Annotated in this window: 75 protein-coding genes and 1 tRNA gene (1 of these 76 running past the window's edge); 39 read left to right on the top strand and 37 right to left on the bottom strand. The window is 69.6% G+C overall.

What is annotated here, in order from left to right:
• Nucleotides 1–828, top strand: the 3' portion of a protein-coding gene (locus tag KBI44_02300) for a PAS domain-containing protein (GenBank protein MBP9143292.1). 1,002 nt of this gene lie to the left of the window's left edge; 828 of the gene's 1,830 nt are visible here — the last part of the coding sequence; its start codon lies off the left edge, out of view; its stop codon occupies nucleotides 826–828.
• A 112-nt stretch (nucleotides 829–940) separates the two neighbouring features.
• Here the strand turns inward: KBI44_02300 and KBI44_02295 are convergent, their stop codons facing one another.
• Together KBI44_02295 and KBI44_02290 are read right to left on the bottom strand one after the other, a co-directional pair.
• On the bottom strand, nucleotides 941–2,068 hold the full coding sequence (locus tag KBI44_02295) for an aspartate--ammonia ligase (GenBank protein MBP9143291.1): 1,128 nt from the start codon (nucleotides 2,066–2,068) through the stop codon (nucleotides 941–943).
• A gap of 184 nt (nucleotides 2,069–2,252) precedes the next feature.
• Complete coding sequence (locus tag KBI44_02290; GenBank protein ID MBP9143290.1) at nucleotides 2,253–6,041, bottom strand: protein kinase; 3,789 nt, start codon at nucleotides 6,039–6,041, stop codon at nucleotides 2,253–2,255.
• Between the two features lie 410 nt (nucleotides 6,042–6,451).
• Here KBI44_02290 and KBI44_02285 point away from each other — a divergent pair, with 410 nt between their 5' ends.
• The 3 genes from KBI44_02285 (at nucleotide 6,452) to KBI44_02275 (ending at nucleotide 10,122) form a co-directional block, all read left to right on the top strand.
• A complete protein-coding gene (locus KBI44_02285; protein ID MBP9143289.1) occupies nucleotides 6,452–7,996 on the top strand; it encodes a hypothetical protein in 1,545 nt (514 codons plus the stop codon).
• A gap of 179 nt (nucleotides 7,997–8,175) precedes the next feature.
• Complete coding sequence (locus KBI44_02280) at nucleotides 8,176–8,631, top strand: hypothetical protein (protein MBP9143288.1); 456 nt, start codon at nucleotides 8,176–8,178, stop codon at nucleotides 8,629–8,631.
• A 9-nt stretch (nucleotides 8,632–8,640) separates the two neighbouring features.
• Complete coding sequence (locus KBI44_02275; GenBank protein MBP9143287.1) at nucleotides 8,641–10,122, top strand: hypothetical protein; 1,482 nt, start codon at nucleotides 8,641–8,643, stop codon at nucleotides 10,120–10,122.
• A gap of 22 nt (nucleotides 10,123–10,144) precedes the next feature.
• Here the strand turns inward: KBI44_02275 and KBI44_02270 are convergent, their stop codons facing one another.
• Nucleotides 10,145–10,882 (bottom strand): lipid-binding SYLF domain-containing protein, encoded by a 738-nt coding sequence (locus tag KBI44_02270; protein MBP9143286.1) that lies wholly within the window; start codon nucleotides 10,880–10,882, stop codon nucleotides 10,145–10,147.
• A gap of 139 nt (nucleotides 10,883–11,021) precedes the next feature.
• Between KBI44_02270 and KBI44_02265 the strand changes: the two genes are divergently transcribed.
• A complete protein-coding gene (locus KBI44_02265) occupies nucleotides 11,022–12,242 on the top strand; it encodes an ATP-grasp domain-containing protein (GenBank protein MBP9143285.1) in 1,221 nt (406 codons plus the stop codon).
• Here KBI44_02265 and KBI44_02260 read toward each other — a convergent pair.
• Nucleotides 12,223–13,317 carry an AI-2E family transporter gene (locus KBI44_02260; GenBank protein MBP9143284.1) on the bottom strand — a complete coding sequence of 365 codons (1,095 nt, stop codon included), beginning with the start codon at nucleotides 13,315–13,317 and terminating at the stop codon, nucleotides 12,223–12,225. The two genes, KBI44_02265 and KBI44_02260, sit on opposite strands and share 20 nt — an antisense overlap.
• A gap of 75 nt (nucleotides 13,318–13,392) precedes the next feature.
• Between KBI44_02260 and KBI44_02255 the strand changes: the two genes are divergently transcribed.
• Complete coding sequence (locus KBI44_02255) at nucleotides 13,393–13,956, top strand: cob(I)yrinic acid a,c-diamide adenosyltransferase (protein MBP9143283.1); 564 nt, start codon at nucleotides 13,393–13,395, stop codon at nucleotides 13,954–13,956.
• A 54-nt stretch (nucleotides 13,957–14,010) separates the two neighbouring features.
• On the opposite strand, the gene KBI44_02250 is transcribed toward KBI44_02255, so the two are convergent.
• The 4 genes from KBI44_02250 to KBI44_02235 form a co-directional block, all read right to left on the bottom strand.
• Nucleotides 14,011–14,700 (bottom strand): 1-acyl-sn-glycerol-3-phosphate acyltransferase, encoded by a 690-nt coding sequence (locus KBI44_02250; GenBank protein MBP9143282.1) that lies wholly within the window; start codon nucleotides 14,698–14,700, stop codon nucleotides 14,011–14,013.
• A gap of 25 nt (nucleotides 14,701–14,725) precedes the next feature.
• The gene (pilB, locus tag KBI44_02245; protein MBP9143281.1) at nucleotides 14,726–16,444 is read right to left on the bottom strand and encodes a type IV-A pilus assembly ATPase PilB; all 1,719 of its coding nucleotides are present in this window, start codon (nucleotides 16,442–16,444) and stop codon (nucleotides 14,726–14,728) included.
• A 112-nt stretch (nucleotides 16,445–16,556) separates the two neighbouring features.
• Complete coding sequence (locus tag KBI44_02240; GenBank protein MBP9143280.1) at nucleotides 16,557–17,060, bottom strand: adenylyltransferase/cytidyltransferase family protein; 504 nt, start codon at nucleotides 17,058–17,060, stop codon at nucleotides 16,557–16,559.
• Nucleotides 17,045–18,136 carry a hypothetical protein gene (locus tag KBI44_02235; protein ID MBP9143279.1) on the bottom strand — a complete coding sequence of 364 codons (1,092 nt, stop codon included), beginning with the start codon at nucleotides 18,134–18,136 and terminating at the stop codon, nucleotides 17,045–17,047. Before KBI44_02235 ends, KBI44_02240 begins: the two co-directional genes overlap by 16 nt.
• 112 nt (nucleotides 18,137–18,248) lie before the next feature.
• On the opposite strand from KBI44_02235, the gene KBI44_02230 reads away from it, so the two are divergent.
• The 5 genes from KBI44_02230 (at nucleotide 18,249) to KBI44_02210 (ending at nucleotide 22,420) form a co-directional block, all read left to right on the top strand.
• Entirely contained in the window at nucleotides 18,249–18,896 is a 648-nt protein-coding gene (locus KBI44_02230) for a sigma-70 family RNA polymerase sigma factor (GenBank protein ID MBP9143278.1), read from the top strand.
• Between the two features lie 218 nt (nucleotides 18,897–19,114).
• Nucleotides 19,115–19,300 (top strand): hypothetical protein, encoded by a 186-nt coding sequence (locus KBI44_02225; GenBank protein ID MBP9143277.1) that lies wholly within the window; start codon nucleotides 19,115–19,117, stop codon nucleotides 19,298–19,300.
• A 5-nt stretch (nucleotides 19,301–19,305) separates the two neighbouring features.
• Entirely contained in the window at nucleotides 19,306–19,815 is a 510-nt protein-coding gene (locus KBI44_02220) for a TlpA family protein disulfide reductase (GenBank protein MBP9143276.1), read from the top strand.
• 141 nt (nucleotides 19,816–19,956) lie between these two features.
• Nucleotides 19,957–21,417, top strand: a complete 1,461-nt coding sequence (locus KBI44_02215; GenBank protein MBP9143275.1) for a M23 family metallopeptidase — start codon at nucleotides 19,957–19,959, stop codon at nucleotides 21,415–21,417.
• 13 nt (nucleotides 21,418–21,430) lie between these two features.
• Nucleotides 21,431–22,420: a hypothetical protein gene (locus KBI44_02210; GenBank protein MBP9143274.1), complete on the top strand. Its 990-nt coding sequence runs from the start codon at nucleotides 21,431–21,433 to the stop codon at nucleotides 22,418–22,420.
• 77 nt (nucleotides 22,421–22,497) lie between these two features.
• Here KBI44_02210 and KBI44_02205 read toward each other — a convergent pair whose 3' ends face one another.
• The 3 genes from KBI44_02205 to KBI44_02195 are packed head-to-tail and all read right to left on the bottom strand — an operon-like array spanning nucleotide 22,498 to nucleotide 25,180.
• Complete coding sequence (locus KBI44_02205; GenBank protein MBP9143273.1) at nucleotides 22,498–23,889, bottom strand: hypothetical protein; 1,392 nt, start codon at nucleotides 23,887–23,889, stop codon at nucleotides 22,498–22,500.
• Between the two features lie 11 nt (nucleotides 23,890–23,900).
• Nucleotides 23,901–24,794, bottom strand: coding sequence for a hypothetical protein (locus tag KBI44_02200; GenBank protein MBP9143272.1), 894 nt, complete (start codon nucleotides 24,792–24,794; stop codon nucleotides 23,901–23,903).
• Between the two features lie 11 nt (nucleotides 24,795–24,805).
• The gene (locus KBI44_02195) at nucleotides 24,806–25,180 is read right to left on the bottom strand and encodes a helix-turn-helix transcriptional regulator (protein MBP9143271.1); all 375 of its coding nucleotides are present in this window, start codon (nucleotides 25,178–25,180) and stop codon (nucleotides 24,806–24,808) included.
• A 92-nt stretch (nucleotides 25,181–25,272) separates the two neighbouring features.
• Between KBI44_02195 and KBI44_02190 the strand changes: the two genes are divergently transcribed.
• The 10 genes from KBI44_02190 (at nucleotide 25,273) to KBI44_02145 (ending at nucleotide 35,006) form a co-directional block, all read left to right on the top strand.
• Complete coding sequence (locus tag KBI44_02190; protein ID MBP9143270.1) at nucleotides 25,273–26,040, top strand: ABC transporter permease; 768 nt, start codon at nucleotides 25,273–25,275, stop codon at nucleotides 26,038–26,040.
• A 29-nt stretch (nucleotides 26,041–26,069) separates the two neighbouring features.
• Entirely contained in the window at nucleotides 26,070–27,095 is a 1,026-nt protein-coding gene (locus KBI44_02185) for a glycosyltransferase family 4 protein (protein MBP9143269.1), read from the top strand.
• Nucleotides 27,092–28,213, top strand: a complete 1,122-nt coding sequence (locus KBI44_02180; protein MBP9143268.1) for a glycosyltransferase family 2 protein — start codon at nucleotides 27,092–27,094, stop codon at nucleotides 28,211–28,213. Before KBI44_02185 ends, KBI44_02180 begins: the two co-directional genes overlap by 4 nt.
• Nucleotides 28,210–29,187, top strand: a complete 978-nt coding sequence (locus tag KBI44_02175; GenBank protein ID MBP9143267.1) for a GNAT family N-acetyltransferase — start codon at nucleotides 28,210–28,212, stop codon at nucleotides 29,185–29,187. The genes KBI44_02180 and KBI44_02175 overlap by 4 nt, the downstream gene beginning before the upstream one ends.
• 62 nt (nucleotides 29,188–29,249) lie before the next feature.
• Nucleotides 29,250–29,981 (top strand): glycosyltransferase family 2 protein, encoded by a 732-nt coding sequence (locus KBI44_02170; protein ID MBP9143266.1) that lies wholly within the window; start codon nucleotides 29,250–29,252, stop codon nucleotides 29,979–29,981.
• Nucleotides 29,978–30,880 carry a PIG-L family deacetylase gene (locus KBI44_02165; protein ID MBP9143265.1) on the top strand — a complete coding sequence of 301 codons (903 nt, stop codon included), beginning with the start codon at nucleotides 29,978–29,980 and terminating at the stop codon, nucleotides 30,878–30,880. The genes KBI44_02170 and KBI44_02165 overlap by 4 nt, the downstream gene beginning before the upstream one ends.
• 3 nt (nucleotides 30,881–30,883) lie before the next feature.
• Entirely contained in the window at nucleotides 30,884–32,200 is a 1,317-nt protein-coding gene (locus KBI44_02160; GenBank protein MBP9143264.1) for a glycosyltransferase family 2 protein, read from the top strand.
• On the top strand, nucleotides 32,197–33,168 hold the full coding sequence (locus KBI44_02155) for a glycosyltransferase (GenBank protein MBP9143263.1): 972 nt from the start codon (nucleotides 32,197–32,199) through the stop codon (nucleotides 33,166–33,168). Before KBI44_02160 ends, KBI44_02155 begins: the two co-directional genes overlap by 4 nt.
• Entirely contained in the window at nucleotides 33,165–34,214 is a 1,050-nt protein-coding gene (locus KBI44_02150; protein ID MBP9143262.1) for a PEGA domain-containing protein, read from the top strand. Before KBI44_02155 ends, KBI44_02150 begins: the two co-directional genes overlap by 4 nt.
• Before the next feature lie 24 nt (nucleotides 34,215–34,238).
• Nucleotides 34,239–35,006, top strand: a complete 768-nt coding sequence (locus tag KBI44_02145) for a CehA/McbA family metallohydrolase (protein MBP9143261.1) — start codon at nucleotides 34,239–34,241, stop codon at nucleotides 35,004–35,006.
• Here the strand turns inward: KBI44_02145 and KBI44_02140 are convergent.
• From KBI44_02140 to KBI44_02095, 10 genes are read right to left on the bottom strand one after another with little or no spacing between them, the layout of a single operon-like run.
• Nucleotides 34,987–37,860, bottom strand: a complete 2,874-nt coding sequence (locus tag KBI44_02140; protein MBP9143260.1) for a response regulator — start codon at nucleotides 37,858–37,860, stop codon at nucleotides 34,987–34,989. The two genes, KBI44_02145 and KBI44_02140, sit on opposite strands and share 20 nt — an antisense overlap.
• Nucleotides 37,857–40,271 (bottom strand): glycogen/starch/alpha-glucan phosphorylase, encoded by a 2,415-nt coding sequence (locus tag KBI44_02135; GenBank protein ID MBP9143259.1) that lies wholly within the window; start codon nucleotides 40,269–40,271, stop codon nucleotides 37,857–37,859. The genes KBI44_02140 and KBI44_02135 overlap by 4 nt, the downstream gene beginning before the upstream one ends.
• Nucleotides 40,264–41,958, bottom strand: a complete 1,695-nt coding sequence (locus KBI44_02130; protein MBP9143258.1) for a SpoIIE family protein phosphatase — start codon at nucleotides 41,956–41,958, stop codon at nucleotides 40,264–40,266. The genes KBI44_02135 and KBI44_02130 overlap by 8 nt, the downstream gene beginning before the upstream one ends.
• A 13-nt stretch (nucleotides 41,959–41,971) precedes the next feature.
• On the bottom strand, nucleotides 41,972–43,069 hold the full coding sequence (locus tag KBI44_02125; protein MBP9143257.1) for a hypothetical protein: 1,098 nt from the start codon (nucleotides 43,067–43,069) through the stop codon (nucleotides 41,972–41,974).
• Entirely contained in the window at nucleotides 43,062–43,916 is an 855-nt protein-coding gene (locus tag KBI44_02120; GenBank protein ID MBP9143256.1) for a glycosyltransferase, read from the bottom strand. The genes KBI44_02125 and KBI44_02120 overlap by 8 nt, the downstream gene beginning before the upstream one ends.
• Nucleotides 43,906–45,252, bottom strand: a complete 1,347-nt coding sequence (locus tag KBI44_02115; protein MBP9143255.1) for an O-antigen ligase family protein — start codon at nucleotides 45,250–45,252, stop codon at nucleotides 43,906–43,908. Before KBI44_02115 ends, KBI44_02120 begins: the two co-directional genes overlap by 11 nt.
• 28 nt (nucleotides 45,253–45,280) lie before the next feature.
• Nucleotides 45,281–45,610, bottom strand: a complete 330-nt coding sequence (locus KBI44_02110; protein MBP9143254.1) for an STAS domain-containing protein — start codon at nucleotides 45,608–45,610, stop codon at nucleotides 45,281–45,283.
• A 35-nt stretch (nucleotides 45,611–45,645) separates the two neighbouring features.
• On the bottom strand, nucleotides 45,646–46,968 hold the full coding sequence (locus KBI44_02105; GenBank protein ID MBP9143253.1) for a WecB/TagA/CpsF family glycosyltransferase: 1,323 nt from the start codon (nucleotides 46,966–46,968) through the stop codon (nucleotides 45,646–45,648).
• Entirely contained in the window at nucleotides 46,937–48,136 is a 1,200-nt protein-coding gene (locus KBI44_02100) for a glycosyltransferase family 4 protein (GenBank protein MBP9143252.1), read from the bottom strand. Before KBI44_02100 ends, KBI44_02105 begins: the two co-directional genes overlap by 32 nt.
• Nucleotides 48,123–49,352 (bottom strand): glycosyltransferase family 4 protein, encoded by a 1,230-nt coding sequence (locus tag KBI44_02095; protein ID MBP9143251.1) that lies wholly within the window; start codon nucleotides 49,350–49,352, stop codon nucleotides 48,123–48,125. Before KBI44_02095 ends, KBI44_02100 begins: the two co-directional genes overlap by 14 nt.
• Before the next feature lie 111 nt (nucleotides 49,353–49,463).
• On the opposite strand from KBI44_02095, the gene KBI44_02090 reads away from it, so the two are divergent.
• The 11 genes from KBI44_02090 to KBI44_02040 all read left to right on the top strand — a co-directional run bounded on the left by KBI44_02090 (nucleotide 49,464) and on the right by KBI44_02040 (nucleotide 63,538).
• Nucleotides 49,464–50,618 carry an alkaline phosphatase family protein gene (locus tag KBI44_02090; protein ID MBP9143250.1) on the top strand — a complete coding sequence of 385 codons (1,155 nt, stop codon included), beginning with the start codon at nucleotides 49,464–49,466 and terminating at the stop codon, nucleotides 50,616–50,618.
• Entirely contained in the window at nucleotides 50,600–52,162 is a 1,563-nt protein-coding gene (locus tag KBI44_02085; protein ID MBP9143249.1) for an oligosaccharide flippase family protein, read from the top strand. Before KBI44_02090 ends, KBI44_02085 begins: the two co-directional genes overlap by 19 nt.
• Nucleotides 52,159–53,391 carry a glycosyltransferase family 4 protein gene (locus tag KBI44_02080; protein MBP9143248.1) on the top strand — a complete coding sequence of 411 codons (1,233 nt, stop codon included), beginning with the start codon at nucleotides 52,159–52,161 and terminating at the stop codon, nucleotides 53,389–53,391. Before KBI44_02085 ends, KBI44_02080 begins: the two co-directional genes overlap by 4 nt.
• Complete coding sequence (locus KBI44_02075; protein MBP9143247.1) at nucleotides 53,388–54,815, top strand: hypothetical protein; 1,428 nt, start codon at nucleotides 53,388–53,390, stop codon at nucleotides 54,813–54,815. Before KBI44_02080 ends, KBI44_02075 begins: the two co-directional genes overlap by 4 nt.
• Complete coding sequence (locus tag KBI44_02070; GenBank protein MBP9143246.1) at nucleotides 54,812–56,494, top strand: glycosyltransferase family 39 protein; 1,683 nt, start codon at nucleotides 54,812–54,814, stop codon at nucleotides 56,492–56,494. The genes KBI44_02075 and KBI44_02070 overlap by 4 nt, the downstream gene beginning before the upstream one ends.
• Nucleotides 56,491–57,327 carry an AAA family ATPase gene (locus KBI44_02065; protein ID MBP9143245.1) on the top strand — a complete coding sequence of 279 codons (837 nt, stop codon included), beginning with the start codon at nucleotides 56,491–56,493 and terminating at the stop codon, nucleotides 57,325–57,327. The genes KBI44_02070 and KBI44_02065 overlap by 4 nt, the downstream gene beginning before the upstream one ends.
• Nucleotides 57,324–59,555, top strand: a complete 2,232-nt coding sequence (locus KBI44_02060; protein MBP9143244.1) for a hypothetical protein — start codon at nucleotides 57,324–57,326, stop codon at nucleotides 59,553–59,555. Before KBI44_02065 ends, KBI44_02060 begins: the two co-directional genes overlap by 4 nt.
• The gene (locus tag KBI44_02055; GenBank protein MBP9143243.1) at nucleotides 59,552–60,613 is read left to right on the top strand and encodes a polysaccharide biosynthesis/export family protein; all 1,062 of its coding nucleotides are present in this window, start codon (nucleotides 59,552–59,554) and stop codon (nucleotides 60,611–60,613) included. Before KBI44_02060 ends, KBI44_02055 begins: the two co-directional genes overlap by 4 nt.
• Nucleotides 60,614–60,711: 98 nt before the next feature.
• Entirely contained in the window at nucleotides 60,712–61,386 is a 675-nt protein-coding gene (locus tag KBI44_02050; GenBank protein MBP9143242.1) for a sugar transferase, read from the top strand.
• Nucleotides 61,383–62,162, top strand: coding sequence for a glycosyltransferase family 2 protein (locus tag KBI44_02045; protein MBP9143241.1), 780 nt, complete (start codon nucleotides 61,383–61,385; stop codon nucleotides 62,160–62,162). The genes KBI44_02050 and KBI44_02045 overlap by 4 nt, the downstream gene beginning before the upstream one ends.
• Nucleotides 62,159–63,538, top strand: coding sequence for a hypothetical protein (locus KBI44_02040; GenBank protein ID MBP9143240.1), 1,380 nt, complete (start codon nucleotides 62,159–62,161; stop codon nucleotides 63,536–63,538). The genes KBI44_02045 and KBI44_02040 overlap by 4 nt, the downstream gene beginning before the upstream one ends.
• Nucleotides 63,539–63,566: 28 nt before the next feature.
• On the opposite strand, the gene KBI44_02035 is transcribed toward KBI44_02040, so the two are convergent.
• The 5 genes from KBI44_02035 to prmC form a co-directional block, all read right to left on the bottom strand.
• Nucleotides 63,567–64,142 (bottom strand): methylated-DNA--[protein]-cysteine S-methyltransferase, encoded by a 576-nt coding sequence (locus KBI44_02035; protein ID MBP9143239.1) that lies wholly within the window; start codon nucleotides 64,140–64,142, stop codon nucleotides 63,567–63,569.
• Nucleotides 64,143–64,241: 99 nt separating this feature from the next.
• Nucleotides 64,242–66,542, bottom strand: coding sequence for a transglycosylase SLT domain-containing protein (locus tag KBI44_02030; protein ID MBP9143238.1), 2,301 nt, complete (start codon nucleotides 66,540–66,542; stop codon nucleotides 64,242–64,244).
• Between the two features lie 7 nt (nucleotides 66,543–66,549).
• Nucleotides 66,550–66,897, bottom strand: a complete 348-nt coding sequence (locus KBI44_02025) for a histidine triad nucleotide-binding protein (protein ID MBP9143237.1) — start codon at nucleotides 66,895–66,897, stop codon at nucleotides 66,550–66,552.
• Between the two features lie 32 nt (nucleotides 66,898–66,929).
• Complete coding sequence (murA, locus tag KBI44_02020) at nucleotides 66,930–68,252, bottom strand: UDP-N-acetylglucosamine 1-carboxyvinyltransferase (GenBank protein ID MBP9143236.1); 1,323 nt, start codon at nucleotides 68,250–68,252, stop codon at nucleotides 66,930–66,932.
• A 27-nt stretch (nucleotides 68,253–68,279) separates the two neighbouring features.
• Nucleotides 68,280–69,134, bottom strand: a complete 855-nt coding sequence (prmC, locus tag KBI44_02015) for a peptide chain release factor N(5)-glutamine methyltransferase (GenBank protein MBP9143235.1) — start codon at nucleotides 69,132–69,134, stop codon at nucleotides 68,280–68,282.
• A gap of 128 nt (nucleotides 69,135–69,262) precedes the next feature.
• Between prmC and KBI44_02010 the strand changes: the two genes are divergently transcribed.
• Nucleotides 69,263–69,760 carry an Lrp/AsnC family transcriptional regulator gene (locus tag KBI44_02010; GenBank protein ID MBP9143234.1) on the top strand — a complete coding sequence of 166 codons (498 nt, stop codon included), beginning with the start codon at nucleotides 69,263–69,265 and terminating at the stop codon, nucleotides 69,758–69,760.
• Complete coding sequence (locus KBI44_02005; protein ID MBP9143233.1) at nucleotides 69,757–70,686, top strand: EamA family transporter; 930 nt, start codon at nucleotides 69,757–69,759, stop codon at nucleotides 70,684–70,686. Before KBI44_02010 ends, KBI44_02005 begins: the two co-directional genes overlap by 4 nt.
• 34 nt (nucleotides 70,687–70,720) lie before the next feature.
• Here KBI44_02005 and prfA read toward each other — a convergent pair whose 3' ends face one another.
• The 6 genes from prfA to KBI44_01975 form a co-directional block, all read right to left on the bottom strand.
• A complete protein-coding gene (gene prfA / locus KBI44_02000; protein MBP9143232.1) occupies nucleotides 70,721–71,815 on the bottom strand; it encodes a peptide chain release factor 1 in 1,095 nt (364 codons plus the stop codon).
• Between the two features lie 123 nt (nucleotides 71,816–71,938).
• Nucleotides 71,939–72,142 carry a 50S ribosomal protein L31 gene (gene rpmE, locus KBI44_01995; protein MBP9143231.1) on the bottom strand — a complete coding sequence of 68 codons (204 nt, stop codon included), beginning with the start codon at nucleotides 72,140–72,142 and terminating at the stop codon, nucleotides 71,939–71,941.
• 157 nt (nucleotides 72,143–72,299) lie between these two features.
• Complete coding sequence (locus tag KBI44_01990) at nucleotides 72,300–73,691, bottom strand: sigma-54-dependent Fis family transcriptional regulator (GenBank protein MBP9143230.1); 1,392 nt, start codon at nucleotides 73,689–73,691, stop codon at nucleotides 72,300–72,302.
• On the bottom strand, nucleotides 73,688–76,543 hold the full coding sequence (locus KBI44_01985; protein MBP9143229.1) for a PAS domain-containing protein: 2,856 nt from the start codon (nucleotides 76,541–76,543) through the stop codon (nucleotides 73,688–73,690). The genes KBI44_01990 and KBI44_01985 overlap by 4 nt, the downstream gene beginning before the upstream one ends.
• Before the next feature lie 233 nt (nucleotides 76,544–76,776).
• Nucleotides 76,777–78,729 carry a carboxypeptidase regulatory-like domain-containing protein gene (locus KBI44_01980; protein ID MBP9143228.1) on the bottom strand — a complete coding sequence of 651 codons (1,953 nt, stop codon included), beginning with the start codon at nucleotides 78,727–78,729 and terminating at the stop codon, nucleotides 76,777–76,779.
• 101 nt (nucleotides 78,730–78,830) lie between these two features.
• A complete protein-coding gene (locus KBI44_01975) occupies nucleotides 78,831–79,706 on the bottom strand; it encodes a ComF family protein (protein ID MBP9143227.1) in 876 nt (291 codons plus the stop codon).
• A 139-nt stretch (nucleotides 79,707–79,845) separates the two neighbouring features.
• Here KBI44_01975 and KBI44_01970 point away from each other — a divergent pair, with 139 nt between their 5' ends.
• Entirely contained in the window at nucleotides 79,846–80,400 is a 555-nt protein-coding gene (locus KBI44_01970) for a hypothetical protein (GenBank protein ID MBP9143226.1), read from the top strand.
• Between the two features lie 21 nt (nucleotides 80,401–80,421).
• On the opposite strand, the gene KBI44_01965 is transcribed toward KBI44_01970, so the two are convergent.
• The gene (locus KBI44_01965; protein ID MBP9143225.1) at nucleotides 80,422–81,117 is read right to left on the bottom strand and encodes a TlpA family protein disulfide reductase; all 696 of its coding nucleotides are present in this window, start codon (nucleotides 81,115–81,117) and stop codon (nucleotides 80,422–80,424) included.
• A gap of 65 nt (nucleotides 81,118–81,182) precedes the next feature.
• On the opposite strand from KBI44_01965, the gene hflX reads away from it, so the two are divergent.
• A complete protein-coding gene (hflX, locus tag KBI44_01960) occupies nucleotides 81,183–82,547 on the top strand; it encodes a GTPase HflX (GenBank protein MBP9143224.1) in 1,365 nt (454 codons plus the stop codon).
• 74 nt (nucleotides 82,548–82,621) lie between these two features.
• Nucleotides 82,622–82,697, top strand: a tRNA-Ala gene (locus tag KBI44_01955).
• Nucleotides 82,698–82,785: 88 nt separating this feature from the next.
• On the opposite strand, the gene KBI44_01950 is transcribed toward KBI44_01955, so the two are convergent.
• The 4 genes from KBI44_01950 to KBI44_01935 all read right to left on the bottom strand — a co-directional run bounded on the left by KBI44_01950 (nucleotide 82,786) and on the right by KBI44_01935 (nucleotide 84,461).
• The gene (locus tag KBI44_01950) at nucleotides 82,786–83,130 is read right to left on the bottom strand and encodes a hypothetical protein (protein ID MBP9143223.1); all 345 of its coding nucleotides are present in this window, start codon (nucleotides 83,128–83,130) and stop codon (nucleotides 82,786–82,788) included.
• A 4-nt stretch (nucleotides 83,131–83,134) separates the two neighbouring features.
• A complete protein-coding gene (locus KBI44_01945; GenBank protein ID MBP9143222.1) occupies nucleotides 83,135–83,317 on the bottom strand; it encodes a hypothetical protein in 183 nt (60 codons plus the stop codon).
• Nucleotides 83,318–83,739: 422 nt separating this feature from the next.
• Entirely contained in the window at nucleotides 83,740–84,129 is a 390-nt protein-coding gene (locus KBI44_01940; protein MBP9143221.1) for a PIN domain-containing protein, read from the bottom strand.
• A complete protein-coding gene (locus KBI44_01935) occupies nucleotides 84,126–84,461 on the bottom strand; it encodes a prevent-host-death protein (protein MBP9143220.1) in 336 nt (111 codons plus the stop codon). Before KBI44_01935 ends, KBI44_01940 begins: the two co-directional genes overlap by 4 nt.
• Before the next feature lie 179 nt (nucleotides 84,462–84,640).
• Between KBI44_01935 and KBI44_01930 the strand changes: the two genes are divergently transcribed.
• Both KBI44_01930 and KBI44_01925 read left to right on the top strand, forming a co-directional pair.
• Nucleotides 84,641–85,627, top strand: coding sequence for an integron integrase (locus tag KBI44_01930; GenBank protein MBP9143219.1), 987 nt, complete (start codon nucleotides 84,641–84,643; stop codon nucleotides 85,625–85,627).
• A 1,674-nt stretch (nucleotides 85,628–87,301) separates the two neighbouring features.
• The coding region (locus tag KBI44_01925; GenBank protein ID MBP9143218.1) for a hypothetical protein at nucleotides 87,302–87,500 on the top strand (199 nt) is incomplete at its 3' end.

Below are 87,500 nucleotides of genomic sequence, written 5' to 3'. Positions count from 1 at the left end.
CTCTCGCTGGCTTCCGGGCCGATCATGGTGCGGGCCGAGCCCACCCAGCTCGAGCAGGTCGTCATCAACCTGGTCGTCAACGCCCGAGATGCCATGCCGGATGGCGGGCTGGTGCGCATCGCCACCGCTCGCCGCCGCGTCGACGCCTCGGGACGCCATGCCGTCGCAGCTCTGCGCACCGGCGACTATGTCGAACTGTCGGTGGCCGATAGCGGATCGGGAATGGACGCTGAAACGCTCCGCCGACTCTTCGAACCTTTCTTCACCACCAAGCCGGTCGGTCAGGGAACCGGCCTGGGGCTCGCCATGGCCTACGGCATCGTTCAGCAGTCGAGTGGCACGATCCTCGTCGAGAGCGAGCTGGGGAAGGGATCCGCCTTTCGCATTCTCTTGCCTCTGTCCGCCGAGAAGGGCGAGACGCTGAAGGTGAGACCCGGAGCTCTCGCGCTGCCTGGGGGGCGGGAACGGATCCTGCTCGTCGAAGACGATCCTGCCGTCCGGGACTTTGCCTTCTCGCTGTTGGCCGACCTCGGCTACCACGTGATGGCGGCGAGCGATGGCATCGAAGCGCGCGCGATCGTCGAGCGCGAAGGCCTCGAAGGCTTCCAGCTTCTCCTCACGGATGTCGTGATGCCCCGCCTGGGTGGAGCGGAGCTCGCCCGGGAGATCCGCCTGCTGAGGCCCGACCTGCCGGTACTCTTCGTGTCCGGGTACGCCCGCAACGAAGACCAGATCGCTGCGCTCCTGGGGCCTCGCTGTCTGTACCTGCAGAAGCCGTTCGCGCCGGCAGTGCTGGCCGCAGCCCTGCGCCGGCTCCTCGAGGCCTGAGCGCGGGGAACACGGCTCGTCGCCGCGCGACGGTGGCGCCCCCCTTGGAAAAAGAAAAGGCCCGGGCGGATCGTGGCCGCCCGGGCACCGGGAGCTCTGCCTTTAGAGCTGGCTACTCGATGACGTGGATGTTCTTCGCTGCGCAGATCTCCTTGAGCCGCTTCGGCCAGACGGTCGAGCTCACTTCGCCCAGATGAGCGGTACGCAGCAGATACATGACGGTGCGCGATTGGCCGATGCCGCCGCCGATCGAAAGCGGGATCCGGTCGTTGAGAATCGCCTGGTGATACGGCAGCTTCAGGAACTCCGTCTGGCCGGAGATCTCGAGTTGCTGCCGAAGCGTCTCCTTGGTGACGCGGATGCCCATCGAAGAGAGCTCGTGGCGGCGCCGGGTCACCGGGTTCCAGACCAGAATGTCGCCGTTCAGGCCGTGCATCGGCTTGCCGGACTTCGAGACCGTCGGAGTGACCCAGTCGTCGTAGTCGGCGGCGCGCATCTCGTGCGGGTAGCCGTCTTCGAGCACCCAGCCGATGCCGATGATGAAGACCGCCGGGTACTTCTGCAGGATCGCCGTCTCGCGCTGCTTGCGCGGCAGATCCGGGTACATCTCGAGAATCTCTTCGGCGTGCAGGAAGACGAGCTCGTCGGGTAGACGCGGGTACTTGGAAGTAGCGAGCCTGGGAAACTCCCTGAGGGCGAAATCCTCGGCGCCCTTGATCACCTTCCAGATCGCTTTGACCGACGACTCGAGTGTGGCGAGGTTGCGGTCGGCGGCGGTGATCACTTTTTCCCAGTCCCACTGGTCGACGTAGGAGCTGTGGTCATGGTCGAGGAAGTAGTCCTTGCGGACCGCTCGCATGTCGGTGACGATGCCTTCGCCGACGGCGCAATCGAACTGCTTGAGCGCCATCCGCTTCCACTTGGTCGCCGCCTGCACGACCTGGGCGCGCAAACGCGGCTCGATGCCGAGACCGCAGGGGAACGAGACCGGCGTGCGGGAGCCGTCGCGGTCGAGGTAGTCGTTGACGCCGCTCTCCTCGGTGACGATCAGCGGCACCTCGACGCGGAAGAGGTTGAGCTCGCGGCACAGACCGTCCTCGATGTACCGCTTGACCGCGGCAGTCGCCTTCTGGGTCTCCTTGCGATCGAGCAGCGGAGCGTAGTTGTCCGGCAGGATCTTGGCGACATCCTCGTAGGTACTGATACCTGGGCCTGCGAGGTCGGCCTTCTTGTCGAGCACGGGAGGCATCGCGACGGTGGTCATCGTACGGGCTCCTCTGGAGGGATAGTAATGGCGGCGGGCCGCCCGGCCCGACCGGGAGAGTGGAAGCTCCAGAAGTCATTAGGCGCCCGCGGGTCTCCCGCAGCACGAGCCCATCGGGTGGGGTCTCCCCGTCTATCGAGGTAGGCGCCCGGCTTGCGGGTCAGAGGGAGGCTGCCGCGGTCTCCGCCAGGCGAGCGATGCGCAATGCCCCGGATTCGGAGGCCGCAGCGGCGATTCGGCGCAGGCCGGCAGCGACCTCCCCGCCGCCACCGTCACGGCTGCGGTCACGCAGGACAAGCATCTCGAGCTCGAGCGCCTGGATGGCGAAACCCTTCGTGGTGGCAACCGTGATCGCCTGACCGGGTTCGAGCGCGAGTCCTTCGAGCGGCCTGGCGCCTGCGATCTCCGTCGCCAGCGCCGCGGCCGCCGCGAGCAGCTGGATCTCCAGGCCCTCGCTCGCAAAAGACAGGGCCGCTCCGCGCGCGAGCGCCGCGCGCGCCTCGCCGATCCGTCCGAGCCCCGCCAAGGCGCGAGCCCGGGCGAGCTCGATCGCCGCTGCGAGGTCGGGCGCGCGTCCGGGCGATTCCTCCGCCGCCAGGGCCTCGAGATCGGGAAGAACGGCGCGGATCTCGCCACTTTCGAGCCCGATCCTCGCCAGGAGCAGCCGGCTCTCGTCGACCTTGCCGCGCCGACCGAGCTCGCGCCGCAGGGCGATCGATTCCTCCGCCCACATCCGGGCGTGGGTGAAGTCGTCGCTCTCGAGAGCCATCTCGACTTGCGCTGCGAGGGCATTGGAGAGCACCGCACGGCTCGCGGTCTCGCGCGCCAGCGCCGTCGCAGCCTCGAGGCTGTTCCCGGCCGAGGCGAGGTCGCCGCGGTCGATGGCGAGGCTTCCCAACGCCACCATCGCGGCCGCTTCGCCCATCTTCTGACCCAGATCCCTCTTCTTCGCCAGCGCCTCTTCGAGGTGCTGTTGGGCGGCTACGAGCTCGCCCTGCTGGTGCTCGATCGTCCCAAGATTGAGCAGCGCGTCGGCGATCCCGCTCGGGTCGTTCAGTTGGCGGAAGACCGTCAGCGCATCCGTGACCTCTCTCCGGGCCGCCTGGAGCCGCCCCTCTTCGACGCTCGCTGCGGCGAGGTTATTGCGCGTGTAAGCCGTCCCGCGCCGATCGCCGACCTCCGCGAGAACCTGCAGGGCCTCTTCGTAAAGTGCCCGCGCTCGGCCGAGCTCGCCGAGGTTGCGGGAAAGCACCGCGAGACTGTTGAGGCTTCGGGCGACGCCCCGGCGATCGCCGACCTCGCGAAAACGGTCGAGTGCCTCGCCGTTCGCGGCGCGGGCCGCCTCGAGATCACCACGCTCGAAGAGGGCCGCTGCCGCAACCGTCAACGCCGCGGCCTCGCCTGCCCGGTCGCCGGCGGCGACGAAGAGCCGGCGGGACGACTCGCTCGCCGCCGTCGCGCCGGCCGAATCGCCGAGCCGGCGGAGCGCTTCAGCTTCGCGCAGGCGAGCCTCCGCCACCAGGAGCGGCGCATTCAGCGCTTCGGCCCGGGAGGCGGCGCGCGCTGCGGCGTCGCGCTGGAGGGCGAAGTCGGAGATCGCGAGAGCGGCGGCCGACTCGGCGAGGTCGATCCGGGGATTGCCGCGGTCCGGATCGGGAAGCGCGCGCAGCGCCGCGATGGTGAGCAGAGCCGCATCCGGACGTCCACCGTCGATCTGGGAGCGGGTGAGTCTCAGGCCGTACTCGAGATCGTCCGGAAACGCTGTCCAGAGGCGGGCGTAGATCTCCTGCGCACGCGGCCAATCGCGATGCAGCTCCGCCGCCAGCCCCTCGACTCCGAGCCGCTCCTCGGGCGGCAGCCCCGCCCCCTGCTCGAGGGCCCGGGTCGCCTCCTGCTCGGCGCGCTGCTCGAAGCCGAGGGCGGCCCAGGTCTGGGCAAGGGCCGCATGGATCATCGGATGTCCGGGCTCCGCGGCCGCTGCCTGCTCGAGAAGCTCGCGCGCGGCGCTTGGCTCGAAGCTGCGCAGCTTCAACAGCCCTTCGGAATAGAGGCGTGCGGCGCGCGGATTCGTCGGCGCCGAGGCGATCGCGGCCGCTTGCGAATCGCGCGCGGCGCTGCCCAGGAGCTGCCGAAGGTCGGTTCCGACCTTGGAGACCAACTGAAAGAGCTCCTGTTCGCCGCCGGTCGCGACCGACTCTCCGAGGGTCTCGGCCTTCGCGGCGTCCTCGATGCGGACTGCCAGGCGGACCGTGGCCGACTCGCCGCCTCCGAGCACGGTGTACGAGCCGAGGACGAGAAAGTCGGTTCCCAGGCGAGAGCGCAGATTGGCGATGACGTCGCCCGAGGGTTGGTCGGTCGCCGCCAGGCCGAGATCGACTCCGGCCCGCGCCACGTCCTCAGCGGAGATGGTGCGCAGACCCCGGCCGGCACGCAACTCGGAGGCCACCATCTCGGCGAGCGCCACCGACAGCCACTCGAACTCGGCGCGCTGGGCGAGGTTGCGGAACGGCACGACTGCGACCGCGCGCCGGACCTCCCCGGTCTCGCCGAGCGGCGACTCGAGCGACCGCCGGACGCGCACGACGGCCTGGACGAGCGCCAGGGCGAGGACGAGCGAAACGGCGGCGAGCAGCCAGAGCTGCTTCCGGCGTTTCGGATCCGGAGGTTTCCGATCGAGCGCCGGCGCCGCCGGCTCCGCGGCTCCAGCGGTCAAGGAACCGGCCGCGACGACTTCGCCCGTGGGTGGAGCGAAAACCGCGGAGTCAGGAGAGGACGAGCCCGCCGCGGGCGCGCCGGCCTCGCCGGCGAGCGCCCGGAGGGCGTCGAGGACGGATGGGAAACGCTCGCCCGGATAGCGCGCCAGGCAGCGGCGAATGACGGCCACCCAGGCCGGATCCAGGCCCGGAGTGAGCTCCTCCGGCGAGGGCGGAGCCTGCGTCAGGCGCTTGACGGCGGTCGCGAGCGGTGTCTCGCCCGCGAACGGCAGGTTTCCGGTCACCATCTCGAAGAGAACGACCCCAAGGGCGTACTGGTCGATCGCCGCCGTCGCCGACCCGCCCTCGATCTGCTCCGGCGCCATGTAGGCCGGGGTGCCGACCGCGGCGTCCGCGATCGTCACCTGCGCGGAGAACTGGTCGTGCTCGACGCCGCGGGCGACCCCGAAGTCGGTGACCACGACGCGGCTGCCGTCCGGTCCGGGCACCAGATAGACGTTCTCGCTCTTGAAGTCGCGATGAATGACGCCGGCAGCATGGGCGGCAGATAGAGCTGCGATCATCTGCCGGGCAATCGGCAGGCTCTCGGCCGGCGACAGGGGGCCCTCGCGCCGGAGTCGGCTCGCGAGCGTCTCGCCTTCGAGAAACTCCATCGTGAGATAGATCACCGAGGTCCCGTCCGCTCGCGCGTGGTAGCCGACGTCGTAGATCCGGCAGACGTTGGCGTGGGTGACCTTGCGCGCCAGGTGAATCTCGCGCTTGAAGCGCTCGATCGCGATCTCGTGTGCGGCGTCGCGCGGGTGCACGGTCTTCAGGGCCACCACCTGCCGGAGCTCGAGATCTTCGGCCTCGTAGACCTCGCCCATGCCGCCCCGTGCGATGAAGCGACGGATGCTGTAGCGCTCCGAGATCCGCTCGCCGGCCTGGAAGAGGGTCGTCGGCGACTGTCCCAGACGCAGCGTGGATCCTTGCGGCATCGAGTGCCCGGAGGCCGTCGGAGTCGAAGAGGCGGAGAGCGGAGGAGCCGACCGCGGGGACGCTGGGGGAGACCCGGAGACGGGCTCCGGGGTCGGGATGGCGGTGCCGGGGGCCAGAGTCGAGGCGCTCGATGAGCCGGAGCGCCGGGCGTAGCGCGCGCCGCACTGGGCGCAGACGACGACCGCAGACGGCTGGAGGGTGGCCGCGGCCGGGAGCGGAATCGGGCTGCCGCACCGGCGGCAATCGAGCTTCGTCATGGGCCAGCGCCAGGAACCCGAAAGGGCCTTGCGGAGTCCGGGTTGCGCCCGGCGCAGGCTTTCAGGAGCGACCGGATTGTAGCTTGGAAATGGACCGTCGGCCGCTTCCGCCCGGCGGGAAACGGCGGGGCTCCGGGAGCCGAAGGCGCCCTCGTGCTCGCGGCCCGAAGGGGCATGCCGCGCCGCAAGGTGGCGGTGTATGCTCCGCCGCCGGACGGACAGCCGAGAGAGAGTCACCGCGATCGATGCGCGCCTCCGGCGTGAAGTTGGGGGCGTTGGGCGGAGGATCGGCCGCGGCGGATCGGCGCTCGTTCCAGTATCTGGGAGATTCGACGGCGCGGCGTGGGTCGCGCCTATGTTTGGCCACAGGATCGATTGGGGGGCTGGGGATGCAATATCTGAAGAAAGCGGTGAGCTGTTTCGTGCTGGTCAATTTTCTCGCCTACGGGCCGCTCTTCTCGGGCGCCGCTGCCGCGGCGACTCCGGCTGCGAAGCCCGCTGCAGCGAAGCCTGCCGCTGCGAAGCCTGCGGCCGGCAAGCAGGTCACCGGCACGCAACTGCTCGCCGAGTCGAAGAAGGCCGTAGCCGGAATCCTCAAGGAAACGAAGGCTTCGGGCGGCAAGCTCGATCCGAAGAGCAAGAAGCAGGCGCCGTTCTTCGCTGGGCTGAAGGAGTTCCAGGCCGCCCTCGGCGAGAGCGAGAAGAAGCTCAAGGCGAAGGACAAGAAGCTCTTCGAATCGCTTTCCAAGGGCAGCAAGGCGCTCGCCAAGGTCAAGACCGCCTGGCCGCGCGTCGGGGTCCAGAACGCCAAGGTCGACGGCTACCTGGGCAAGCTCGACAACTCCTTCACGGCGCTGCGCAGCCGCTACGGCGGCGAAGGACTGCGGGCGAAGCAGGGCGCCGACCTCTCCGCGAAAGAGAAGGCGAACTTCGAGAAGATCAAGGCCAGCCAGGCCGAGTTCTCGAAGAAGCTCGCGCCGATGCAGGCCAAGGCGAAGCAGAAGGGCGACAAGGGCACCGAGGCGCAGCTTGCCCGGCTGGTCAAACAGTCGAACGCGATCGCCGTCGCCCAGCTCACGGTCGACGCCTTCATGACCGCCCTGCTGCTCCTCGACTACCTCGAGGGCGAGTGGGACTGCTACTCCTACTACGTCGGCCCTTCCTACCGCGCTGACTGGGTCGCGATGGACGTCTGGGTCTCCGGCTCCTTCACGACCTACGACACGCTCTACTGGGACACCGTCGGAACCTACTCGGTCGAGACCTGGGAGTATTGGGATGTCCCGATGGAGCTCGACGTCGACTACGAGATTACGGACGTCTATGACGCCGATCTGGTGGCGACTGACGCCTACTTCGACGCGAGCTTCGAGTACGACGAGCTCGGTTGGGAGGACTACTCCACCGAGTTCGGTTCGGCCGAGATGGAAGACACCCTCTACGAAGAAGAGGATGTCAATCTCGACGTCGCGGCCGAGGTCTGGGAGGACGAGGGTCTCGAGGTCGACGCCGGCGACGACCTTCTCGACGAGGAGGACGCGGAAGAGTTCGACGACGACGATGCTGACGTGGAAGTCGCCGAGGCCGAGGCCGACGCTGCCGAGGCCGAAGCCGATCTCGCTGACGCCGAGGCGGATGCTGCCGACGCCGAAGCCGACGCCGCGGACGCCGAAGCCGACGCGGCCGATGCCGAAGCCGACGCCGGCGACGACGATGCCGAAGCCGACGATGCCGAAGGCGACGACGAAGGTGACGATGCCGAAGGCGACGCCGAAGACGACGATGCCGAAGGCGACGACGAAGGCGACGATGCCGAAGGCGACGACGAAGGCGACGATGCCGAAGGCGACGACGAAGCTGAAGACGACGTCGAGGAAGAAGAGGAAGAGGAAGAGGCCGAAGATGACGGCGGCGACGATGGAGGCGACGAAGAGCGCCTTGGCCGCGCCGCCTGACGTTGTAGCCTCGCCCGGGCTCTTCCCGGGTCGCAGGATGGCGGCGGCTTTCGCCGCTGCGTAGTCGAGGTCCGGGCTGTGGCGCGGGAGCTGGCAGGCGTTTCCCGCTGCAGCCCGTTTTGCCGTGCAGGCAACCCAAAAGGAGGGCGCCGATTTCCGAGCGAGCTCGAGCCTGCCCGTTGTCGGTCCGGGCGATGGTCTTTCTGGCGTTGCTGCTGCCCGTCTGGGCGCTCGGCGTCGTACATGGCGAACGGATCGCTCGCGCCATCGGCGTCCTGCCGCCGTTCTTCGGTGACGACCTGGCGCGTTTCGATCGGTTGCGTCCGCGCCTCGCCACCGCGCCGAGCGCAACTCTGATGCTCGACCGGGCCCGCGGTCTTCCCGCCGCAGAACGCTTCTTCGCCGCGCAGTACAGCCTCGCGCCGACCGTGCTGTCGTGGGCGACGGGCGTCGACGAGGCGTTCGGGAGCCACGGGAAAGGCGAGCCGGGTCTCGTTCTCGTGGCCTTCGACGATCGCGCGCAGCACGCTGCCGCTCTGGTGGCGCTCGAAGGCCGGGCGCGTCGGCAGGGCCTGACCTATGAGGCCGAGCCGCTCGATGAGGTCCTGACGCTGGTTCGTCTCGGGAGAGAGTGACCCGTGATCATGGCGCTTCCACTCGTCCTGTGCTGCGTTGCCGCAGCGCTGCTCTACCGCTGGCTGGGCGCGCCCGGTTGGAGTCGCAGCGACCGGCTGCGCTGGGCTCTCGCCTGGGCGCCGGCAGTGGCCTTTGGCCTGCCCTCGTGCGCGCTGTTCGCGGCCCGCTGGTGCGGCCTCGATGGAGCGCTGCCCTGGAGCCTCGGCGTGTGTGGAGCGCTCGCAGCCCTGGAGCTGGCGGTTCGATGCGGGAGGCGTGGCGCACCGCTGGGCGAGCCGCCAGCCACTTCACCCGGGAACCCTGCCGGCGCCGGGACGGCGGCGCTGTCGCCGAACGGTGTCAGGGCCCCGCGCCTGGCGTTCGCGCTGCGCGTCGCGAGCGCGCTCCTGCTCGCGACGACTGCCTTGCTCCTGCTGCAGACCTTTCGCACCTGGCAGCGGGCGCAGCCGGAAGGGATGTGGGACGCGGTGGCGATCTGGAACTCGAGCGCACGCTTTCTCGCCCGCACGGAGGCCGACCGGCTGCCCGCGGTCTTCGCTGCCCTGAGCGAAGGGCATCCGGAGTATCCGCTCCTCCTGGGAGCGTCCATTGCAGCGCAATGGGAGCTCGCCGGCAACGAGTCGAGCGCCGTTCCGTTGGGGATGGGGCTGGCATTCGCGCTCGGCCTGGCCGCGGCACTGCACCTGCTGGTCCGGCTCTGCGGGGCGACGTGGTTTGCTGGACCCGCGGTGCTGCTGGTCTTCTCGACGCCCGCGACCTGGAAATGGGCGTTTGCGCAGGTCGCGGATCTGCCCCTGGCCTACATGGCTTGTGCCGCCGCTCTGCCGTTGGTCGCCGCGCTCGATCTGCGGTCGCGACTCGGCCCGCCAGCCGTCCTTTCGGGTTTCGTCCTCGGCCTTCTGCCGTGGACCAAGGCGGAAGGACTCATCCTGGCGGCGGCTCTCGCCGGCCCCTTCGTCGGCCTCGCCCTGCTGCGCGGCCGGCCGTGGCCGGATCTCCTGCGGCGACCTTTGCCGTGGGCGCTGGGGATGCTCCCGGGAGTGTTGGCGCTCATCCTGTTCAAGCTCACCTGGGCGCCTGGCGTGCCGGCACGAGCGAGCTTTCTGCGTGGCGGCGGCAAGTGGACACAGTTGCTCGACGACGAGCGCTGGAGTCGGGTGGCGGCGGCAACGCTCGGCCATCTCGATCCGCGCACGGGCGCCCCCCTCTGGGGTTTCGTCTGGCCGCTGCTCGGTCTTGGCCTGCTGTTCTGGGGCCACCGCCTGCGCCTTCGAACGGCACCCGGCACCGTCCTTCTGGCCGCGGCCGCTGCGGCGACTTTCACGAGCTATGCCTTTGCCTTCGTGCTCAGTCCCTTCGACCTGGAATGGCACCTCGGCTCGGCGCTGGATCGCCTGTTGCTGCAGCTGCTGCCGCTGGCGGTGGCGGTGGTTTGCTGCCTGGGCGGATCCGGACCGGACAGCACGGGAGAGGCGCCACCGCCGGGCTGAGCTCCGTCTCCCCAGGCCGGAGTCAGCTTCCGGGCGTCGAGGGGACGGGGCGGGCGGTGCGCGCCAGATCCTCGCGCAGGCCGTCCACCTGCGGGTTTCGCACGAGCTTGCGGACCAGGATGTCGGTCGCCGTGACCTCCGCTCCATAGTAGGCCGCATTGCGCTCGGTGGCCGGTTGGATGACGGTGCCGTCCAGCGTCGCCCCGGCATAGAGGCCCTTCGAGCGCACGAAAGTGAGGATGTCGGCGGAGACGTTCTCGCCGGCGCCGGCGCCGACCGGGCCCGCGGCAACGGCGGCTTCGGCGCCGAGTTGGAGCTTTGGGCTCAGGAACGAATCGATGCCGTCCTGGGACTGGATCAGGAAGACGACCTCCGAACGCTCGCCTCCCGCCTGCAGCCCGACCGAGGCCCCTCCGAGGTTGTAGAAGACCGGTTGCCCCCATTCGCCGGTCGACGAGTCTCTCGCCAGGAGCACTCCGACCCCCCCGGAGCCGCCGAAAATGAGACCCGCGCGAACCCGCTTCGGGACGATGAGAATCGCCAGCGAACCTCCGACGTGGTCGCGGAACCAGCCCATCTCCGGGTCGGCCTGGAATCGTCCGAGCGTGCGTCGGGCCGCCGAAACGACAGCTTCGGCTTCGCGCTGGTGATCGGCCGCCATCGCCGCTGCCGGGAGAACCAGCAGGACGAGCAGGGCGACACAGAGCAGGGCGGCAGCGGATCCAGCGGCATGAAGGCGGCGCTCGGAACTCCGGATCATGGGCTCTCCTTCTGCCCGAACGATCGCGGGATGCGATCCAACCGGGCCCTGATGAGTGTACGAGGCGGCTGCCTCAAACGTCTGCGGCATGTTCCATTCCTGCATCGGCTCGGGGGCCTTGCTAGGATCGCCGTCCACTATGCACATCGTCCTGCTGGGCCCCGACCTCTTCGCGGCGTTCCACGACTTCGTCCGCGCGGCGAAGGAGCAGGGCGTCCGGGTCTCGGGCATCGGATCGACTCCGCAGTCGCGGCTGCGCGCCGGTCTCAAGCGACATCTCGACGCCTGGGAACAGGTGCGCAATCCGTTCGATCCGCGCGAGGTCGCGCAAGCGGTGCGCCGGCTCGGCAATCGCTTTTCGGTGGACCGCCTGGAGACGGTCGAGGAGCGGCTGATCGAGAGCGCCGCCGCCGCCCGTGAGGAGCTCGGTGTGCCCGGCCTCTCGCTGCGGTCGGCGCGTCTGTGCCGTGACAAACCGGCGATGAAGCAGGCGCTGCGCGAGGCGAAGATCCCTTGCGCGGAGTCCGCTGCGGTCACTTCCCTCGCGGCCTTGCGCGAGTTTGCCGAACGCCACGGCCTGCCGCTGATCCTCAAGCCGATCGCGGGGCTGGGATCGCAGAAGACCTTCCGCGTCGACAGCGTGGCGGAGCTCGAGCGCGCCGCGCGCTCTCTCGGCGTGCATCAGGGCGAGGCGGCGGCGGTGGAGGAGTTCGTCGCCGGGCACGAGGGTTTCTACGACACGATTTCGATCGCTGGCGAGCCGCGCCTCGAGTTCATCTCCCACTACTATCCGAGCGTTCTCGAGGCGCTGTCGAATCGCGCCATCGCGCCGCAGATCGCGGCCACGAACCGTGTCGACGTGGCGAGCTACGAGGAGCTGCGCGAGCTCGGGCGAAAGGTCATCCGGACGCTGGGTATCGGCACCTCGGCCACCCACATGGAGTGGTTCTTCGGTCCCAAGGGGCTCAAGATCTCCGAGATCGGGGCGCGCCCGCCGGGAGAACGGATCTGGGACCTCTATTGTGTCGGCAACGACCTGGACCTCTATGCCGCGTGGGCGAAGGCCGTCGTCTGGGGTCGCGTCGACGCCGTGCCGAGCCGCCGCATGGCGACCGGCTCGGTGCAGGTGCGGCCGGAGCGGGACGGGCGGATCTCGGGCTACGAGAACCTCGATGAGGTGCTGAAACGTATCCGGCCCTGGGTCTTTGCCAAGGAGGTTCCGGCGGCGGGACGGGAGACCGTGGCGATCGAGAAGGGCTACCTGGCGAACGCCTGGTTCCGATTGCGCCACCCCGACTACGACGAGCTCTGCGAGCTCATGAACTGGATCGGGCGGACGCTCAAGGTCCGGGTTCGGTAGGCGCCGGCGAGCGCGGCGAGCGCAGAACGTCGCGGAAGACGCCGCTGTAGATCTCCCAGATCGTGATGAAGAGCGCCACCACGATCGGGCCGAGGATCAGGCCGGCAGCGCCGAAGAGCGTCAATCCGCCGAGCGTTCCGATCAGGATGAGGAGATCCGGGATCTGCGTGTCTTTGCCCACCAGGGCGGGGCGAAGGAGGTTGTCGACCGTGCCGACGACCGCCGCACTCCAGATCGCCAGCCCGATCGCCGCGCCGGTGCGGTCGATGATCAGCAGATAGGCCACCGCCGGCACCCAGACCAGCGCGGCGCCGATCCCCGGCAGGACCGACAGGATGAACATCAGCACCGACCAGAAAGCGACCCCCTGGATGCCGACCACCCAGAACGACGCTCCGCCGAGTGCGGCCTGGACGAAGCCGACTACCAGCGTGCCCTTGATGGTCGCCCGGGACACCGCCACGAACCGGTCGGCGAGTCGGCGCTTGTCCTCGTCGGGAAGCGGGAGGTAGGCGAGGAGGTCGTCCAGCAATCCGCGGCCGCCCTTGAGGAAGAAGAACATGGCGTAGAGCAGGACGAAGAAGTTCAGCATGACGTGGAAAGTGCCGCCGGTCAGCGAGGACAGGCTCTTGAAGAGGAACCCGCCGGTCCTCTCCACGACCTTGCCGAGCGACGAGACGATCGACTCCCGGTAGGGTTCGATGTAGGAGAGGATCGGCAGGCGCTCCATCAGGCGCTGCTCCAGCACCGACGGTTGCGCGGCGTTCTGCTTGATCCACGGGACGGCGACCTGCCCGATGTCGAGGGCGTTGGCGGCCACCAGGCCGAGGAAGGCCGCGAGGGGCAATCCGACCGCGAGCAGGAGAATGACCAGCGTGAGGGCGGACGCGAGCGAGCGCTTGCCCGGCATCTTGCCGAGCAGCCAGGAGTAGAGCGGATGAGCCAGGCCGCTGAAGATCGCTCCCAGCACCAGGGCGATCAGGAAGCCCTTGATCATGAAGAGAAAGAGCGCCGACACGGCGACCGCCAGGAGGAGGAGGAAGCGGCGGCGGTAGATCTCCTGGTCCGTGATCATGACTGGCTATCCTAGCCCGACTTTCGCACCGGACTCGCCAGCCCCGGGCCGAGCGGCGCGTTCTAGAATGACCCCATGCCGAGACTGACTCGAATCTACACCCGCACCGGCGACGACGGCAGCACGGCGCTCGGTTCCGGGACGCGGATCTCCAAGGACAACCTGCGGGTCGACTGCTATGGCACCGTCGACGAGCTCAACTCGCAGCTCGGGGTGGCGCTCTCGGGGCGCCTGCCAGAGAGCCTCGCGGCGCCGGTTTCACGGATCCAGAACGACCTGTTTCACCTCGGGGCCGACCTCTGCGTCACCGAGGCCGACAAGGCGGTGCGCCCGCTGCCGCGAATCGAGGAGCGCCACGTCGACTGGCTCGAAGCGCAGATCGACGCCTGGAACGAGCAGCTCGCGCCGCTCGAGAACTTCATTCTTCCCGGGGGGTGCGCCGCCGCAGCTCATCTGCACGTAGCGCGCACCGTCTGTCGGCGGGCAGAGAGATTGCTGGTCACCCTGGCGCGGGAGGAGCCGGTCGGCCGGTGGACGTTGCCCTACCTCAACCGGCTCTCCGACGTGCTCTTCGTGCTCGCGCGCGCCGCGAACCTCCTCAGTGGAGACCCGGACCGGCTGTGGAACTCCCGCGCCTGACGGCGATCCGATCGCCCCGCAGCGCCGGCGCGGCGCCGGACCCGGCGGGCTGGCTCAGGTCGGGCAGTTGCGGTCGCGCCGCCGTTCGAGGTCATCGACCACCGCGCGTTTGAAGCCGATCGGACCATCGGCGTCGCGCATCCGCTCTGCGCGATACGCTGCGATGTCGACCAGCTCGAAGTTCATGCGGATCTTGCGGAACATCCGCGGCAGGCGCTCGCCGGGAGCCTGAACGTGGTGCAGGCCGCCGCTGTAGGCGATCAGCATGGGGCCTTCCTGGATGACCTCGAGAATATCGGCGATCCCTCCGCGCACGGACATCGGCTGACCTTTCGAATCGAGACCACCGGGGCGTTTCATCCTGCCCTCCGGCAGGATGACGACCATCGAGTCCGGGTCGATACGCGAAAGCACCTCGCGCCAGGTGTGATCGCGCTCGCGCGAGATCGACACGACATGGGCGCCGACGAGCTTGAAGAACTGGCCCACGATGGGTCGGCTGGTGGTCTTCTCCGCCGCCGGCACGACGCCGTGGTTGGCGACCCGCCAGAGGAACCGCGGCGGCGCCATGGCGATGAAGAGCCACTCGAAGAGGCTGGTGTGATTGAGGAAGCAGAGCACCCGGATGCCGCGCCAGGGATCCCCCTTCGGGGTACCGCCGACCCACTTCATCTCTCGTGTCCAGAAGGCTTTGGAGATCAGCCAGGCCACACCGAGGACGAGGAAGACCAGATACTTGCGCACGGCGGGCTCGTCGAGGGCGGAGCGTCTACTGAACGGTCTCGCGGACGACTTCCTCGACGGTCGTCACGCCTTCCCGGATCTTCTGAAGGCCCGAGCCGCGCAGCGAGAGCATGCCGGTTTCGATCGCCTTGTTGCGCAGCTCGACCGAGCTCGCCCCCGAAAGGATCAGCTCGCGGATCTCGTCGCCGATCTCCATGACCTCGTAGAGGCCGACGCGGCCCTTGTAACCGGTGTTCGAGCAGCGATCGCAGCCCCGCCCCTTGAAGAGGCGGACGGTCTTGGCGTCCTTCTCGGAGAAGCCGGCGTTCATGAGGGCGCCGAGCGGAGCCTCCGTCGCCTCCTTGCACGAGCTGCAGACGCGGCGAACGAGCCGCTGCGCGACGATCATGTGCACCGAAGTGGCGACGAGGAACGGCTCGATGCCCATGTTCATCAAGCGGTTGATCGACGAAGGCGCGTCGTTCGTGTGGAGGGTCGAGAGCACGAGGTGGCCGGTCATCGCGGCCTTGATGGCCACTTCGGCGGTCTCGAAGTCGCGGATCTCGCCCACCAGAATGATGTTCGGATCCTGGCGCAGGAACGAGCGCAGGGCGGCCGCGAAGTTGAGCCCGATCTGCTCCTTCATCTGCACCTGGTTGATGCCCGGGAGGTTGAACTCGACCGGATCCTCGGCGGTGATGATGTTCACCTCGGCGGTGTTGATCCGCTGCAGAGCCGAGTAGAGGGTATTCGTCTTGCCGGAGCCGGTCGGTCCGGTGACGAGCACCATCCCGTAGGGCTTGAGGATCGCCTGCTCGAACTTGCGCAGCGACTCGGTCTCGAAGCCCAACCTGGTCATGTCGAGCATCAGGTTGTCTTTGTCGAGGAGTCGCATGACGATCTTCTCGCCATAGATCGTCGGCAGCACCGAGACGCGGAAGTCGAGATCCTTGACGCGGTCCTGGATCTTGGTCTTGATCTTGATCCGGCCGTCCTGGGGGAGGCGCTTCTCGGCGATGTCGAGCTTGGCCAGGATCTTGATGCGGCTGGTGATCGCCTCGCGCAGCCGCAACGGCGGGTGCATCATCTCGTAGAGGATGCCGTCGATCCGGTAGCGGACCCGGTAGTCCTTCTCGTACGGCTCGATGTGAATGTCCGAGGCACCCTTCTTGATCGCGTCGGTGAGGATGATGTTGACGAGGCGGACGACCGGGGCTTCCTCGGACTCCTTCTCCAGCATCTCGAGGTCGAGATCCTGGTCCTCGTCGAGCACTTCGAGCGAGGAATCCGCCGAGGTGTCGGTGAGATCCTCCATCACCTTCTTGAGCTCGATGGCATGCGTCGAGCCGTAGTACTTGTCGATCGAGATGCGCAGCGCGGATTCCGACGCGACCACGGGGTCGACGTTGTACCCCGTCATGAACTTGATGTCGTCCATGGCGAAGACGTTGGTCGGGTCGATCATCGCCAGAGTGACTTTGGCGCCGACCTTGGCGATCGGCAGGATGGTGTACTTGCGCGCGACGTCGGCCGGAATCACTTTGATGACCGATTCGTCGATCTCGACGCGCTGCAGGTCGATTGCCGGGACCCCGAAATGCTTCGAAAGGAACTCGACGAGGTCCTTCTCCGTCATGGCGCCGATCTTCACCAGCGCGGAGCCGATGCGGCCACCCTTCTCCTTCTGCAGGGCAAGCCCCTCCTTCAGCTGCTCCGGGCTGACCTTGCCGGACTTGAGAAGAGCGTCTCCCAGACGATTACTCATCTCTCGAAGGGCCTTTCCTGGTTCATGACGAAACTCCCCCGTGCGGCGCCGTGCGAGCAGAGCGGTGGCCGACGGGACTCGAGTCCAGTGTAGCAGCGGTGAGAAAAATGGGTCAATCGAGAGCCGGCGACCCGGCGCGGCCGGGGAGGCCGCGCACCTTTTCGATGAGGTCGCTGGTGGCGTGGTCCTTCGGATCTCCGACCAGCGCCGTGCGGCCGCCGTATGCGGCGACGACCGCGAACTCGGGCACCCGATCCGGGGAGCCGTAGTCGGTCCCCTTGCAGTGAACGTCGGGGCGAATCGCGGCCAGAAGTGGCGCCGGGCTGTCGCCCTCGAAGACGACGACGAAGTCGACCGGAGAGAGCGCCGCGAGCAATTCGGCGCGCTCGACCGCCGGAACGACCGGGCGGCCCGGGCCCTTGAGGCTGCGCACCGAGGCGTCGTCGTTGACGGCCACGATGAGCAGATCGGCCTCGGCGCGGGCCGCCTGCAGGTAGCGCAGATGGCCGACGTGCAGGAGGTCGAAGTGGCCGTTCGCGAAGGCGAGGGTGCGGCCTTCCGTCTGCAGGCGCCGGGTCTCGATGGCGAGCTCGGCGACGGTCAGAACTCGACCCATGTCATCTCCAGTCGTGGCCGGGGATCGGTGGTGATCGCGGCGTGGAGCTCCTCGCGGGAGACCGTCGAGGTGCCCATCTTCATCACCACGACGCCGCCTGCGTAATTGGCGAGGAGCATCGCCTCCCGCGGCGAGCCGCCGGCGGCGAGCGCCAGGGCGAACGTCGCGATGACCGTATCGCCGGCGCCGGTGACATCGGCCACCTGGTCGGTGCCGTGGACCGGAACGTGGGCGGCGCCGTCGGGCGTGAAGAGCGACATGCCGCGGCTGCCGCGGGTGACGAGCAGGAAACGCGCGCGCAGGCGCTCGCGCAGCTCGCGCCCGGCGCCGACGTCGCTGCCCTGGAGATCGTCCAACGGGCGCCCGAGCAGGGTTTCGGCTTCCTCTTCATTGGGCGTCGCGCCGTCGAGCCCGGCGAAGTCCCCGAGCCGGAAGCGGCTGTCGACGAGAATCGCACCGTCCTGCCCGACGGCCTTGCGAATCTCGGGCAGCAGAGCCGGCACGACGGAGCCGTAACCGTAGTCGGAGAGAATGGCCGCCCGCGCGCCGCCGGCCTCTGCGATGGCGCGCCGCAGCGCCTCGACCTCTTCGCCGCGGAGCACGACCTCCTGCTCGCGATCCAGCCGCACGACCTGCTGCTTGATGCCGGTCGGAAAGCCGGCGAGGATGCGCGTCTTGGTGGGGGTTCCGTAACCCGGCCGCACGAGGATCGCGCCGGTCGGTATTCCCCGCTCGGCGAACGCGGCGAGGAGCTCGCGACCGCTCGCGTCCTCGCCGACGAGTCCGAAAGGGCGAGGAAGGCCGCCGAGCGCCATGACGTTCGCGACGGCATTGGCGCCGCCGCCCGGGGCCAGGCTCTCGCCGGCGTAGCGCAGGATGAGCACCGGCGCCTCGCGCGAGATCCGCTTGGGCGTACCGGAGAGGAAGCGGTCGACGACCAGGTCCACGAGCATCAGAACCGGCTGGCCGCGCATCGCCTCGACGAGAGCGTGCAGGCGGTCTTCCGGAATAGGCGCCGGAATTGGGGCCGGAACAGGTGCGAAGTCGGGAGGGCGCATGGATCGGTCGGCGGGCATTCTCTCACCTTCCGGCCACGGGCGGGGGGCCGCGAGCCGGCTGGCACCGTTCGTGCGTTCGATCCTCCGCGGGAAGATGGTGGATAATCGGCAGTTAGAGATGCAGGCGGAAATGCCAACGACGAGCGCAACCCAGCTGGCCGACGATCGTGCTGCTTTCGAAGCGGCGGCGATGCCGTTCCTCGACTCGCTCTACAACACCGCCTACCGCCTGTCGCGCAACGCCGAGGATGCCGAGGACCTGGTGCAGGAGACCTTCCTCAAGGGCTATCGCAGCTACGCGCAGTTCACGCCCGGAACGAACCTCAAGGCCTGGCTCTTCAAGATCCTCAAGAACACCTTCATCAACGAGTACCGGCGCAAGCAGGCGGCGCCCAGGAAGAGCGATTTCGCCGAGATCGAGGATGCGTTCGAGAGCCAACTCGCGCCGGAAGCTGCTGGACAGATGAAGAATCCGGAAGAAGAGGCGCTCGCAAACGTCTTCGACGAGGACGTCCAGCGGGCGCTGGACCTCCTGCCCCAGGACTACCGCATGGCGGTGCTCCTGGCGGACATCGAAGGCTTCTCCTATCGCGAGATCGCCGAGATCCTCGAGATTCCGGTCGGCACGGTCATGAGCCGGCTTTACCGTGGCAGGAAGCTGCTCGAAGAGGCGATGCTGCGCTACGCCCGCGAGCACGGCTATCTGCGCGCCGGTTCGGAACCGGCGCGCCGGCGCGGCACCGATGCGGCGCCGGACGCTGCGGCGTCCGGACACTGAATCCGTGGCTTCAGCGACCCCGGCGAACGCGATGGCTGCTCTGTCTGCGATGGCCGCGACGGCTTCGATGACCGCGACCGCTCGGATCCCGGCGTGGAATTTCGACGTTAGGCAAAGCGTTTTGACCAGGGTGCGGACGGACTGCCGGGACACGGGTCGGCGTCCAGAGGGACCAGCAGATGGGGTGTAAGCGAGTCCAGAGGGCGGTCTTTCTTTGGGTGGATCGCGACCGCGAACAGCTGCCGCGCGAACCCATGGAGCGGCATCTCGAAGATTGTCCGAACTGCCGCGAGCACGCCATGCGTATCGAGCAGGTCGTCGTGATGGTGCGCACCCGATGCGCCCGGCGGCCCGCCCCGACCGAACTGCAGCAGAGGATCCGGGCGCTGCTCGGACTGGAGTGATCCGAATGCGATCCGGTCGAATCCCACGGGGCCTGTCCGCCCCGAAACGATGGTCTGGCGCGGCCGGGCTCGCTCTTTTCGGTCTGCTGCTGCTGGTCTACTCGGCCCTCGCCGCCACTCCGGCCGGGGCGCAGGGGGCGAGCCTGCCGGGACTGGGAGGCGGACAGTTGTCGTCCGCCGACCTCGCGCAGGGCACGCACATCATCGTAGTCTGGGCCTCCTGGTCGCCGCGCTGCCGCGACATCTCGCCGCGAGTGAACGACCTGGTGCAGAAGCTCTCCGGCCAGGGGCGGGTCGTCACCGTGAACTTCCAGGAGGAGGCGGCGGCGATCGGCGAATTCGTGCGTGAACATCCGCTCCACGCCCCGATCTACCTCGACCGCGACGGTGAGTTCTCCAAAGGTCACGCGGTCACGGCGTTGCCCGGACTCGTCGTCGTTCGCAAGGGCGAGGTCCTCTTCCAGGGCCGCCTCGCCGCAGAGGCCGAAGAGCAGATCCTGGGGCTTCTGCGCTAACCCTCAAAGCTCCCCCTGCAGCCGATTGCACAGCGCCGGACCGGCCGGATGTTATGATCCCGGCTCCCGGGGACCTCCCGGCCCATCGACAAATCGCAGCCGGCGAGGGCTCACTGGATGAGTGCATGGAGCAGGGAAAGGGTGCTGCGGTTTCTGAAACGCGCCCTTCCTGTATCGGCCGCGCTCGTCGTCGCGCCGCTCGCCCTGACCTCCTGGGTCGAATCCTCCGCACCTGGAACCGCTCCGCCGCAGGATGCGGCGTCCTCTCCGCCCGTGACCCCGGTGGCGGCTGCGCCCGCCGCGGGGGGAGTCGCGGCGACGGTCGAACCGGACCGGGTCCACACGCTGCGCGCCGGTGACACGTTGGGAAGGGCGCTACGCGCTCTCGGCCTCGCCGGCGACGAAGCCGAGCGCGCCGCGAACGCCGCCAGTGTCTACGTGAACCCAAAGCAGCTCAGACCCGGCATGCGCATCGCGGCCTTCGTTTCCAGCTTCAGTGGCGGCGATGGCTCTTCCGCCCCCCGGGCCGCCACGACCTCCGGTTCTTCCTATGCCTCCCAAACCGCCCAACCGACTCGTTTCGAGCTCGCGGTGGCCGGCCGGGGCCACCTCTCGGTCGAGCGCGGAGGCGAAGAGTGGTTGCCGTCCTGGCGCCCCTATCGCCGCGAGCTCCGCACCCGGGCCGTGCATGGGACGCTCTCGGGCTCGCTCGAGAGCTCGGTCGCCGCCGCCGGCGCCCACTCCGACCTCGCGTACGCAATGGCGGACGTACTGCAATGGGATCTCGATTTCAACCGCGATCTCCAGCCCGGCGACCGCTTCGATGTTCTGTTCGAAGAGGTTCATCTCGAAGGTAGCTACTTCGGAGTCGAGCGCGTGCTCGCGCTCTCCTATGCCCAGGCGAACCGCAAGCTGGAGGTCTTCCGGTTCGGCAGCGCCGGAGCGTTCTACGACGCCGAAGGCCGGCCCAGCGAAAAGATGTTCCTGCGTGCACCGCTGCCCTATTCGCGCGTCACGTCGAAGTTCTCGACCCGGCGCTTCCACCCGGTGTTGAAGATCCACCGGCCGCACTACGGCGTCGACTACGGCGCCCCGGTGGGCACGCCGGTTCGCGTCACGGCCGCCGGCACGGTACTGCACGCTGGCTGGGAGGGCGGCGGCGGCAAAACGGTCAAGGTGCGGCATCCGAACGGCTTCGTCACCTGCTACCTTCACCTCTCCGGCTTCGCCGCCGGAGTCCGGGCCGGATCCCGGGTGCGGCAGGGCGAGCTGATCGGCTACGTCGGAGCGACCGGTCTGGCGAGCGGCCCGCACCTCGACTATCGCGTGCAGAGAAACGGCACCTGGATCGATCCGCAGTCGCTGAAGAGCGTCCCTGGTCCGGCGCTCGATACCCTGCAGTTGGCCGATTTCCGCGTCGTCCGCGATGTGATGCGCCCGATGCTCGCCGGCACCGCCGAGCCTCCAGCCGCCGGCGCCGACGCGTTCCTGCTCGCCGCGGCGCGCGCCGGCGCGCCCGGGCAGAGCTCCGGCGCGCGCGACGCACGGGACGGCGACAAGCCTCGAACAGCCCGCGCAACGGACTCGACGACCCGGAAGTAGAAGGCTCTGGACTTTGATACGGGTCAAGACCTGGTGCCGCGCGGATCTCGCTGGCGGGACCCTCGACATCTGGCCCCTCGGCCTGCTGCATCCCGGCGCACGCACCGTGAACGTCGCGCTCGACCTCGGGGTCGAAGTCCGGCTCGAGCTGCGGACCGGCGGCTTCGTGGTGCGGCAGGACGGCGAGGTTCTCGAGCGGGCGACGCTCGCTGAGCTCGCGGCTTCGCCGGGTGGCGCGCTGGTCGGTGCGGTGGCTCGAGCCGAGAAGCTACCGTCGTTCGGAGTCGAAATCGCCAGCGCGTCGCCGCGCGGCGGGGGACTGGGGGCGAGCTCCGCTCTGACTGTCGCCTTGCTCGCCGCCGCGGAGGTGGCTCTCCACGGAGCCCTCACCCGGACGCCGGCCGAACGTGCCGCGGTGGCGAGGGACCTCGAGGCGCGGCTGATGGGGCTGCCCACCGGACTTCAGGATCACTATCCGGCGCAGCTCGGCGGCCTGCTCGAGATCGGTCACGAGCCGGGCGGGGAGCAGGTCACCTCGCTGGCGGCCGACCTCGCCGGACTCGGCGAGCATCTCCTCATCGGATTCACCGGCCAGAGTCACTTCTCCGCGGGGGCCAACTGGCTCGTGGTCCGCCGGCGGCTCGAAGCCGATCCGGTCATCGTCGGGCTCTTGGGCGACATCGCCGGCGTCGCCAGTCGCCTGCCGGCAGCGCTGCTGTCCGCGGACTGGGCGAAGGTGGGCGAACTGGTAGGCGAAGAGTGGGCCGCGCGTCGGCAGCTCTCCACCGAGATCTCCACGCCGGCGATCGCACGGCTCCTCGAGACGGCGCGGGAGTTGGGCGCCTGGGGAGGCAAGGCCTGCGGCGCCGGCGGCGGCGGCTCGGTGCTGGTGATCGCTCCGCCGGAGTGTCGCGCGGCGATTGCGGCGTCCTGGCACGAGCAGGGAACGCAGATCCTGCCCGCCCGTCCGACGGCGCGGCAGCTCGAGCTCGACGAGATCTAGCACTCGCCGAACCTGAGCGGGCGAGGCATGCCTCGCCCCTACAGCTGAGACTCAGGAGATTCGAAGAGGCAGGTGAATCAGAGGCCCGAAGCGCGACGCGCTACGGCTTCCCAGGCATCGGCGGCGGCGATCTGCGAGAAGTCGAGGTCCCGCACCGGGCTCCACTCGCCATCCGCCTCGACTTCGCGATAGAAGAGGTGCCCCTCGCCTGTCCAGGCGATCGTGGCGCGAATGCCATCGGGAGAGACCAGGATCCGCGCATCCGGAGCGACGAGGTCGGACGGGATCTCCCAGCGCGCCACCCGACGCATCGCGAAGAAGTGGCTGAAGACGTGGTCTCCAGGAGCTCCGCCACCGGTGGCGTCGAGCGCCGGGATCTCGAGCAGGAGCTCCTCCTCGGCGCAGCGGTTCGCCAGCCCGCTGGCGAGAATCTCCCGCCCGAGCTCGACGATGTGCCCGCGGGCCATCTCGCCGAGTACCGTGCTGTCGATCGAGGCTTCCGCCGAAGCCAGCAGCTCGCCGGTCCGATCGCCGATGTAGGCCGCGGCGGCGGGATGGAAGTCGCCTGCCAGTTCGACGATGTGGCCGCGCGCCAGGGTGGCGAGCTCGGTACGGTCTTCGTTGCCGAGAACCGCCGCCAGCTCGACGATGTGCCCGCGAGCGGACTCCGCCAACTCGCCGAGCTCGCCGGGGAGCGCCTGCACGTCCACCGCGACCAGATGCCGCGACAGCGAGTGGACGAACGAAGCCGAGACTTTGCCGGTGGGCGTCGCGGTGAGGGTCGGCGCCGCGCGGAGCGCGACCGAGACCTGCGGCGCGGGCGCGAGGCTGGGGTCCGGGGTCGCGAGATCGTCCAGCGCGACGACCGGGTTCCAGCCGAGATATCTGCCGTCGGCGAAGACGACGGGAGAGTAGTAGGCGTGCGGGACGTCCGCCACCGTCTCGACCCAGACCAGATGCAGAACCCGGCGCGCGACACGCGTCTCGACACCGTCGGTGCGCTTTGCGTAGTCGTCCGAGGTGAGCGCCAGGCGCAGCGCCGACTTGTCGGTCAGCGAGCCGCCGGAGAGCTCGATCAGCTCCGTCCAGCCCTCGGAGGCGAGCGAGCGCAGGTGAAGGCGCGAGACCGTCAGGTTCGCGACCGTGCGCGAATTCCAGACGATATGGACCGAGGAGGAGGCGCGATCGAAAAGCAGCGCGGCAGAGCTTTCGGACTCCGCGCCCTCGGTGCCGGGGACGAGATGACGAACGAGAGGCTGCCCGGACGGGACGATATCCAGGGCGAGAATCGGCCGATCGCCGGGGACGGCAGCGTTGTCAGGGCCGAAAAGCTCGCCGAAGGTCCCCGTCCAGAGGCGGTAGATCGTGCCGTCGCTGCCGAGCTCGACCGGCGTCGACGTCGCGGTCGCGAAGGACGGCGTCGCGACGACGAGGGCCGAGAGAGCGAAGGCGCGGAGGAGGTTCTTCATCGGTCGCAGGATCAGGCCTTGAGGTTGACCAGTTCGCGCACGTCGACGTGCAGCAGGAGCTCGGGAAGGTAGTCGGCTTCCGGGTAGAAGCCCTGCTGCAGGCGTTCGAAGTGGCGGCGCGCGCCGACCCGGTCGCCGGTCGCGACCGCGGCCGCGCCGAGCAGGTAGAGCGCGTTCTTCTTCGCGTCGGCGTCCCCGAAGCTCTCGGCGAGTGCCAGGGCGCGTGCCGCATGGCGGCCGGCGGGGCGGGCGTGCGCGGTCTCGAGCAGGGCGAAGGCCAGATCGAGTCGAGCTTTCATGGCGTGACCGTGCGCGCCGCGGCGCAGCAGGGAACGCAGGCTCGCGTAGAGCAGCGTCAGCCCCTCACGGCTGCGGCCGGTGAGCACGTTGCAGTAGCCGAGGTTGTAGCCGATCACCGCCCCGCGCAGCGAGTCGATCGACGGCAGCAGGGCGAGAGCCTCATCGTAGGCGGCGATCGCCTCTTCGAACCGGCTCTCGGCAACGAGGAAGTTCGCGATGTAGTTGAGGCTCGCAGCCTGCCGGTTCTCGTCGAGCGCGGCGGCGCGGTCGCGCGCCAGCCGGGCGTAGAAGAGACCCTTCTGATGCTCCTTCTGAAGCTCGTGGTGACGCGCGATGGTGTAGGCGGCGAGGTAGCTGTTTTCGGGGTCCGCGGCGCGCATCAGCAGGGCGCGCAGCGACGCGATGTGCACCGCCCCGCTGCCGAGCTCGAGGGCGATTGCCGCCCGGTTGCAGACCGCGCGGTCGAGGAGCAGCTCGTCGCCATCGACCTCGGCCCACGCCAAGGCCTCTTCGACGAGCGCCAGCGCTTCGTCCAGGCGCCCGGCTTCGACGGCCTCCGTCCAGCGGCCGCGGGCCGCCTGGAACTCTGCTGCGTTTCGGATCACGCCCGGCGTCCCTAGCTCAGGAGCACCGGTTCGCGGCGAGCGCTGCGAACCGGCCGCTTGCGCTCGTGGATGTAGCCTTCGATCTCCTCCTGCGCGGTGGGATCGAGAGCGTGGAAATCGTTCAGCAGGCGCAGATCGCGCGGCGAGACGGTTTCCCGCGAGACATCTTCGAAGAACTCGCCGACGCCGATGCGGAACTCGGCGAGCACCTTGAAGAGGGTATCCAGACTCACCCGATACTCGCCTTTTTCCATGCGCGAGAGGTCGGACTGCTGAATTCCCAGCTTCGCGGAGAGCTCCGTCTGGGTGAGATGCCGCTCCTTGCGGAGCTGACGGATCTTCATCCCGACGAGCTGGACCTGGCGGATCTCTGGTAGTTGTCCCATAGTCGGTGTCCTAGACTTACGCATAGTAGGCAGGGGCGAGGTTCCATGTCAAGATGCCATGAGCCGCTGCCCGCCAGGGCGCCGGGACCCGAATGCATCACGGTTTCCTCCTCAAAGAGCTGGTCCGCCGCGACCTGCAGAGCCGTTACCGCGGCTCGTTGTTCGGCTTTTTGTGGGCTTTCGTCCACCCGCTCTGGCAGCTGGCCCTCCTCTGGGTGGTCTTTTCGGTCATTCTGAAGGTCCCGATCGTCGGCGAGCGGACGGCCAGTTTCCCGGTCTTTCTCTTCTCCGGCCTGGTTCCCTGGCTGGGCTTCGCCGAGGCCGTCCAGCGGGCCTCGACCGCCGTCGTGGACCATTCCGGCCTGGTACGGAAGCTGCGCTTCCCGAGCGAGCTGCTGGTGGTGTCGAACGTGATTTCGGCGCTGGTGCATCAGTTCGTCGCGCTCGCCATCTTCGCCGTCTGGCAGGCGGTCGCCGGGGAGCCCGCCTGGGGGCGCCTGCCCTGGCTGCTCTTCGGCCTCGCGGCGCAGATCTGCCTCGCGCTGGGGCTCGGTTGGGCCGCGGCCGCCCTGCAGGTCTTCTTCCGCGACGTCTCGCAGGCGATCGGCATCGGCATGCAGGCCTGGTTCTATCTCACCCCGATCGTCTATCCCTTCACCCTCGTGCCGGAGAGCCTGCGCCCCTGGATTGCGCTCAATCCGATGGCGACCACCGTCCAGGCCTTTCGGACGGTGCTCCTCGGCAGCGCGCCACCGGAGGCGAGCGCCGCCTTTGCCCTCGTCGGGATCGCGCTCGCCGTGCTCGGGACGGGCTGGGCGCTCTTCCGCCGGCTGCGGCCGGCGTTCGCGGACGAGCTCTAGCTCGCCGCCCCGGAAGCGATCCGATGCGGGTGACCTATCTACTGGACCGGCCCGAGCTCGGCGGAGGGACCAAGGTCGTCGCCCAGCAGGCCAGGCTCCTCGCCGATCGCGGCCACCAGCTGACGGTCGCGGCGGAGGGTCCGCGGCCGGCCTGGCTCGCCCCCTGGTTCGCTTCCCGGAGCCGGCCAGCCCTGCGCTACCTCGACCTCTCGCAGCCAGAGGCGCGACTGCCGTCGCAGGATCTGATCGTCGCCACCTTTTGGACGACCCTGGCGCGGGCCGATGCGCTTCAGGCCGGACCGGTCGCGCACTTCTGCCAGGGGTTCGAGGAGGACCTGGTCCACCTCGCGCCACAGCGCGAGGCGATCCGCGAAGCCTACCGCCGGCCGCTCCCCGCGTTGGTGGTGGCGCCGCACCTCGGCCGGCGGCTCGCGGAACAGTTCGGGCGCGAGTCCCGGCTGGCGCCGGCGCCGGCCGATCTCACAGTGCGCCGCCCGTTGCGCTTCGGTCCGCGCCGCCTCCCCTGGGTTGCACTCTGCGGCATCTTCGAGGCGGAAGTGAAGGGGATTCGCACCGGCCTCGAAGCGTTCGGCGGGCTCGCCGGTCGCTCCGCGCGGCTCTTGCGGATCTCCGCCCTGCCCTGTTCGGAAGCCGAGCGCGAGCTCGGTCAGGCGGATCGCTATCTCACGGCCGTCGCCCCGGGCGAAGCCCTGCGAGCTCTGGCCGGCTGCGACCTGCTGCTCTTCACGTCGCTCCCCGGCGAGGGTCTCGGTCTGCCGCTCCTCGAAGCGATGCAGCTCGGCGTTCCGGTCGTGGCGTCGCGTCTTGCGGGCGTCGAGTTCCTGACCGCGCAAGGCGGCGCGGTGCTCGTCGAGCCCGGCGACGCCGGTGCCTTCGCGGCGGGAGCGCAGTCGCTCCTCGACTCGCCGGCCGCCTGGCGCGCACAACGGCGCAAGGGCATCGCAGCGGCGCGGCGATTCTCACCCGCGGGTGTCGCGGTGGAGGTCGAGCGGGCCCTCGCCTGGGCGGCAGGCGCAGAACGGGCCTCCGCGTGAGCGACCTCGCGATCATCCTGGTGCACTACCGCACCCCGGAGCTCCTCACCGAGGCCGTGCGGGCCCTGCGCAGGGACCTCGAGATCTCCGGGCTGCGCGCCGAGATCGTGGTCGTGGACAATGGCAGCGAGCCGGCGGACCGCTCGGCCTGGGACGAGCTGCCGTTGCGGCGGATCGATCCGGGAGCGAACCTGGGCTACGCCGGCGGCGTGCGCTGCGGGGTCGAAGGCACCTCCGCCGCGCGCATCATCGCGATGAATCCAGATGTCCTGGTCGCCCCCGGATGTCTCGCGAGCCTCCACGCCGAGCTCGAACGCGGTACCGCGGCGGCAGGGCCGCAGTTCTACTGGGACCACGACCAGCGGGTCTTCCTGCCGCCGACCGAGGCGAGATCTGTCCCTGCGGAGCTGCGCGCCGCCCTGGCGCGCCGCTTTCCCGCGGCGCCCCTGCTCTCGGGCGCGGCGCGGAAGGCGTGGCGCCGGCATGCCCGCCGCCACTGGCAGGCGACGGAGCCGTTCGTTTCGTCGTCTCTCTCGGGCGCCCTGATCGCCTTTCGGCGCGACGCCTGGGCGAAGGTGGGACCTTTCGACGAGGCCTTCCGCCTCTACTTCGAGGAGACCGACTGGCTGCTTCGTCTGCGTGCCGCGGGCCTCGCCTCCCGTTTCGTTCCCGCGGCGCACGCGGTGCATCTCTACGCCCAGAGCAGCGTGCGGGAGCCCAGCGCCACCGCCTGGTTCGCGGAAGCGGAGAAGATCTTCCGCCGCCGGCACTTCGGCGCCGGCGTCGCGCAGCTGCTCGAGGCGCTCGCCGCAGCTCCGAGGCCACCTCGTCGTGCGGCCGGTCGCGCGCCGGATGCGGTGCCTGCCGCCTCGGCGGCGCTCGCACTGCCCGGGCTTTTCGCGGCCGGCGACACCGCGTGGGTCGAGATGGCGCTCGCGGCCGGAGGGTTTCCGGCGGCGGGCGAACGGCTCGCGCGACCCACCCCCGACTGGCAGATGCCGGAGGAGATCTGGCGCCGGCTTCCGCCAGGAGAGCTCTGGATTCGCGCCGTCGACGCCCGCGGCCGGGAGTCGGCGCCGGTGCACCTCGTCCGCGACGACACCGCACAGGCGCGATGAGCGACCACGGTTTCAGCCTGCGTGCCTATGCCCCCGGGGACGAGTCCGCGATCCAGCGGGCTTTCGCGGAGGTCTTTCGAAGCGAGCGTTCCCTCGCCGAGTGGCGCTGGAAGTTTCTCGAGCCGCCGCGCGGCTCGCGCATCCTGCTGGCGTTCGACGGCGACGGTGAGCTCGCCTGCCAGTATGCGGCCATCACGGTGGACGCCGTCTGGGGGGGTGAGCCGATGCCGGCGGCGCAGATCGTCGACGTCTTCTCGCGCCGCCGGCGGGCGCTCGGCCCGCGCGGCGGTCCGTTCCAGAGCACCATGGAGCGATTTCTCGCCGAATGCGCCGGTGCCGATGGCGCTGCCCCGGTCGGCTTCGTCTACGGCTTCCCCGGTGAGCGCCACCAACGTGCCGGCGCCGTTACCGGCCACTACTTCGAGCCGGCGGCGCTCGTTCGCCTGCAGCGCGCGAGCGCGCCCGGCCGCAGCCGGTTCCCGGCGCGGAGCTGGATCTCGGAAGGCTTCGACGCCCACGCCGCCGACCGGCTCTGGCGCCGCAGCCGCGATCGCTACCCGTGCGCGACGGTGCGCGATGCCGCCTGGTTCCGCTGGCGCTACGAACGCCGCCCGGGAGGGCGCTACGTTCAGATCGGGGTGCGTCGCGCTGGCGAGACCCGGGCCTGGGCCGTGCTCGCTTCCGGAGGCGAGGTCGCGCACTGGGTCGACCTCGTCTGGGACGGCGAGCGCCCGGCCGATCTCGCCGACCTGGTCGCCGCCGTGTCGGAGCGCGCCCGCGATCGGGGCGCAACCGCCGTCGACCTCTGGCTGCGCGGCGACGGCGAGGCGGCGAGCGTGCTCCTCAGCGAGGGCTTCGCCCAGGTTCCAGAGCCGGTCCTCCGGCTGAGCGCCATCGCCTTCGACCGGCGGGTGACCGTGCCCCAGGTGCTCGGGAGTTTCTATCTGACCATGGGCGACTCGGATCACTTCTGAACCGTTTTGCGCCGCGGGCCTGAAGCCTGCACGCCAGGTGCTGCAGGCCGTAGAATCCAGCGATGGACCCGCAGCTCTCCATCGTCGTCCCCGCCTACAACGAGGCGGCACGCATCGGTCCGACCCTCGATCGGCTCCTGGCCTACGCCCGAAGCCTGCCGGGCGGCGCGGAGATCCTGGTGGTCGACGACGGCAGCACGGACGGCACCGGCAGGCTTGCACTGGAGCCTGCGTACCGCGAGATCCGCTGGCTGCGGCTCGCGGAGAACCAGGGCAAGGGTGCAGCGCTGCGGGCCGGCGTCCTCGCCAGCACCGGCGCCGAAGTCCTGCTCTGCGACGCCGACCTCTCCACGCCGATCGAAGAGTATGAGCGCCTGCGTCCGCATCTCTCGGATGCGGGTCTGGTGCTGGGAAGTCGCGGCGTGGCCGACTCGAAGATCACCCGGCGGCAGCCGGCCTATCGCGAGCTCATGGGGCGGTTGTTCAACGTCGTCGTGCGGGTCGTCGCCGTGGGCGGCATCCGTGACACCCAGTGCGGCTTCAAGCTGCTGCGCGGCGATCTCGCGCGCTCCCTGTTCGCCGACATGCAGATCGACCGCTTCGCCTTCGACGTCGAGCTCGTCTGGCTCGCCCGGCGGCGCGGCGCCGTCGTCCGGGAGGTCGGCGTCGCCTGGCACGACTCTCCGGCTTCCAGTGTTCACGCCCTGCGCGACTCGGCGCGGATGCTGGCCGACGTTCTGAAGATCCGTTGGCGCCATCGTGGCGAGCCGAACGGCCCCCTGCGGACCCCTTGATCCGCCCGCCGCAGCCCCCCGGCAGGACGAGCGCCGCGGCCGCGGTCCGGACGCTCGTCCTGGCGCCCCACTTCGACGACGAAGTGCTGGGCTGCGGCGGTCTCCTCCTCGCATTGGCCGCGGCCGGCGCGCCGGTGCAGGTGCTCTTCCTCACCGACGGCTCCGGCGGAATCGAGGAGATCGACGATCGCCTGGCCTACGCAGCACGCCGCCGGCGAGAGGCGGAAGAGGTGATCCGTCTCTTCGGCTGCGCCGGCATGGCGGTGCTCGGAATCCGCGACGGTGCGCTCGCCGCGGGACGCGCCGAGGCTGCTGCGGCGATCCGCGAGCGCCTCCTCGCGGAGCGCCCCGGCCTCGTCCTCGTGCCGTCGCCGCTCGAGGTCTCCGAGGATCACCGTGCCGCCTTCGCCGCGCTCTTCGATGTTCTCTCCACCGCTGGCGAAGACGCCGCGCTCGCGGCGGCGGCGCGCGGGCTCGAAGTCTGGCTCTACGAGGTGAACCATCCCGGATATCCCGACCGGCTCGTCGACGTCAGCGACTGTCAAGAGAAGCTCGAGCGGGCGATGGCGATCTACGCCTCGCAGGAGGAGCGCCACCCGTATCTGCGGGCCGGAATGGGGCTGCGTCAGTTTCGCACCCACACCCTCACACCGGAAGTGAAGCTGGCCGAGGGCTATCGCTGCCTCGCGGCCGGAGATTTCCGTGGGCGCGACCTCGCCTCCCTGGTCGCGGAGGTGGGCGGGAGCGTGCCGGAGCTCGCCCTCGATCTGCAGCGGGCCCGCGCCGAGATCACCCGCCTGAACGCCCTGATCCGCGAGATGGAAGGGACGCGCGCCTGGCGGCTGCATCGCTGGGTCGAGAGACTTCGCGGCGGCGCCAGCGGGCAGGGGCCGGGCTGAGTGATGTCCGCCAGCCAGCGCAGGCTCTCGATCCTCGTCGCGAGCTGGAACGGCCGGAGGCACCTCGAGATCTGCCTGCCGGCGGTCGCCGCGCAGCGCGATCCGGGTTGCGAATGGGAACTGTTGCTGCTCGACAACGGCTCGCGCGACGGCACCGCGGACTGGGTGCGCGTGCACCACCCCTGGGTGCGGCTGGTCGAGAGTCCGACGAACCTCGGCTTCGCCGCCGCCAACAACCGGCTCGCCGACCTCGCCGAAGGCGACTTCCTGATCCTGCTCAACAACGACACCCACCCCGCGCCCGATTGGCTCGCGGCGCTCGCCGACGCGGCGGCCGCTGCCGCCCCGGATGTCGCGGCCATCGGCGGGCGGCTCGTCGACTGGGAGGGCGAGCGGCTCGACTTCGGCTACGGCTTGCGGACGTTCGACGGCCACGCCTTTCAGCTCGACTTTCGCCGCTCCTTCGCGACAGCGAGGATGCCGGCGAGCGGCGAGGAGCTCGCCTTCGCCTGCGGCGCGAACATGCTCGTGCGGCGGCGCTCCTTTCTGGCGGCTGGCGGTTTCGACCCCGCGTACTTCGCCTATCTCGAGGACGTCGATCTCGGCTGGCGGCTCTGGGCCGGCGGCGAGCGCATCGAAGCCTGTGGCGAAGCCGTCGTCCGTCACCGCTCGGCCGCCACGAGCGATCGTGTCGGGCCGTTCGTGCGTGGCTCGCTGTTCGAGCGCAACGCCCTGCTCAACGCCTACAAGAACCTCGACGACGAGCTCTGGCCGCAGCTCATGCCGGCGATCCTGCTGACCTTCCTGGCGCGCCTCGAGTCGATCGTCGTGGCGGGGAACTCCGGGGCGGCGGAGCTTCTGCGGCGCGATCCGTTCACCGGCGCGGTGACGAGCCGTGACGCGGCGGGCGCCGCGGCCGGGGGTCTGGATCCGTCCTGGCTCGGCAAGCTCCGGCGGCTCGGGCCGGCCGAGTTCACCCGTCGTGTCTGGGGGCGGATCTCGCGTCGGCTGCGTCGCGTCGTCGCCGGCGGCGGCTTCGAGCTCTCGCATCCGCAGGCGCTCTCGCACCTGCGCGCCATGAGCCTCTTTCTCGCCGTGCTCGACGACGCCGCGGCAGTACGCGAGGTCGCGCGGCAGCGACGCCGGCGCTCCGACCGCGAGCTCTGCGAGCGCTTCCCGCTCTACCTGGTTCCGACCTATCTCGGCGACGAGGCGCTGTTTGCGAGCTCAGGATTCTCGAGTCTCCTGCCGGCGAGCCCGGTGCTGGCGCGCGCCACCCTCTCCGAGGTGATGGAGCTGCCCGGGGAGGACGCGCGGTGACCGGCGGGGCCGGCCGGGCCAGCGCCGCCTGCCCGGCCTGCGATGTCTCGGTGGTCATTCCGACCTTCAACCGGCGGCGCATTCTCGGCGAAGTGCTGCAGGCGCTCGACGACCAGCAGGGAGCGCCGCCGTTCGAGATCGTGGTCGTGGACGACGGCTCGACCGACGGCACCTTCGACTGGCTGGGGGAGCGCGCGACGGCGCACCCGGTGCGCCGGCTGCGGCAGCAGAACAGGGGTCCGGCCGCGGCGCGCAATCGCGGCGTCGCCGCGGCAGCCGGCGCGATCGTCGCCTTTCTCGGCGACGACACGGTGCCGGAGCCGGGCTGGCTCGCGGCGCACTGGGCGGAACACCAGGCGAGTCCGGGCGCGGCCCGGCTGGCGGTCATCGGTTACACCGCCTGGCACCCACGTCTGCGGCGCACGCCGTTCCTCGAGTTCATCAACGAGCAGGGGCCGCAGTTCGGCTACGCCCTGATCGGCGATTCCCGAAACGTCCCGTTCAACTTCTTCTACACTTCGAACCTGTCGTTGCCGCGCGACCTCCTGCTGGAAGAGCCGTTCGACGAGAGTTTTCCCGATCCGGCGTGGGAGGACATCGAGGCCGCTTTCCGCCTCTTCCGGCGCGGGCTGCGGCTGGTCTACGAGCCGCGGGCGCGGGTCCTGCACGATCATCCGACCGATTTCCGGCGTTTCTGCGCACGCCAGGAGCGCGCCGGCTACAGCGCCGTGATCTTCGCGCGCAAACATCCGGAGCTCGCGGGCTTTCTCGGGCTCGGTCCGGAAGGTCCCGGTCCGCTCCCCTCGCGCCTGCACCGGTTCCGCAGGGAGTGCCTGGTCCGGGCTTTGCAGTTCCTTCCCGTGAGTCTGCCCGGAATGTGGGAGGAGGCCCTTCGCGTTCACTACCTCCGGGGACTGCATCGAGCTTGGCGCGAGGGGCCGTTCGCAATGGAAAGGGTAGGGTCATGAGGAATCGAACTGGACGCATCTTCCTGAGGTTGGCGCTCGCGGCGGCGTTGACGTTGCCCGCGACCGCGCTGGTGGCACAGTCGGGTGGGGGGCAGGGCGGGAGCGGTGGCGGAAACCGCGGTGGCTCCGGGAGCCATGGGAGCCAGGGCGGTTATCGCGGCCATGGCGGCTCCTCCGGCGGTCACTACAACGGCTATCGCGGCCACTCCGGGGGCCATCGTGGCTACTACGGCGGCTATCGTGGCTACTATGGTGGCTACCGTGGCTACTACGGCGGCTACGGCGGCTACGGCTATTACGGCTACCCTGGTTACGGGCTCGGCTGGTACGGGGCGCCCTACGCCTACGGCGGTTGGGGATACACCTCGGTCTACCCGGCCGTCGGAGCGACCCACGGTGCGCTCGACCTCGACGTCAGCCCGGAGAGCGCCCAGGTCTACGTCAACGGCGACCTGGTCGGAACCGCGGACGATTTCGACGGCTTCCCGGACTTCCTCTGGCTGGAGAAGGGGACCTACGACGTGGTGATCTTCGCCCCCGGTTTCCAGACCGTCTCCCGTCAGTACTCGGTCTACGGTGGCCTGGTCATCGACGTCAACGACTCGATGGTTCCCGGGCAGGAGACGCTGCCCCAGGACCTGGTCTCGAAATCGACCGCGAACCGGGAGGAGCGTCTGCGCCGTGACCGTGAGAACGAAGCGCAGGCGCGTGCCTATGAGGAGGCCCAGGCCGGGCGCTACGAGTCGTCCGGAACGGGTGCGCCGGAAGGCGACGAGAGGGTGGCGGCGGGGCCGGACAGCCTCGACGCGCGCGGCGAGCCGGGGAGCCTCCGGCTCGAGATCGAACCGGACGACGCCTCGGTCTACCTCGACGGCCGCTTCCTCGGCACGGGGCGCGAGCTGGCGCGGTTGCGGGCAGGCCTGATCGTCGATCCCGGCGAACACCGGATCGAAGTCGTGCGACCGGGCCGGGAGTCCGAAGAACAGACCTTCTCGGTGCGTGCCGGCGAGGAAGTCCGCCTCGACATCGAGCTCGACGAAGAATAGGGGCCGGATGGTACCCTGACGAGAATGTCACTCCAGGAAGTCGTGCGCGCGCCGGATCCGGTGGCGGGTGCGCCTTCCTGGAGCCTCGGCGACCTTCACCTCCACACCGTCTACTCCGACGGCATGTGCTCGCCGGAGATGCTCGTCAACGCCGTCGCGGCCGAGGGCCGGCTGCGGGTGATCGCGATCACCGACCACGACACCCTGGCGGGCAACTGGATGGCGCGCGACCACCTGGAGCGCTTCCCGGAGCTCGGCGAGCGGCTCGAGCTGATTTCTGGGGTCGAGGTGTCGAGCCAGGAGGGCCACATCCTCGGCCTCTGGGTCGAGCGCGACATTCCCCCTGGAATGAGCGCCAGCGAAACCGTGGCCGCCATCCACGATCAGGGAGGTGTGGCCATCGCGGCGCATCCGTTCACGTTCGCGCTGCGCCTGCTCGGGCTGAAAGGAGTCGGACGAGCGATCGCGAGCGTCCCGTTCGACGCCGTCGAAGTCTGCAACTCGAATCCGACCGAGATCGGCGGCAACACCTACACCAAGCTGTTCAATCGCCACCTCGGTCGCCGCCTGCCGGAAGTCGGGGGCTCCGATGCCCACTTCCTTTCGGTGGTCGGCCGGACCGGGACGCGCTTCGCCGGATCCACGGCCGGAGACTTGCGGCGCGCCATCGCGGCGGGCACCACCTCCGCATTCGGAAGCCCGTGGACCTGGCACCTGGCGGGTTACCTGCGCGACCGCCGGCGCCTGCGCCGAGTCCTGCGCGAGCGCGGCATCAGCCTCCATTTCCTTTAGGGTCACGGGGCCCTTGGGCCTCGCCGAGGCGCGCGGCGTAGCGCGGCCGCGCCTCGCGCAGCGCGGCGACAACCCGCAGACAGCGCCTCGCCGCTGCCTCAGCAGCGACCGCCATCGCCTCGGCCTCGAGGGTCGGAGCGAGGCTCTCGAGGCTCGCGAGGGCGGCTTGAAGGCCGGCCGCGCCGACCGCTCCTGCGCTCGCCTTGAGCGCGTGCGCGGCGGCGGCGAGCCGGCGCGCATCGGCGGCCGCGCCGGCCGCCCGGATCGCTGTCGCGCCGTCCGGAGCGTCCTCGATGAACAGATCGAGAAGCTCGACGACCAGCGCTGGCTCCCCCATCGCGCTGGCCTCGAGGCGACTCCAGTTGATGGCCTCGGCGGCGGCATCGTTCGTCGCGACCTGCGGCGGGCCAGAGACCGCTCGCGGATGCCAGCCGCGGGCGGCGAGGTGGTCCGCGATCACCTGGCGGATGCGCTGCGGATCGAACGGCTTGGCGATGAAGTCGTTCATGCCGGCGGCTGCGGCGCGCCGGCGCTCCTCAGGCAGCACGGATGCCGTGAGCGCCAGCACCGGCAACTGCGCGGCGGCGAGCCCGAGGTCCGACCGGATGCGCCGCGTCGTCTCGTAGCCGTCGAGACCGGGCATCTGGACGTCCATCAGCACGAGCTCGAACTCTTCCCCGGCGAGGCGCTGCAACGCCTCCTCGCCGCTGCTCACGATCTCGACCGTCGCGCCGAACCGGCGCAGAATGCGCGAGGCGACCACCTGATTGACGCGATTGTCCTCGACCAGCAGCAGGCGCGCACCCGCGAGCTCGAGCTCGGGATTCGAAGTGACAGCGGCGTGCGCCGGCAGGGCCGCTGGCGGAGCCGTGGCCAGCGCCACCTCGACGGTGAAGATGGTGCCGCCACCGGGCCGGTCGCCGACCGTCACCGACCCGCCCATGTGCTCGACGATCTGGTGCACGATCGCGAGTCCGAGCCCCGTGCCGCCGAATCGCCTGGCCGTATCGGCGCGCTCCTGCGCGAACGGCTCGAAGATCAGCGCGCGCTTCTCGGGCGCGATGCCGATCCCGGAATCGCCGACCGAGATCTGCACCGGAGTCCGGCCCTCGACCGGCGCGAGGGTCCGGGCGGCGATCTCGATGTCGCCCTGGTCGGTGAACTTGACCGCGTTCGAGACCAGATTGATGAGCACCTGGCGCAGCCGCGTCGGATCTCCGAGGAGCGGCAATTCGAGCTCGGGATCGACCTGGAGATGCAGCGCCAGGCCCTTGCGCTCGGCGTCGAAGCGGGTGGCGCTGGCGAGCTCGCGCAGCAGGCTGTCGAGCCGGAAGGGGATCGACTCGAGCTCGACCCCGCCGGCCTCGAGCTTGGAGATGTCCAGGACGTCGTTGATCAGGGAGAGCAGCGTGTCGGCCGAGAACCGGATGGCGGCGAGGTAGCTCTCCTGCTCGGCGCCGAGAGCCGTCTCGTCGAGCAGGAAGGTCATTCCGATCACGGCGTTCAAAGGTGTGCGGATCTCGTGGCTGATGCTGGCGAGGAAACGCTCGCGCGCCCGGGCCGACTCCTCGATGGCGCGATTGGCCGCCGTCAGCTGCTCTTCGAAGCGTTTGCGGTCGGTGATGTCGAGGCCGTAGCCGAGCGCGGCGACGACCTGACCGGTGTCATCGACCACCGGGTGCACGAAGCGTACGAAGTGGCGCAGCTCGCCGGTCCGGTCGGTGAACGACTCCTCGAAGGTGCTCGATCGCCCGGTGTCGAGCGCTTCGCGGATCACCGCTACCCTCGCCTCCGCGATCTCTGGCGCGAGGCCCCGCCGCTCGCAGAACTCGCGGTCCGTGCGCCCGATGATCCACTGCCGCGTGGCCGGATCGCCAATCGCGCTCGGCGTGACGTGGAGGTACCGCAGCTCGCGGTCGAACACCGCGAGCTGCACTGGCATCGAGCCCAGGACCTGCTCGTAGAAGTTCTTGAGCCGCGCGACCTCGCGCTCGGCGCGCACGCGCGCGGTGACTTCGCGGTAGTGCCAGGCGTGCCCGGCCGGCCGGCCATCGAGGCTGATCGGAACGAAGTCGCGCTCGACGATCCTGCCGTCGGCCATCTCGAGGACTTCATTGGCGACCGGTTGGCGGTTCTCGAGCGCGCGCTCGACGCCGGCGATGAACAGGTCGGGGGACTGGAAGAGGTTTTTGCTGCCCTCCGCTGCGTGCGAGCAGTCGGCTCCGATCATCGCTTCGGGTGGCGCCGGAACGCCGAACAGCTTGCAGAAGGACGCGTTGGCGAGGGCGATCCGGCGGTCCGCTGTCTCGACCAGCACGGCACCCTCGAGACTGCCGACCAGCGCCGCCAGGCGCCCGGCCTGGTCCACGGCGCGGCGCTCGGAAGCCGCGACATCGTCGAGCCGACGCACCGACCGCGCATGCACTCGCGCCCACTCGAGCGTATCGGCGAAGCGGCGAAAGACCAGCCTCAGCCGGCTGTATTCGCCAATCTCGCGGATCGAACCGACCGTCCGGCCAGCGAGCCAGAGATATCCCTCTGCAGCCAGAGCGAAGAGGCCCTCTCTGCCGTCGCTCGAAGTCCAGACCTGCGACGCTGCGGGGACCGCGGTCAGCTTGGTGAGGTCCCGCGGCGGTGCGGCCGCCCCTCTGGCCGTCCAGCTTGCTATCTGGCGCGGATGCCCGAGACCGTCCTCGCGCTGCAGCCAGACGCTCGCGCCGGCGAGCGACAGCCGCTCTCCCAACTCGGTGACGAAACGCGAGGCGACGTCTTCGGGGGCGAGCCGTTCGCTCGCCACCTCGAGGAGGGCGTAGAGCGATTCGTAGGACCAGCTGTGGAGATGTCCGTTGCTCACGGATCGACACCCCAGATCCCCGCGGCGTACTCGGCGATCGCGCGATCACTCGAGAAGTAGCCCATGCTGGCGATGCCGAGAACCGCCTTGCGAGTCCAAGCGCGACGATCCAGCCATGCGAGGCCCGCGCTGCGCCGTGCGTCACGGTAGGCGGCCCAATCGGCGAGAAGGAAGTAGGCGTCGTCATCGAGCAGACGGTCACGCAGCCAGGCGAATTCGCCACCGGCGATCGCCGGGCTGGCGAGTGTGTCGAGAGTCCGACGAATGCCCGGGTCCTTTCGGTAGAGCTCGCGTGGACGGTAGCTGCCGATGCGGCGATGTGCTGCGATCTCCTCGGAGCGCAGTCCGAAGAGAAAGAGATTCTCGGCGCCGATCGCCTCGCTCATCTCGACGGTGGCGCCGTCGAGCGTGCCGATGGTGAGAGCTCCGTTGAGGGCGAACTTCATGTTGCTGGTGCCCGAGGCCTCGGTTCCCGCCGTCGAGATCTGTTCCGAGAGCTCCCCGGCCGGAATGATCGTCTCGGCGAGCGTCACCCGATAGTCGGGGACGAAGACGAGCTCCAGCCAAGGTCGTGCGCGCGGATCGCCCGCCAGCAGGGCGGCCACGGCGTGCGCCAGGCGGATGATCTGCTTGGCGAGAGCGTAGCCCGGGGCGGCCTTGCCGGCGATCAGAATCGAGCGCGGCGCCGGCGGCGGGACCCCGTCCTCGATCAGCGTCAGATACTCGTCGAGCACACAGAGTACGTTGAGTAGTTGCCGCTTGTACTCGTGGATCCGCTTGACCTGGACGTCGAGCAGTCGCTCGGGGTCGAGGCGGGGACCGGGCAGGGTCGCGAGTTGAGCGGAAAGGCGGCGCTTGTTGCCTGCCTTGACGAGCTGTGTCCGCTCGAGGAAGGCGTCCTCGTCCGCGAATGGAGCCAGCCGCCGGAGCTCAGAACCATCCTTGATCCAGGCTTCGCCGATTGCCTCGCAGATGAGCGCCGAGAGGGCGGGGTTGGCGACCAGCAGCCAGCGGCGGAAGCTCACTCCGTTGGTCTTGTTGTTGAACCGCTCGGGCCAAAGCGCGACGAAGTCGGGCACCAGCTCGTCTCGGACGAGCTGCGAGTGCAACCGCGCGACGCCGTTGACCGAATGGCTGCCGACGATCGCGAGATTCGCCATTCGTACCTGACGGACAGGCTGCTCTTCGACGATCGACATCCGCGCGAGGCGGCCGACATCCCCCGGCCAGCGGGCTGCGACGTCCTCGAGAAAGCGGCGATTGATCTCGTAGAGGATCTCGAGATGCCGCGGCGCGACCCGTTCCACGAGCGCGACCGGCCATCGCTCCAGAGCTTCGGCCATCAACGTGTGATTGGTATAGGCGAGTACCGCCTGGGTGGTCGCCCAAGCCCGCTCCCAGGGCTCTTCGCGCTCGTCGACGAGCAGGCGCATCAACTCGACGACCGCGAATGCCGGATGGGTGTCGTTGAGCTGGATCGCGACGCGATCGGCGAGACTCGCCGGCGCACCGCCGCTGGCCAGGTCGCGTCGCAGCGCGTCGCGCAGCGCGCAGCAGACGAGGAAGATCTCCTGCACGAGGCGCAGCTCCCGCCCGGCCTCGAAGCTGTCGGAGGGATAGAGCACCTTGGAGACGGTCTCGGCCGCGATCTTGCCCTCGACGGCCCGGAGGTAGTCGCCCTCGTTGAAGACGTCCATATCGAACTGGTCAGAGGCACGGGCGGAGAACAGGCGGAGGCTGTTCACCGTCTCGCCGCCGAAGCCCGCCACCGGCAGATCGTGAGGCACTCCGACGAGCAGGCGCCAGTCGAGCCAGAGCGGATTGTAGGCGCCGCGCGAGTCGCTGCCGCCCTCGACCCGGCCATAGAGTGGCACCAGGCAGGATTCGTCCGGCCGCTCGACCAGCCAAGGTGAGCCGAAGCGGAGCCACTGATCGGGGCGCTCGCGCTGAGCGCCATCGACGATCGCCTGACGGAAGATACCGAACTCGTAGAGGATGCCGTAGCCGAATCCGGCAATGCCCAAGGTGGCCATCGACTCGAGAAAGCAGGCCGCCAAGCGGCCGAGACCGCCGTTGCCCAGCGCAGCGTCGGGCTCGGCGCGCAGGATCGCGTCGAAGTCCACCCCCAGCGGGTCGAGCGCCCTGCGAGCGTCGTCGAGCAGGCCGAGGTTGATCAGCGACTCTTCGAGGAGCCGGCCGACCAGGAACTCCATGGAGAGGTAGTAGACGCGCTTGCGTCGAGTTGCCCGGTAGCGCTTCTCGGTCTGGAGGCGGCCTTCGAGCAGGCGGTCACGAGCGGCGAGCGCAACGGCGCGAAACCACTCGCCGTTCGAGAGCTCGCTCGGCTCCTGGCCGAGCGAGCTTCTGGCGTGCCGCAGGACGTCGCCCTGGAAGCCCTTGAAATCACCCATCGCCACCCTCGGTTTCTGAGATCGGTGCCGCTCGCCGTACGAACGTCGTCAGTCGCACTCTTCTGCTACCAGGGTCGTTCTCATAGCGCACCTCGTCGACGCTCGAGGCGATCAGGTAGACGCCGAAGCCGCTGGCGCGGCCGCCCTCGAAGTCGGGCGTCGGGGCTGTCGCCGGGTCGAAGGCGATACCATCGTGGACCAGGCTGACCTCGACGCGCTCTGAATCGACGATGGTCTCGAGCCGAATGCGTGCGTCCGTCCGTCCCGGGACTGCGTGACGGACGATGTTGACGAAAGCCTCGTTGACAGCGAGGACGAGGGCGCGCAAGCGGGTTTCGTCGAGGCTTGCCGGCGGGCCAGCCGCGGCGCTGGTGATCATGGCGCGAAGGCGCGGCAGCTCGTCGAGATTGGCGGTCAGGTCGAGCGCGGTGGCGTGCGATCCGGATCTTGCCCGGCCGTGGATCCGCACCGCGACACAGGTCAGATCGTCGCTGATCGGAGCGCTACCGACGAATGTGCGGACGGCGGCGTGCATGGCGTCGACGATCCTCCTCGGGCTGGCGGCACGTTCCTCGCCCACCAGGGTGCGCAACCGCGCGACGCCGAAGAGCTCGCCCTGCGGATTGCGGGCTTCGGTCAGTCCGTCGGAATAGAAGACGACCAGGTCCCCGTTCGCGATCGTCGTGGAAACCTCACGGAATCGAGGGTCGTCCGAGATGCCGAGGGGGGGATCGAGGCCCGGCAGCTCCTCGGGCTCCGTGGCGGCGGCGCGTACGAGGATCGTCGCGGTGTGGCCGGCGTCGACGAGCGTCAGGCGACCGGCGCCGAGGTCGAAGCGCGCGAGCACCAGTGTCGCGAAGCGTTCGAGGTCGGAGAGCCGGGGTGCCAGCGCGCGCGCCACGGCGTCGAGGAGTGCCGCGGGCGAGGGCAGAGCGGCGGTCTCGCTGCTGGTCGAGCCGCGGCGAGCGAGGACACGCAGTATCTCGGCCTTGATCGCGGCCGCGACCAGCGCGGCAGGAAGACCTTTGCCCATGACGTCTCCGACGACCACATCGAGCAAGTCGTCGCCATGCGAGATGAAGTCGTAGAAGTCGCCGTCGACGCCCTCGGAGGCAGCCGACAGAGCGGCGGTCTCAAGGCCCGGGAACTCCGGCGGAGCGCCGAGCAGGAGAGTCTGCTGAATGCGATCGGCAACCTCGACCTCGCGCGCGCGCGCCTCGCGCAGACGCTTCTCGGCAGCGGCGCGCTCCTCCAGAGCGCGTTCGAGCTCCCCCATGCGATCTGCCAGCTCGCGCTCGAGCGCTACGACCCGCAGCCCGACCTGGATTCGCGCCAGCAGCTCGCGCGGTTCGAACGGCTTGGTGACGAAGTCGTTGGCGCCGGCCTCGAGCCCCGCCACGATGTCCTCGGTCGTATCGCGCGCGGTGAGCAGGATCAGGTAGATCGAGCTGCGCCGGGGATGGTCGAGGAGTCGCCGGCAGACTTCGACTCCAGAGAGCTCCGGCATCATCCAGTCGAGCAGGGCCACCGGTGGCGGGTCGTCGCTGGAGAGGATTCTCCAGGCCGTTTCGCCGTCGCCGGCGAGCACGGGTTCGAGGCCGAGGGCTTCGATGACTGCGAGAATCATGCGCGCCTGCAGGCGCTGATCCTCGGCGAGGAGGATTCTCGTCGGGCGCTTCGGGTTCACGATCCATCCCTCCTCACGCCTGCACCTGCCGCCACAGCTCGAGGCAGCGCTCTGCCAGCCGCGACGCAGGGCCTCCGACCAGCCTCTCCGCGGCGGGTGAGACCTCGCGGGCGAGAGCAGCAGGAAGCGCGCGCAGGAGGCGTGCCCGCGGATGCTCGCCGGTGGCCGCCCACGGCGAGAGCCCGCGCCGCCCGAGCCAGCGGAGATGGCGCAGAACGAGCTCCGGCCGGCGGTAGTTGGCCTCGCGGAAGAGCCCGGGCCGCCCGGCATAAGTCTCCCAGGAGGGCGCTGCCCACTCCAGGCGGAGAGTCTCGGCCCAGCGCCAGCAGCCGAGGACGGCGTCGATGGCGCAGTCGACCTCACTTTCGAGGTCCGCGGGAGGCGGAGTCGGCCGCAGCCTCTCCTCGAGCGCGCGCCTGTGTCTGGCGACGAGTGTCGGCACTGGCGGCAGATCGGAGGCGTCCAGTCCGTCGAGCAGGCTCTGCCGGGCTGTGTAGCCGACCGCGAACCGGTGGCGAGCGATGAGCGTCGCGGCGCCGCAGGCAAGCCAAGCCTTGCCGACGAACTTCCAGACTCGGGTGGGCGGCAGCGGCTCGAGCCTGGCCCAGAGCAGGAGAGCCGCGCGATTGGCCAGGTAGCGCAACCCTTCGATGGCGGGCAGTTGAGCGGGCGGCAGCGGCCTGGCGCGCGCGAGAGCCTCCTTTCTGCCATGGAGCAGGCGCGGCTCGGCCAACATCTCGCACCACATCATCGTGAACGGCAGGTGGGGGAGCTCTTCGCTGCGTAGCGGCGAGAGCTCGACCTCGATTGCCAGTTCGCGCTCCCAGTCCCTGGCGAGCGCATCGAGGCGGCGGCGCAGCGCAGCGAGCCGGAATCGCGGGACGCCTTGCACCAGAGCGACGAGATCGTAATCGTTGAGCGGCTGCCAGGCCCCTGTGGCGTCGCGCTCGCCACCACCTTCACCGCGGCCATATCCGCCGCCGAGGAGCAGGGCGCTACAGTCGGATCCGAGCTCGGCTGCAACGGCGCAGCGCAGCAGTTCGAGATCCCGCGCGACGCGTCGCTCGAGCTCCGGCTCGGCGAGAGCGCTGAATGGACGCAAGTCACTCATCCGCAAGTCCTTCGCGAAGTCCACTCCGGTAGCTCGCCCGCTGCACCCAGCGGTGCAGCGGCGAGGCGAAGGCGGCGGCGGCCTCGCCGGCGCGAAGGCAGGCTGCGACATCGCGGACGACGGCTGCGGCCCAGGGGCGCAGCAGTCCGCTCAGGAGGCCCGTAGCGTGCGTGTCCCGCGGAAATATGGCGGAGTCAGCGCGCCCCTCACCAGCGTAGCGCTTGCGCATCTCGGCCAGGGTGTAGTTGTGCGAGTGCATGGCGATCGAGTCGCCGGCATAGGCGATCCGCCAGCCCTCCTGCCGGCGGTGCCAGCTCCAGTGCACGTCCTCAGAATAGCGGATCGCTTCGTCGAATGGGCTCGCCTCCCAGACGCTGCGCCGTACCGCGGAGGAGGCCATCGAAAAGAAGTGACGCCACGTCGCGGCCTGGCTTCCGTCGCCGAAGGCGCGCTCGTAGTCGAGCACCACCAGGGGGTGGGCGTCCGGCCGCGCGACCTGGCGGCCGTAGGTCGCGGCGACCCGGCCATCGGAAAACGGAGCCACCAGCCGCTCGAGCCATCGATCGTGCTGCGGCGTGCAGTCCGAGTTGAGGAAGGCCACGATCGGTTGGGGACCTTGACGCATTCCGAGGTTGAGCACGCGTCCGGGAATGTAGGTTCCCGGCGGGATCTCGATCAGCGTCAGGGGATGACCCTTCAGGATCTCGATCGAGCCGTCGCGCGATCCCGAATCGATGGCGACGACCCGAGGCCGGACTCCACGCTGGTCGAAGACGGCGTCCAGGGTTCTACCGACGATCCAGGCGTCGTTCAGGCAGCGCATCACGACCAGGACTTCAGGCTCCATGCGCGAAGGCTCCTGCCGCGGCGGGTGTTCTGATCGACACCCGGTATCGGGTGACTCGCGAACCGGCGCGCAGGCGCTCGATCGCCGGGACGAGCGCGAGCAGGCCGAAGAACGTGGTGGCGAGACCGGTCTGCAGCAGCGCCCACTCCAGGGTGGACTGCAGAGCCACGGTCGCGAGGCTGGCGAGCAGAGCGAGCATCATGACGCTGCGCAGGTCTTCGCCGAGGTTGCGGGCGAGAAATCGCGCGCTGCGCCCGAACGCGGTCGCGAAGACGAGGAGCAGCGCCCCCAGACCTCCCCACCCGAGCTCGCCCGCGGAGAGGAAGTACAGGTTGTGGCAGAGACCGCCGCGGTCGAGTCCCCCTTCGAACGGCTCGGAGTAGGGACCATCGGTACCGAAGGAGAAGTTGTTCAGTCCGATGCCGAAGGCGCGGTCGTGCGCCATCTGTCGCGCCACCTGGTTGAACTCGACCCGCGCCTCGCCCGAGGAAGCCGGCGCTTCGCGGATGCGGCGCGCCATCTTCTGCGCGGCGAAGATACCGGGCGGTAGCGCGAGGAGGAACATCAGCGCCAGGAGCCCCAGCTTGCGCGGACGGAGCCGGAGTACCAGCGAGATCGGCAGGACGAGCGCGATCGCGAGCCCGAGCGAAACCCAGGAACCGCGCGACAGCGTCAGGACGATTGCGCCGGCCGCGAGGCCGAAGACGCCGAACAGCAGCGCCGTCCAGCGGGTGCGCAGATTGAGCAGCGCCGCGAGGACGAAGGGCACCAGCATGTTCAGATACATGCCCAGAGTGTTGGGGTGATCGAACGACCCGCGCACGCGGTACGTGCCCTTGAAGTAGTCCTTCACCGCGTCGAAGCTCTCCCAGCCGGCGCAGGCGACGAAAGTCCAGAGCAGCCACCGCAGGTCGCCCTCGTCGCGCACGGCGTTGGCGATCACCCAGAAGGCGATCGTGTAGCGCGCCAACTTGAGCAGACCAAATGCGGCATAGAGCGGGACTTCGGCGGTGACTGCGGAGAGCAGCGCCAGAGCCAGCCAGGCGAGGATGGGCAGCGCGAGCGCCGGCAGCAGTCGCAGGGGATGGCGCGCTGCGCCCGCGAGGACGCTCACCAGCAGGGCGAATACGAGCACGTCCTGGCTGCCGATCTCGAAGCCCCGAACCCAGCCGCGGTACTGCTCGTGAGAGACGAAGTTGACGTCGAACAGGTTCGCGGAACCGACGAAGTAGGCGCACAGGAGATAGCGCCGCATCGCGGGCCACGCAGCGGCGGCAGCGGCCAGCGTGAGAGCGCCGGCCGCGAGCAGCGTGCTCGCGACGACCAGCTTGTTCATGGGGCGGCGCTGTGGCGTGGATCCGGAATCAGAAGCTCGCCGCCGCGGCTTCCGCTGACGGGAAGACGTCGAACACCCGGAACAGCCGCGTCAGCTCGAAGATCGTCTTGACTGGCGGTGTCATGCCGCAGAGCTTGACGTCGCCACCGGCGGCTCGCGCCGCCTTGAGCACGGTGAGCAGCGCTCCGAGCGCCGAGGAGTCGATGAACGAAACGCCCGACAGGTCGATGACCAGGCGGTTGGCGCCTCCTTCGACGAGGCGCTTCAGGTGATCGCGGGCAGCGGTCGAGTTGCGCGCGTCGAGCTCACTCGGCGCTACGAGCGTGGTGACGTTGCCGATGACGGTCGTCTCAAACATGGTCTCTCCCTGCGGCGGTGAAGGACAGCCGCGGTTCAGGATACTCCTCTGCTCTCCCGGAAGGCGCGCCAGAGGAAGAGAGGGTTGCCGATCACGTAGCGCCGCCACATCCGGCCCGGCTCCTGCAAGAGGCGCCAGGTCCACTCGAGTCCGAGCTCGCGCAGCCAGGCGGGGGCTCGCCGGATGCGTCCGGAATAGAAATCGAACAGTCCGCCGACGCCGAGCATGGCTCCCACACCGAGCTCGGCCCGGTGAGCTGCGAGCCACTCCTCCTGCGCCGGTGCGCCGAAGGCGACGAGGAGGAGATCGGGCGCCGCGGCGCGAATGGCGCCGATGACTTCGCGCTCTTCCGCGCTGTCGCGGGCGAAGAACCCGTGGCGCGTGCCGGCGATGCGCAAGGCCGGCCAGCGCTCGCGGACCTTCGCGGCCAGATCATCGACCACTCCCGGTCGCGCGCCGAGGAAGTAGATGGAAGCGCGGGCTCCGGAGGCGGCGTCGCAGAGGCGGGGAAACAGGTCGGTGCCGTTGACGTTGGCGGCGAGGGCCAGGCCGCGCATCCGCAGGGCGTAGTGCAGGCCGATGCCGTCCGGAAGCACGACGTCGCAGCTCGCGAGCACGCGGCGGTAGCTCTCGTGCTCGAAGGCCTTGTTGAGGCAGTCCGGATTGACGAAGGCGAGCTGGCGCGTTCCGCCTTCGCGAGGCGCGAGCAACCAATCCACGGCCTCGGGCATCGTCCAATTGTCGATCCGGACCCCGAGCACCGTGAGCTCGCGCGGCGCGGCGAGCGGACCGCCGCCGATGAGAGCGGCCGGCACCGAGCGCAGGAGGAGGCCGATCTCGCCCGCTGGGCCGACGGCATGGACCTGCTCGAGGTCGGCGCGGGTGCGACCCTCGAAGGCAATGTTGGCCGAGCGCCGCACCGCGAAGAGATTGGCGAGACCGGGGCGCACGGCGAAGCGCTGGAGGTCGGCCGGGCCGAGCTCGTCGCGCTGCGATTCGAGCAGTGGTGCCGGTCCCACCAGGGCAAGATCGCCGCGTACCACCGCCCACAGCCAGGGGAGGCGAGCGAGCGGACCCCCGGACACGAGGCAGGCAAGATCGATCGGCTGTTGCCAGCGTCCGAGATAGGTTTCGCGCGCGAGCGCCGGCCGTCGGCGAAGCCGCGCGCCGAGGGCGAAGGCGAGGGCGAGCGGCGCGGTGAGCAGGGAGAGCGTCGAAGCGACCGCAAGGTCGATGGTCCGACGCACTGCCGCGGTGGCAAAGGCGACCGCGGTGAGCGAGATCTGCAGCCGCGCGCGCCGCAGGCGCGGCGCCCGGCCCAGCCGGTCAAGCGCGGTGCGATTCGGCCCGTCGCTCATCGATGACCTGGCGCAGAAGGCGGGCGGTCGCCGTGGCGGTGGCCTCCCAGGTATAGCTGCGCGCGTTCTCCAGCCCGCGTCGCGCGAGCTCCGCCCGCAGGGCCGGCTGATCGATCAGGGTGGTGATCGCGGTCGCGATCGCTTGTGGGTCGAGAGGATCGAAGAGCAGGCCGGCCCCTCCCATCACTTCCGGAATCGAGGAGGCGTCGGCGCCGGCCACGGGAAGCCCGCAGGCCTGGGCTTCGATCACCGGCAGCCCGAAGCCCTCGAACAGGGAGGGAAAAACGAGCGCCGTCGCCGTAGCGTAGAGGAGGGGCAGATGGGCGTCGGCGACGAAACCCAGACGCCGCACGCGGTCTTCGAGACCGAGGTCGGCGATTGCGGCGTCCACGGCCTCGGCGCCGTTCCACCGGCCCCCTGCGAAGACCAGCCGTTCGGCGAGGTCGGGGCGCTGGTCGAGCAGGCGGCGGTAGGCGGCGAGAAGCGTCACATGGTTCTTGCCCGGGTGCTCGAGGCGCGAGACATAGAGGAGGAAGCGCTCCGGCAGCTCGACGCCGGCTTGCTGCAGCTGCGCGCGGCTCGCTGCGGCATCGCGGGGATGGAACTGCGTGGCGTCGAAGCCGTTGGCGATGCGGGTGATCCTGCCCGGCGGACAGCCGGCGAGTTGGACGAGGTCGCTCTCGGTCGAGCGTGAGATGGCGATGATGCGGGTGGAGCGGCGAATCATCCACGGTAGCAGGCGGCGCAGGTAGAGCTCGCGCAGGGGATCGTACTTGCCCTTCATGTGCAGCCACGACAGGTCGTGCACGACCGCGACCGATGGCAGGCGGGCGAAGGGCGCGAGTCTCCGGTTCCCAGCTGGCAAGTAGAGCGCGTCGGCGCCCGCCCGCCGTGCGGCGTGGTCCCACCAGGCGGCGTGCCAGACGAGCGAAGGCGGCGGCCGGTTCCAGAAATCGCTGGTCAGATGCCAGCGCACCCGCGCGTCGAAGCGCTCGAAGCATCCCGCGAAGACGGACTGGTCGGCGCGCGCGGCGAAGAGGTGAAAGGTCGCCTCGGGCATGGCGTCCACGAGGCGCGGCACGACCGACTTGAGATAGCGCCCGATGCCGGAGTTGCCGCGATCGTTCGCGAACAGCGAGACCGCGACGGCGCAGTCAGCTCGCGGCACGGGGGCCTCCAGCGGCGCCTACCGGGTCGGCAGGCATCGCACCGGCACCCGCGAGGAGCTCCGCCGTGCGCTCGAGGTAGTCGTCGAAACGGAAGTCGTCGCGCGCGCGGGCGTATCCGGCACGGCCCATGCGCTCGGCGAGGCCGGGGTCGGCGAGCAACTCCTCGAGAGCGTGCCCGAGGGCCCGCCAGTCGGCCTCCGGCGCAGCGATTCCGGTCTCGCCGTCGGCCAGCCAGTCGGGAATGCCGCCGACGGCGAAGCCGACCACGGCGCGGCAGGACCACATCGCCTCGAGCCCCACCATGCCGAACGGCTCGGGCCAGCGTGACGGCACCGCCACGACGCGCGCGCGGGCATAGTAGGCGGGAAGAACCTCGTGAGGCACCCAGCCGACGAAGTGCACCCTCCCGCCGAGGCCGAGCTCGCGCGTCAGGGCGATGCACTCCTGGAGGTGATTGCCTGTGCCGACGATCAGGGCGCGGAAATCCGACCGCACTTCAGCGAGCGCGCGCAGCAGGAGGTCGACGCCCTTGCCGCGGATGACCTGGCCGACGTAGAGCACGATCGGTTCGTCCGACGGCGGCAGCGGCTCGCGTTCGAGCCCGGCAGGCACCGGAGGAAGGTGAGCGACGCGCGCGGCGTCGAAGCCATTGCGCACCAGCATGTCGACCATCCACCGCGAACCGGCCGCGAGCGCCGGCAAGGTGCGCTGGCGCGCGAGCTCGGCGGCCTTGGCGCCGAGCTCGATCCACCCGGGGAGGCCCGGCACCGGCCCTTCGGGCGAGACGAGGCAACCGTGAACGGCACATTGCCAGCCCAGGGGGTGATTGCAGATCCGTGTGCTCAGCGGAAAGTACTTGTGTCGCCGCGGGCAATAGAGATCGTGATCGTGAACGTAGCGCAGCACGCGTCGCCCGGCGAGCAGGCGGTCGAAGCTCGCGGCGTGACTCCAGCGATGCAGGTAGACGACCTCGGGGTCGGCGACTTCGAGGGCGCGGGCGAGCTGCCGCATCCACGTGCTTGAGGCGCCGCCCAGCTCGAGGAGGTGACGCGAGGTGAAAGCGGCGGCGAGTCCCGATCGGCCGATCGCCATAGGCTCGCTCGACAGGAGGTGAGGCTCGTGCCCGCGTGCGGCGAGCCCCGCAGCGGTGTCGTCGACGAGTTGCTCGACGCCGCCGAAGTACCAGCCCTTCTCGTTGACGAAGAGGACTCTCATCGGGCAGCCGGCAGTATAGGCCACCCCCCCCATGCGGTACCCACCCGTCTGGCCCTATCGCGAAGGGAGCGAAAGCGCAATACTGCCGCGAAGGTCGGGGAGGGGAGAGCCGTGCCGAGCCGGATGGCCATCGTGATGTTCGTGGATGCCTGCGGCTGGGAAGTCTTGCGTTCTCGACCTTGGTTCCTCGACTCCCTGACCTGCCGGCGCCGCGTGCCGTCGATCTTCGGCTTCTCCTCGGCCTGCGTGCCGGCGATCCTCACCGGCCGGCCTCCCGACCAGAACGACCATTGGTCGAGCTTCTTCTACTCGCCAGCGACGAGTCCGTTCAAGATACTGCGACTGCTGCGCTTCCTGCCGCGCTCGCTGTTCGATCGCGGCCGGGTGCGGCGCTACCTGTCGAAGGGCATCGCCGCCGCTTACGGCTTCGACGGCTACTTCCAGATCTACAACCTGCCGTTCGAGGCGCTGCCGCTCTACGACTACGCCGAGAAGAAGGACATCTTCCGGCCGGGCGGCATCAACCGCGGCGGTTCGATCTTCGACGAGCTCGCGAGCCGCGGCGTGCCGCACCACGTCTCGAACTGGCGACGCTCGGAGAGCGAGAACCTGGCCGCGCTCACGGCCGCGGTTGCCACCGGCCGGCCGCGCTTCGCCTTTCTCTACAGCGCCGATCTCGATGGCCTTATGCACGAGACGACCAAGGACTCTCCTCGTGTCGACGAGAAGCTCCGCTGGTATCAGGCCGAGGTCGCGAAACTCCTCGCCGCCGCGCGGGCGAAGTACGACGAAGTGCGCTTCGCCCTGATCTCCGATCACGGTATGACGACCATCCACACGGTGGTCGACTGGATGCCGCGGATCGAAGCTCTCGGGCTCGCTTTCGGCGTGGACTATGCCGCCGTTCACGACTCGACCATGATGCGCTTCTGGTTCTTCTCCGCCGGTGCCGAAGCCGCGATCCGCGCCGCGCTCCCGGACGGTCCGCAGGCGCGCTGGGTGCGGCGGGAGGAGCTCGAGGCCTACGGCACCTTCTGGCCGGACGGCAAGTTCGGGCAGGGGATCTACGCCCTCGAACCCGGCGTCCTGCTCAATCCGTCGCACATGGGGCGGGTGGCCCCCGCCGGCATGCACGGCTATCGGCCGGAGCATCCCGACGCCGACGCCACACTCCTCGCGTCGTTCGAGCCCGCGACCGAGACGCGCTCGATTCTCGACTTTCACGGTCTGATGCGCGAGATGGCGGCGTGGGCGACGGCGCCTTAGACGGCAGGACCGCGTTCGCCGCACCGGGTGCCGTTCCGTCGGCCTCGCAGCGCGTCGCGGGCCAGGCGATGTGGTCGATCCTCGCCAAGGTCGCGACACTCGCGGGTACCCTCGGCGTCTCGGTGCTCGCGGCGCGCCTGCTGGGCAAGGACACTTTCGGCGTCTGGTCGCTGGCGCGCAATCTCGGCGCCCTCGGCGTGTTGCTGGTTTCGGCCGGCCTCGACCGCGCGCTGCTGCGCTTCGTGCCGGAGCTCGAAGCGCAGGGGGCGCGCGGCGGCGCGCGACGCCTGGTGCGCACGGTTCTGCTGCTGCAGTGCGCGCTCTGGGCGGCGGCAAGCGCGCTGCTCCTGCTCCTCGCCCCGCTTTTCGAGCGTCTCTTCACGCCAGCGTTGCTGCCGCTCCTGCCGATGGTCTGTCTCTTCGCCGCCGCGTTCGCCTTCAAGGAGACCCTTTATCAGATTCACTTCGCGCTCGCGCGCGCGCGCATTCTGGCCATGGCGACGACGGTCACCGGGCTGGGTTGGCTCGGCATCACCGCCCTCTGGCTGCGTGCCGGCGGCGGCGCCGGGGCGGTCCTCGCGGCGCAAGCGGTGGCGCTGCTCGCGGCGGTCGCGATTCTCCTGCCGTCGCTGCGGCGCGAGCTCGCGGCGATTCCGCAGCGCAGCGACGCCGCGATCGCGCCGCGGCGCCTCGCCGCCTATGCCGGCTCGCAGCTCGGTTCGAGTCTGGTCAATCTGGTCGTGCAGCGGCAGTCGGAGATCTACTTCCTCGCCGCTGTGACCTCGCCCGCGGTGGTGGGCTTCTACGACCTCGCCTACTCGTTGCCGCAGCTCGGACTCGAGCTCGTGCCGCTCTCGCTCTACGCGGTCGTGCTCGCCGCGATGACCTCGACGGTGCACCGCGACCCCAGCCGGCTGGCCTCGCTCGTCGGCTGGTACTACAAGCTGCTCGCGGTGGTCACCCTGCCGGTAGCCTTCCTCGGCGCAGCCTGGGCCGACCGCGCTGTCGTGTTGCTCTACGGCGCGGAGATGGCGCCGGCGGGAGATCTCGCGCAGGTTTTCGCGATCGTGCACCTGCTGCCTTTCGTCTCTCTTCCGGTCGGCGCGGCGCTGAACGTCCTGGAACGTTCGCACCGGACGCTGCGCTTCGGCGTGGCGCAGATCGGCGTCACTCTGGCCCTCGACTTCCTCCTCATTCCGCGTTTCAAGGTCGCCGGCGCGGTCGCAGCGGTGGTCCTGTCCTTCCTCCTGGTGACCCCGCTCACCCTGCGCTACGCCTTGCGCCAGACAGGCCCGCTCGAGTTTCCCTGGCGCTGGATCCTGCGCCTCGCCGCCGGGCTCGGCCTCGGCCTGCTGCCAGCCCTAGCCCGCCCATGGCTCAATGGCGGATGGGGCCTCGTGATCGGCCTGGGCGCGGCGCTGCCGCTCATGCTCCTGGGCGTGCGGATCTCCGGCGTGCTGGGCACCGAGGAACGCTACCGCCTGCGCACGACGAACTTCCCGGGACGACGGTGGGCGCTCCTCCTGCTGGGTGTGGAGCGATGAGAATCCTCCACATCGCCCGCCGTTTCACCGCCACGGCGTGGGGCGGCACCGAAGCGGTCGTCGCGGCGCTCGCGCGAGCCCAGCGCGCCAGCGGCCACGACGCCGAGCTTCTCGCGACCTCAGCGTTCTCCCGCCCCGGACGCGACGAGGTGCTTGGTGTTCCGGTGCGGCGTTTCGGCTACACCTATGGCCGTTTCCCGCTGTCGCGGGCCGGGCGGAGAGCGCTCGACGCGAAGGGGGGAAATCCGCTCTCTCCCGGACTGCTGCGGGCGCTCCTCGCGGCGCCCCGGCCCGACGTTCTGCACTGCCATACGATGCAGCGTCTCGCCGGTCACGTGCGCTTCGCGGCGCGGCGGCTCGGTGTGCCCTATGTCGTGCAGCTCCACGGTGGCGCCTTCGACGTGCCGGAAGCGGAGGTGCGCGAGATGACCGCCCCCACTCGGCGGACGCTCGACTGGGGGAAACTCCCGGCGGCGATGCTCGGTAGCCGGGGCTTCCTGCGCGATGCCAATCTCGTCCTCGTGCTGTCGGAGGCGGAACGCGTCCGCGCCGTGACGGCGCTGCCGGGCACCCGTGTCGAGCGTCTGCCCAACGGCGTCGACGCGACGCGCCTCGCCGGCGGAGACCGGGCACGCGGCCGGCAGCGCCTCGGTCTCGCCGGGGACGCACCGCTGTTGCTCACGGTGGCGCGGCTCGATCCGCAGAAGGACCAGTTGGCCATCGTCGACGTCCTGGCAGCGCTGCCCGGAGTCCATGCCGCGCTCGCCGGCCCGGTCACCGTCCCTGGGTACGACGCCGCGGTGGTCGCCCGCGCTCACCTGCTCGGCGTCGCCGATCGGCTGCACCTGCTCGGACCGATCGCCCCGGAGAGCGCCGAGCTCGCCGATCTCTACCGCGCAGCGGACCTCTTCGTGCTGCCGTCGCGCCACGAACCGTTCGGCATCGTCGTGCTCGAAGCCTGGGCCTGCGGTCTCGCGGTTGTCGCCTCGAGGGTGGGAGGTCTCGCCGAGCTCGTGGCTTCCGAGCGCACCGGTCTCCTCGTGACGCCGGGAGCGCCGGCGGAGCTCGCGCTCGCGGTGGGCAAGCTCCTGCGTGACCCGGCGCGGCGGCGGGAGCTCGCCGAAGCCGGTCACTCGGAGGTCACGGAGCACTATGCGTGGAGCGCGATCGGCGCCCGGCTCGAGGTGCTGTACCACGAGATCTCCGGCGTCCCGGGACGGCGCGGATGAAACGCCTCCTGCACCTCGCGGTTCTTTCGGGACTCGCCGCGGGCGCGGTGCTCTTCACTTTGCACGCCGCCGACCAGGTGCGCCGCGACCTGCCCGGCGACTACGTCGAGGGGGTCGTGCTCTCCGCCCAGCTCGACGCGGCGCAGGGCCGGTCGCCGTTCGACCCCCGTGGCTGGGCCGAGCCGCCGTACCGCATTCACCTCTACGGACCGGTCTTCTACGAGCTCGGCGGGGGGCTTCTGGGACGGGTCGGAGCGACGCCCACGCTCGTTCCGGGACGCCTCCTCTCGCTCGCCGGGCTGGCGCTCGCTCTGGGCTCCGCCTTCTCGATCGGGCGCCGGATCGCCGGCCCGGGCAGCGGTGCCAGCCTGGTCGGCGTGCTCGCTCCGCTCTCCTTCCTGCCAGTGCTCATTTTTGCGCCGCAGAATCGCGTCGACACGCTCGCCGCCGGCCTGGCTCTCGCCGGCCTCGCGGTCGCGATGCGCGGCGGTCGTGTCGCTCCGGCGCTTGCCGCCCTGCTGTTCGTCCTCGCCCTGTTCACCAAACCGACGGCTCTCGCCGCGCCGGTGGCGCTCTTCCTCGCCTGCCTCTGGCGGCGGCGCGTGCGCGACGCCGGGATCCTCGCCGGCGCCGCCATCGTCCTCGGATTGGCGGGGCTCGCGGCGATGCAGCTCACGACCGGCGGAGGCTTCGTCACCGCGGTCTTCGGCTTCAACGGCGCCAACCCGTTCTCGATCGGGGGTCTGTTCAAGGCGGTCCAGATGGCGCTCGGCCAGCCGCTGCTCGTGGTGGCGGCCGGGCTGGCGATCGCCGGGCTCGTCGAAGGGGAGCCCGAGGAACGGCTGGTCGCGCTCTACTCCCTGGTCGCGCTCGTCCTGGCGCTCGCGACGGTGGGCAAGGTGGGCGCGAACGTCAACTACTTCGTCGAGCCCGGCCTCGCCGCGGCGCCTGTCCTGGCGCTCGCCTGGAAGCGGGTCCACGGGACCGTGCGTGGCCTCAGCCTCGCCCTCGCCCTGACCGCGGCGAGTCTCGTCGTCGCGCTGCCGCGAGTCGCGTTGGAGTTTCGCGGTCGCGCCGAGCGCGCGACCGCCGAGTCGACGCTGCGGCCGGTGCTCTCGGGGCGCTCGGTGCTGACCATGGAGATCACCAGCGCGCTGCGTGCCGGGGCGGTGCCGTACCTCAACGATCCGTCGATCTTCGCCTGTCTCACGGCCGCCGGACGGTTCGACGAAAGCCGACTGGTCGCCGACCTCGAACGCGGCGCGATCGCCGTGGTGCTCGCCGACAGCGATCTCGGCGAGTCCGATCCGGTCTACTCGAACTGGTCGCCGGCGGTGCGCGCGGCGGTCGTTCGCCACTACGAGCTCACGAGCGTGCTGGGCCGGAATCTCTTCCTCTACCAGCCGCCGGTGACCCGACCGTGATCGGACGCCGAGGTGCCTACGTGCTGGCCGGCCTGCTGCTCGCCGGGCTCGCTCTGCGGTTCGTCGAGCTCGGCGAACCGGACCTCGTGGGTGGTGACGAGGGCTACTACGGGACCTACGCCCGTAACCTCATCGAGGGCGGCTTCGACCAGTTGCTCAACCTCGGTCGTGACCCGCTTTCGGCGCCGGACAACAAGCCGTTCCTCTTTCCTTTGCTGCTCGCCGGACCGGTCGCCCTGCTGGGGCCGACCGAGCTCGCGGTGCGCCTGGTGCCGGCGCTCGCCGGCTTGGCGTGTGCGTGGCTGGTGGGGCTGCTGGTCGCGCGTCGCTACGGTGGCTTCGCCGCCTGGGCGGCTGGCATCGCGACGCTGCTCCTGCCGCCGCTGGTCTATTCCTCGCGCGTGGTCATGGGCGAAGGTCTGTTGGCGGCGTTCGGCCTGGCTGGTGTCTGGGCGGCTGTGCGCGCGCTCGAGGAGCGGCGCAATGCGCCGGCGCTCCTCGCTGGCCTGTTCTGGGGCTGCGGCTTTCTCGTCAAGCTGTGGCTGGTCGGCCTGTTCATCGCGCCGGTCGCGGTGGCGCTCCTCGCCGACGCTCGCCGCCGCCGCGAGGCGGGCTCCTGGGGCCGCATGGCGCTCGCCGGCGTGGCCTTCATCACGGTGGGAGGCAGCCACCTCGCGCTCGTGGCGTGGTTCTCGCCGGCGACGATTCCGCACTGGTTCGAGCAGTACTTCATCTTCTCGCTTTTCGGGCGGGCCGGCGGCCAGGAGTTCGCCGGCTACTGGCACCAGCCGTGGAGCTTCTACCTGCGGGGGACGCTGCAGAGCTGCTTCATGGCGCTGCCGCTGGTCGCCGCCGCGCTCACGGCGCGCGACGTGCCTGCGCCGGGCCGCGAGACCTCGCTGCCGCAGCGTCCACTCTGGCTGGCGCTCGCCGCCGAGCTGCTCCTGATCTCCTTCATGGGCGTGAAGCTCCGCCAGTACTCCTTCCCGTTGCTGCCCAGCCTGGCGGCGCTCGCCGGCATCGGCGTGGCCGTGTTGCTCCGGCATCGCGAGCGCCTGCGGCCGGCGCTCGCCGCCGCGCTGGTCGTGCTTCCTCTCGCTGGCCTGGCGCTCTGGCAAAGCGGCGCGAGCCCGCTCTTCCCTTCTCCGGCGATGGCGGCCGGGGTGGCGCTCTTCCTCGCCGCGAGCGCTGCCTCGCTGGCTTTCGCCGGCTCGCGCTGGTCCCTCGGCACGCTCGCGTTGGTCGGCGCAGCCGGGGTCGCGGCGGTCGCCGGGTCGGCGATGACGGTGCAGCGCGAATGCCTGGGGCACCGCACCGGTTATCGCGAAGCGGCGCGGCTCGTCGCGCCGCTCCTCGCCGGGCGTGACATCCGCGAGCCGGCGTTTCTTTCTCCGGAGGTTCCGGCACTCCAGTACTACCTCTTCCGTACCGGCCGCTATTGGTCGAGCGCCTATGAACCACGGAACGCAGCTGAGCTGCTGACACGGGTGGCGGATCCGCGCTTCGTCGCTTTCCTCACCACGACCCGCGGCGATCTCTATGGCGGCGCGACTCCCCAGGAGGTCATCGACTGGCTGGCCGCTCATACGGCCGAACGCACCGCCGAGATCGTCGCCGCGGCGGGGCAGCCGCTGCCGATCCGCCTCTTCGTCCGCGCCACGCCGGAGGTGCAACCATGAATCGCCCGCCGGCGCCTGCGGGGCTCGTGGCCTGGGGACTCGAGCGCGCTCCGTTCGAAGGGGCGGCCGATCCGGACTTCTTCTTTCCCTCCGAGGGCCACGCCGAGGCCCTGGCCCGACTCGAGTATCTGGCGCGCGAGCGCGGGGCGCAGCTCGGCCTGCTGACTGGGGAGATCGGCTGCGGCAAGAGTCTGGTGCGTGCGCTGTTCGCGGCGGCGAGCGCGCCCTTCCGGCTGGTGGCCCAGCTCACTTCCAGTCACTATCCGTGGGTCGAACTGTTGCGCGAGGCGCTGGGGCAGCTCGGGGCCGCCGACTTCTCCTCCACGGCGGGCGAGCGCGAGCTCGTCGCCCGCCTGCAGAGAATCGCCGAGGCACGCGCGGTGCCGATCGTGCTGCTGTTCGACGAGGCACAGGAGCTGACGCTCGAAGCGCTGGTGGGAATGCGCGCACTCATCAATCTGGCCGACGGCCGCCTCGAGATGAAGCTCGTGCTCGTCGGCCAGCCCGAGCTTCGCCGCCGCCTGCTCGAGCTGCCGCAGCTCGATCAGCGGGCCGGCCTGCGCTTTCACCTGCGGCCGCTCGATCCCGCGCAGACATCCGCCTATCTCGAATGCCGCCTGCGCGCGGCGGGGCACCCGACCGGCCAGCTGTTCTCCCCCGAGGCCGTCACGGTCCTGGCCTCGGGCACGCGCGGTGTGCCGCGCGAGATCAACCGCGTCGCGCGCCTCGCCCTGGCGGTCGCCGCCTCCCATGGCGCCGTGGCCGTCGGCCCGGGCGAGATCCGCACCGTGCTGCTCGACCTCGAGCGGCAGCGGGGAGGGAGCGAGGCGTGAGCGGACCCGGCGACGATCTGCGGGTGCGCGACCTGCTGCCGGACGCTCCGCCGGCACTCTTGCCGAAGACGTTGCCCACGACGCCGGCCGTGCCGGTGGCGCCAGCCGGAACACCGGAGCCCGGCGCCCCGGCGATGCCGCAGTTCATCGTCGAAGCCGCGGGCGAACGCGAGGAGGCTTCCGCCGGCCTGCCGTTCGATCTGGGGCTGCTGCTGCTGGGAATGCGCCGCCGGCGCAAGCAGATTCTGCTCGTCGCGGGTGCGATCTTCGTGCTCGCGCTGGTCGCTGCTCTGTTCGCGCGTTCCCGCGAATGGGAGGTCTGGGTGACGATTCTGCGCAAGCGCGAGCAGAGGGAGTTTCTCGTCACCTCGAACACTCCGATCGTGAAGCTCCAGGTCTACGCCATGCCGACGGTGATGCGGCTGGTCAAGGTGAACGAGAACCTGAGATCGGTCATCGATGAGCTCAAGCTCGACGTCGACGCTGCGACGCTGTCGCAGCGGGTGCGGGTGGAGAACCCGAAGGACACGGACCTGGTCGAGATCCTGGTCACCTGGGACGATCCCCAGGTGGCAGTCGCCGTCGCCAACGCTCTGGCGCGGGCGTTCGTGGTCAACGTCGACCGGTTGCAGAAGCTCGAGGCGATCCAGGCCTACGACTATCTCTCGCAGCAGCTCGTCGAGACGCGCGAGCGCGACCGCGCGATCGCGGCGCGGCTGGTGGCGTTCAAGGAAGAGCACGGCGTCATCAAGCTCTCCGACCAGGCCGGGAAGCTGATCGAGAAGCTCTCCGAGTTCGACGCGCTCGCGGAGAAGGAGCGCCTCGACGCCGGCATGGCGGCCGACGCTCTCGGGGTCACCCGGCGTGAGCTGGCGCGCCAGGACGGAACGGTGGTGTCGTCGGTCTTCGTCAAGAAGCCGGTGCAGGCACGCCTGCTCGAGCTGCAGACCCTGCTCGCGGACCTGCTTTCGGTCTACACCGAGGAGAGCGCCCAGGTGAAAGAGGCGCGCAACGAGATCGCCCGCATGGAGGAGCTGGCGCGACAGGGGCTGGAGGAACAGCTCTACGAGAGCACCGTCTCGCGCAACCCCGTCCTGTCGGTACTCGAGCAGTCGCTGGTCGAGAAGACCGTGGAGTCCACCTCGCGCGAGGCGCGAGCGCGCGGTTACGCCGCGGTGCGCGACCGCTACCGCGCGGAGCTCCAGACCCTGCCCGAGGTCGAGTCGGAGCTCGCGCGACTGCAGCAGGAGTTCGATACCCTGGACGAGGTCGAGAGGACCCTCGCTTCGCGGGTCGAAGAGGTGCGGATCATCCGCGACTCGACCGCGGCCAACTTCTCGATCATGCAGGAGGCGCGGATCCCCGACTATCCGCTGCCGTCGCCGGCGAAGTGGATCGTCCTGCTGGGACTCGTCGGCGGCGTCGCGGCCGGCGTCGGCGTCGCGCTGGTGCGCGAGCTCGCGGATACCCGTCTCAAGGGTGTGCGCGAGGTCGAACGCGCGCTCGGTGTGCCGGCCCTGGGCGAGGTGCCTCTGCTCTCGGGGGAGCGCGCGCCGCTGGTCGGCGATGCCGATCCGGCGCTCGAGGCCTTCCGCCAGTTGCTCACTCGCCTTCTGCTCCTGCGCACCGCGAACGGTGGCTGGAAGCTCCTGCTGGCGAGCGCGGCTCATCTCGAGGGCCGGACGACCGTGGCGCTCAATCTGGCGCGAGTCGCAGCCTCGCGCGGTCTCGCCGTGTGCGTCGTCGATGGTCAGCCGCGCAAGCCGAGTCTGGACGGACTCGCCCCGCGGCTCGGGCTCATCGCGGGGGCGCCCGGTCTGGCGCAGTTCCTCGCCGGCACAGCGACCCTGGAGGCGGTGCTGCGACGTCCTGACTCCTCCGGGCCGAGCTACCTCCAGTCCGGTCGCCACCTCACTGCCGAAGCGCTGGCCGGCCCGGCGATGAGTCGCGCGTTGACAGAGCTCGCCGCCGCCTTCGACCTGGTGCTCGTCGATGGACCGCCGGTGCTCGTCGGAAGCGATGCGCTGCTCCTCGCGCAGGTGGCGGACGCGGTGGTGCTGGTCGCTGCGGCGTTCGAGGAGCCGCGCGGCATCCTCCGCGAGGCGATCTCGCGGCTCGCCGGCGCGCGGGTGCCGGTGCTCGGCGCCATTCTCAACAGGGTTCCGGCCGACTATGTGGACCCGTTCTTCGCCCGCAAGTCGGCTGGCCAGAAACGGCAGGCGCAATGACGCCACAGCGAAGCTCGTCTCTGCGCCACGCGCTCCTCGGCACGGCGGTCGCCGCCGGGCTGGGCTGGAGCGGCTGCGCGGCGAATCCTCCTGCGCAGACTCCCGCGGAGCCGCCGGCGGGCGGGGCCGCTCTCGCGGCCGCACCGGCTGTCGTCCCGCCCCGACTCACCGGCCCGGCGCTTCCCGTCTGGGAGTCGGTCGAGGAAGCGCGTGGCGCCGGCCTTGCCGACTATCGCCTCGGTCCGGGAGATGTCATCGACATTCTCGTCGTCGGCCACGAGGACCTCCGCCGGGAGCTGCCCGTGCGGCCGGACGGGAAGATCAGCTTCACCTACGTCGGCGATCTCGTGGTTGCGGGTCTCACGACGGAGGAGTTCCGCGCCGGGCTCGAGAAAGAGCTCACTCGCTTCCTGCGCTTTCCGCAGGTGACCGTGCTCGTGAAGAAGGCGCGCGCGGCGCAGTTCGCCATCCTCGGCAAGGTGGTGAGTCCCGGCATGTATCCGATCGACTCCCACACCACGATCATCACCGCCCTCGCTCTCGCCCAGGGGCTCGCGTCCGGCCAGTACGAAGGTTCGACGATCGAGGTCGCCGATCTCAAGAACGCTTACCTGGTGCGGCGCGGCAAGGTGGTCCCGGTGGACTTCGAAGCTCTCGTACGGCGCGGCGACACCCGCGAAGACGTGGCGCTCGAGGACGGCGACTATCTCTATCTGCCGTCGTCGCTCGCCCAGGAGGTTCACATTCTGGGTGAGGTCTTCAAGCCGCGTGCCTACGGCTTCCGCGGCCGGGTGACCCTGCTGCAGGCGGTCGCCGAATCGGGAGGCTTCAAACCGACGGCGCGGCTCGGCGACGTCGTCATCCTGCGCGAAGTGGACGGCGAGCAGCGCCTGCTTTCGGTGGACGTGCGGGCGGTGCTCGACGGCACAGTGCCCGATCCCGAGCTCGCGGTCGGCGACATCGTCTACGTGCCGCGCCGGCGGCTCGCCAGTTTCGCCCAGTTCCTCAACGAAATTCTGCCCTCCCTGCTGGCGCTCCAGCTCGGGCGAACGCTCTAGATCGGATCGCGATGACTCTCGGCGACCCCGCATCCTCCCACCGTCCCGCGCGTCCGGCCAGCGCGGCCGACGACGACCTCATCCGGCGCTGGCAGTCGATGCTCGGCTCCGAGCGCGGTTTCGCGCGCCTCCGCCTGACGCTCAAGTACCGCTCCTGGGAGGCGGTGGTCGGGGGTTCGCGGCTGCTCAAGCGCCTTTTCGACCTGGTGACCGGAGCAGCCATGCTGCTGCTTTCGGCGCCGATCTGGATGGGACTCGCCACCGCGATCCGGCTCGATTCGCCCGGACCGGTCTTCTTCACCCAGACGCGCGTCGGCCGCCGCGGCAGGCTCTTCAGGCTCTACAAGTTCCGCACCATGTACGTCGACGCCGAGCGCCGCAAAGCCGAGCTCGAGCAGCACAACGAGGCCGGTGGCGTGATCTTCAAGATGAAGTGGGACCCGCGGGTGACCCGCGTTGGACGGCTCCTGCGTCGCACTTCACTCGACGAGCTGCCGCAGCTGCTCAACGTGCTGCGCGGCGAGATGTCGATTGTCGGCCCGCGGCCCCCAGTGCCCGCCGAAGTGGTGCAGTACACGCCGGCGGAGCGCCGGCGGCTCGACGCCGAGCCCGGGTTGACCTGCATCTGGCAGGTCTCTGGCCGCAGCAACATTCCGTTCGAGGGACAGGTGCGCCTGGATGTCCAGTACATCGAGACGCGCACCTTCTGGAGGGACGCATGGATTCTGGTCAAGACGGTACCGGCGGTGCTTCTGGGCCGCGGAGCGTATTGAGCGACGCACCCGGATTCGCCGAGCCGGAGCTCTCGGTCGTGATTCCGGCTTACAACGAGCAGGCGCGGATCGCCGACACGCTCATCCGGGTCAAGGACTTCCTGCAGCACTGGGGGAAGCCGAGCGAGCTCATCCTCGTCGATGACGGGTCCCGCGACCTGACTCTCGAGGTCGTCAAGACGATCGACATCTACGGATCCCTGATGAAGGAGCAGGTGACGACGCGCATCGCCACCGATATCTCGAACCACGGCAAGGGGGAGGCGGTGCGGCGCGGCTTCGCGCTCGCCCGGGGCCGCTTCGTTCTGTTCAGTGACGCCGATCTGTCGACCCCGATCGAGGAGGTGGAGAAGCTCCTCGCGGCTCTCGCCGCCGGCGCCGACGTGGCCATCGGCTCCCGCCGCCTAAAGACGAGCGAGGTCGAGCCGCAGCCGCTGCATCGGCGGCTGATGGGTGGGGTCTTCTCGACCCTCGTCCGGCTGCTCGCCGTCCCCGGAGTGCGCGACAGCCAGTGCGGTTTCAAGTGCTATCGCCGCGAGGTGGCGCACCGGATCGCCGAGCTCCAGAAGTTGCCGGGATTCTCGTTCGACGTCGAGCATCTCTACCTCGCCCGCCGCCTCGGCTGGAAGGTGGTGGAAGTCGGTGTGCGCTGGGTCGATGCGCCGGGCACCAAAGTGAAGCCGGTGCGCGACTCCTACCGGATGTTCCGCGACCTGCTGCGGATCCGGAGACTCCATCGCGGGCTCGGTCGCCCGCCGAGCGGGGCGGCAACATGACCACGCTCGTCGTCCCCGCCGCCCACGCCGAGGTGGCACTCGAGCCGCTTCTGCGGCGACGGCCCATGCCTCTGCTGCCAATTCTGGGCAAGGCGCTCGTCGAGTATCAGCTCGAGCTCGCCAACTCCATCGGCATGCGTCGGGTGATCGTGCTCGCCGACGACCGGCCCGAACGGGTGCGCGACTTCCTGCGTGGTGGCCAGGCGTGGGGCGTCGAGGCGGAGGTGGTGGCGCTGCCGCGGGATCTGCCGCTCGCTGGCCAGCTGGCGCGTCTCGATGCGGCCGCTGGCCCTTTCTACCTGTTGGCTCCGGATGCTCTGGTCGCGCCGGTGGCAGGCGAACGTGGCAGCCGCAGCGCCCCGGACGAGGACTGGGAAGACGACGACGGCTGGGTGCTGCGTCTGGAGGGGGCGAGCGGGCGGTTGGCGCGAGCTGTCCCCCGGCGTCGCTTGCGCAGCCCGGCCCGCTACCTCGAGCTGCAACTCGCGCTCCTCGAGCAGGCGGATGGTTTCGTGCTGCCGGGCTTCGAGGTCGTCCCGGGGGTCCGCATCTCCCGCGGCAGCCGCTTCTCGCTCGCTGCCGTCGAAAAGCCGCCAGTGTTGATCGGCGCGCAGGCGCGAGTTTCCGATCGCGCGCGCCTCGGACCGGCGGTCGCCATCGGGCCGCGATGTCTCATCGACGACGACTGCACGCTCGAGCGGTGCGTCGTCCTGCCGCGCACCTACGTCGGGCGGCTGCTCGCTGGCAAGGGGCTCATTCTCGACGGCCAACTCGTGCTCGACGTCGCGAGCGGGGCCGTTGCCGCGATCGACGACGATCTGCTGCTTGCCGACCTCGACCGGCCGGCACTCGGCGGGCGATTGCGCCGGGCCGCGGAGCGCTTTGCCGCGACGGCGCTCGCCTGCGTGCTCGCCCCCTGGCTGGCCGTGGCGTGGCTCGCAGCGGCGCCGCCCCGGCGGAGCTTCGGACCGGTCTTCGGCGGGCATGTCCGGTTGTCGGTCCGCGGCGAGCCGGAGCCGGTGCTGGTCGAAGCCAGCGAGTTCAACACCCCGCGGCTCATCTTGCGCCGGCTGGCCTGGCTGCTCGACGCCGCCGCCGGGCGCATCGCACTGATCGGCAACCCGCCGCTGTCGCCCGCCCGGGCTGCGCAGCTCGAGCCGGCGCTCCGGGTGCGCTGGCTCGAAGTGCCGCCGGGCGCTTTCGGTCTGGCCCAACTCGAGGCACTGCGTGCGGCGGCGCCGCTCGATGCCGACGCCGAGGCCGCGGCGGCAGCGCTCTTCGCCGCGCACCGCACGGCGTGGAGCCGGGCCGGGCTCGTTGTCCGGAGCGTCGCGCACCTGCTGCGCCCGGCGTCCTGGCGCGCCCGAATCGGCTGAAGTCGCAGCGCCCTGGGGCGGAGCCGGGCTAGACCGTCTGCGCGGGGCTTTCGCGCTCCATCCGCAGCAGCCAGCGCTTGCGCGACGCGCCACCCACCCAGCCGCCAATGCCCTCTTTCGTCGGGATGATCCGGTGGCAGGGGATGAGCAACGGGATCGGATTGTCGAGGAGAATCGACAGGACCTGGCGGTAGGCCTCGGGGCGTCCGGAGGCGTCGGCGATCTCCTTGTAGGTCCGCGTCTTGCCGTAGGGCGTGCGCAGGGCCTCCTTGAGGACCCGGCGTGAGAACGAATCGACACCCGACGGGGCAAGATCGAACTCGAGCTCCAGGGCCCGGCGCGCGCCGGCGAAGTACTCGGAGAGGCGGCCGAAAACCTCGTCCAGGAACTCCGACTCTTCGAAGGCAGAAAGGGGATGGAAGAGGCGCGCCGTGGGCCCCGCTGGGGCGACGTGGATACGACCGATGGCGAGGCCGTAGAACTCCACTCCCAGGATGCCGATCTGTGACGGGACGAGCACCCGCACCGGCTCGACAGGCACCGGAAGAGAGGGGGCCTCCTTGGCCTCGACCTGCTCGCTGGGCATCGGCCGGAAGGTTACCATGCTGCCATCGGGAGGCAAGGGCCCCTTTCGCCGGGTCTCCCCGGGGGAGGTGGCGAGGCTGGCGGCAGCTCCCGGATCGGGAGGCCGGGGGCGCCGGGCTTATCTCGCCGGGCCTGCCCGGTTCGGCCGGCCTGCGACCGGATCCGCATAGAGCGCCGCATACTGGGCCTGGCTCTCGAGAACCCGAACCAGATAGGAGCGGGTCTCGCGGAAGCCGACCTTGGCGAGGTACTCCTCGGGCTCTGCCGTCTGGCAGTAGCGCCGCCAGAGGGTCGCCTGATCCTCACCCGCGTTGTAGGCGGCGATCGTCAGGGGCGACATGGGCGCGGCGGCCGCCGCGCTCGGCCCCTCGCCGAAGCGCAGCTTGAGCTCCGCGAGGTAGGCGGCGCCCAGGGCGATGGAGATCGCCGGCTGGTGCAGCTCCTCGGCGCGGACCTCGCCCCAGCCGAGTTTTCGCGCCAGCCGCCGGGCGGTCGGCAGGACGAGCTGCGCCAGGCCGCGGGCCGCAGCGGGCGAAACGGCCTCCGTCTGAAAGCGGCTCTCTTCGCGCATCACGGCGGCCAGGAGGAAGAGGTCGACGGGGTTGGATCCGACCCGTTTTCCGAGCTCGGCACGGTAGGGAAGCGGGTAGAGGAGCCGGCGCAGGTCGACCGCAACCCACTCGGCGGGGAGCGGCTGGGGACGCCCCTGGAACAGGCGCTCCGCGACCTCGATGGCGCGGTCGCTCGCGCCGGCGGCGTCGAGCTGATGCGCCAGGGTGAAGGCGAGTTGGCGCTGCTGACTCGGGAAGTGGCGCGCCTGCGCCGGGCTGCCCTCGGACCACAGGCCGAGCGCCAGGAGCCGCTCTTCCGGCTGGAGGAGCACGGCGGTCCAGATCGGCCAGCTGGCGACCGGAACCGGCTGCCAATCGATCCACAGGGCGAGCGCCGGCTGCGCCCGGAGCAGGGCGCTGCCGCGCTGGCGGGCCAGAAGGCCCGCGCTGTCGCTCTCGCCGAGCAGCGTCCAGGCGGCCCAGGCATCCTCGAGGCTCCTGCCGGCGGACCGACGCCGGCCGATCCGCTCGGCGGCCGGCGCGAGCTCCGGCCGCTCCAGGCGCCCGCGAGCCGCCGTGGCGAGGGGATGGAACGGCCGTTCGCGCAGCACTTCCAGGTAGTGGCCGACGGCCGCCTCCGGGTCGCTGCGCAGCTCGGCCAGCCGGCCCCGCCAGTAGGCGAGCTCCTCGCCGGCCGCCGCGCCGGTGCGCTCCGCCGTCCGCAGCCGGTGGGCCGGACGCTCGCTCGAGTCGCCGCGCACGATCTCGGAGACCGCCGCGAAGATGGCGCCGCGGGCGAGAGACGGGCGCCAGCTGCGTTGGGTGGCGAGGTGGTCCAGGAGTCTCGCGGCGCCGGCCTCGTCACCGGAGAGCCAGCGCAGCCGGAAGCTCGCGAGCAAGGCGGCGCCCGACCATTCACCGAGCGGCTCGGCGGTGTAGGCCTGGTCGAAGAGGACCAGGGCGCGCGGCCAGTCGCCGACGAGCTCGAGGCTGCGGGCCTGCTGGTACCGGGCGTCGGCGCGCATCGTGGGGCTCTTCGCGGCGGCCGCCAGGCGATCGAAATGCCGCGCCGCCTCCGGGTAGCGGCCCGACCAGAATTCGGCGCGCGCGAGAAGGTAGAGGGTCTCGGCGTCCCGCCCGGAGCCGGAGTCGGTCGAACCCACGAGAGCGCGTTCGAGAAGAGGAATCGCGGCGGTGAAATCGCGTTGTCGGGCGAGCGCCGTGCCGAGCGCGCGGGCGAGCTCGCGATCGGCGGGCTGCGGCCAGAGCGCCAGCCAGAGCTCGGCGGCGCGGAAGGCGGCGAGGTCGCTCGCGCCCGAGGCCAGGAGATGCTCGAGCTCTTGTCTCGCCTCGGCCGTGCGGTCGTGCCGCAGGTGGCACTCCGCGACCACCAGCCGGAAATCGCGCGCCGTCCCCGGCGGGAGGGTGGCGATCGGCACGCCGCGCAGCAGCCGGCAATCGCCGCCGCGCCGCACGGTGCGGAAGAGGAGCGTCGCCGCCGGCGGGATCAGCCTCTTGGGAGCGCCCTGGGCGAGGAGGGTGGCGCTGATGCCGGCGGCGACCTCCGGGTGCCCCAGCTGCTCTTGCACCGCCGCCAGCCGGTAGCGCGCCCACGGCGCGAGATCGGGAGTGGCGCCGATCGCCAGCGCGAAAGCCTCGGTCCCTTCGCTCAGCCGGCCGAGCCGCTCCAGCAGATGGCCGCGCAGGAAGTCGAGCCCGATGGCGCGGGCGCGGCCGGGCTCGGCGTCGGCGAGACACTTCGCCTCCTCGAGCGCCCTCTCGTTCTCTCCGGCTCCCTGCAGCTCGACGAGGCCGATGCGCGGATCGATCGTGGCCGCGAGCAGCATCGAAGCGAGCCGCAGGATCATCGACGGATCATCCCGGAGGCCAGACGAGCGGGCGGCCGCCGAGCAGGTGGAGATGGAGATGGAAGACCGACTGCCCGGCGCCGGCGAGGCAGTTCATGACCAGACGAAATCCGCCGCTTTCGAGCCCGGCCTGGCGCGCCAGATCGGTGGCTGTGGTGACCATCCGGCCGAGAAGCGGCGCGTCGTCCACGCCGGAGGCGAACAGATGCGGCACATGGCGTTTCGGCACGATCAGCAGGTGCACGGGGGCCTGCGGAGCGATGTCCGCGAAGGCGATGAGCTCGTCGTCCTCGAACAGCCGCCGGACAGGAATCTCGCCGGCGACGATGCGACAGAAGAGGCATCCGTTGTCCATGACCGTTTTCTCCCGTTCGTCCGCAAGCCGCGTCAACGGTTCACGGGTGTGGCAGGCGTGCCCGCGACGTCGGCTCTGTCGGCGGCGCCGAGACCGGTGCCGCCGATCCGCGAGACCTGGGCGCCGAGGGCGTTCAACTTCGCCTCCATCGCCTCGTAACCGCGATCGAGATGGTAGATGCGATCGACGATCGTCTCGCCCTCCGCCACCAGCCCGGCGAGCACGAGGCAGGCCGAGGCGCGCAGGTCGGTCGCCATGACGGTCGCGCCCGAGAGCGCGGTCCTGCCGTGCACGCGGGCGTAACGCCCGTCGAGCCGGATGTCGGCGCCCATTCGCGCCAGCTCGGCGGCGTGCTGGAAGCGGTTCTCGAATACCGTCTCGCAGATCGTCGTCATCCCCTGCGCCTGCGTCGCGAGAGCCATGCACTGCGCCTGCAGGTCGGTCGGAAAGCCGGGGAACGGGGCGGTGACGACGTCCCGCGGCTTGAGCGCGCCGTCGCGGGCGACCGTGATCTCGCCGCTGGCCGCGACTTCGACCGTGACGCCGCAGCCGCGCAGCAGGTCGAGGAGGGGCGCCAGGTCGTCGGCACTGCCACCTTCGAGCGTGACCTCACCGCCGGTGATGGCGCCCGCGATCAGGTAGGTTCCCGCCTCGATCCGGTCGGGAATGACGCGATGCGAGGCGCCGTGCAGGGCGGGGACGCCGCGCAGCCGGATCGTCTCGGTGCCGGCGCCTTCGATCTCGGCGCCCATCGCGACCAACAACCGGGCGAGGTCGACCACCTCGGGCTCGCAGGCGCAGTTGTCGAGCACCGTCTCTCCCCGGGCGAGTACCGCCGCCATGAGGAGGTTCTCGGTGCCGGTGACGGTCGGCATCGCAAAACGAAAACGGCCGCCGACCAGATGCGGCGCGTGAACGTCGACATAGCCGTGCGCCAGGTTCACTGTGGCGCCCAGCGCGGCGAGCCCGGCCAGATGCTGATCGATCGGCCGCACGCCGATGGCACAGCCGCCAGGCAGCGACACGCGGGCGTGGCCGCGCCGCGCCACCAGCGGTCCGAGGACCAGGATGCTGGCGCGCATCGTCTTCACCAGTTCGTAGGGGGCGTCGTCGTCGGACGGCGCGCCGCTCGGCGCGAGAAGGAGGCCGCCCGAGGTCGTCTGGCTGCCTTGGCCCAGGTGGGCCAAAAGCTTGCGCATGGTCTCGAGGTCGCGGACCCGCGGCACGCCATCGAGGCGCACCGGTTCGTCGGTGAGCAGCGTCGCCGCGAGCTCAGGGAGGGCGGCGTTCTTGGCTCCGCCGGCGCTGACTCTGCCGGCGAGTCGGGTCGGTCCGACGATGCGAAATTGATCCACGGGGGAACGCCCTTTCTTCGACAGAAACTACGATGCCCTTCTGAATACCACATCCCGCGCGATACCCGCGAGGTCGGTGCGGATCTCGAGGAGCTCGAGCCACCGCCGGTCGCCCGCCAGAGCCAGAACGGCAGCGAGTTGGCCGAAGCCGATCTCGCAGGCGAGCACAGCTCCGCCGTGCAAGCCTTTCGCCAGGTCGAAAAGGCGCGCCAGGATCGCGAGGCCCTGGTCGGCCGCGAAGAGCGCCAGATGCGGCTCGTGGGTGCGCACGTCGAGGGCCACGAGGGCCGGCTCGCCGGGGTCCACGTAGGGCGGGTTCGAGACCACCAGGTCGAGCCTTTCGAGAGCGATCGGTCCGGCGAGATCGGCGGCGAGGAAGCGGACGCGGTGCTCGAGGGCGAGCCGCCGGGCGTTCTCCTGCGCGCAGGCGAGGGCGCCGGGCGAGAGGTCGGTCGCCAGCACCTGCCATCGCGGACGCTCGGCGGCGAGCGTGAGGGCGATACAACCCGAGCCGGTGCCGATGTCGAGCACGAGGGCCTCGTCGGGCAGCGCTGCGTCGAGGCCCAGGGCGATCTCGACCAGCAACTCCGTCTCCGGCCGGGGAATGAGCACGCGCTCGTCGACCCCGAACGTGCGGCCGTAGAACTCCCGCCGGCCGAGCAGGTAGGCGGCGGGCTCGCCGCTCGCGCGGCGTTCGAGAAGGCCCGAGAAACGGGCGGCGAGCGCGGGGCCGGCGGACTCGTCGTCGCGCGAGCGAATCTGCACCTCCGAGAGACCGAGGAGCGAGCCCAGAAGGAGGGCCGCCTCGCGGCCGGGTGCTGCGATGCCGGCAGCGGCGAGCGTCTGCCGGCCGCGGGTCACCAGTTGGCGAAGGCTCGTCACGCCGGGATCTTATGGTCGCGGGGGCGAAACCGTCCGACGGACTTCAGCTATTGACTGGAAAGTTGATTCGACTGGGAATATCAAGCAATGTAGACGAATCATCGGCAAAGTTATACAATCACCGCGTTATGGACGAAAAAGACCTTCAAATTCTGTCGCTCCTGCAGGCCGACGCGCGCATCGGCAACGCGGAGATCTCCCGCCGGGTCGGACTGGCGGCCTCGGCCGTCCACGAACGGATCCGCAAGCTCGAGCAGCGCGGCGTCGTGCGCGGCTTTCACGCCCGCCTCGACCCCGAAGCGCTCGGCCGCGGGCTCCTGGCGTTCATCTCCGTTCAGGTCGACGACCGCCTCACCGAGGGCACGACCGGCGAGCAGCTCGCGCGTCTGCCCGAGGTGCAGGAGGTGCACCACATCGCCGGCGAAGACTGCTACCTCCTCAAAGTCCGCTGCGCCTCGACCGGCGATCTCGGGCGCTTTCTGCAGGAGTCGCTCGGCACCTTTCCGGCGATTCGCCGGACGCGCACCACCATTGCCCTCGGGACCGTCAAGGAAGGTCTCGATCTGCCGATTCCTTCGCCCCCGGCGCCGCCGGCGGAAGAGGTCGAAGCGCGGGAGACAAGATGACCACTTTCGACGGCCGCAGCCTTTTCCGGGGCAAGACGCTCGCGGCGCTCCTCGCGGTCTACCTCGTCTGGGGCTCGACCTACCTCGCGATCCGGCTGGCGATCGAGTCGCTGCCGACGTTCTCCATGGCGGGGGTGCGCTACCTGATCGCGGGCGCGCTGCTCTACGGCTGGGGGCGCCTGCGCGGCGGCAAGCGCCCGGAGGCGAAGACGCTGCTGCCGATCGCGGTCATCGGCGCCCTGCTCCTCGTCGGCGGCAACGGACTGGTGGTCTGGGCCGAGCATCACATCCCCTCGGGAATCGCGGCACTCCTCATCGCCACCGAGCCGTTCTGGATCGCGGTCCTCGTGCCGATCGTCACCGGCGGCCGGCGGCCCGGGCTGCGCACCTACGCCGGCATCGCCATCGGACTCGCGGGCGTCTTCGTGCTCGTCGGCGGAGTCGGCGGCATGGGCGAAAGTGGAATCGACATCGCCGGCGCCCTCGCGGTCGTCCTGGCCTCCTTCTTCTGGGCGTTGGGCTCGCTCTATTCGACCCGGGCGAAGCTCCCCGATTCGCCCTGGATCTCGACCGGCAGCCAGATGCTGGCCGGCGGCGCGATGCTCCTGCTGCTCGGCGGCGGCAGCGGCGAGTGGACCGCCTTCGATCCTTCGCAGGTGACGGCGTCGGCGCTCTGGGCATTCGCCTATCTGGTGATCTTCGGTTCGATCGTCGCCTTCACCGCGTACGCCTACCTGCTGCGCAACGCGCGGCCGACGGTGGTCTCGACCTACGCCTTCGTCAATCCGATCGTCGCGGTGCTTCTGGGTTGGTGGATCGTCGACGAGCCGGTCTCCGGGCGGGTGGTCGTCGCCGGGGCGCTCATTCTCGCGGCGCTCGCGGCGATCCTCTACGACGAGCCGAAACGCGAGGTCGCGGCGACCTGAGGCCCGGCGGAGGTCGAGCCGGCGGCGCCGGCGCTCAGGCGGTCGTGCTGCTGCGCGCGGCTTCGTCCATCTTCTGCGCCTGGAAGTACTCGACGAGCGGATGGAGAAGGGCGTCGAGTTCGCCCCCGAGCACCGCCGGCAGCTGGTGCAGGGTGAGCCCGATGCGGTGGTCGGTGATCCGGTTCTGCGGGAAGTTGTAGGTGCGGATCTTCTCCGAGCGGTCGCCCGAGCCGACCATCTTGCGGCGTTCGGCCGACATCGCCGAATCGGCTTTCTCGCGCTCGAGGTCGTAGAGGCGCGCCTTCAGCACCCGCATCGCCTTCTCGCGGTTCTTGATCTGGCTGCGCTCGTCCTGGCAGGAGACCACGAGGCCGGTCGGCAGATGGGTGAGGCGGACGGCGGAGTAGGTCGTGTTGACCCCCTGGCCGCCCGGACCGGAGGCGCAGAAGCGGTCGACGCGCAAGTCCTTCTCGTGCACCTCGACCTCGACGTCGTCGGCCTCGGGCAGGATGGCGACGGTGGCGGCGGAGGTGTGAATCCGGCCGGAGGCTTCCGTCTGTGGCACCCGCTGCACGCGGTGGGTGCCCCCCTCGTGCTTCAGCTTGCTGTAGGCGCCTTGGCCCTCGATGATCGCCGAGACCTCCTTGATGCCGCCGGCCTCGGACTCCGACAGGTCGATGACCTCGACTCGCCAGCCGCGGCGCTCGGCGTAGCGGCTGTACATGCGGAAGAGCTCGGCGGCGAAGAGCGAGGCCTCGTCGCCGCCGGTGCCGGCGCGGATCTCGAGGACGACGTTCCGGCTGTCGTTCGGGTCCTTCGGCACGAGCGCCTGTCTGATCTCCCGGTCGAGCGCGTCGCGCTGCAGGGCGAGGCTTCCAGCCTCGGTTTCGGCCATGGCGTGCAGGTCGGCGTCCGCGGTGGCCTCGGCCGAGGCCACCATCTCCAGCGCCTCGGCGAGCTCCTTTTCGACGTCGCGCAGGCGCCGGAAAAGAGTGACGATCGGGTCGATCTCGGCGAGCGCCTTGCTGATCTCGCGCACCGCCTTGGGGTCCGAATGGACCTCCGGCAGAGCGAGCCGCGCGGTGAGCTCGGCGTGCGAAGCCTCGAGGGCCAGCAGACGGTCGATCATGAGGTGGCGATCATCGCGATCCTGGCAAGCTGCGAAGGGGCGAAACCGGGCGCCAAATCAAAACCCCGGGCGCCGACCGCGGAAAACGGTGGCGACCCGGGGCGGGATCTGCGCGCGGAATGGCTAGGCGGACTTCGTGTAGCGGCGGTTGAAGCGCTCGACGCGGCCGGCGGTATCGATCAGCTTCTGCTTGCCGGTGAAGAACGGATGGCAGGCGCTGCAGATCTCGAGGCGCAGCTCTTTCTTCGTCGAATGCGTTTCGAACGTGTTTCCGCAGGCACAGACCGCGGTGACCATGTGAAGTACCGGATGGATGTCAGTCTTCATGCGACGCCTTCCTGACTTGGACCGACGCACGCGAACATCGCGCGCGGACCGCAAATTCTACCCGAGGGCGCCAGCAGGCGCAAAGGGTACACTGCAAACCCATTGAATAGAGTCACTTGCGAGACCCTCCGGCGAAGCATGAGCCGCCCTCGGAGGGTCAGGAGGCGGCGACTTCGGCGTTCACACCGAGGCGCTTCATCATCTCGTGCAGCGTCGTCGGCTTGATCTGCAGGAGCTCCGCCGCCTTCTTCTGCACGCCGCCGGCGGACTGCAGCGCCTGAATGACCAGCTGACGTTCGTAGGACGAGACGGCGTCCCAGAACGAGCCGTTCTGCAGAGTCGCCGCCGCCGGCTGGGCGCCCGCACCGAGTCCGCCGGCGCCCGAGCGTACCGAAGGCGGCAGGAGCTCGACCTCGAGGACCTCGCCGGTCGAGAGCACGACGGCGCGCTCGATGGCATTCTCGAGCTCGCGCACGTTTCCCGGCCAGCGGTAGTCCATGAGCAACTCGAAAGCGGCCGGCGAGATGCTGTTCATCGCCTTGCCGTTCTCGTCCGCGTAGACGCGCAGGAAATGCCGCGCCAGGAGCGGAATGTCCTCGGTCCGGTCGCGCAGCGGCGGCAGCTGCAAGGTGATCACGTTCAGCCGGTAGAAGAGATCCTCGCGGAACTCGCCGCGCCGGACCAGCGCCTCGATGTCGGCGTTGGTGGCGGCGATCAGGCGGACGTCGACGCGAATCGTGTCGATGCCACCCAGCCGCATGAACTCCTTCTCCTGAATGACCCGCAGGAGCTTCGCCTGCGTCTCCATCGGGATGTTGCCGATCTCGTCGAAGAAGATGGAGCCGTTGTTGGCGGCCTCGAAGAGACCCTTCTTCGCCGCGATGGCGCCGGTGAAGGCCCCTTTGACGTGGCCGAAGAGGGTGCTCTCGAGCAGGTCGTGCGGCATCGAGCCCGAGTTCACGGTCACGAACGGACCCTGGGTGCGCCGGCTGTGGTGGTGCAGGGCCTTGGCGACGAGCTCCTTGCCGGTGCCGCTCTCGCCGAGGATGAGCATGTTGCTCTTCGACGGCGCGGCGAGGCGGATCAGGTCGAAGACCTGCTGCATCGGCGCGCTCTTGCCGATGATGTTGTCCAGGCCGTAGCGCTTCTCGAGCTCCTGTTTGAGGGAGCGGTTCTCGCTGGTCAGGCGCCGCTGCTCGAGGCCCTTGCGGATGGTGAGCAGCACCTCTTCGTTCTTGAACGGCTTCGGAATGTAATGGAAGGCACCGATGCGCATCGCCTCGATGGCGCTCTCGATCGATGAGTAGGCCGTGACCACGATCACGACCTGTTCGGGATCCCGGCTGCGGATCTGCTTCAAGACCTCCATGCCCGACATGCCCGGCAGCATCAGGTCGAGCAGCACGAGGTCGATCGGCTCGCGCTCGGCGATCATCAGCGCCTCTTCGCCGGTGCGCGCCGCGATCGGACGGAAACCCTCGCGCTTGAGCAGGGTGCCCAGGACATCCTGGAGGACCTCTTCGTCGTCGACGACGAGGATGTTGTTCATGCCGGCTCTCGCGCGGTGTCGGACGGGGACGGCGCCGCAAAGGCCTTGCCGGGGCCGGGAAGCTCCACCACGAAGCGGCAGCCCAGGTCCTTCCCGGAGCTCTCGACCCGGATGCGCCCGCCGTGCTGTTCGATGATGCTCCGGCTGATGGCGAGACCCAATCCCGTGCCCCCCTTGCCCGTCTTCGTGGTGTAGAACGGTTCGAAGACCTTGGCCAGGTGCTGCGCTTCGATCCCCGAGCCGTTGTCTTCGATACGCACCTGGACGCCAGGGGTTGCACCGGGGCGTGCCGGCTCGGCGTCGATCGCGATGACGATCCTGCCGCCCTGTTCGGGGGCGGCGTCGAGGGCGTTGAGCAACAGGTTGGTGAACACCTGCTGCAGCTCGCCCTCCGAGCCCGAGACCACCGGCGCCGCCTCGGGCAACTGCCACTCGATGACGACCCCGCGCGCCTGGAGGCGTTCGCGCAGCAGATCGGCGGTCTCCTGCAGGAGCGCCGAGAGCGCCACCGGGCCGCTCTCGTGGTCGCGCTTGCGCGCGAACTCGAGCAGGCCGTTGACGATACGCGAGGCGCGGAAGGTCTGGCGTTCGACCTTCTGCAGGAGCTCCCGTCGCGGATCGGAGGCGTCGGTATCCGCGAGCAGCATCTGGGCATAGCTCGAGATGCCGGTGAGCGGCGTGTTCACTTCGTGCGCCACGCCGGCGGCGAGGACTCCCAGGGAGGCGAGGCGATCCTGCTCGCGCATCGCGCGTTCCATCGCCACCCGTTCGGAGACGTCCTGGACGACCAGCACACGATCGGCGCGCGGACCCGCAGCGGCCTCTGCGAGGTCGGGGAGTGGAGCGGCGGTCAGTTGCAGATGACGCAGGCCGCCGCTCGCGTCCTCGAACGAAAGCTGGCGGATGCCCGATCCGGGCTCCGGCAGAGCGTCGAGCGGGAAGATCTCCAGGATTTTCGCGCCCAGGAGCTCGCCGCGTGTGCGCCCGGCGATCGCCGCGAAAGCGAGGTTGGCGGAGGTCACCCGGCCCTCGGTGTCGAGCACCACGATGCCCGCCGGCGACGACTCGAGGATCTCCTCGTTGTGGCGCTGCAGCGAGGTCACCCGCGCGAGCTGCCGGTGCACCTGGTCGAGGAGCTGGGCGTTCTCGATGGCGAGCGCCGCCTGGTCGAGCAGGGTGCGGACGATCTCGACATCCTCGGTGGAGAGCGGCAGCCGGTCGCGGCGCAGCGAGGTGAGAGCCAGGCCGATCTGATGGCCGCGGACGAGCAGCGGGAAAACGTAGCGGTAGCCGGCGACGTAGAGCTGCTGCTCGACGGTCGCCGACTCGCCGGGCAGGCCGATCGGCTGAAGCGTCTCGAAATCGCCCTCCCAGAGGCCGTCGCGCAGCGTTGCTAAAGCGATGGCGCGTGGCAATCCGGGGTGGGGTCGCACCGGCACCAGCGCCGGTCCCTGGAGGAGGAGGAGATTCGTGCGCTCGAGGTCGAGCGCCTGCTCGGCCTCGGAGAGCAGTGCCTGGCAGAGCCGGTCGAGGTCGCGCTCCTGGAGGAGATCCTGCGCCACCCGCGCGAGGCCCCGGCGACGGCCGAAGGCGCGGCCGTACTGCAGCCGCTCGAGCGCGCCGTGGATGCCGCGATGGGTGGGGACGACGAGTCCCACTGCGAGAATCCCGCCGATGAAAGTGAGCAGGTCGCGGGTGAAGCCGAGCTCGGCCGGCATTGCGCGCCGCACGGCGAGATCGATCAGCGAGAAGGTGGTGAGCCCGAAGAGGAGCGTCAGGGTGTAGGAGAGCCCGTTGCGGACCATGACACCCAGGTCCCAGAGGCGATAGCGCATCACCGCCCAGGCGAAAGCGAACGGCACGCAGGCGAGCGGCAGCACCGCGAGAGCCGAGAGCGACTCCGGGAGCTCGAGGCCGAGGATCGCGGGCAGGCCGTGGAAGAGGAAGAACGGCAGGTAGCCCGCCGCCATCCCGACCAGCAGCCAGAGGAGCTGACGCTGCTGCTCCCAATCGCCGAGCGACGCGAGCCGGCGCGCCAGTACGACCACCGAGAGGGCGGCGAACAGCAGGAGGTGCGCGAGCTCGATGCGATCGAGCAGGGCGACGAGGTGCGCGCTCGGCGGGCCGACGAGCCAGGTGCCGTTGGCCCAGGCGAGGTCGGCCTGGTAAAGGGTCAGCACCGCCGCGGGCAGATAGAGGAACGGCAGCCAGCGCGAGCGCGTCGAGGTTGTCGGAGCCACCGGAGCCACCGGACGCGGAATCGACAGGAAGAGGTGGAGCGTCAACGGCGGCAGCAGGAGGCGCGCCGCTTCGTCGAAGAAGTAGATCCAGCGGCCGAGCGTGTCGGGCGGGAAGACCGGCGAGAAGACGTACAGCACCGCGGAGACCAGACACCAGAGATAGAACAGCGGGCCGCCGGCGGCATTTCCCGAGCGCCAGATGACGAACAGCCCGATCGCCGCGTAGGCGCAGCCGATGAGCGCGAGGATCAGGTAGGGCGCGTCGAGATCGAGCGGCGGGCGCCGGTAGTCGACCGTCTCCAGGCGCTCCTGGCGCAGGACCACGAGCTGGGAGGTGGGGGAATCCCGCAGGACCTTCGCCAGCCGCGGAACCTGGCTGACCTCGGCACCGTTGACCAGCACGATGCGATCTCCCGGCACGAGCGCCGAGTCGAGCATCGGGTCGACCGCGCGCACCTCCCAATGGTCAGCTGCGGCCAAGGCCTCGAAACCGAGCGGCTGGAAGGTCTCGAGCTTCTGCTGGAAACCGCGCGCGCCGACGACCGCCAGGCCGGCGGTGGCCGCGAGCAGGAGGAAGGTGGCAAGGCGCCGGAGGCGCACGGATTCAGACATCAGATGGCCGCGGTATACCCAAGAGCTATCCGAATTAGCACTTTCCATGCCATCCGAAGTGCTCTGAAAAGTCGAATAAGTGGTCTTCCTGGAACGGTTTATGTCGTCGAGACGCAGATTCTTGAAGCCGCTTCATCGAATTGGATCGGCGCTCGAGAAAGGGCCCGCAAGGGAGTCCGGGGGGAGGACCCGGCGCGCATGGAAAAAACCTGGCTGAAAGGGGGAGACGGCGTTCAGAAGCGCACGGCGACGCCGGTGACGACGCGGCGCTGGATCGCTTCGGTGTCGACGTCCGAGTGGAAGAAAGACGCGCCGCGGGCGAGCCCCATTCCGACGTGAACCGCCCAGTCCTGGGCCAAGTCCCAGACAGCGGAGAGGTTCTGGCTGACGACGAGGTCGAGCCGCTGCATGTCGGTCGCCGGGTCGACAAGGCTGCTCGACGTCCGGCCGACCGCCGCGAGCTGCTGATCGAGGAGCTGGTAGGTGAGGTAGACCCCGGTGGAGGTGCGCTCGAAGGTCGCGTCGATGCCCGACGAGATCATCGAGACCTGATTCTCGTAATAGCGCCGGTTGACCGACTGGAAGACCCCGCCACCGCCCTCGGCGACGCTCGCAGAGACTTTGGTGACGATTCCGGGAGAGATCCGCTGGCGCAGCGAAGCGTGGACCTGCGGCAGGCGGTCGCCGGGAACGAGGAAGATGCCCTCGCTGCTCTCGAAGAAGTTGCCGTTGAAGTACATCCGGACCGTCTCGTCGAGCTCGCGGTAGGAGGCGCCGAGCGCGAGCTGGCTGTCGACGCCGGAGGAGCGCATGACCGACATCTGGTAGCAGGCCGATTCGGTCTCGCCGCAGGTCATCGTGCCGTCGAGGACGACGGGCAGGAAGTCGTCGCTCACCAGGTCGTCCTGCGACACCACGCGGTGGGCGGCGGTGAGGGAGGTCTGCCAGAGCGGGCCCATCTGCAGCACGACGCCGCCGCGCGGCGTGATCGCGATGGAGCCGTCGGTCATCGTGGTGAACAGCCCATACTGGACCAGCACCTTCGAGCTCGCCTGCCAGCCGCCGTCGCCGAAGGCGTCGAGGGATTGGGTGGCGAGGAGGGCGCTATCCGTGCCGGAAAGGCGCCGGGCATAGGCGCCGGAGCTCTCGCGGTAGCGCAGGCCGGCCCGCAGATCGCCGAGGCTCTCGAACTTCCGCGCATAATCGCCCTCGACCCGCAGCGTCCGTGAAGCGACCGGCAGGCCGAGCGGATCGATCCACGCCCGGTTGTAGAGGCCGCTCTCTTCGATGAGCGACGCCTTGACCGAGGTCGTGCCGCTCTCGCCCACCGGCCGGTTCCAGCGGAAGAACAGCTGCGACGCCTCGACCGGAGTGGTGTAGGTGTCGTCCATCATCGTGAGCTTGTTGCTGCTCGAAGAGATGTCGAAGTCGCCCTGCCCCGGCGTCTGAACGTTGAACGACAGCGAATGGGTCTGTCCGTCGACGCCGACCCCGGAGCTCGACTGGGCGGCGAGCTCGTTTTGGAAGCTCTGGAAGTCGCCCTGCATGGTGAGCTTGACCGCGCCGACCTTGCCTTTGAGCCCGACGTTCGCGCCGGTGAGCCGGGCGCTCGCATTCGGGGTGACGTCGTGCACGCCGGAGAGCGCCGAGACCTCGGCGAGGAGGCGCGAATCGGCGCCCGAGCCGTCGCCGAGGACGAGGTTGGCGAGCTCCGGGGTGTCGGAAGGGGAAGGGGCGCCGGCGCCGCCCGCGATCTCGAACGGTGCCGTGATGTCGCGCAGCACGTCGCTCGGAATCGCCGAGCGCACGCTCCAGAAGTCGGTGAGATCGGCGGCGGCCTCTTCCGAGAGCTCGAGCTCGACGAACTGCGGCGCGTCGGCGGCGTCCCGCTGCAGCAGCTGGATCGCAGGCTGCAAACCGGCCTTGTGCGCGATGAGCTTGTAGATGCCGGCCGGGAGAGCCTCGAAGAGGAACTTGCCGCTGCCGTCGGTGAGGACTTTGTGCAGCGACTTCTCGACCAGCTGATAGGCGTAGACGCGGGCTTCGGAAACCGGCGACTGGTTGAGGACGACGCGCCCCTCGAGGCCCAGGGTCTCGGCGCTCGCCGGTCGCGCGAGCGCGAGCAGCGTCAGCGTGGCGAAAATCGCCGTCGCGCTTCGATGGGGGAAAATGGGTAAGGAACCCATTGCGTCGTCAATATAGCCCCGCTGTCAAGAGCTGTCAATCCGGGCGGTCCGGCCGCCTGGGCGGGGGGCGCGAGCGCTTCGGGGCCGGGCGCTTCCGGCCGTCAGCTCTCCCGGGGCGGAACCTCGAGCGGTGTCCAGCCGAGGACCGCGACTTCGACACACCGGGCGCCGGCGCGACGCAGGGCGGCGCTCGCGCCGCGCACCGTTGCACCGGTGGTCAGCACATCGTCGACGAGCAGGATCGACCGCCCGGCGACAGCGCCGGGGTCGGGCACGCGGAACGGCGCGCCGCGGGCCCGCTCGGCGCGCTTGCGCCCGGTCTGGTGAGGCGTGAAGAGGCTGCGCGCGAGCGCTCGCGGACAGGGGCGGTCGTACTCCCGGGCAAGCGGGCCGACGAGGAGCTCCGTCTGGTTGAAGCCGCGCGCCAGGCGGCGGGGCCAGGGAAGGGGGAGCGGAACGAAGAGATCGGGCACCTGCCAGTCGCTCTCGGTGCGCTGCCGGTCGGCCAGCACCCGGCCCAGAGCCCGCGCGAAATGGGCGCCGAGGAAGTCGAGCCGGCCGAACTTGAACGCCTGCACGACCTCCTTCAAGGGGCTCTCGTAGCGCCAGAGGGCGGTGAGGCGCTCGAAGGCCGGCGGATCGGCGACGCAGCGCCCGCAGCGCTGCGGGCGCGTGGCCGGGGCGAGCGGCAGGGCGCAGGTCGCGCAGCTCGCCAGCGGATCGATGGCGGCCAGGCGGCCATGGCAGAGCGGGCAGAGTCCGAGCGGCGGAGCGCCCGCCAGAGTGCCCGCGCAGATCCCGGGGCTGCCACAGGCCGCGGAACCTCCGCGCGTCCAGCCGCCCGGCGAAACCGCGGCCGGCCGATCTATCTCGGCGGCAGCAGAGGCCGGGCGGCTTTCTCCGGCCCGCATCGGCACACCGCAGGCGAGGCAATGGCGGGGCCACAGGAGGTCGAAGAGGTCGAGCAGCGGGCGCATGGCGACGGAACCTCCGCCCGGTCCGTAGGAAGAGCAGGTGAAGGTTCACTGCATGAAGACGGAAACGGCGGCCGCTATACTTGCGCTCGAGGCCAACGAAGTTGCCGAACCGGACGCTGGATCCTCCGAGGAGATCGCCTTGAGGCTGAAAACACTGATGCTGATGTCTGCCCTGTCGCTGGGCGCCGTCGCCGCGCCGCTTGCCGCCGCCGAGCAGCAGGAGAGCTACACCTTCACACTCGGCCTCCTCGCCGGCATCGGTGGATCGCTCGACGCCGAGCCCGATCCCGGGCTCACCCAGTCGAGCTGGGCAATCGCGGCCGGCATGATCACCGCGCCGCGCACTCTCGTCGTGGTGCGCGCCGGCCGCCTTTCGATCGATGGCGATCCGGTCTACGAGCGCTTCACGAGCGCCGACCTCGAGTACGTCACCATCGCCGGCGAATACCGCTTCGCCCAGCCGACCTACGACTTCGGCACCTACCTCGGCATCGGCGCCTACAAGATGAACGGCGAGTTGCTCCTCGGAGGCGAGGACAGCGAGAGCGATCTCGGCTTCGTGATCGGGCTGACCGGCGACTTCGACGTGACGCGGAACCTCTCCGTGATCGGCGAGGTCTCGGGCCACTACGCTTTCCTCGACGACGCCAACATCTTTGCGATGGCGAACCTCGGGCTCGCCTTCCACTTCTAGGGCCGGCTTCTCTCGGGCGGTCTACCGGGGCGCTTCCGCGGCCCCGTCCTGCCCCGGCCTCTTCGCCCCCTCGGCCCCGTCCGCGAGGCGGGCGAGCACGGTGCGCCGGGCCACGGCGGTCGGCGCGTCGTGCCAGTCGGCCGCGCCGATGAAGCTCGCTGCGATCTTGCCGTCGAGGATCAGGTGGGTCTCGGGGAGCTGGGTGGTGCGGAAGCGGCGGGCGACATCCCAGACCGGATCGAAGAGCACCGGGTAGCGCGGATTGCCGACGAACTCGACCGCGCGGTCGCGCTCGTCGGCGACGGCCACCAGGACGAGCTTGAGGCGCCGGTCGCCCACTTCGCCGGCAAAGGCGAGCAGGCTCGGGATCTCCTGCCGACAGGGGGGGCACCAGGTCGCCCAGAAGTGCACCAGCGTCGCCGGAGCCAGCTCGCCCGCGAGCGCCACGGTCGCGCCGCTCTCGTCGATCAGGTAGCCGTCCTCGAACTTCCGTTCGGCCCTCGAGCGCGGCCAGAGGAGAAGTGCCAGCGCGATCGCGGTCCCCAGGCCGAGCGCGATCTTCGCCTGCGGGGAGAGGCGGCCGAGCCGCCCTCCGGCGGGTGGCGCGGCCGGCGGACCGGGTGCCGGATCGGCCGCTGCCGTCGCTGCCGGCGCAGGTGTCGTCGGGAGATTGGCGGCAGGCGCGGGACCGGGCGTCGAGTCGTCGTTTTCGCTCATCCTCAGCTATCCTAACCACGGACGATATGAGTTCTCCCCGCCCCAACGCACGAGATTTGGACCGGATGCACCTGCCCGGCGGCCCGCGCCGCGCCTATCTGGTCGGTGTGGCGCTGCCGGGGCTGCCGTCGTTCGAGGCCGAGGAGCACCTCGCGGAGCTTGCCGCCCTGGCGGACACCGCGGGGGTCGAGGTCGTGGGCGAGACGGTGCAGGCCAGGAAGTCGCTCGACCCGAAGTTCTTCATCGGCTCGGGCAAGGCCGCCGAGGTGGCCGCCAAGGCCGTCGAGCTCAAAGCGAACCTGGTGATCTTCGACGACGACCTCTCGGGCGGGCAGGTCAAGAACCTCGAGGAGGTCGTGAAGGTCCAGGTGATGGACAGGAGCGGCCTGATCCTCGAGATCTTCGATCAGCGCGCCCGCAGCAAGGAGGCCCGCACCCAGGTCGAGCTCGCCCGCCTCCAGTACCTGCTGCCGCGCCTCACCCGGCAGTGGCAGCATCTGTCGCGCCAGGTCGGCGGCATCGGCGTCCGCGGCGGCGAGGGCGAATCGCAGCTCGAGGCCGACCGCCGGGTGATCAAGAGGAACATCACGCGCCTGAAGCGCGAGCTCGAGCAGATCGACCGCATGCGCAAGGAGCACCGGCGCGGGCGCTCGGACGTTCCGGTCGTGGCGCTCGCCGGCTACACCAACGCCGGCAAGTCGACGCTCTTCAATCGCCTGACGAACGACTCGACCTTCGCCGAGAACCGCCTCTTCGCGACCCTCGACTCGCGGCTGCGCCGCGGCGCGCTCGACCGCGACGGCGGCCTGGCGGTCTTCGCCGACACCGTCGGCTTCATCCGCAAGCTCCCGCATCATCTGGTGGCGTCCTTCCGCTCGACGCTCGACGAGATCGTTCAGGCGGATCTGGTGCTGCACGTCATCGACCGCAGCCACCCGCGCTGGCAGGAGCAGAAGGACGTCGCCGAGGAGGTCATGAAGGAGCTGGGCATCGACCCGGCGAACATCCTCGAAGTCCACAACAAGATCGACCGCCTGCCGGCCGAGGAGCGCATCTCCCGCGCCCGCGCCGGCCTGGTCTCGGTTTCGGCCCAGACCGGCGAGGGGATCCCGGCGTTGCAGTCGAAAATCGCCCGCGCCTTGGGCGAGAAGGCCCACTCCCGCCCGGAGACCCGCGGCAGCGCCGAGTACTGGGAGAAGCTCGCCGTCCAGCAGTCGATCGATCTCGCAGCCGAGAGCGCGGGAACGGATGCCCTCGAGGATCCGACGGGCCGCGCGCCCGACGAAGTCCGCGAGCCCGCCGTGCTCGCCCAGCCCGTGGCGCCGGTCACCGCCACCGCGCCTGCCCCGGTCGCGCCCGCCCGCACCGGTCCCAGCCGCATCGGCGACTCCAAGCCCCACACCCCGCGCCCGCGCAAACGCCCCCGCTGAACCGCGCCTCCTCGCCCGGAAACCGCCGGGACTTGTCGCGGAGGCGCGCCGTCGCATAAACTTCGGCGTCCGGTGGGGCTGTAGCTCAGTTGGGAGAGCGCTTGAATGGCATTCAAGAGGTCGACGGTTCGATCCCGTTCAGCTCCACCAATCATCTCCCTTAGATTCAGCAGATAGCACAACGGCCCCGATGAAATCGGGGCCGTTGTTGTTTCCGGGGTCCGCCTTCTGCCTTCGGTCAGGAGCGGGTGGCGTCGTCGTCCTCCTCGAAGGTGCTGCTGCCGCTGCCGGCGGCGGAGCTTCCGCTGGCGCCGATCGCTCCCAGGTGGCCGATCGATCCCTCTCGGCGCAGGATGCGCTCGGAGTGCACCGAAAGATGAAGAGAGGTCAGCGCTTCGGCCGCGCGGCAGTACCCCGGTGAACCGTGATGGGCCGGGGCGATCTCGTCGATCGCAGCGCCCAGTTCCCGTTCGAGTCTCTCGCGGGCGGCGGCATCGAGCCGCTCCTCCCCGCGAGTGGCACGCTCAGCGCGGGCGGCGAGGTGGGCCAGGGCTTCGAGATCCGGCGAGTCCATCGAATCCATGGCGCTAATTGAATCGACCACGGGCCCTCGCGCTCCCGGCTGCAGACGACCGCTCGAGCTTCGTCAGCGCCGCGAGGAGCTCCTCACAGAAAGCTTCGACCTGTGCTTCGTCGAAGAACTCGCACGCCTCGGCATCGGCATTCTCCGGGCGTTCCGACTCGGGCTTCGGGTGGAGGCTGGGGGTCATGGCGAGTCCTTCCTTCCGGCGTCTCGGGCAACTCGCTGCATTGCGGGTCGACCGGGTCGCAGGGAGGAACTGCACCGCCCGTGCCAGGCGAAGAATTCCAATGAACACAAGGCTTTGGGAGTCGCGGTGGCAACCGCCGCACGGATGCATTTCTGCAAATCGGTGCGCAGGATTCGTCGATCTGCGCGCCCCCGGCTGAAGCCGGAGTTCCGGCGGCGCCAGATAGCGACCGGTTTCTGCGTCCTGGACAGTTCATGAGCGAGCTCTCGTCAGGACCACCCGGCGACCGGGCCGGCAAAAGCAGCACCGGCCTCACCCCCAAGTCAGCAGCCCCTGCACCGGGACCCCGTCTGCTCGACCGCCTGAGTTTCGAAGCGCGACGGCGCCGGCTCGCGACGGGGGCGGGTGAGAGTTCGGGCTGTTCAGAGCTGGCCGAAGAGGGCGAACTCCATCGCCTGGGCGGTGTCGCGCATGCGCTCGTCGTAGGTGGCGATCTCGAGCCGGACGCCTGCCGTGCGCAGGAAGTCGGCGCTCGCGAGATGGAGCGCGTCGAGCGTCCGGACGGGGTTCGGGAAAGGCTCGAGAGCTCGCCCCAGAACCTCGGGGGTCAACTCGAGGAAAGCGACTCGCGCCAGAAGTTCCCGTGCCGCCTCACCGTGCGAACGTGCCGCGTCGAGCCGGTGGAGGCGATTCCAGATCTCGTACTCGAGGAGTCGCGAAGCGACGAAGGTCTCGGCCCAGAGGGTCTCCGGCGGGCGACGATCTTCGCCGAGAAGCTGCGCGAGCGCCACCGAAGTGTCGAGATAGATCATCGCCGGGCCGGGGCGACGGGTCCTTTGCGTGCGGCGCTCGCCGATCTTTCCGAGCGGTCTTCATCGAGTCCGCGCAGGATGTCCGCCAGCGGCAGAAGGGGCAGCGAGGGCGGCGGCGCGGTCGCGCGCAGGAGCGGCGGGGTGAGGACCCCGCGGCGGACGAGGTCGGCGAGACGCGCATCGTCGACAGCCGTCGCGCGCCCGGGGAGAGGCGGCCCGAGCTCCGCGACGACGCGGTCCCGGTCCGTCACCAGAACGATCTCGCCGGCGCTCGCCAGCTTCACGTATTCGCTGACTTTGTCCTTGAAGGCCTTGATCCCGATGGCTCGCATGCCGCCATTGTAGCCACCGGTAGCCACCGGTGCAATCCGGCGCGACACAGGGACAACCCGCGAGCGCCGCGCCGAAGCTGTCGAACAGCTCGACCAGGTCGCCGAACGGGCCTTGGTCGAAGAGCTGGTTCGCGGCTGATCTGCCAGATACAGGCCGCCGAATGCGTCTTTACCCAGAGATGACCCAGATCTCGCCCGACCCTGCCGCCGGACCGCGCCTTCTCGATCGCCTGACTTTCGAAGCCCGCCGGCGGAGGCTCGCGCTGCGCACCGAAAGGGCCTACCGCGCCTGGGCGCGGCGCTACATCCTCTTCCATGGCAAGCGCCATCCGTCCGAGCTCGGAGCGGAGGCGGTGTCGGAGTTCCTGACCGCTCTTGCCGTCGACCTCGGCGTGGCCGCCGCGACCCAGAATCAGGCTCTCGCCGCGCTGCTCTTCCTCTACCGCGAAGTCCTCGGCCTCGAGCTCGGGCCACTCCCCGAAGCGACACGAGCCAGCCGCCCGAAACGCCTGCCGGTCGTGCTGTCGCGAGACGAGGCGCGGCAACTCGTCGCTCAATTCGCCGGAGTCGAGCGTCTGGTGGTGCTCCTTCTCTACGGCGGTGGGCTCAGGTTGCTCGAGGTGCTGCGCCTGAGGGTAAAGGACCTCGACTTCGATCGTCACGAGATCACGGTGCGTTCAGGGAAGGGAGACCGCGATCGCCGGACGATGCTCCCCGCCATCGCTGCGCTCGAGCTCCGGCCCCATCTGGAGGTCGTGCGCCGATGGCATCAGCGGGATCTCGCGTCCGGGTTCGGGCGAGTCGAGCTCCCCGGCGCCCTGGCGCGCAAGCTCCCCAATGCGACGGCGGAGTGGCCCTGGCAGTGGGTCTTCCCTTCGATCAGATTTGCGACGGACCCGAGATCCGGCGAAAGCCGCCGCCATCATCTCTTCCCGGAGCGCATCCAGCGCGCCGTCAGCAAGGCTGCGAGAGCCGCAGGAATCGCCAAACGAGTCACCTGCCACACCCTTCGCCACAGCTTCGCCACCCACCTCCTCGAAGCCGGCTACGACATCCGCACCGTCCAGGAGCTCCTCGGCCATCGCCAGGTCTCGACTACCATGATCTACACCCACGTCCTCAACAAGGGAGGCCTCGGCGTCCGCAGCCCCCTCGACGCGCCATGACCCAATTGCGGATTATTCGACCGAATTCGCCGACATCTCCAATCCACCAATGCGCGAGGATTTCGCCACAACTGAAGCAACCAAAGGCCCATGCTTGCCCCGCCGAGCAAATGTGCCACACTGTTATTCCGTCAATGTCACACCAAATGTCCACGCCTCATAAGTCGACGAATCGTAGTTAGGCGTCGGCCGATGCATCCGCGATACCGAACCATCACGCTTGCCTGCGTTCTCTCCGTTAGCATCGGATGCCGTCCCGGCAACCCGACGCCAAGGACGCTTCAGTACATTGCGAACTGGGAGGAACTAGCGCCTTCCAGAATAGTCGAGGTCATGGATGCCTACGTCTCGACATCGTGGTCGCCTACCGGCGATCACGTCGATCTATTTCGCCTTAGGCTGGAACCAAGAGCAACGCGACTAAAGAATGCGCTTCGTCGAGATCAAGTAGTTGAGCCTCTAATTTCGGAGGCGATCGAAGCGGCCAGCGGGGCCTCGACAACTGAAACCTCCTGGTTTCCGGACGCAGACTCCTTGAAGAGCGAGCGATTCCTTGTTGCGATTCCGGAACTCACGGCGTACCACGGTCGAGTCGAGTCCGTTAAGCTGACCGCGCTCGATACAGTGACTGGCTTTCTCTATCATGCGGATGTTTCGTGGTGAAGTCGGAGGCCTCGTTTGCTCAACATGTTTGACCCGCCACCTAACCAGTCGTTCGAGCGGACGCGTTCAGCGGCGGCGTCCGGCTTCGCCGGGCAACAGTTGTGGCGCGCCGCTCAACTCCAGATCCGTTATACCTCCGGGTAGATGGCATTCGCCTCCGCGGCGCGGCTCGCGCATCCGGTCAGTCTCTCCGCTGGGTCGCCCTCGTGCATCCAGGCGCGGCAAAGGCACTCTTGTTTTCAAGCCATCAGCGTTGGCTACCGGCTTCCACCCGCGGCTGTCACTCCAGCATCTTCGTGTAGCCTTCGGCTGTGGTCGCTGAAGCAGCCATCAGGTGTGCGTCGGTCAACGGGCCCCGGAGCGCTTGTGACCGGTAGGTATAACCAGTCGTTCGAGCGGACGCGGGGGCCCGTCTCTGGCTCGCTGCGCTCGGCGACATTCGGCGACCGCGCCGCTCAACTCCAGATCCGTTAGACCACAGCCCACCGTTCATGGCTACCTCGGCGCTGTGGAGAGCATGGGTTCCTTCCGCATTATTCCTAGTCCTACTCGCCGTCGTCTTGCTTTGGCTTTCTGCCTGGCCTCTAGTGGTCTTCTTCGAGAAGCTGCCGGATTTCCTTAAGCAGGCGGTGTACCTGTATCTCGGTATTACACTCGTTCTCCTAGCGTTCGCGGCGGGCACTCTTGGACGTCGCAGGTGGGCATGGCGCGGATTGCTCGTGACCGTGTCGGTAGTTGCCGCGTATTGTGCCTATGTTGTTGCGTGGGCGCTGATTGGTCTATCTCGCTCGGAAGGTCCATGGTGGGAAGTCATGCGCGCCCCGCTCTTCGCGCTGGTTTGTGGTGTTGTGGTGCTCTACTTGCTCGCAAAGGGTGGTTCGACATGGTTAGCTCAACGCCAGTGACCTGTGGTCTAACCAGTCGCTCGAGCGGACGCGTTGGGCGCCCGCGGTCCGGCTTCGCCGGTTCGGCATCGTGGCGCGCCGCTCAGCTCCAGATCCGTTAGACCGCATGAACATCAGTGTCGCGTTCCCTCTCGAGGATCCTGCCGTTTCCATTCCCTGGGGCATTTCAGATCGCGAACTCACTGCCTTGCTGGGCACCCGGCTTCGAAATGTAACTACGGGCTACTTCACGATGACCTGCACCTCCCTTGCGGGCCTGGAGCATGAACTGGGCTTTCACTTCGAGCCACGATCTGGCGGTAGGC

Source organism: Thermoanaerobaculia bacterium, from assembly GCA_018057705.1.
Lineage (GTDB): Bacteria > Acidobacteriota > Thermoanaerobaculia > Multivoradales > JAGPDF01 > JAGPDF01.
Note: the sequence above shows the minus strand (reverse complement) of the source record. Positions and strands in the feature narration are given on the sequence as shown.

What these genes read in the sequence shown, in the direction of transcription:
- KBI44_02290 (MBP9143290.1), bottom strand. Translation starts at nt 6,041, where the DNA reads ATGACGAAGCTCGATTGCCGCCGGTGCGGCAGCCCGATTCCGCTCCCG.
- KBI44_02275 (MBP9143287.1), top strand. Translation starts at nt 8,641, where the DNA reads ATGGCGCTTCCACTCGTCCTGTGCTGCGTTGCCGCAGCGCTGCTCTAC.
- KBI44_02270 (MBP9143286.1), bottom strand. Translation starts at nt 10,882, where the DNA reads ATGATCCGGAGTTCCGAGCGCCGCCTTCATGCCGCTGGATCCGCTGCC.
- KBI44_02265 (MBP9143285.1), top strand. Translation starts at nt 11,022, where the DNA reads ATGCACATCGTCCTGCTGGGCCCCGACCTCTTCGCGGCGTTCCACGAC.
- KBI44_02260 (MBP9143284.1), bottom strand. Translation starts at nt 13,317, where the DNA reads ATGATCACGGACCAGGAGATCTACCGCCGCCGCTTCCTCCTCCTCCTG.
- KBI44_02255 (MBP9143283.1), top strand. Translation starts at nt 13,393, where the DNA reads ATGCCGAGACTGACTCGAATCTACACCCGCACCGGCGACGACGGCAGC.
- pilB (MBP9143281.1), bottom strand. Translation starts at nt 16,444, where the DNA reads ATGAGTAATCGTCTGGGAGACGCTCTTCTCAAGTCCGGCAAGGTCAGC.
- KBI44_02240 (MBP9143280.1), bottom strand. Translation starts at nt 17,060, where the DNA reads ATGGGTCGAGTTCTGACCGTCGCCGAGCTCGCCATCGAGACCCGGCGC.
- KBI44_02235 (MBP9143279.1), bottom strand. Translation starts at nt 18,136, where the DNA reads ATGCCCGCCGACCGATCCATGCGCCCTCCCGACTTCGCACCTGTTCCG.
- KBI44_02230 (MBP9143278.1), top strand. Translation starts at nt 18,249, where the DNA reads ATGCCAACGACGAGCGCAACCCAGCTGGCCGACGATCGTGCTGCTTTC.
- KBI44_02220 (MBP9143276.1), top strand. Translation starts at nt 19,306, where the DNA reads ATGCGATCCGGTCGAATCCCACGGGGCCTGTCCGCCCCGAAACGATGG.
- KBI44_02205 (MBP9143273.1), bottom strand. Translation starts at nt 23,889, where the DNA reads ATGAAGAACCTCCTCCGCGCCTTCGCTCTCTCGGCCCTCGTCGTCGCG.
- KBI44_02195 (MBP9143271.1), bottom strand. Translation starts at nt 25,180, where the DNA reads ATGGGACAACTACCAGAGATCCGCCAGGTCCAGCTCGTCGGGATGAAG.
- KBI44_02190 (MBP9143270.1), top strand. Translation starts at nt 25,273, where the DNA reads ATGCATCACGGTTTCCTCCTCAAAGAGCTGGTCCGCCGCGACCTGCAG.
- KBI44_02175 (MBP9143267.1), top strand. Translation starts at nt 28,210, where the DNA reads ATGAGCGACCACGGTTTCAGCCTGCGTGCCTATGCCCCCGGGGACGAG.
- KBI44_02170 (MBP9143266.1), top strand. Translation starts at nt 29,250, where the DNA reads ATGGACCCGCAGCTCTCCATCGTCGTCCCCGCCTACAACGAGGCGGCA.
- KBI44_02160 (MBP9143264.1), top strand. Translation starts at nt 30,884, where the DNA reads ATGTCCGCCAGCCAGCGCAGGCTCTCGATCCTCGTCGCGAGCTGGAAC.
- KBI44_02150 (MBP9143262.1), top strand. Translation starts at nt 33,165, where the DNA reads ATGAGGAATCGAACTGGACGCATCTTCCTGAGGTTGGCGCTCGCGGCG.
- KBI44_02145 (MBP9143261.1), top strand. Translation starts at nt 34,239, where the DNA reads ATGTCACTCCAGGAAGTCGTGCGCGCGCCGGATCCGGTGGCGGGTGCG.
- KBI44_02135 (MBP9143259.1), bottom strand. Translation starts at nt 40,271, where the DNA reads ATGGGTGATTTCAAGGGCTTCCAGGGCGACGTCCTGCGGCACGCCAGA.
- KBI44_02125 (MBP9143257.1), bottom strand. Translation starts at nt 43,069, where the DNA reads ATGAGTGACTTGCGTCCATTCAGCGCTCTCGCCGAGCCGGAGCTCGAG.
- KBI44_02120 (MBP9143256.1), bottom strand. Translation starts at nt 43,916, where the DNA reads ATGGAGCCTGAAGTCCTGGTCGTGATGCGCTGCCTGAACGACGCCTGG.
- KBI44_02115 (MBP9143255.1), bottom strand. Translation starts at nt 45,252, where the DNA reads ATGAACAAGCTGGTCGTCGCGAGCACGCTGCTCGCGGCCGGCGCTCTC.
- KBI44_02110 (MBP9143254.1), bottom strand. Translation starts at nt 45,610, where the DNA reads ATGTTTGAGACGACCGTCATCGGCAACGTCACCACGCTCGTAGCGCCG.
- KBI44_02105 (MBP9143253.1), bottom strand. Translation starts at nt 46,968, where the DNA reads ATGAGCGACGGGCCGAATCGCACCGCGCTTGACCGGCTGGGCCGGGCG.
- KBI44_02095 (MBP9143251.1), bottom strand. Translation starts at nt 49,352, where the DNA reads ATGAGAGTCCTCTTCGTCAACGAGAAGGGCTGGTACTTCGGCGGCGTC.
- KBI44_02080 (MBP9143248.1), top strand. Translation starts at nt 52,159, where the DNA reads ATGAGAATCCTCCACATCGCCCGCCGTTTCACCGCCACGGCGTGGGGC.
- KBI44_02075 (MBP9143247.1), top strand. Translation starts at nt 53,388, where the DNA reads ATGAAACGCCTCCTGCACCTCGCGGTTCTTTCGGGACTCGCCGCGGGC.
- KBI44_02065 (MBP9143245.1), top strand. Translation starts at nt 56,491, where the DNA reads ATGAATCGCCCGCCGGCGCCTGCGGGGCTCGTGGCCTGGGGACTCGAG.
- KBI44_02055 (MBP9143243.1), top strand. Translation starts at nt 59,552, where the DNA reads ATGACGCCACAGCGAAGCTCGTCTCTGCGCCACGCGCTCCTCGGCACG.
- KBI44_02050 (MBP9143242.1), top strand. Translation starts at nt 60,712, where the DNA reads ATGCTCGGCTCCGAGCGCGGTTTCGCGCGCCTCCGCCTGACGCTCAAG.
- KBI44_02040 (MBP9143240.1), top strand. Translation starts at nt 62,159, where the DNA reads ATGACCACGCTCGTCGTCCCCGCCGCCCACGCCGAGGTGGCACTCGAG.
- KBI44_02035 (MBP9143239.1), bottom strand. Translation starts at nt 64,142, where the DNA reads ATGGTAACCTTCCGGCCGATGCCCAGCGAGCAGGTCGAGGCCAAGGAG.
- KBI44_02030 (MBP9143238.1), bottom strand. Translation starts at nt 66,542, where the DNA reads ATGATCCTGCGGCTCGCTTCGATGCTGCTCGCGGCCACGATCGATCCG.
- KBI44_02025 (MBP9143237.1), bottom strand. Translation starts at nt 66,897, where the DNA reads ATGGACAACGGATGCCTCTTCTGTCGCATCGTCGCCGGCGAGATTCCT.
- KBI44_02010 (MBP9143234.1), top strand. Translation starts at nt 69,263, where the DNA reads ATGGACGAAAAAGACCTTCAAATTCTGTCGCTCCTGCAGGCCGACGCG.
- KBI44_02005 (MBP9143233.1), top strand. Translation starts at nt 69,757, where the DNA reads ATGACCACTTTCGACGGCCGCAGCCTTTTCCGGGGCAAGACGCTCGCG.
- prfA (MBP9143232.1), bottom strand. Translation starts at nt 71,815, where the DNA reads ATGATCGACCGTCTGCTGGCCCTCGAGGCTTCGCACGCCGAGCTCACC.
- rpmE (MBP9143231.1), bottom strand. Translation starts at nt 72,142, where the DNA reads ATGAAGACTGACATCCATCCGGTACTTCACATGGTCACCGCGGTCTGT.
- KBI44_01990 (MBP9143230.1), bottom strand. Translation starts at nt 73,691, where the DNA reads ATGAACAACATCCTCGTCGTCGACGACGAAGAGGTCCTCCAGGATGTC.
- KBI44_01985 (MBP9143229.1), bottom strand. Translation starts at nt 76,543, where the DNA reads ATGTCTGAATCCGTGCGCCTCCGGCGCCTTGCCACCTTCCTCCTGCTC.
- KBI44_01980 (MBP9143228.1), bottom strand. Translation starts at nt 78,729, where the DNA reads ATGGGTTCCTTACCCATTTTCCCCCATCGAAGCGCGACGGCGATTTTC.
- KBI44_01975 (MBP9143227.1), bottom strand. Translation starts at nt 79,706, where the DNA reads ATGCGCCCGCTGCTCGACCTCTTCGACCTCCTGTGGCCCCGCCATTGC.
- KBI44_01965 (MBP9143225.1), bottom strand. Translation starts at nt 81,117, where the DNA reads ATGAGCGAAAACGACGACTCGACGCCCGGTCCCGCGCCTGCCGCCAAT.
- hflX (MBP9143224.1), top strand. Translation starts at nt 81,183, where the DNA reads ATGCACCTGCCCGGCGGCCCGCGCCGCGCCTATCTGGTCGGTGTGGCG.
- KBI44_01950 (MBP9143223.1), bottom strand. Translation starts at nt 83,130, where the DNA reads ATGGATTCGATGGACTCGCCGGATCTCGAAGCCCTGGCCCACCTCGCC.
- KBI44_01945 (MBP9143222.1), bottom strand. Translation starts at nt 83,317, where the DNA reads ATGACCCCCAGCCTCCACCCGAAGCCCGAGTCGGAACGCCCGGAGAAT.
- KBI44_01940 (MBP9143221.1), bottom strand. Translation starts at nt 84,129, where the DNA reads ATGATCTATCTCGACACTTCGGTGGCGCTCGCGCAGCTTCTCGGCGAA.
- KBI44_01935 (MBP9143220.1), bottom strand. Translation starts at nt 84,461, where the DNA reads ATGCGAGCCATCGGGATCAAGGCCTTCAAGGACAAAGTCAGCGAATAC.
- KBI44_01930 (MBP9143219.1), top strand. Translation starts at nt 84,641, where the DNA reads ATGACCCAGATCTCGCCCGACCCTGCCGCCGGACCGCGCCTTCTCGAT.